Source organism: Roseimaritima multifibrata, from assembly GCF_007741495.1.
GTDB classification, from domain to species: Bacteria; Planctomycetota; Planctomycetia; order Pirellulales; family Pirellulaceae; genus Roseimaritima; species Roseimaritima multifibrata.
The window spans coordinates 4,556,043-4,671,385 of sequence record NZ_CP036262.1; the positions used below are offsets into that span (position 1 = coordinate 4,556,043).

The 115,343-nt window shown below is 54.1% G+C and carries 84 protein-coding genes and 1 tRNA gene (2 of these 85 cut by a window edge); 53 read left to right on the forward strand and 32 right to left on the reverse strand.

Features of this window, described 5'->3' with window-relative positions; translation table 11 throughout:
- From FF011L_RS16490 to FF011L_RS16530, 9 genes are all read left to right on the forward strand, one after another.
- Positions 1-1,636: the 3' portion of a pyridoxal phosphate-dependent decarboxylase family protein gene (locus FF011L_RS16490; protein WP_145352708.1), read on the forward strand. It extends 611 nt beyond the left edge of the window; 1,636 of the gene's 2,247 nt are visible here — the last part of the coding sequence; the start codon falls outside the window, past its left edge; the stop codon is at positions 1,634-1,636.
- Positions 1,637-1,928: 292 nt separating this feature from the next.
- Positions 1,929-2,585: a hypothetical protein gene (locus tag FF011L_RS16495; RefSeq protein WP_218932684.1), complete on the forward strand. Its 657-nt coding sequence runs from the start codon at positions 1,929-1,931 to the stop codon at positions 2,583-2,585.
- Positions 2,586-3,706: 1,121 nt separating this feature from the next.
- Entirely contained in the window at positions 3,707-4,354 is a 648-nt protein-coding gene (locus FF011L_RS16500) for a hypothetical protein (protein ID WP_145352710.1), read from the forward strand.
- 53 nt (positions 4,355-4,407) lie between these two features.
- Positions 4,408-6,072, forward strand: coding sequence for a tyrosinase family protein (locus FF011L_RS16505; protein WP_145352711.1), 1,665 nt, complete (start codon positions 4,408-4,410; stop codon positions 6,070-6,072).
- 143 nt (positions 6,073-6,215) lie between these two features.
- Positions 6,216-7,088, forward strand: a complete 873-nt coding sequence (locus tag FF011L_RS16510) for a C1 family peptidase (RefSeq protein ID WP_145352712.1) — start codon at positions 6,216-6,218, stop codon at positions 7,086-7,088.
- A gap of 162 nt (positions 7,089-7,250) precedes the next feature.
- Positions 7,251-9,110 carry a DNA/RNA non-specific endonuclease gene (locus FF011L_RS16515; RefSeq protein ID WP_145352713.1) on the forward strand — a complete coding sequence of 620 codons (1,860 nt, stop codon included), beginning with the start codon at positions 7,251-7,253 and terminating at the stop codon, positions 9,108-9,110.
- Between the two features lie 84 nt (positions 9,111-9,194).
- Positions 9,195-10,091, forward strand: coding sequence for a trypsin-like serine peptidase (locus tag FF011L_RS16520; RefSeq protein WP_218932685.1), 897 nt, complete (start codon positions 9,195-9,197; stop codon positions 10,089-10,091).
- 261 nt (positions 10,092-10,352) lie between these two features.
- Positions 10,353-12,545 carry a S8 family peptidase gene (locus FF011L_RS16525; protein WP_218932686.1) on the forward strand — a complete coding sequence of 731 codons (2,193 nt, stop codon included), beginning with the start codon at positions 10,353-10,355 and terminating at the stop codon, positions 12,543-12,545.
- 17 nt (positions 12,546-12,562) lie between these two features.
- Positions 12,563-15,547, forward strand: a complete 2,985-nt coding sequence (locus FF011L_RS16530) for a hypothetical protein (RefSeq protein ID WP_145352716.1) — start codon at positions 12,563-12,565, stop codon at positions 15,545-15,547.
- Here FF011L_RS16530 and FF011L_RS27065 read toward each other — a convergent pair.
- From FF011L_RS27065 to FF011L_RS16540, 4 genes are all read right to left on the reverse strand, one after another.
- Positions 15,544-15,675 carry a hypothetical protein gene (locus tag FF011L_RS27065; protein ID WP_261342541.1) on the reverse strand — a complete coding sequence of 44 codons (132 nt, stop codon included), beginning with the start codon at positions 15,673-15,675 and terminating at the stop codon, positions 15,544-15,546. The genes FF011L_RS16530 and FF011L_RS27065 overlap by 4 nt on opposite strands.
- Before the next feature lie 57 nt (positions 15,676-15,732).
- Complete coding sequence (locus FF011L_RS16535) at positions 15,733-16,698, reverse strand: IS3 family transposase (RefSeq protein ID WP_145352717.1); 966 nt, start codon at positions 16,696-16,698, stop codon at positions 15,733-15,735.
- A complete protein-coding gene (locus FF011L_RS26405) occupies positions 16,631-16,822 on the reverse strand; it encodes a hypothetical protein (protein ID WP_218933249.1) in 192 nt (63 codons plus the stop codon). Before FF011L_RS26405 ends, FF011L_RS16535 begins: the two co-directional genes overlap by 68 nt.
- Positions 16,823-16,930: 108 nt before the next feature.
- Positions 16,931-17,004, reverse strand: a tRNA-Met gene (locus tag FF011L_RS16540).
- A gap of 1,125 nt (positions 17,005-18,129) precedes the next feature.
- Between FF011L_RS16540 and FF011L_RS16545 the strand changes: the two genes are divergently transcribed.
- Both FF011L_RS16545 and der read left to right on the forward strand, forming a co-directional pair.
- Positions 18,130-19,617 carry a prenyltransferase/squalene oxidase repeat-containing protein gene (locus tag FF011L_RS16545; protein WP_246109462.1) on the forward strand — a complete coding sequence of 496 codons (1,488 nt, stop codon included), beginning with the start codon at positions 18,130-18,132 and terminating at the stop codon, positions 19,615-19,617.
- A 100-nt stretch (positions 19,618-19,717) separates the two neighbouring features.
- On the forward strand, positions 19,718-21,067 hold the full coding sequence (gene der, locus FF011L_RS16550) for a ribosome biogenesis GTPase Der (protein WP_145352719.1): 1,350 nt from the start codon (positions 19,718-19,720) through the stop codon (positions 21,065-21,067).
- 405 nt (positions 21,068-21,472) lie between these two features.
- On the opposite strand, the gene FF011L_RS16555 is transcribed toward der, so the two are convergent.
- The 7 genes from FF011L_RS16555 to FF011L_RS16585 form a co-directional block, all read right to left on the reverse strand.
- Entirely contained in the window at positions 21,473-23,191 is a 1,719-nt protein-coding gene (locus tag FF011L_RS16555) for a potassium/proton antiporter (RefSeq protein WP_145352720.1), read from the reverse strand.
- A gap of 9 nt (positions 23,192-23,200) precedes the next feature.
- Positions 23,201-24,166, reverse strand: coding sequence for a sugar phosphate isomerase/epimerase family protein (locus FF011L_RS16560; protein ID WP_218932688.1), 966 nt, complete (start codon positions 24,164-24,166; stop codon positions 23,201-23,203).
- Between the two features lie 521 nt (positions 24,167-24,687).
- Complete coding sequence (locus FF011L_RS16565; protein WP_145352721.1) at positions 24,688-26,577, reverse strand: hypothetical protein; 1,890 nt, start codon at positions 26,575-26,577, stop codon at positions 24,688-24,690.
- A 708-nt stretch (positions 26,578-27,285) separates the two neighbouring features.
- Positions 27,286-28,335 carry a DUF1559 domain-containing protein gene (locus FF011L_RS16570; protein ID WP_246109463.1) on the reverse strand — a complete coding sequence of 350 codons (1,050 nt, stop codon included), beginning with the start codon at positions 28,333-28,335 and terminating at the stop codon, positions 27,286-27,288.
- A gap of 236 nt (positions 28,336-28,571) precedes the next feature.
- Positions 28,572-29,357 carry an ABC transporter ATP-binding protein gene (locus FF011L_RS16575; RefSeq protein ID WP_145352723.1) on the reverse strand — a complete coding sequence of 262 codons (786 nt, stop codon included), beginning with the start codon at positions 29,355-29,357 and terminating at the stop codon, positions 28,572-28,574.
- 304 nt (positions 29,358-29,661) lie between these two features.
- A complete protein-coding gene (locus FF011L_RS16580) occupies positions 29,662-32,574 on the reverse strand; it encodes an ABC transporter permease (RefSeq protein WP_145352724.1) in 2,913 nt (970 codons plus the stop codon).
- Positions 32,571-33,329 carry an ABC transporter ATP-binding protein gene (locus tag FF011L_RS16585; RefSeq protein ID WP_145352725.1) on the reverse strand — a complete coding sequence of 253 codons (759 nt, stop codon included), beginning with the start codon at positions 33,327-33,329 and terminating at the stop codon, positions 32,571-32,573. The genes FF011L_RS16580 and FF011L_RS16585 overlap by 4 nt, the downstream gene beginning before the upstream one ends.
- 577 nt (positions 33,330-33,906) lie before the next feature.
- On the opposite strand from FF011L_RS16585, the gene FF011L_RS16590 reads away from it, so the two are divergent.
- The gene (locus FF011L_RS16590) at positions 33,907-36,873 is read left to right on the forward strand and encodes an FtsX-like permease family protein (RefSeq protein WP_145352726.1); all 2,967 of its coding nucleotides are present in this window, start codon (positions 33,907-33,909) and stop codon (positions 36,871-36,873) included.
- 137 nt (positions 36,874-37,010) lie between these two features.
- Here FF011L_RS16590 and FF011L_RS16595 read toward each other — a convergent pair whose 3' ends face one another.
- Positions 37,011-38,432: a DUF1552 domain-containing protein gene (locus tag FF011L_RS16595; RefSeq protein WP_145352727.1), complete on the reverse strand. Its 1,422-nt coding sequence runs from the start codon at positions 38,430-38,432 to the stop codon at positions 37,011-37,013.
- Between the two features lie 54 nt (positions 38,433-38,486).
- The gene (locus tag FF011L_RS16600; RefSeq protein ID WP_246109464.1) at positions 38,487-41,042 is read right to left on the reverse strand and encodes a DUF1592 domain-containing protein; all 2,556 of its coding nucleotides are present in this window, start codon (positions 41,040-41,042) and stop codon (positions 38,487-38,489) included.
- 457 nt (positions 41,043-41,499) lie between these two features.
- Between FF011L_RS16600 and FF011L_RS16605 the strand changes: the two genes are divergently transcribed.
- The gene (locus tag FF011L_RS16605; RefSeq protein ID WP_145352729.1) at positions 41,500-42,387 is read left to right on the forward strand and encodes a cobalamin-binding protein; all 888 of its coding nucleotides are present in this window, start codon (positions 41,500-41,502) and stop codon (positions 42,385-42,387) included.
- An 88-nt stretch (positions 42,388-42,475) separates the two neighbouring features.
- Here the strand turns inward: FF011L_RS16605 and FF011L_RS16610 are convergent, their stop codons facing one another.
- The gene (locus FF011L_RS16610) at positions 42,476-42,643 is read right to left on the reverse strand and encodes a DUF542 domain-containing protein (RefSeq protein WP_246109465.1); all 168 of its coding nucleotides are present in this window, start codon (positions 42,641-42,643) and stop codon (positions 42,476-42,478) included.
- A gap of 102 nt (positions 42,644-42,745) precedes the next feature.
- Positions 42,746-43,327: a GNAT family N-acetyltransferase gene (locus tag FF011L_RS16615; RefSeq protein ID WP_246109466.1), complete on the reverse strand. Its 582-nt coding sequence runs from the start codon at positions 43,325-43,327 to the stop codon at positions 42,746-42,748.
- Positions 43,328-43,449: 122 nt separating this feature from the next.
- On the opposite strand from FF011L_RS16615, the gene FF011L_RS16620 reads away from it, so the two are divergent.
- From FF011L_RS16620 to FF011L_RS16650, 7 genes are all read left to right on the forward strand, one after another.
- Positions 43,450-44,442 carry a metal ABC transporter solute-binding protein, Zn/Mn family gene (locus FF011L_RS16620; protein ID WP_145352731.1) on the forward strand — a complete coding sequence of 331 codons (993 nt, stop codon included), beginning with the start codon at positions 43,450-43,452 and terminating at the stop codon, positions 44,440-44,442.
- On the forward strand, positions 44,439-45,185 hold the full coding sequence (locus tag FF011L_RS16625; protein ID WP_145352732.1) for a metal ABC transporter ATP-binding protein: 747 nt from the start codon (positions 44,439-44,441) through the stop codon (positions 45,183-45,185). Before FF011L_RS16620 ends, FF011L_RS16625 begins: the two co-directional genes overlap by 4 nt.
- 165 nt (positions 45,186-45,350) lie before the next feature.
- Positions 45,351-46,250, forward strand: a complete 900-nt coding sequence (locus FF011L_RS16630; RefSeq protein ID WP_218932689.1) for a metal ABC transporter permease — start codon at positions 45,351-45,353, stop codon at positions 46,248-46,250.
- 390 nt (positions 46,251-46,640) lie between these two features.
- Positions 46,641-47,642, forward strand: a complete 1,002-nt coding sequence (locus FF011L_RS16635; protein WP_145352734.1) for a leucine-rich repeat domain-containing protein — start codon at positions 46,641-46,643, stop codon at positions 47,640-47,642.
- A gap of 181 nt (positions 47,643-47,823) precedes the next feature.
- Positions 47,824-48,585, forward strand: coding sequence for a 30S ribosomal protein S2 (rpsB, locus tag FF011L_RS16640; RefSeq protein ID WP_246109467.1), 762 nt, complete (start codon positions 47,824-47,826; stop codon positions 48,583-48,585).
- Between the two features lie 49 nt (positions 48,586-48,634).
- Entirely contained in the window at positions 48,635-49,468 is an 834-nt protein-coding gene (gene tsf / locus FF011L_RS16645; RefSeq protein ID WP_145352735.1) for a translation elongation factor Ts, read from the forward strand.
- A 330-nt stretch (positions 49,469-49,798) separates the two neighbouring features.
- Positions 49,799-50,788 (forward strand): mechanosensitive ion channel family protein, encoded by a 990-nt coding sequence (locus FF011L_RS16650; RefSeq protein ID WP_145352736.1) that lies wholly within the window; start codon positions 49,799-49,801, stop codon positions 50,786-50,788.
- Between the two features lie 117 nt (positions 50,789-50,905).
- Here FF011L_RS16650 and FF011L_RS16655 read toward each other — a convergent pair whose 3' ends face one another.
- Positions 50,906-53,281 carry a protein kinase domain-containing protein gene (locus FF011L_RS16655; protein ID WP_145352737.1) on the reverse strand — a complete coding sequence of 792 codons (2,376 nt, stop codon included), beginning with the start codon at positions 53,279-53,281 and terminating at the stop codon, positions 50,906-50,908.
- A gap of 246 nt (positions 53,282-53,527) precedes the next feature.
- Here FF011L_RS16655 and hpf point away from each other — a divergent pair, with 246 nt between their 5' ends.
- The 6 genes from hpf (at position 53,528) to FF011L_RS16685 (ending at position 59,220) form a co-directional block, all read left to right on the forward strand.
- The gene (gene hpf, locus FF011L_RS16660; RefSeq protein WP_145352738.1) at positions 53,528-53,878 is read left to right on the forward strand and encodes a ribosome hibernation-promoting factor, HPF/YfiA family; all 351 of its coding nucleotides are present in this window, start codon (positions 53,528-53,530) and stop codon (positions 53,876-53,878) included.
- A gap of 123 nt (positions 53,879-54,001) precedes the next feature.
- Positions 54,002-54,475 (forward strand): PTS sugar transporter subunit IIA, encoded by a 474-nt coding sequence (locus FF011L_RS16665; protein ID WP_145352739.1) that lies wholly within the window; start codon positions 54,002-54,004, stop codon positions 54,473-54,475.
- Between the two features lie 25 nt (positions 54,476-54,500).
- Positions 54,501-54,788, forward strand: a complete 288-nt coding sequence (locus FF011L_RS16670; RefSeq protein ID WP_145352740.1) for an HPr family phosphocarrier protein — start codon at positions 54,501-54,503, stop codon at positions 54,786-54,788.
- Positions 54,789-55,102: 314 nt separating this feature from the next.
- Positions 55,103-56,848, forward strand: coding sequence for a phosphoenolpyruvate--protein phosphotransferase (ptsP, locus tag FF011L_RS16675; RefSeq protein WP_145352741.1), 1,746 nt, complete (start codon positions 55,103-55,105; stop codon positions 56,846-56,848).
- On the forward strand, positions 56,845-57,612 hold the full coding sequence (locus tag FF011L_RS16680; RefSeq protein ID WP_145352742.1) for a TIGR03936 family radical SAM-associated protein: 768 nt from the start codon (positions 56,845-56,847) through the stop codon (positions 57,610-57,612). Before ptsP ends, FF011L_RS16680 begins: the two co-directional genes overlap by 4 nt.
- 3 nt (positions 57,613-57,615) lie before the next feature.
- A complete protein-coding gene (locus FF011L_RS16685) occupies positions 57,616-59,220 on the forward strand; it encodes an Rne/Rng family ribonuclease (protein WP_145352743.1) in 1,605 nt (534 codons plus the stop codon).
- A gap of 223 nt (positions 59,221-59,443) precedes the next feature.
- On the opposite strand, the gene FF011L_RS16690 is transcribed toward FF011L_RS16685, so the two are convergent.
- Positions 59,444-60,670: an FAD-binding oxidoreductase gene (locus FF011L_RS16690; RefSeq protein ID WP_145352744.1), complete on the reverse strand. Its 1,227-nt coding sequence runs from the start codon at positions 60,668-60,670 to the stop codon at positions 59,444-59,446.
- 345 nt (positions 60,671-61,015) lie between these two features.
- Here FF011L_RS16690 and FF011L_RS16695 point away from each other — a divergent pair, with 345 nt between their 5' ends.
- Both FF011L_RS16695 and FF011L_RS16700 read left to right on the forward strand, forming a co-directional pair.
- Positions 61,016-61,198, forward strand: coding sequence for a hypothetical protein (locus tag FF011L_RS16695; RefSeq protein WP_145352745.1), 183 nt, complete (start codon positions 61,016-61,018; stop codon positions 61,196-61,198).
- A 330-nt stretch (positions 61,199-61,528) separates the two neighbouring features.
- On the forward strand, positions 61,529-61,939 hold the full coding sequence (locus FF011L_RS16700; protein ID WP_145352746.1) for a bifunctional nuclease family protein: 411 nt from the start codon (positions 61,529-61,531) through the stop codon (positions 61,937-61,939).
- Positions 61,940-62,389: 450 nt separating this feature from the next.
- On the opposite strand, the gene FF011L_RS16705 is transcribed toward FF011L_RS16700, so the two are convergent.
- Positions 62,390-63,970 (reverse strand): IS1182 family transposase, encoded by a 1,581-nt coding sequence (locus FF011L_RS16705; RefSeq protein WP_145351721.1) that lies wholly within the window; start codon positions 63,968-63,970, stop codon positions 62,390-62,392.
- Between the two features lie 255 nt (positions 63,971-64,225).
- Positions 64,226-64,840 (reverse strand): HD domain-containing protein, encoded by a 615-nt coding sequence (locus FF011L_RS16710; RefSeq protein WP_145352747.1) that lies wholly within the window; start codon positions 64,838-64,840, stop codon positions 64,226-64,228.
- Between the two features lie 154 nt (positions 64,841-64,994).
- Here FF011L_RS16710 and FF011L_RS16715 point away from each other — a divergent pair, with 154 nt between their 5' ends.
- The gene (locus tag FF011L_RS16715; RefSeq protein ID WP_145352748.1) at positions 64,995-66,191 is read left to right on the forward strand and encodes an NAD(P)-dependent malic enzyme; all 1,197 of its coding nucleotides are present in this window, start codon (positions 64,995-64,997) and stop codon (positions 66,189-66,191) included.
- A 67-nt stretch (positions 66,192-66,258) separates the two neighbouring features.
- On the opposite strand, the gene FF011L_RS16720 is transcribed toward FF011L_RS16715, so the two are convergent.
- Positions 66,259-67,551 (reverse strand): outer membrane protein assembly factor BamB family protein, encoded by a 1,293-nt coding sequence (locus FF011L_RS16720; RefSeq protein WP_218932690.1) that lies wholly within the window; start codon positions 67,549-67,551, stop codon positions 66,259-66,261.
- A 106-nt stretch (positions 67,552-67,657) separates the two neighbouring features.
- Positions 67,658-68,863, reverse strand: a complete 1,206-nt coding sequence (locus FF011L_RS16725; RefSeq protein WP_145352750.1) for a hypothetical protein — start codon at positions 68,861-68,863, stop codon at positions 67,658-67,660.
- 346 nt (positions 68,864-69,209) lie between these two features.
- Between FF011L_RS16725 and FF011L_RS16730 the strand changes: the two genes are divergently transcribed.
- The 5 genes from FF011L_RS16730 (at position 69,210) to cysC (ending at position 73,075) form a co-directional block, all read left to right on the forward strand.
- Positions 69,210-69,884 (forward strand): HEAT repeat domain-containing protein, encoded by a 675-nt coding sequence (locus tag FF011L_RS16730; RefSeq protein ID WP_246109468.1) that lies wholly within the window; start codon positions 69,210-69,212, stop codon positions 69,882-69,884.
- 6 nt (positions 69,885-69,890) lie between these two features.
- On the forward strand, positions 69,891-70,121 hold the full coding sequence (locus FF011L_RS16735) for a hypothetical protein (protein ID WP_145352752.1): 231 nt from the start codon (positions 69,891-69,893) through the stop codon (positions 70,119-70,121).
- Between the two features lie 372 nt (positions 70,122-70,493).
- The gene (locus tag FF011L_RS16740) at positions 70,494-71,498 is read left to right on the forward strand and encodes a sugar phosphate isomerase/epimerase family protein (RefSeq protein WP_145352753.1); all 1,005 of its coding nucleotides are present in this window, start codon (positions 70,494-70,496) and stop codon (positions 71,496-71,498) included.
- A gap of 10 nt (positions 71,499-71,508) precedes the next feature.
- On the forward strand, positions 71,509-72,369 hold the full coding sequence (locus FF011L_RS16745; protein ID WP_145352754.1) for a hypothetical protein: 861 nt from the start codon (positions 71,509-71,511) through the stop codon (positions 72,367-72,369).
- Positions 72,370-72,397: 28 nt separating this feature from the next.
- Entirely contained in the window at positions 72,398-73,075 is a 678-nt protein-coding gene (cysC, locus tag FF011L_RS16750) for an adenylyl-sulfate kinase (protein WP_145352755.1), read from the forward strand.
- Positions 73,076-73,797: 722 nt separating this feature from the next.
- On the opposite strand, the gene FF011L_RS16755 is transcribed toward cysC, so the two are convergent.
- Positions 73,798-75,327 (reverse strand): DUF7133 domain-containing protein, encoded by a 1,530-nt coding sequence (locus FF011L_RS16755; RefSeq protein ID WP_246109469.1) that lies wholly within the window; start codon positions 75,325-75,327, stop codon positions 73,798-73,800.
- Positions 75,328-75,380: 53 nt separating this feature from the next.
- Positions 75,381-78,938: a family 16 glycoside hydrolase gene (locus FF011L_RS16760; RefSeq protein ID WP_218932691.1), complete on the reverse strand. Its 3,558-nt coding sequence runs from the start codon at positions 78,936-78,938 to the stop codon at positions 75,381-75,383.
- 366 nt (positions 78,939-79,304) lie between these two features.
- On the opposite strand from FF011L_RS16760, the gene FF011L_RS16765 reads away from it, so the two are divergent.
- From FF011L_RS16765 to FF011L_RS16790, 6 genes are read left to right on the forward strand one after another with little or no spacing between them, the layout of a single operon-like run.
- Positions 79,305-80,207: an RDD family protein gene (locus tag FF011L_RS16765; RefSeq protein ID WP_145352757.1), complete on the forward strand. Its 903-nt coding sequence runs from the start codon at positions 79,305-79,307 to the stop codon at positions 80,205-80,207.
- Positions 80,204-81,157: a stage II sporulation protein M gene (locus FF011L_RS16770; RefSeq protein ID WP_145352758.1), complete on the forward strand. Its 954-nt coding sequence runs from the start codon at positions 80,204-80,206 to the stop codon at positions 81,155-81,157. Before FF011L_RS16765 ends, FF011L_RS16770 begins: the two co-directional genes overlap by 4 nt.
- A gap of 1 nt (position 81,158) precedes the next feature.
- Positions 81,159-82,130 (forward strand): hypothetical protein, encoded by a 972-nt coding sequence (locus tag FF011L_RS16775; RefSeq protein ID WP_145352759.1) that lies wholly within the window; start codon positions 81,159-81,161, stop codon positions 82,128-82,130.
- Positions 82,127-83,077 (forward strand): DUF4129 domain-containing protein, encoded by a 951-nt coding sequence (locus tag FF011L_RS16780; protein ID WP_145352760.1) that lies wholly within the window; start codon positions 82,127-82,129, stop codon positions 83,075-83,077. The genes FF011L_RS16775 and FF011L_RS16780 overlap by 4 nt, the downstream gene beginning before the upstream one ends.
- A 2-nt stretch (positions 83,078-83,079) precedes the next feature.
- Positions 83,080-84,393 (forward strand): hypothetical protein, encoded by a 1,314-nt coding sequence (locus tag FF011L_RS16785; protein ID WP_145352761.1) that lies wholly within the window; start codon positions 83,080-83,082, stop codon positions 84,391-84,393.
- Between the two features lie 50 nt (positions 84,394-84,443).
- Positions 84,444-85,388, forward strand: coding sequence for an AAA family ATPase (locus FF011L_RS16790; RefSeq protein WP_145355467.1), 945 nt, complete (start codon positions 84,444-84,446; stop codon positions 85,386-85,388).
- Between the two features lie 39 nt (positions 85,389-85,427).
- Here the strand turns inward: FF011L_RS16790 and FF011L_RS16795 are convergent, their stop codons facing one another.
- Positions 85,428-85,964 (reverse strand): hypothetical protein, encoded by a 537-nt coding sequence (locus FF011L_RS16795; protein ID WP_145352762.1) that lies wholly within the window; start codon positions 85,962-85,964, stop codon positions 85,428-85,430.
- 426 nt (positions 85,965-86,390) lie between these two features.
- Here FF011L_RS16795 and FF011L_RS16800 point away from each other — a divergent pair, with 426 nt between their 5' ends.
- Together FF011L_RS16800 and FF011L_RS26410 are read left to right on the forward strand one after the other, a co-directional pair.
- Positions 86,391-87,299 carry a DUF1207 domain-containing protein gene (locus FF011L_RS16800; RefSeq protein ID WP_218932692.1) on the forward strand — a complete coding sequence of 303 codons (909 nt, stop codon included), beginning with the start codon at positions 86,391-86,393 and terminating at the stop codon, positions 87,297-87,299.
- A 156-nt stretch (positions 87,300-87,455) separates the two neighbouring features.
- Positions 87,456-87,602, forward strand: a complete 147-nt coding sequence (locus FF011L_RS26410) for a hypothetical protein (RefSeq protein WP_218932693.1) — start codon at positions 87,456-87,458, stop codon at positions 87,600-87,602.
- Between the two features lie 242 nt (positions 87,603-87,844).
- Here FF011L_RS26410 and FF011L_RS16805 read toward each other — a convergent pair whose 3' ends face one another.
- Positions 87,845-89,680, reverse strand: a complete 1,836-nt coding sequence (locus FF011L_RS16805) for a carbon starvation CstA family protein (RefSeq protein ID WP_145352764.1) — start codon at positions 89,678-89,680, stop codon at positions 87,845-87,847.
- Between the two features lie 28 nt (positions 89,681-89,708).
- Between FF011L_RS16805 and FF011L_RS16810 the strand changes: the two genes are divergently transcribed.
- Together FF011L_RS16810 and msrA are read left to right on the forward strand one after the other, a co-directional pair.
- Positions 89,709-90,872, forward strand: a complete 1,164-nt coding sequence (locus FF011L_RS16810; protein ID WP_145352765.1) for an NAD(P)/FAD-dependent oxidoreductase — start codon at positions 89,709-89,711, stop codon at positions 90,870-90,872.
- A gap of 122 nt (positions 90,873-90,994) precedes the next feature.
- Entirely contained in the window at positions 90,995-91,666 is a 672-nt protein-coding gene (msrA, locus tag FF011L_RS16815) for a peptide-methionine (S)-S-oxide reductase MsrA (protein WP_246109470.1), read from the forward strand.
- Between the two features lie 426 nt (positions 91,667-92,092).
- On the opposite strand, the gene gyrA is transcribed toward msrA, so the two are convergent.
- A complete protein-coding gene (gyrA, locus tag FF011L_RS16820) occupies positions 92,093-94,870 on the reverse strand; it encodes a DNA gyrase subunit A (protein ID WP_246109922.1) in 2,778 nt (925 codons plus the stop codon).
- Positions 94,871-95,235: 365 nt separating this feature from the next.
- Between gyrA and FF011L_RS16825 the strand changes: the two genes are divergently transcribed.
- Genes FF011L_RS16825 through hisB form a run of 4 tightly spaced genes read left to right on the forward strand, consistent with a single transcriptional unit; the run spans position 95,236 to position 98,571 of the window.
- Entirely contained in the window at positions 95,236-96,072 is an 837-nt protein-coding gene (locus FF011L_RS16825; protein WP_145352767.1) for a polyphosphate kinase 2 family protein, read from the forward strand.
- 45 nt (positions 96,073-96,117) lie between these two features.
- The gene (locus FF011L_RS16830; RefSeq protein WP_246109471.1) at positions 96,118-96,849 is read left to right on the forward strand and encodes a class I SAM-dependent methyltransferase; all 732 of its coding nucleotides are present in this window, start codon (positions 96,118-96,120) and stop codon (positions 96,847-96,849) included.
- Between the two features lie 52 nt (positions 96,850-96,901).
- Positions 96,902-97,972 (forward strand): histidinol-phosphate transaminase, encoded by a 1,071-nt coding sequence (gene hisC / locus FF011L_RS16835; RefSeq protein WP_145352768.1) that lies wholly within the window; start codon positions 96,902-96,904, stop codon positions 97,970-97,972.
- Between the two features lie 11 nt (positions 97,973-97,983).
- Complete coding sequence (hisB, locus tag FF011L_RS16840; protein ID WP_145352769.1) at positions 97,984-98,571, forward strand: imidazoleglycerol-phosphate dehydratase HisB; 588 nt, start codon at positions 97,984-97,986, stop codon at positions 98,569-98,571.
- A 360-nt stretch (positions 98,572-98,931) separates the two neighbouring features.
- Here hisB and FF011L_RS16845 read toward each other — a convergent pair whose 3' ends face one another.
- On the reverse strand, positions 98,932-99,966 hold the full coding sequence (locus tag FF011L_RS16845; protein ID WP_145352770.1) for a DUF1593 domain-containing protein: 1,035 nt from the start codon (positions 99,964-99,966) through the stop codon (positions 98,932-98,934).
- A 264-nt stretch (positions 99,967-100,230) separates the two neighbouring features.
- Between FF011L_RS16845 and FF011L_RS16850 the strand changes: the two genes are divergently transcribed.
- On the forward strand, positions 100,231-102,312 hold the full coding sequence (locus FF011L_RS16850) for a S46 family peptidase (protein ID WP_261342571.1): 2,082 nt from the start codon (positions 100,231-100,233) through the stop codon (positions 102,310-102,312).
- 317 nt (positions 102,313-102,629) lie between these two features.
- On the forward strand, positions 102,630-104,474 hold the full coding sequence (locus FF011L_RS16855; protein ID WP_145352772.1) for a sulfatase-like hydrolase/transferase: 1,845 nt from the start codon (positions 102,630-102,632) through the stop codon (positions 104,472-104,474).
- Between the two features lie 333 nt (positions 104,475-104,807).
- Here FF011L_RS16855 and FF011L_RS16860 read toward each other — a convergent pair whose 3' ends face one another.
- Together FF011L_RS16860 and FF011L_RS16865 are read right to left on the reverse strand one after the other, a co-directional pair.
- Positions 104,808-105,092, reverse strand: a complete 285-nt coding sequence (locus FF011L_RS16860; protein ID WP_145352773.1) for a hypothetical protein — start codon at positions 105,090-105,092, stop codon at positions 104,808-104,810.
- A gap of 44 nt (positions 105,093-105,136) precedes the next feature.
- Positions 105,137-106,075: a DUF1559 domain-containing protein gene (locus FF011L_RS16865; RefSeq protein WP_145352774.1), complete on the reverse strand. Its 939-nt coding sequence runs from the start codon at positions 106,073-106,075 to the stop codon at positions 105,137-105,139.
- Positions 106,076-107,810: 1,735 nt separating this feature from the next.
- Between FF011L_RS16865 and FF011L_RS16870 the strand changes: the two genes are divergently transcribed.
- Entirely contained in the window at positions 107,811-109,097 is a 1,287-nt protein-coding gene (locus FF011L_RS16870) for an outer membrane protein assembly factor BamB family protein (RefSeq protein WP_145352775.1), read from the forward strand.
- A 94-nt stretch (positions 109,098-109,191) separates the two neighbouring features.
- Positions 109,192-109,971, forward strand: a complete 780-nt coding sequence (locus FF011L_RS16875) for a DUF3386 family protein (RefSeq protein ID WP_145352776.1) — start codon at positions 109,192-109,194, stop codon at positions 109,969-109,971.
- Between the two features lie 236 nt (positions 109,972-110,207).
- On the opposite strand, the gene FF011L_RS16880 is transcribed toward FF011L_RS16875, so the two are convergent.
- Complete coding sequence (locus FF011L_RS16880; protein ID WP_218932695.1) at positions 110,208-112,292, reverse strand: FAD-dependent oxidoreductase; 2,085 nt, start codon at positions 112,290-112,292, stop codon at positions 110,208-110,210.
- Between the two features lie 187 nt (positions 112,293-112,479).
- On the opposite strand from FF011L_RS16880, the gene FF011L_RS16885 reads away from it, so the two are divergent.
- Entirely contained in the window at positions 112,480-113,706 is a 1,227-nt protein-coding gene (locus FF011L_RS16885) for a lipopolysaccharide biosynthesis protein (protein WP_145352777.1), read from the forward strand.
- A 286-nt stretch (positions 113,707-113,992) separates the two neighbouring features.
- Here FF011L_RS16885 and mtnA read toward each other — a convergent pair whose 3' ends face one another.
- Entirely contained in the window at positions 113,993-115,066 is a 1,074-nt protein-coding gene (mtnA, locus tag FF011L_RS16890) for an S-methyl-5-thioribose-1-phosphate isomerase (protein ID WP_145352778.1), read from the reverse strand.
- A 39-nt stretch (positions 115,067-115,105) separates the two neighbouring features.
- Positions 115,106-115,343, reverse strand: the 3' end of a protein-coding gene (gene lpdA / locus FF011L_RS16895) for a dihydrolipoyl dehydrogenase (RefSeq protein ID WP_145352779.1). Its footprint extends 1,199 nt past the window's final position; 238 of the gene's 1,437 nt are visible here — the last part of the coding sequence; its start codon lies off the right edge, out of view; the stop codon is at positions 115,106-115,108.

Below are 115,343 nucleotides of genomic sequence, written 5' to 3' on the forward strand. Positions count from 1 at the left end.
GGCACGGAATCTCAAATTCTATCCGATTGCTCTTCAGAAAGCTCTGCAGCAGGATGTTCGCCTTGGTGCAGCACGCGGACTAAGAGTCCGCTTGCCAACTGGCGGCGAAGAGAATCTTGTTTCGCTCTCGTTATGGCAGTTGTTGAATCTTCATGCTGATGAGGTTCTTGCAATTCCAACTAAGCTGGAACTCGATTTTGGAATTGATGGTGACGTTGTTGCGGACGCTGTCGCCAAGTTCTCGCTGCAAAGCCTTGGAATGTACGAATATGGGAGGCTCTTCAGCGAGAAAATTGCTGCACCAGTATTCTTTGTGCCTGGTACCAAACACTATTCCTTTCCAAAGGCTGCCGCATTGTTGGGAATGGGTGCGGACAACGTACTCGGTGGATTGCGTGATGTCGCAGTTGACCTTGATGCACGGTTAGACGTCAATCAACTTCGTAAACAATTGCAAGGATGTCTTGAAGCAAAAACTCCTGTTGTTGCTGTCGTTGCCGTTGTTGGAACTACCGAAGAAAGCAGCATTGACCCAATCGACGACATAATTGCACTACGAGACGAGTTTGCAGCCAAAGGGCTCGTTTTTCATGTGCATGCAGACGCCGCCTGGGGAGGTTACCACCGAACGGTAATCAACGAGTCGTTTGATCTCCCGTCACCAGCATTTGCCGCCGGGCCCCCGCTTTCGGCTCCGCTAAGTAACCACTCCGCGAAACATCTGGCCGCGCTAGGCAGGACTGATTCGATAACGGTTGACCCACACAAGTCGGGATACATTCCCTACCCTGCCGGCGCGTTGTGTTACCGCAATTCGGCTATGCGAGACTTGGTAACGTTTAGTGCGCCAGTTGTATTTCATGGTGACGCCGAACCGACGGTAGGAATCTATGGCGTGGAAGGTTCCAAACCAGGAGCCGCTGCGGCCTCTGTCTATCTTAGCCATCGGGTCATTCGCCCTACACGCCATGGCTACGGCAAAATTATTGGACAGGCTCTCTTTAGCTGTCGGAAACTCTATGCTCGGCTACTGACGATGGCTAAGGAAGACGATCGGTTCGTCGTTGTACCGATCCCGCGCCTGCCATCAGAACGCGCGAACCTCACGGATGCACAAATCCAAGTCGAGATAGAAAAGATTCGGCGTCTGGTAGATCAGATGCCGGCCGCGTCAATAGTTAATCTCGATACGGATCAAGTGCTGAACCCTGAAGCAATGGCACTACTGCAAGAGATCGGGCCAGACCAAAATATTCTCGCCTACGCTTTCAACTTTAAAAACGCCGATGGCACACTGAATACTAGCTTGCCGCTGGCCAACGCGCTGAACAAAGAAATTTACGGCCGTCTGAGCATTGATCCAGGGCAAGATATCTACGGCTATGACTTGATTGTCAGCACGACGGATCTGGAACGCGAAACGTACGGAGATGCATTCATCGAAGACTACAAGCGTAGGCTAGGAGTGGGGCAATCGGCAGGCGACATCGTGACTGTGCTGCGATCAGTGGTGATGGATCCTTGGGTGACGGAGACTTCCAAAGGATCATTCATCGACGTTCTGGAAGCTGAGTTTCGCAAAGCAGTCAATGGAGCGTTGGAGACCGTTCAACCTATGCAATCGCGAGGATATTGACATGAACGGAAGACGTTTCGCATTGTATTTCTCCTGGAGTCGGCCAGCCGAGATCGATTCAGAGATTGGCGTTCTGGAGAATCGCTATCCAACACTGTTTGAATTCCGAAGAGCAATCTGGCCTGTGGCCGACGCTCTTCGTGATCCAGCAATCTTCAATCAAGACATATCCGGATTTCTAGATCACGTCGTCTTGTTCGACTTTGAGAGGTTCCGGAAGGTTATCTTGGATGTGACTGGCCACGAGGTTCCTGTGTTTCAACGTGAGGCAAGCCGATGTGCTACCCAAGTATTGGATGACGAGCTGCTGCAAGATGTCGACACACTTATCGTCATCAGCCTGGATCATATGAGGACCAACCAAGCAGCGACCGTGGGGGAAATCGAAGCGATCAAGTCATTTCTTGCAAGAGAGGATCGTTGTGTAATCGTCTGTCCTCACCACGCGATCGGTGAAACGCAGCAAATTAGAGAAGTTGAATTCAATCATCATGGAGACCGCTTAGTTCCACCTGAACAAAGAATCGGTGGATTTGCCAGAACACTTCTCAAAGGCCTCGGGTTCTCTGTTGCCAACCAGTTTGGTCTTTCGCCTGGCAAGACATCCAACGGTGAACCGGATCGGTTGAGGGTGTATCGCGACTTGGACACGTTAAACCTGCTTCATGGAGTGGAAACATTCAATTTGCACCCCCACCTTCCGCACTTTGCAACGTCTGATTGTGACGACCATCGTGTCAGCGTGCTGGCGAAACAACCCATCGATGCCAATGCCACCCCACATCCCTTTGTACAAGCTGGGAATCGACTGTTCGATGCTTTCTTGCAATTACATTCACCGGATATTGGAGGCAGCCTGTTCGTTTGCGATGCCACGCTTTGGAGTTCCGCATTCGGTGGGCTAACGAGCCTTGAACGATTATGGAAAAACCTTGCCTCAATGCGTTGACGGAAATGGTGGCGTCTCCCTAGTTGTTGAAACTAAACTTTCTACGGAATTGGAATACGAAATGACGAGCAAGATTTTTTCGTTTGAATCCGACGCGGCGGGAGTTGCGAGCTTGGTCGACGCAAACGCCGCAATGCAAACCCGTGATGGTTACGATTCGCAGGGATTCGCTCGTACAACGCATCGCTCGTTCAAGATTGCTCCACCGTCGATTCGCCAGATTAGTCCGATACCTGGATTGCAAAGTGTTCCAGATGACTATGTTCCACAAGAGCATGCCGCATCATTTGACGGCGGCTCGTTTTCGGATCCGAACATTTTGGTCTCGACTGAGTTTCCCGACCCGCGGACTCTGTTTGCTCAGTCAACCCGTATCCATGCGTCTACTTCGCGAGTCGCCGATGTCACACGGACTCCGTTTAGCGCCGTCGGAAAGCCTACCTTCAAAGTCCCAGGAGGCGGCTTTGCCCAGGGTAGTGCGTGGGCTTGCGGCAGACAGACTATCGCTACAGTCGCACACAAACTGTATGGAGGCGGTTTATCATCAGAAGTTGAGTTCTTTCCGGGCCTGGACGTTTACCGCGATGCTACACCGACAGACTACCGCGTAACGTCAGTTCAATTCCATCCCGACTACCGATCCAATGCGACGAATGCTGACCTCCCCATTTGCCGATTGGCAACGCCACTTCCGGGTACGCTCACACCGCTTCCACTTGCTGTTACGGATCACTTTGCGCTCGATGCAAACCAGTTCATAACGGTTGCTTATCCGGAACACGCTGCCTTCGACTTTGCACAAACTCAGTGGGAGTGCAAAGGCAAGTTTTTGTTCTCCGAACGCGCCGACTCTACCTGCCAACATTGCCCAGTGAAAGCCAGTACTCGTGGACCAGGTTGCAGCGATGGGCCCTGGTTATGTAGGGCGTCGGCTAGCTGGCTCGCGGTGGGGGTCTGTAGCGGACCATCCAGCGAGTTTTACAACCCAGGGAAAAGACTCGTTGCTTCAACCAAGTCCCCCATTTTTGACGCCCAAACCTTAGACGCACTCGATCGAAGCACACATCGGTTCGCGTTGAGCTAACGGCTGTTTCAATCCGAATCGAACAAGTCCATCGACAATGACCTTTCAAACAACATGGATTCTCTCACTTCTAGCGTACCTGCTTGCTTGCGCATTGGCCGGGCTGGCGATTCCACAGCGAGACAACATGGTTGCCAAGAGTAGTTGGACTAGTCTGTTGCTCGATAATCGAGGGAGATGCAGCCTGAATCGTTTGCAGGTGATTGCGTGGACTGGACTTATACTCGCTACCTTTCTTGCGATCGCAATCAATGTTGGATTGGCACAGGCATCCAACATTGATAATGAGTTATTGGTCCTCATTGGGATCAGCGGTACTTCGGCCACTTTGGCTGGAGCGATCAAGGACAACAAAAACACTCTAGGTGCAGACCAAATTGCAGGGATTCAGGGATTTCACGAATCATTTGGCGTTCGACCTGACGCTACTAAGGTTGTTGCGCCTCGCTTTTTGCAAATGATTCTGGAAGAGGAAGGAGCCGGCGCGGACAAGATAGTCAACGTCGCTAAATTTCAGAATCTGATCCTGCTGGTGACGTTTTGCGTTGTGTATGTGGTGATAGTGCTGCAGCCCGCTCAGGAACCCAAGTACCCAAATTTTGGACAGCAAGTCGCATGGCTGTCGGGAATTAGCTACGGATCCTATCTCGGTCAAAAAGCTACGCCAAAGTCCACCAAACCATAGCTGGATCGTTTTTGTACGTTCCTGTTTTTCAACGCAAACCGAATGAGTCGAAAATGAATCGATACGCCCTGTTACTCAGTTTTGCACTCTTTGGTTTTGCCGTGCATGCCCAGGACGGGGCACCGCAATCGCATTCAGAACCACGAATGGATTTGCGGAAATTTGCGGAATACAATTTGTTCGTTGATGGAAACGGCGACGGAGTTGTCGATGACACCGAGGATAAAAGATCGCCCGAAGCGAAACGGCGTCTCGCGTCACTTCGCAAGGGCGTGCGAGTGATGAAGTCGAGAAAACCGTCTGATCCCAAGAGTTGGTTTTTTCAATCGGCTATCCACGGCGTGACGGATCAAGCGATCATCGAAGCCGCTGAACGGGATCCGGACATCGCTAATGTCCAGCGGGAAATGTTTTGGAATCGGTGTCCGCACAACGGCGAGCCGTCGGCCGATTTCTTGGTTTGGCATCGCGCTTACCTCTACTACTTCGAGCGAATCCTGCGCGAAGCAGCTGACGATCCGACGCTCAGTGTCCCGTACTGGAATTACACCGGCGAAGACTTGTCTTTTCCACTCGCGTTTGCAAGACGCGAAGCCGCTCAAGGCGACATTATCCCACGCAATCCACTCTGGGCTTCGGACCGTGAAGCCGCATTTGTTGTTGGTCGCACAGGTCTGACCGCCAAAGTAACGACGGAAGCATTCGACAACTTGATGGCGGAGACACAGTTGTTTGGTCCAAGCGAGGACACTGGGTTTGCTGGCGGCGTCTATGACGACACGCCGGGGACGATGGGTATGATCGAACGACGACCGCACAACGACATTCACGTCGCCATCGGAGGCGTAATCGGCGACGACTTCAATGGGCTAATGGCCGAAGTGCGGACGGCAGCCTTTGATCCAATCTTTTGGGTTCATCATTCAAATATTGATCGGATATTTGCGATCTGGGACGCGACACCTGGAAAAACGTGGGGCTACTTCCCAGACGCATCATGGTTTGCTGAACGTCCTTGGTATTTCCACGATACCGATGGCAGTATCAAGAACGAGCAAAGGATGTTCTATCTGAACGGGAAGAACTTGAATGTTGCCTACGACGATGTCGATGTCTCTGCGTCTACCTTGACCGAGGCACCTCCGTTTGATTTGAAGCAAACGAATGTGATGCTAGCCACGCTTCCCAAGAATTTTCAGCTGAACGAAGCGACCGGCAACCCCACCTCATCACTAGAACCTCTGTGCGATTGCTGTCGCGAGAAAGGTGTTGAGGCCACGCTGTCCGCTGATACTGCGACTGAGTTCGAGCTAAACATCGTTGGTTCGGCTTCAGAGTCGCAAAAACTGATGGGGTTGGCTGCGACCGTGGAACGACCAAAGCGGGGGCCGCAAACGATGTTAGAAATCACGTTTATTCCACCAAAGTACGCTCCCAATGTTGGATACGAAGTCTTTTTGAAAATAGGGCAATCCAAAGAAATCTCCGTCGGGAGTCTTTCGTTGTTTGGGGTGAAGCATCACGCCGAACATAGCGAACAAGACTCCAATACCGTGACGCAGCGAATGAACATCACCAAAGCCATCAACGATGTCACCGACGATGGTGGTCTGAAAGTCGTGATCAAACCGTACTCGCTGTTTTCGGAAAGCGGTGATCCGGCGGCTCGTCGCGGCGGTGATATTGGCGTGACAAACATAGCCATCAAAGTTGAGTAGTTCGCTGGACTGCCGTCAGATAGTCGCTTGCCATTTCCACTTCATTCCCATCTCCATCCGTAGAACAAAGCAGGAACATTCTAGAGTCTGACAATTCGTATGTTTCTCACTTGATGTTACTCGCGATCGAACCCGGATGAAGTGTGTTCAAGTTCGTCCCACGCCAATTGGGCTGGATCCCGGATCTGCCCGACACTCGCGATCTAACGATCGCCCAATCGACGGTCTCGGCGTTGTTGAACCGGCTTCCGCGTAAACACACAGGACCGTCTGACGAAATTGATCTTCGTTTTGGTGATGAAGGCGAGGCGTTTCTTAGTGGCAAACAATGCTGTTGCGGCGCCAATTTTTCGTCCGCACAGGCCGTCATGCGGTTAGCGGAGTATTTCGAGCGCCGCTCGCGTGGACTTTCACCGAACGGATCCGTCTCGTATCTGTACAAGACTGCGCGAAACTTGGCAAGGATGTCTGGCGATGGAGGAGTCGGACTGCGAACCACGTTGAGAGCCGTCAAGAAATTTGGCATTGTTGACGAGTCGTATTGGCGAGATAACATCGCGCAAGATGATCGTGAACCGCCAGCCTTTGTGTACGGCGTTGCCAGCTTCTTGCCAGAGTTCGACTATGTCCGCGTCGTGCCCGACGTGCAGCGTCCACCCAGCCTGGACCGATGGGAAATCCTCTGTGATTTCCTGGCAGCAGGATTTCCGGTGATCTTCGGATTCTCTATTCCTGATTCGATCACGGAATTTCCCGACATTCTACTCCGACCTCAATTCGATGGATTCATGGGAGGAGTATCGGCTATCGCCGTTGGTTACAACTCGCATCGCTATGGCCGGAATCAGGCGGGTCTACTGATCGGAACGCCATGGGGAAACCAATGGGGAGACGATGGGTTCGGTTGGCTTCCCAAGGCTTTCGTTGACGAAGGACTGGCGAGAGACTTCTGGACCATTGTGTACCGCGATGAATTGGACAAAACCGAGTTCTTTTGTCCCGCCGCGGTCACATAAAACGCGCGAATTCAATCCGAAGTGAATCCGCTTCTCTTCCGTAGGCGTTCGTTGAAAGCCGAATGAGACTCTTCGTTGGGCACGATGCCATCGTGACTTCAAATCTCACAGCAGCGGTGATTCTGAGTTTTCGCTCTCAACACTCCATCCGGCGGACATACAATGGCAAAAAGCACAGACGTTAATCGGTCGCAGATCGAATCACTTCTAGATGATAGCGAGATGATGGAGGAGATTCGCAATGCGTTTCCCGCTAGCGAGATTCCGTCGACTAAACCGGAACTGTCAGATCTTCGCGAGACATTCGGAACTCGCAACAAGCAAGTTCGCGAAGCCGCCGTTCAAGAAGCAATCGTGCTTGCATTTGGACGCCCATCATTGCTGGTGCAGAACAACAAGTATGCAACTCCGGAATCCACAACTTGGAAGTCGCGTCTTCGGAATGTTGGCCGCTACTTCAATGAAGTGATTCCACGGGTTGGACGTGTCGAACTGTTCCATCACCAGGACTATGAATGGGTGGGGACCGCCTGGGTGATCGACGACGACACCTTGGTCACCAACCGACACGTGGCAAATATCTTCGCTCAGAAAACCATTGGTGGCCTAATCGCGTTTCGCAAGAATCCAGCGGGAATCTCCATCACAGCAGCGGTTGACTTTCGCGAAGAGCATGAGGTTGTCCTTGACGAAACAGTCGAGATCGATCACGTCGCCTACATCTCTGATGACAATACGTCGTCACCCGATGTTGCTTTCATGAAAGTCAAACGTGGTAGCCGAATGCCAGATCCGATCCCTTTGGCATCCGATTCCGCAAAGAAGGGTGACATGGTCAGCGTGATCGGATATCCAGCGTGGGACGGGCGGCGCAACGGTGTCCCAGAAATGAACCGTATCTTCAACGATATCTTCAACGTCAAACGTTTAGCTCCTGGCTACATCACCAATGATCTTGGGAGTCGCCTGACGCATGACTGTAGCACTTTGGGTGGTAATTCCGGGTCGCCGGTTGTCAATACATCGGGCGAGGCAGTTGGGTTGCACTTTGCCGGTCGCTTTCTAACAGCGAATCATGGCGTCGATGTGAATGTCGTCAAACGCTTGCTGCGTTCGATGGGAGCAACTTCAGTGCGACCAGGTAGTTTCGATGCAGACGAGATGGAAGAAGCACGCACCATCGATTTCTACAAGAATCGCAAGGGATACGAAGAGGACTTCTTCGGCCCGCATCGCGATCTATTTGTCCCGTTGCCAAAGCTAACCGCAGCGCAGCAGGTCGAAGCCGCCAAGATCGAAGGGAAAACGAGAGAAAGTTCCTACGTTTTGGATTACATGCACTTCTCGTCTGTTATCAACGGCGAGCGCAAGATTTCATTCTTTACTGCTGTCAACATTGACGGCAGTTCACTGGTGCGACCACGACGCAGGCGAACAAACTGGCAAATCGATCCGCGAATCGATCGAGACCAGCAGGCGGGCAATGAACTGTACCGACACAATCGTTTAGATCGGGGGCACTTGGTTCGGCGGCTCGATCCCGTCTGGGGTTCGGACGATGATGCCGAGCAAGCCGAAAATGACACGTTTCATTACACGAACGCGGCTCCGCAACACGCGCTGCTCAATCAACGGGATTGGCTGAACTTGGAAGACTACCTTCTCGATGCACTGGGCGAACACAAGATGAAGTGCTCAGTCTTCACAGGCCCAGTCTTCGCGGATTCGGATCGCGAATATCGTGGTGTAAAAATCCCTGAAGCCTTTTGGAAAATTGTTGCTCTGCTGCAGGACGATGACACGATATCCGTCACGGCATATTTGCTTGGGCAGGCAGCATTCTTGAGTGATATCGAGTTTGCGTTCGGTGATTTCAAGACCTTCCGAACTTCCGTAGCCAAGGTTCGCGAGCTGACGGGATTGGAATTCGACTCTCTGGAGAAGCTAGACCCACGTAGCGAAAATGAATCAACAGAAGTACTTGAAGTCATGCACCATCCCGCAGCCGCGTTGGGGATCTAGTGCTGACTAAACGCCGAGTCGTTGGCTTTCTACCTATACGGGACAACTGTGGCACATAGCAAAAAATCGAGACGACATCATAGCGTGTCGGCAGATATCCAATCGTCAGGCAATTCGATAAAGGAGAACGCTGAAACGAAGAAGCGGGATCGTAGAGTTCTACCTGAGTTCCAACACCAGATACGAGCGAAAGAGCAAGAGAAATCCGCTGGCGTTTTGGACCAAGGCAATAGGTTCCATACGGCCGCGGACGCATGGTATTCAACGTACGGAACTCATGTCAGCAGGGTCCTCGCTCAACAGTCAGCCGCCGAGTACGTCACGGAAGCTGTTATCGGAGATGATGATCGTGTTCGTATCCGAAACACGAACGAGTATCCCTATAGCGCAATCTGTTCCTTGGAAATTGTTGCCCGCACTGGGCGTCAATTCGTCGGCACAGGATTTTTGGTCGACAGCAACACTGTAGTGACTGCCGGGCATTGCTTGTTTATGCCAGACCAGGGGGGGTGGGCCAAGCAGATTCGAGTCTACCCGGGCCGCAACGGCGCGGGTGAAGCACAGGCTTTTGCGGCAATCAACATGCATAGCGTTGAAGGCTGGACGAAAGATCGGCGTCCTCAACAGGATTATGGCGCTATCACGCTCGACGCGGATGCCACGGGATTTGGCTCGCTTGGTTATGTGACTCTCAGCGACCGCGAGATCGTCAAGCAGGACTACCATGTCGTTGGATACTCGGCTGACAAACCAATCGGAACTCTATGGGGTCACCTTCGCGAACTGGCTCAAGTGCGACAGCACATTCTGATTTACGAAACGGACACTTACGGTGGCAATAGTGGCTGTCCCGTGTTCTGTCTCGGTGATAACGACGAGGTATTTACCGTCGGCATTCACAATTATGGAGATATCAGCGGCAATTCCGCGACTCGTATCACGGATGAGGTTTTCGAGAATATTAGTCGGTGGAGCCAATGACATCTGGGGATCACGCAGCCAATGACACTTAATCCAATACGGGTATCCCAAGGCAAGCGACCGCGGCAATCGGCTGATTGTGGAGAGCGCCGGTCACGCCACCCAAGTGATGCGTCGTCGGACCAAGGTCTTGCCCTAGACTTGGAGCACTTGGGTTTGGGCGAGTTCGATGGGACGGTAATTTACGTGCACGGAATCGCGAACAAACCAGTCGCATCTATTCTCAAGTGCCAATGGGATCGCGCTCTTTTTGGCACGGGCATGGGGCAACGCTCGCGAATGGTTTATTGGGTCAATCGCGATCGTTATCCAGACCCATACCAATCCACATGCAACGACGCAGACTATTCCGAAGGAATCGAACTCGACTATCGTGAGGAGTCGCTGTCCGACGACAACGAAGCCTCACGTTTAGCAATGGCAGACCGACAGGCGAAAGAACTGGTCTCTCGCCTAGGTTCCAGAATAGCTGAGGACGAGAAACCAGCGATCTCCGATAGCCTACTAAGTTTGGCCAAGCGAATTGACAGGTGTTCCGAACGACAGGACAGCAGTGCCCATGCAGAAGCGATTCCCCTGCCACGCTGGGCACGCGATCGCATAACGCGATTGTTTACACGCTATTTGTTAAACGATGTTCACGACTACTTCTTCGATCGTGAAAAGCAGCGTGAGATTGACGAGACTTTTTGCAATCGGATGATCGGCGGTGGACCATTTATCGTCATTGGACATAGCCTAGGATCGGTCATCGCTTACAAGAATCTATGTGAAACAGAAGATCTGGATCGTCATGATGTCCGCCTATTTCTTACCCTCGGTAGTCCACTTGGATTGCAAGAAGTGCAAGACTATCTGAAGGACGCACTTAGGAAGAACGATCTCGAGAAACCTGTTTGTGTCAAGAATTGGATCAACATGGCAGATCGACTAGATCCTGTCGCTGCAGATCCCCGTATCGCCAACGACATCGACCGGTCGATTTTCGATCAAGCCATCGCCAATGAGGATCGTCCAAGGCATCCCCACTCGGCAACCGGGTATCTGCGACATCCCGATTGTCAGGAATACGTTCGACGTGTTGTGGGCGCCTCGTTCGCGCAGCCGATCTCTTTGTTTAGCATCGCACGCGACTTGACAGATCAGATCGAAAACTCATTAAAACCATCCGGTAAGCATTCTGCGGTCGCCGGAGGCGAGAGGCACCCCGTCTTGATCGAACTCATCGAACGAGACGATGACGGCATGGAGGGCGCGAAAGATCGTTTGCTTGTCGAGATCGAAAAGGTGATTGGCTCCGAATCGTTTGCAACCATCCAATTCACTCACCTACGTCGGTATCTTGCGGCCGAACTAACTAGCCTTCAGATCGAGTGTCTCGGACCCATTCTGAAGTGTCAGCAGTCGGGACGGATCTGGAGCAATTCCGAAAAGCTCAGTCTTTCGTCTGGACCCGCGATCGCACGAGAAGACCCCATTCAATCGGCTGCAGCAGCACGCGTGTACGGTGCTGATGGCACCAATATCCACTGGGCTGTGTTGGACACGGGGATCGAACCGAACCATCCACATTTCCAGACCCACGACAACATCGTTGCCAAGTGGGATTGCACCCATCACGGGCCTGAAATTGACTCGGTAGAACACGATCCAATCGATCGGCACGGTCATGGGACGCATGTCGCGGCAATCATCGCAGGGTCGGTGCAGCTGGGAGTCGACCGCAGAACGGCCAGAGATGGAGTCGCTCCAGCAACACGATTGCATAGCTACAAAGTGCTCGGAGCAGGAGGACGCGGTCGTGACTCGTATATCATTCGCGCGCTGGACCACATCGCGTCGGTCAATGATGCGGCGTCAAGGAATGTGATTCACGGCGTCAACCTAAGTCTGGGCGGACCGTTCGATCCGGAAACTTATGGCTGCGGACATTCGCCGATTTGCCGCGAGCTTCGGCGACTGTGGCGACAAGGAGTGTTGGTGGTCGTCGCCGCAGGGAACGCTGGATTTGCCGAACTGCAATCTAGCAGAGGGTCATTGCGGGCAAACCTGGATCTATCGATTGGTGATCCAGCCAATTTGGAAGAGGCGATCGCCGTTGGATCCGTCCACCTAGCAAACCCGTTGACCTATGGAACGTCCTTCTTTTCCTCACGAGGGCCAACTGCCGACGGTCGTCAGAAGCCAGACGTGGTTGCGCCTGGCGAACGAGTTCCCAGTGCAAACTACGGCTACCGTTCCGGCAATGACTACATCGAACTGAGCGGCACGAGCATGGCTGCACCTCACGTATCAGGCCTGCTAGCAGCCTTTCTGTCGCAGCGACGCGAGTTGATTGGCGAGCCCGATCAAGTAAAGAGAATATTGCTCGAAAACTGCACGTCACTCAAGCGTGATCCTTACGTCCAAGGAGCCGGTCTTCCAAATCTTGTCCGCATGCTCCTTGCCACCTAGAAATTCAGATTTACCAAATGCAAGAGAATCGATCCATCTTTGGCACGTTGTCCGCCTTGATCGGAACCGGTGCCGCAGTGACGCTACTGTCACTCTTCGGAATCGCTGCGGTACCCCAAGCAGAACCTGCAAAAGTTGACGACAAAGAACCGAAGCTGCCTGCAACAGTAACGGAATACCCCGCCGTTGACGGTTCCATCAGCTATTCCTCGGACATGTGGGACGATCCGTTTCGCAATGCTGACTTTGCGATCAATGAAGTTGAACAAATTAACAAACCGTCAAAGATCCGCGACACGATCAATAGCAAATTGGGTGACAATGGAAAGATCATGCACTTGGTCGTATCAGTTCCCCAAGGAAAAACTGCCAGCGAGATTGAGGAGCGTAGTCGGCGTCGTCACTCATTAGAGCTGGCGCTCGCAAACCATGGATTCGCAATGCCATTTGCGAACCGAATGACGTTCCGCAAAGCGAAAGTGAAGTACTATTTTGAAACGCCAGAAGTCAAAAGTGTGGAATCCGAGAATCGAATTTCATACTGTCGCGATCTCGCAGTGCCAACCAAGCTTTACCGGCACATTGACCAAAAGCACTTCATTCTAGTCACGTGGATTCTCGAGTCGGATCTAGGCAGAAGGCCTCTCGACACCATTCGACAAATCCTTAAAGACGTAGCTCCAAAGAAAGTAGAACATCAAGAATTAGCGTCGCTGGGCATTCTTGGCCCCTACTGGAGCAATACGCTAGCCGACATCCTCGTTGAAGCTAAGTCGTATAGTGAAATGACCGACGAGGATAGTGCTGGCACACCGGATAGCGAGAGTGACGACGAGAACGACGTTGGCTGTAGCAGCACAGTCGACGAAGAAGACTCCGACCGCGTGACCTCTGACTTTTATGCAAACTGGTGTCAAGGCATGATGCTGTGCAACTACGCATGTACTGCCTCAGATGAATCGATTGGGCTGACCCGCGGTCAGACCGAGATCAAAATTGGCGGAAGCAAACTGCGACTATTCCACACAATCGGATCGGACGAACGTTTGATCCAAGCGATTCAGCACGAACTTGAGATTCGTGGTGTCTGGCCGTCGAGTAAGCGTTCGGGACGAATGGTGCTGTTTGCTGAACAGAGCTCGCTTCGCTATGTCAAAGATCTACGATCGCAATTTTCGACTTCGGGTGGGCACAATCCTGTGTTCATTCCGTATCTAAGGGGAATCGCGGACCGTCATCATGATCGCAGTTCAGTTCAGGACTACTTGGATCGTTCGATGTCGCGATTGGCACTACGGCGTGACACAGAGTCCGAACGATCCGAGCCCGTCAAATTGATCGGTATATTGGGATCAAACTGGGACGACAAAAATCTGATTCTTGAAAAGGCAAGAGAAGCTTTTCCAGTTGCCACGTTCTTCACGCTTGAGCTAGACGCCAGATACAGTCGACCCGACGTGGTTCAACACGGTCGAAATCTGATCATTGCCTCTCACTACGGACTACGGGTCGACGGTCGGCCAGATATCTTCGGCGAAGTATCCAGTATTCCGCGGTTTCGCGACCAGTACCAGACTTCAGGATTTGTCGGCGCATCAATCTTGTGCAAAGCGTTTCTTGACGATCGGTTAAAAAGTGATGAATTTACGCTGACGTATGGGGATGTCCATCAAGACTTGTTCGACATAGTTGGACGCCGGAAGGTGGGTGGAAAAGTGCCGACATCACCTGCGTTCCTGAAACCAAGCGTGTTCGAGGTCGGCCGTGGTGGGCCAGTGCAATTGCAATCTAATGCAAGCTTAGGCCATTCGTATCTTCCGCTGCGACAACCCGCTGCAATTCCATCGATACATCAACGACCGTGGATGCCGGTAATTGTGCTGGTTGCACTAATGATGATCGCAGTGGCCTTTAACACCATCGCTGGATACTCATCGGAAGCTGACGACCTCCGAGAAGGTCTGACAACTGGCATAGGGCAAACTATAAAGGCGATGAAGTCCATGTTCACAGGTTCAACGTACACAAGTGAGCCTGCCATCTGGTCACAGTTAATCGCGGTTGTCATTGGAATCGCCATTCTCTGCGTCATGGTCATGTCAAGTTTTGCCGACGAGTCCGAACCCATCCTATTCAGCGAGGGCATTAGCATCTGGCCATCGATCGTTGGCTTGTACTTCGTCATCGCATTCAGCTTAGCGTCGCTTCGCGATCTATTCTCAAACCAGACAAAGAAAGAAGTAGACGAAAACGAAGTCCCCTTCACTTATGCCTCGGTCCGAAAACGCAGACAATTTGATTTTGGTGCCTGCAAATTGGCAGGTGTAATCGTGGTAGGATTTTATTTGATTTCGTTTTTTGAAAGCGGATTCATCCCACCACCCGCGCGTGACTTTATTGTCGCGTGGCTGGGCAGCATCATCCTGTTCATCGCAACGACGTGCATTTTGCTGGTTACGTGTCGCTGTTTGATCTACGCGCTTTACGCACGGAAGCTAATCCGACGTTTCGAAGACAAAGTCGAACAGGACTCACCGAAGCAATTGGCTGAACGTTGTCGAAGCACCATGCTGCTAAGTATTGAATCGAGCCGAAATTTGGTTGCCCCGGCAATATTGTCCCTGATGTTCTTGGCAGCCAGATCGCGATATTGGGATGCCTGGGGTTTAGACCTGAGCTGGTACATTCTGATCGGTGTCCCAATTGCGACCTGCCTGATTGCCGCGGTCATTGTACGACTCACCGCCGTCTCGCTACGCAACAAATCCCTCGACTATCTACGTAGCGAACGCTTTCATCATTTGTTGGGGGAACGAAGAAGCCGTGACGACGATGCCGAATTCATGGGGCACGCAATCGATGAGATTTCCCGGTTACAACTTGGTCCCTATGGGCCGATTACGAAGGACTACATACTTGGTGCCGCAGCGATTCTAGTCGCCGTCGCGATCAGCGGGCCAGTGCGAAGCCTAGTAGAGAAGCTGCTAGTTTTTCTTCACTAGCGCATTTCAAGGACAAGTTTGCCGGTCATTTCGTAGGGCTGTGTATGGACGCCGCGAACCATCGATGCACTGGTAATCTGAATTAGACCGAAGGACAATCCGTGACTATTCAAGTTGAACTTGTGCATTCCAAAACAGCTATGAGGTGGTGCCGGTTTTGGGGGCCACCGGGAAGCTTGCGCCGCTCATGCGGCGGCTTCGTACTGTGTCGGCGTGAGGTAGCCAAGAGATGAATGTCGGCGATCGGTGTTGTAGTACTGGATGTACTCAGTCAACTCGCGTTTTGCGATCGCCATACTCAGGTATTCGGCCATACCCATTTCAGTCTTGAGAGTTCCGAAGCAGGATTCCATAAATGCATTGTCGTAGCAGTCGCCCGCACGACTCATGCTCTGTCGCATTGAAGCACGAGAGAGAATTCCACGATACCGCTTTCCTGCATATTGGCCACCACGGTCAGTGTGGTGAATCAATCCTGCCGAAGGCTGCACGGCTCGAATCGATCGCTGAAGAGCTGTCACTGCGAGTTGTTCAGTCATGTCATCGCGGAAATCCCATCCAACAATCCGGCGTGAATAGCGATCCATCAGCGTGGCAAGATATCCAAAACCAATACCATCGACGGGAATGTACGTAATGTCGCCTACCCAAAGTTGACCAAAGGTGGTCGGTTCTAGCAGATTCAGCAAAAGGTTAGGACTGTACCCAAGCCGATGTCGACTTTCGGTGGTTCGCGGCTTAAACGATTTCGGCTGAATCACGCGAAGTCCTGCATCTTCCATGAGTTTTGACACTCTGCGACGGCCGCAATGAATGTCCATTGTCTTCAGTTCCTCAATGATTCGACGGCTGCCATAGCGGCGTTTATGCTTTCGGAAGACCGCAGTGACGATCGGCAGTAACGCGGCATCAGACTCATCGCGCTCCGAGCCTCCGGAACGCTGCCAGGCTTGAAAGGAAGACCGATTGAGCGATAGGAAATCACAGACCTCTCGCTCGGATGCTATCTGCAGCTGGACAATCGACGCGGCGGCGGGATAGATTTCGGCTACTCGTTGCGGCCGAAAATGATTAACGCTTTTTTTAAGACGTCGCGCTCCCGCTCGACACGACACGACGCAACTGATTCTCCAGCTCTTTGACCCGATCATCCATCGCGTCGGCCACCGGCCCTGCGGCTGTCAACTGCTGCTGTTTCCACCGACGGACGCCGAATAGTACTTTTCCAGAGAGACTCGGAGAGATCTCTCGCCGGCCAGCGTTGACGTAAGTCATTGCCAGGACTGCGGTAAACCACGAAAAAAGCCGGCGTTAGTCCATGGGACCAACGTCGGCTTGTTCGATAACCCGACGGTCGGAGTAAACCGAAGGGTCTAATTGAAGTTGCGGGGGCCAGATTCGAACTGACGACCTCGAGGTTATGAGCCTCGCGAGCTACCGGGCTGCTCCACCCCGCGTTATGAATCGCTTTCACTTGCCGACTTGTGTCGGTTGCTCAACGATGAGGCAGAGTTTGCCTTCCGGTCGCTTTTCTGTCAACCCGCTTTGGTAAAGGTTCCGATTTTTTTCCTGTGATCGCCGTGATCGCCCTACCTGCCTGTCGATTTAATCGGTAGCGGGGAACGATGGTTGCCTTCCGTTCCGCGAACGTAACTTTACGGGGCCGCTCTTACGCGGGGGGACGTTCCTGTTCCGGGGGCTTCACCCCCGGCAGAGATTGTGTCGACCCTTCGGGCCTAGGAAGTATGGGAGCCTTTGGCTCCCCTGAAATAAGCCCGGGGGACGCGAAATCAATTGGTGATGGTTTACGAGCGGGAACCTCCGTCTGGCTACGGCAGCCACGTAACTACGCTCGCCAAAGCGTGGATTGAAGTTGCGTTATTTGGATGCATCCCCTCGGCCTTTGTGTCGGCCCTTCGGGCCTTTTCGCTGGCAATGGTTCCTGTTCCGGGGGATTCCCCCCCGGCAGAGATTGTGTCGGCCCTTCGGGCCTGGGAAGTATGGGAGCCTTCTGCTCCCCTGGTATAAGCCCGGGGGACGTGAAATCAATTGATGATGGTTTGCAGAAGAAAAATCTTGGGCGCAGGGATAGCGATAACGCTCAAACGGCTGATATGCGGGGTGGTTCTCGTACGTCCTGCTTAACCCTCGAGAGGGGATACGCCTGACTTTCGTCCGCTTTGGTTTGGTCACTTTCTGTTCCTGCGCAGGGGGAGCATGGTCGAACGGCTTGCGGTTTTGGGGTGGGCAGATGGGGGGCTGGAATGCTTGGCGGATTGTAGGGGCGGCACCGATTCTGCTACCTTGGATTTACTTGGTTTTACTGGAAAACGTGACAAGCTGGGGTTTCGCCTCCTATACTGGAAGGGCGACCCTATGTTCCGGGGTCCCCTTTTCTTATTTTCCGTTCGTGAGGCTACCGGTTGGCTGAATCGCATCCTCCTACCGAACTCGCAAGCCGGCAACCCGTACCGCCCGTACCTGCTTCGGGCCAAGTTGCTCGTGCTGTTCCTCCGCCTCCGCCGCCCGCTGCTACTTTGCCCCCTGTCCGTCCTCCGGCCAAAAAGGCAAAAGCTGCTGAGGTGCCCTCTGGCGTTGGGGCTGCGAAAGGGGTTCGCTGGAAAGGCGAACTGGATGACGTGGCGGCTCAGAATGAAGACGAAGCGGAACAGGAAGATGTCGTCGAGGAGACTTTGCGTGAAGCTCCGGCTTGGCTGTTCAGTCTGGTTATCCACCTGATCCTGCTGCTGGCTCTGGCTCTCTTTTCGACTCCCGCTGGCCGATCCTTCACTCGTGTTGCGCTGACGATGGGGCCTGCGGAGGCAGAAACGGATTCCGATGACATCTCGGAATTCCTGATGGAAAATCCGATGGATTCGATGGTGGAGTCGTTTGATGACCAACCTGTCGAAACCCCCGTCGAAGTCGAGATGACGGACACCATCGATGCGATGGACCTGCCCGAACCAGAATCGCTGCTTTCAATGGAAGTTCCAATTGAAGCTGGCATGCTGCCGATCAAACCGATGGTAACCGGGCGGAGCGGGGCGATGAAAAGTGCGCTGCTAGCCGCATACGGGGGAAACGGTGAAACGGTGGAAGCTGTCGATCTTGGGCTGGCTTGGTTGAAGGCTCAGCAAAAGTCGAACGGATCGTGGAGCCTTGTCGGTAGCTACACCGATGGTGCCCAAAGCGAAAGCACGGCGGCGGCCACCGCGATGGCGCTGCTGGCTTTTCAAGGGGATGGCAATACTCACCAATCGGGTAAGTACTCCGAAGAAGTTGCCAAGGCGATCAAGTGGCTGGTCGATGAACAAAACCGCCAAGGCTTTTTTGCTTCCAAGACACGGGCCGATCACTCGGCTGCTTACGCGCAAGCTCAATGCACGATCGCAATCAGTGAACTGTATGCGATGACTCAGGATTCCTGGTTACGAGAGCCCGCACAGCGAGCCGTCAATTATGCGGAACGGGCTCAAAGTGCAACGGGCGGCTGGCGGTACAACCCAAGTGCAGGGGATGCCGACCTATCGGTAACCGGCTGGTACGTGATGGCCTTGGAAAGTGCTCGGTCGGGCGGCCTAGAGGTCGATCCGACGGTCCTTTACAAAATCAGCGATTACCTGGACCGCGTCCAAGTCGACGGCGGATCGGCGTACGGTTACCAACGCGGAGTCCGCGAATCCAAAACGATGTCCGCCGAAGGGCTGCTAAGCCGTCAGTACCTCGGTTGGGCTAGAAACAATGAAAAATTGAAGGAAGGCGTCAACCGGTTAATGACGCAACAACCATTCAATATCGATCAGGACGATTTCTATTACTGGTACTACGGGACGCAGGTGATGCACCACTACGGAGGCGCTCCCTGGAAACAATGGAATGCGAAAATGCGAGTCCAACTGCCTAAAGCTCAGGTAAAAAAAGGCAATATGGCGGGCAGCTGGTCGCCGCAAGGGACTCACTGGGGAGGGCAGGGGGGGCGACTGTACACCACCTGCATGGCGATCTACTGCCTGGAAGTCTACTACCGGCATCTGCCGCTCTACACGCCAAACGTCGACCCTGAATAAGTGTTTTGAATAGGCGACTAGAAAAAAAAACCATTTGAGACGACAATCGGCAGTTGCTCCCCGTCTTTTGTTTCCTCATTGCAGTCGCTGGTTTTATTGAATGGCCGTTCCTCAAGTTGTTATTGTCGGCCGCCCAAACGTGGGCAAGAGCAGTCTGTTCAATTGGGTGGCTCGCCGTCGTCTTGCTATTGTCGATGATTACGAGGGTGTCACCCGTGACCGGATGGCGACCCTGATCGAGCATGAAGAGCGTTACTTCGAGTTAATCGATACGGGCGGAATGGGCGTCGTCGACGTCGATGACCTGACGGCGGATGTTCGACATCAGATCGATGTCGCGATCGCCTCGGCCGACGTGATCGTGTTTGTCGTCGATATCCGAACCGGCATCATGCCTCTGGATGAAGAGGTCGCTGAGCGTCTGCGAGGCCTGGAAGTTCCCGTCGTGCTGGTCGCCAACAAAGCGGACAACGAAGTTCTAGATGAACGAGCCGACGAATTTTACAAACTAGGGCGGGGACGCCTGATCTGCGTCAGCAGCCAACAGAACCGAAACCGAGACAAACTGCTTGACCTGATTGTCGAACGCCTGCCAGAGGGTAACGACGCCGAAGACGAAGAAGCGGCGTCAGCTCCGCAGATGAAGATCACTATCGTCGGACGTCGAAACGTCGGCAAAAGTACCTTCGTCAATACCTTGGCTCAAGCCGAACGCGTCATCGTCAGCGAAGTTGCCGGGACGACTCGAGACAGCGTAGACGTTCTGTTCGAGCTGGACGGTCAAAAGTTTATGGCGATCGATACGCCAGGCCTACGAAAACGAAAAAGCGTCCGAACGGACCTGGAATTTTACAGTACCCATCGAGCTCAGCGATCCGTTCGCCGAGCCGACGTGGTGCTGATGTTTTTCGACGCGACCGAAACGGTCAGCAAAGTCGACAAGCAACTGATGGGGTATGTGATGGAAAATCACAAACCCTGCGTCTTTGTCATCAACAAATGGGATGAACTGCACGGCAAGGTGACAACGGACCGCTGGGTTCGGTACCTCCGTCATCAGTTCCCCACACTCTCGTACGCTCCGATCGCCTTTATCACAGGGCAGACGGGCAAGAACGTGAAGGCGCTGCTGAATCACTCGCAGATGTTGTTCAAACAGGCTCGATCACGTGTCACCACCGGGCAACTGAACCGCTTGATCCATGCAGCGTTGGAACAGCATCCACCGCCGATGTACCAGAACCGTCGTCCCAAAGTCTATTACGCGACGCAGGTTTCGACCGAGCCACCGACCGTTGTGCTGATGTGCAACGACCCCAACGCGTTCGCCAATAACTACCGGCGATACTTATTGGGCGTGATGCGGGATCACCTTCCGTTTGGCGAAGTGCCGATCAAGCTCTACTTGCATCGTCGCAATCGCAACGAGCCTGACCCAACCGACGGTTAAGGGCTAACGATTAACGGATTGTCGCCTCTCGCTGGGAACGTGGAATCTACCGGTGGCACATTGCCGGTCTGTCCACGCTTTGGCGAGCGTCGCTACGTGACTGCCATACCTGACGTCGCCAGACGGTGGTGCCCACTCGGAAAATACCGTCGCCAATGGATTTAGCGTCGCGTGGAAAAAGCGACACGAGCAAGTGACGGCTGGTTTTCTTGCGCTAAAGGGCGAACGTGATTTCTAACTCTGCATGCCGGACGGCTCGCGCCGTTCCGCTAAGAGTGGGCCCGGTTTCCTGGATAGACGGTGCGGTTCTGAAAACTCCCAACTCCCAACTCCCAACTCCCAACTCCCAACTCCCAACTCCCAACTCCCAACTCCCAACTCCCAACTCCCAACTCCCAGCCAAACCTAAGCTTCTGGCAGAATGGTCATCCCTAGATACTCGATCAAACCGTCATCACCGATCTCTAGAATCCTTAGCTGAATCTGATCAAAACGGACGGTTGCCCCTACTTTGAATTCTTCTTCGGACAACTTCTCCTTGATAATCTCCGCTAAGGTTGCGTTCGATTCTTTCGCGATCCGCACTGCGTAGAACTGTTCTAGCTCGAGGACTTTGATCGATCCGCGGAGTGGAAATTCCAGCGCCCTTGGCAAGGAAACAGGATCCTTCCTCGCGGCGAAGACTCGATCGACCATCGCTCGAACCTTTGGTCGCAAGATCACGATGGCGTGGTCTCCTACGTTTAATCTAGTTCTCCCCTGAGGCGGGATCGTCTGTTCGTCTCGGACAATCAAGGCGATCACAACCCCTTCCGGTAGGGCTAGATCCTTCAGCATGATTCCTGCGGCGCCACTATCTTCTTCGACGTAGTAATCGACGATATCTCCTTCGACGTTCGCCAACGAACTGATCTCTAATGTGACCGCAGGCTTCGATCGCGAGGGGACCTCTAGCTTTAAGTAACGGGCGACTGTTGGCAGCGTCCAACCTTGGACCAGCGCGGAAACCAGCACGACAAAAAAGACGACATCAAACATCAGCGAGGCGTTCTCTAACCCGGCCAACATCGGAAACGTTGCCAGCGTAATCGGGACGGCTCCCTTTAAGCCGACCCATGACAAAAACGTCAATTCCCGAAAGGCGAACCGGAAAGGGGCCGCACACAAGAAAACGGCCAGTGGTCTGGCGACAAAAATCAAGACAACCGAAATCAAAAGTGCAGGTCCGGCGACGTCCAGCAAACGGCTTGGAAAGGAGAGGATCCCCAATGCGATAAACATCAGGATCTGACAAATCCAAGCGACCGCATCATGGAAGATAAGAATTCCCCGATGAAACACGGGTCGTCGGTTTCCGATCACAATGCCGGTCAGATAAACCGCCAGAAAACCGCTCCCACCGAGGGCTGCAGTGACTCCAAACGAAAACAGCCCGAGTGCCGTCGCCATAACGGGATACAACCCGGCCGCTTCCAAGCGAACGTTCTGAAGCATCCAAGCGCCACAGTAGCCCACCCCGACTCCAACAATCGATCCGACGACGATCTGGTTGAAAAACAACCCTGCCAGGCCTATCCCCACCGGAACGGCTCCTGTCAAAACCTGAATCAAACCGACCGTCAAAAAGATGGCCATCGGGTCGTTGGAACCACTCTCGACCTCCAACGTATTGGCCAACCGGGGGCGAATATTAACGCCTCCGCTACGCAGCACCGAAAAGACGACCGAAGCGTCCGTGGAGCCGACAATGCTTCCCAGCAGCAGCCCCTCCAAGATCGAAACCTTCAAGATTGCCGAGGCCGCCAAACCAGTCACCAGGGCGGTAAGAAACACACCCACCGTCGCTAAGACTCCGGCCGGTTTCCAAGCCGCGCGCAGCGAGCTGTACGGCGTCCGCAAGCCACCGTCAAAGAGAATCAGGCAAAGGGCAATGGTGCCGATCCCGTTGGCTAACGAGTAATCCTCGAACTCGATTCCGCCGATCCCCTCCGATCCGGCAAGCATGCCGACAACCAGAAACAGGAACAGAACGGGAACGCCCAATCGAGCCGAAAACTTGTTCGACACGATCCCTAACAGAAGAAGAACACCCGTCAGCAGGATCAGCGTTTCAATCGTTGGCATAAATTAGCACTACGTAGGGAAGACACTTTTCATCTTCGCAAGTCCAGTACGCGCCACACTTAGGGCGTCCTCTTGCCAATATTGCGGATTGAAAAGCTCGAGTGAGAAGTATCCCTGAAAACCGTTGTCAAGCAAATGGGGAATCAACGTCTTCAGAGGACAAACACCGTCACCCGGGTAGATTCGATCCTTGTCCGCGATCGTTTCTCGAGGCGGATCGGCGGGGTAATCATTGATATGAAAGACATGCATCCGCGAAGCTTCGATCGTTAACAGGCCATCGAAGTCCGATCCCCCTTTGTAGATGTGATAAAAGTCGGGCAACAAGCAAGCATCCGGATGCCCGGCTTCGGCCGCGACGTATGCCATTTCCCCCAGTCGACTAAGCGTCGGAGAGAAGCCCCAAAGTTCCAGCTGAGGAACGACGCCCGTTTCCGCCCCGACTTCCAGTAGAGCCCGATACCGTTCCGCAATCGCGGCAAGTTCTGGGCGGTCTGTGCCAGGCCGGTGAGCCCCCACGGGAGGAGCGGCGATCCGCTTGCCACCGATCGCAGCGAGCAATTCCATATCGCTGCGAGCTTCCTCCAGGCCGGCCGCACGCTGGGCAGGATCGTCCACGATCCACTGAGCAAAGCCGATCGCACTTTCGACGGTCAGATTGCTGTCGTCCAATTGCTTCTTCAATTCCGACAATTTGCCTCCCTCGGATTGAAACTGTCTTAAATCTCGCATCCAGGGTTCGATTGCGTCGTAGCCTGCTTCGGAAGCGACGCGGACCTGTTCCGGAACACTTAACTTTTGTCCTCGAATCGTGCTGGTGTTCAAACAGGTACGTGGTGCGGTGCGCGAAGTTTTCATCGATTTCGCCTGATCAACCTGAGGAGAAGCAGGAGGCTGCTGGGCAGTCGCTTGCTGGGCAAGAGTTGCCGCCAATCCCGTGGTAGAAGCAAGGGTTAAGAAATGTCGACGTTGCATGTTGTGAAACCAAGCTGGCGGGAAATACAGACGAAGAGACAGGATCAAGATCTCTGCCGGCTCTGCAGTATAAACCGCCCGCAACGGTTTCGTGACGCCACGCCCGGAACTAGTGCCGAATTCCCTAGCTTTTTGGGTTTTGCGTGAGGGAAGTGGCGAGAGAGTTTTTTTCTTAGCGGTAGGGTGTGCGGCATTTGGTCGATTTATAGCCGCACAAAAAGGGCCGGACGGCTTGCGCCGTTCCGCTAAGAAAGATGCGCCATTGGCCGGCGACGGAGCTTTTTTGCTTAGCGGTAGGGCGCGAGCCCTCCGGCCCGTTCACAGCCGCACAAAAAGGGCCGGACGGCTTACGCCGTTCCGTTAAGAAAGGTGGGCCATTGGTCGGCGACGGAGTTTTTTGCTTAGCGGTTGGGCGTGCGGCATTCGGCCCGTTTACTGCCGCACAAAAAGGGCCGAACGGCTTGCGCCGTTCCGCTAGGAAAGGTGGTGGCTCTCGCTTACCTCACTTCCTGCTACTCGCTTTAGCGGGAGATTCGCACGGCTTGGCGGGCGATAAAGTGCGGCGTTTCTAGACCGGTTAGGTAACTGGGCTTACCGTACAAACCTATCTTCGCGTTGAGGTGCATTTTCAAGTTCACCCCTGGCTGTGGAGTCACGTAGGCCAAAGTTTGTCCGCTGCTATCGGTTAGAGCATATGGCGGTGCATCCGGACGAGCCGAAAAGACCTGCACTAGGTAACCCTCACGGTCAAAACCAACCGGAGCGGCGGGGACCGTTTTCTGTCCTGTCGACTGGACTCCCGGAAGGACCTGAGCGACGGTCTGCAAAATTGGAGCGGCAATCGAAGTAGCCGCCGGAGTCTGCGTTTGCGGGGCTCCGACTCGCGGCAGCAAACCTTGAGCGGAGGGCGGCAGTCGAGACGTTTGACTTTCGACAGGTGGCTCACCATTTCGGCGGCGAGCAATCCGCTGGTATTGCTCGACCCGCTCCAAAAGGACTCGAGCACGTTCGCGATCGACAGGATCCGATTGTGGATTCTGCAGCAACTCGCCCCAGGTAATGGCTCGGCGACGAATCGGTTCGACCGCCGCAGCCGAAGCTCCGGCAGCCATCTGTCGGGACAGTTCAAGCTGCAATTCGGTCACATCCGAATTCACCACGCGGCCGGCCAATTGGCGAGCTTGCTGTTCGGCTTTGAGGGCTGCTTGGTGATCGACGTGCTGGATTGCCGCTGGGGTAACCGCTCCAGCTGGAGTCATTGATTTCAATTGACCTGCTTCGTTCCAGGAGGGTGCCGTCGAAGCAAGGGATGATCGGCCTTGACCGGTTTGCTCGCGTGCACCTGTCACCCAGCTGTTGTCATCGGCTGCCATGTCTGCCGCGGGCGGAGCCGGAGCTGCCCGAGTGATCGCGCTGCTGTTCTGAGCCGTCGAAGAGGAGTCGACAATATCGTGCAGGCTCACATGATCGATCACCGTCAGTTCGGCATCGGCATATTTCGACGCGTCGACGCCCGAGCCAACGGGCCGAGCCGAAAGGTCGTCTAAGTCGCTGCGACGTTCCGAATTCTCACCAGACGGTGACGGGGATTCCGATTCGACCTCTGCAATGCTTGCAAGTTTCGGTTGCCGCCGCGAAGATTTTTCCGACGAATCGCTAAACGATTTTGAGGACTTACTGTTTGCAACCAAATCTTCTTCGCTGATTTCATTTAGTTCATCGGCGATTTCTTGCGAGGGGACTTCAACCAAACTATGCGTTGGCTCGTCCGCTTTACGTCGATGCATTTCCACCAGCTGTTCACTCGTATCCACAATTTGAGAACGGTGAACCCAACGGAACTCACCCGATGGCGGGACAATCTGGTACCACAGTTCGGTACCCTTGCCGCTACTACGTTCGGTTTTGCCGATAATCGACACCTCTTCTCCGACGGCCAACTGGACTTGCCAGCGATACTTTCGGGCTCGTCCTAGATGGGTTCCGATCCAAGCGACCGCTCGCCGGTCGGTGATGACACCCGTTTTTTCGTCCACCGACAAATCTAAACTGCTGGCGGGAACCCAGGAGAAACTTCCTTCAGGCGGACGGACGCCCAACCAGCCATCTTTCGTTTCCAAATAGACGTCTAACTCCTGTCCTAAACGCAACGGATCGGTGCGATAGAATTCGCCCGACGGCCCGCAGCGGGTGTAGGCTTCTTCCTGTGCATTGAATACGACGTAAGGTTCCACCAAGCCTTCTTCCGTGGCAAACACGCCATCAACCAAGCCTAAAGTCGCGGCAAAGGCAACGACTGCAGCGACAAGGCCTCGGCACGCCAAAGGAAGAGGGGATGCGTTCTTTGCCCGGTCGGGTGCCGACGAGTGCGGCAGAGACGCAACGATATTTGGGTTGTGAAAGTTATTCATATTGTTTGACATTCCAGTGGAAACCTCCGTGTTTCTCGCTGTTAGTCAAATTCCTCCATTGGAGGCAAGAGCGGTTTTGCGGATAGAGCAAGAGCCCCGCGATCTTTTCGTCGATCCCAAGGCGTTTTAAGATTCCAGAGGCTCCGCGGCCCGTCGTTTTAATCAGAAGCAACAATCACTTAATCAACATGCCAGTCAGCGAGGGATTGCAGACCGTGTTCCAGGTCCCTCGCTCACGGATTTTGATATTGCGTTTTTGGGAGTTGGCTACTTTGCTTCCGCCGGGCTTGTCCCGGTCCGGGGGCAACAACTGGCAGCTACCCCCATGCCTCTTTGCCATTTCATCCTTCTCCGCCAGCCTTTTGATCGCCCAATAAGGTCGCTGCCAGTTGCGAGTCCGCAGGGGCAAGCCCGGAAACGGAACTCTGGATACTTGGAGCCAGAAAGGTGCTGGAATAGCCGAATGATTTGAGGCATCCGCAAGAGTACGGAAATCAGGAAGATTGACCACAGCAATCACCTCAAAAACGCAACTTCAAAACTGACGCAGCGGGTGGGGATTTTCGGATGCATTGCCGCACAACAGGTACCCCCGTCTGGCGACGTTAGCTACGTGACTGCCCTAGCGACGATCGCCGGATCGTGGACAGACCGGCGATACGCCCCTAATAGATTTCACGTCGTCGGAGACGAGGGAATCGAAAGCGGCTACTCGGACGTGACGGTTTTGACTTCGCCTCCGGCTCGTGTCCAGCTTGCGTGCCAGACATTGCGATCGATCGAATCGGTTGCATTCCTTACGCTCCCGTCGACCAACAACAGTTTGACGGTTGCCGGATGGTAGCTCCTCGAACCGGTTACTTTTGTGGAATAGTAAACCAAATCGGGAATATCGCTATTCGGAGTCAGGAATCCGTTCATCACCGGACCATTGGGGACGCTGCCGCGCAGCCAATAGTGGTTACGGTCTCCACTCCAACCGGTGATCCCCCCCTCCACAGTCGCGTAATCATTGGCAGTCGCTGCAGTAAGCATTGCCGCGTCGACCGTTGAGACCCCCGCACGGTAACCACGGACGTCCATTTTCGGCGTCACCGAAGTCGTGTCGATGCCAACGCCGATGGGGCTTTCTGCGAACGCGATAGTGTTGCTGGTGCCGTCGATGACATCGCGGAGCTTGGTCTTTGCGTTCACCCAGCACAAACCATCCGATGGGATTCCGTTTCCTGGATGAAAAACGCCATCCAAGCCACTTCCCTGATTCATCGAATAGCTTGTTCCTGCGATTGAAATAATCGCCCCTGAAGGCATCGTCAAATCGTGCACGTCCGCACCAATGTCACTGGGACATTCAAAAGTCGAAACACGATATCCAGCCGCGGGGTGCAGCGCCGCCGGCAGGTCCGCCAGGGCAGGATGCCCCATGTTGATCCGAAAATCAATTAGGTCCTGAAGTTGTTTCTGTTCTAGAAAGGGCAACAGTTTGGCATGAGGCGAATAGTCATTCGGATAGCCGGAACTTGAATACCCGTTGTTCGGAAGGGATTCACTAAAGGTTGCGGCATAGTTATGCAGGGCCAGTCCAATCTGTTTCATGTTGTTGCTGCACTGCATGGAACGAGCCGCCTCACGGGCCGCTTGGACCGCTGGCAACAACAAGCCAACAAGGACGCCGATGATGGCAATAACGACCAACAATTCAACAAGGGTAAATCCGCGTTGTTGAGACGAACGGTAAGACAATTTTCTTTCAAGCACGGTATAGACTCCAGCAAGGAAGGCACACGAAGGAAGGATGAAGGCTCGGGAAAACGTTTTCCGAGGTTGGTTCGAGCGTGGCTGGCTAGCGTGAGTAAGAAAAACGCGTTGCTTGCTTCGTCGTCGAGCACAAGATGGATACCAAGTATCCGCTGCAGAACAGTAGAAGGTGCACAGGACACCAGAGATTCAATGGGCCTCATAGGTTAAGAGCATCGATCGTCAAGAATGCGACGTTACGACGCCGAACTGCGGGCGATCGGACCGGACGTTTCAAGGATCGATTGGTATTGAGCGGCGAGGGATTGCGAATCGTCAAACGATTCCGAATCAAACCGCCCAACAATCTTCCCATCGCGGAGCACCACTACCGTATCCGCCCATGCGGCAACGCTCGGTTCGTGGGTCACCATCATGATTGTGCGATTCTGTTGATCACATAGTTCGCGGAGAAGCTTGCAGATCGATTGGCCGGTTTCTGAATCAAGACTTCCCGTCGGTTCGTCTGCGAAAATAATTGCGGGGTTCGTGATCAACGACCGTGCGATCGCAACTCGCTGCTGTTCACCACCACTCAGCGAATCGGGGCGATGAGAAAGCCGATCCTCGATTCCTAACCGTGCAGCGATTTCCATCAGGCCGCAATCGTCTGCGGGCTGGATCCCAGCGGCATACAGTGGAAACAGGATGTTGTCCGCCGCGGTTAGCGAGGGAACGAGATTAAAAGACTGAAACACCAACCCAATCCGCTGCCGACGAAAATGCGTTAATTCGCGATCCGAAAGTGTTGCAAGGTCTTGCCCCTCAATCTGAATCCTCCCCGAAGTCGGACGCGTCAAACCGCTAAGCAAATGCAGAAGAGTACTTTTCCCCGACCCGCTTGCCCCCATGACCGCGACAAAGGTCCCTGGCTGTACGTATAGGTCGACGCCATCGAGTGCAAGGACCTCCGATGCCCCTTGGCGATAGGACTTCGAGGCATTTAAAACCTCGACAGGAATTTTTTTCTCTGTTTCTTTCATATTCTTTACTCACAAAGATCGGCGCGAATGATTGCCGACGGCGGTCGTGGTGATTTTTTCGGCACGCATGGTGAAATCAGCACCACACGGAAATGGAAGGATCGAAAATGGTATTGGCTTCAGTCTTGGTTGTTTTCTTCTATAAACGCTTGCGGAAAAATCCCCGTCGTGGTCGCTTTCACCATCATCAGAAAATGTTGTTTGACGATTGAATACAGACAAAGCACACGGTATGCCGAACAGGGTACTTACCGAAGCAAGAGCGTCCCAACTGGACGGCAACGGTCACTCCATTCCTCTATCACTAAACAAAGTCTCGCCCTTGTTGGAGAAGTCGCATCGGTCGTGTCCGTCCAATCGAAATCGCAGGCCATGCCGCCGTGAAAAGCCCCAAAGTCAATACCAAGCAAACTCCGGCAATGATTGGTAACCAGGGGATCACCATGGGCGGATGAAGTCCTCCAAAGAAACTGATGTACTGGGCCATCGCACTGCCGCACCATCCTCCTAGAAGCCCGAATCCAACACTTAACAGGGCGGCGACAATCGCAATAAGAAGCCCCTCTAAAAAGATCGCCCGTGTTAAATCGGAACTGGTAAACCCAATCGACCGCAAGACTCCAAATTCCCAACGTCTAGCGCGTACGGAAGCAAGCATCACATTCAGCAGCCCTAAGCAGGCAATCACCAGCGAGATCAATGGGACTTGGCTAATCACCCAGATCCAGCGCCTGGCAGCCCCCTGCAGGTGGTCGCGGATTCCTTGCACCGCCACCACCCGAACCGAGGGATCTTGAGGACGCAGGGTGTCTGCGTCGGCCGCCGACAGGCCACCACTTCTTCGACGCATTTCCTGTTCTAGCAACTGGGTTACCATTTCCTTGATTTGCGTTGTGGACCGTTCGCTGCGTTCTATTGAATCCGCATACGAAAACCAAACATGCGAAGCGACAGGCAAATCGAAATCTTCCGCAACACTTTCGTAGTCTGCAAAGACCAGTGCAGCTGCCCGGTGCGTGCGGGGACGGAGTCCGGTTAATTTGGTTTGCCAGTGCCAGCCCGGCAGCCGAACTGCCCCGGCAATACGGTAGATCGCCGGGTGCGCCGAATTCCGAGGCGGCGCAAGGGCTATGGAATCGCCAACCGAAAGTCCTGTTTCCTCGAGAAAATGATCGGGCACGACACATGCGTGCCCCTGCTGCATCTGCATCACAGCCTCTTCGCGCGATCCGGCGACCCAGTCGAATTCAAGCAGCGAATTCGGGGCCAGCAGCGCGGCCCGAGGGTCTAAGCCAACGATGACAACATTGTCCTGTCGCGTCACCGAAGGCCGCTGAGCGCTCCCGGTAATGTCGTCGATCAGCCGAGGTTGTTCGACGACCAGTGGTAGGCATCGATCAGCATCCACACCATCAACGGAAGCGATGCGTGCAGCAACATGTTTCGGCAAGCCCGGCTCCATGACAGCGATGGCATCGGGTGACCAATTTCCCGGAATAAAGGCTTCCAACATCGTAAACCCCCAGACTTGAATCCCGACGAACAACCCCAAACCAAAAGCCATTGCGATCGAAGCCCCCACAGTCCGCCAAAGATTGTTACTGATTTGGCTGGCAAGCAATTTTGGATCCACACCAAACAGACGCGTCAGGAGAGGACTAAGACCAAGATCGACCAAGACAACGACCAAGGGCGCAATCAGGATAAAACCGACCGTCATGCTCCCAAATCCGATCGCCATCGAGAGGTAGACGCGCTCCTCGCTAGGAGGAAGCACAAACGTCAGCAATGGATTCACGGCGATCAGCAACAAACCGACGATGGTCCACCACCACGAGAGGCTTTGATGGATGGCGGAAGATTGAATCGGAATCATCGCATCAAGCGGTTTGACACGAACGGCACGATAAATGGGGAACAACGAAGCCAAGGCCGCACCTCCCAACGCAGCCAGACACGCAAGCGTCAAAGTCCACACGCCCAGTCCGATACCGTGGTATAGCATCTGGTCATAGGTGGCCGCTATCGCTCGCAGCACTAGCCAGGCAATCCCCACACCGACGAACAAGCCAACGACCCCAAGTGCCATTCCTTCGAAGGTGATCAAAAATCCTATTTGAAAGCGGGTCATACAGATGGCTCTAAGAATGGCAAATTGCCGGATCCGCTCGGTAACCCCCATGCTCAGAGAGCAAAAGATTACCAGCATCGCGACCACCATCGCGATCCCGGTTGCTGCGTACGACTGCATCCGAACATTCTGTGCAGCCGCCGCTTGATCCAGAGCTTCTTCAATTTCAAAGGCTTCCTGAAACTGAACAGGTGTCGCGAACGCGTTTAGCCGGGGAGCCCATCCGAATCGAAATTTTGTGATATCGGTATTCGGATCGAGGGCAATTCCCAGCAAACGAATCTGAGCTGCTTGCCCCGTCATTTTTTCCAGGGTTGCGGCCGTCACAAACGCTTCTCCCGAACCGGGCACTAGCATTGGAATCCCGACCGCCTCGGCTCCGCTCAATGAAGGCGCGTCCAGCAAGCCGATCACTTGCAACAAAACCTCCGTATCTCCCTCAGCATTTGGCTGAGCAAATTCGACACTTAGGTAATCTCCAACAGCAAGCCCACGCCCCTCTGCAACATCCTTCCGCAACACCACCGAAAGCGTCTCCAGAGATTCCCGCTCGAACCAAACGCCAGCCGACAAATCAAAGGGGGGAAGGGAGGCATCGGTTGCAATAAACCGCAAGCTTGGAAGACGTGCATTCGGCCCGCTCCCTGGACCATCTGGCCCCTGTGGACTACGTAGCGACTCCACGCCATTCGCACCTGAAGCAGGGGACAGACCAGCAGCCGATTTACCGCTGGAGTCTTCGCGGTTCCCAGCGTTGGCCCCTCGTTCATTCAATTTGGGATCGATACGAATCGCCAATCGTAGCGAGTCCATCGGATCGGCGTCCCGAACCGATGGGTCTTTGCGCAATTCCGCAAGAACCTTTTCAGAAACATAGACGCCCTCGTCCAGCTGAATGGGTGCAACCGTCAATTCATACCGGCCAAGCGCCAGGTTTGAGTATTCGTCATACGTTTTTTCTAAAGCCTCGTAACCACTGGAAATCCAGATAACCAAACCAACAGCCGCCGCCGTAGCCAAGGTCGTAAATGCCAGACGTGCCGGCCTTTCCAACAGAAGTCGAAAAGCAAGTTTCAGAGTCTTCATTGGACAACCTCCCCTCGAAGCAGGGCCTGGTACTGACTGGCAACCGCTTGTGAATCATGACGATGATCCGGACAAAACTCTGATAGTTTTTTACCGTCTTTCAGCACCACCACACGATCCGCCCACATCGCGACATGCGGCTCGTGAGTAACGATCACAATCGTCCTATGTTCGTCATCACACAGCCCTCGCAGCAACTGACAAATCTGGGTCCCCGTCACGGAATCGAGACTCCCCGTCGGTTCGTCGGCCAACAACACGGCCGGATTGCAAACCAATGCTCGGGCAATCGCAATCCGCTGTTGCTCACCTCCTGAAAGCGCTCCCGGTTTATGGCGGCGTCGATCCTGCATCCCCAAGCGGTCCAACAGCGATTCGACCTTCGAATCCAACTCGGGCCCCGATGCTCCCGGTAGTCGAATGTTGTCTTCCGCTGTCAGGCTGGGAATTAAGTTAAAGGCTTGAAAAACGATCCCTAGATTTCGCTGGCGAAACTTTGTCAACGGCACATCAGACAACTGCCCCAAATCCTGACCGGCGATCATCACATTCCCTGAATCCACGTCAATCAATCCCGCTATCGCATGCAATAGCGTGCTTTTACCAGACCCCGATGCTCCCATAATCGCAACGAACTCTCCTGCCTGCACCGACAGATCAATGCCATCCAAAGCGTGAATCGGCGTTGCTCCTTGACGATAAATTTTCGTTACCTGTTGAACGTCGAGCGGAAGAGAAATGTTGATCGGATTCACTCGGGTTGAACGGAACGAAATGACGAAAGGGAAGAGACTTTCTAAAACAGTCACTTTTAAAAGAATTGCATGGCAGCGTCCTGCTTCCAAGGCTGGGCGCAATTTTCGCCAAGCAAGGCGTTTTTTTCGCCAAGCCCCTTTTGTGCAATCCACAAAAGCCGAGGACTGGCCAACAAATATCAAGTCCTCGGATGCAAATCGAAACTCTTCCGACCGTTGGCCCGAATGTTGCTTTGCGTGCTTTACGACTAATTGCTTCCTCCACGGGAGAAGGGATTTTCCATGACCTCGCAATCCTGATGCCGAACAATCGATGCGGCAATAAGTGATCCCTCCAACGACATTTGAGTTCAACAAGACTCAGATGCAACGGGTGTCTACAGAAAACAACGAACCAATACCGTACCTATAGAGGCCGCGTTGCGAGGGGTTCTCGGGGTTGGAAACAGATCGCAACTTAAGAGACAAAAATCCCTTCTCTCGTTATGGATGTCCTGGACGCCCGCTTTGTCTATACGCATCCTTCCTGGACGACCATCGATTTGCCTTTAACGCTTCTTCTGGATCTTGCTTCAATATGACGTCTTTGAAATTGCTCACTCGGCTTGTCACATCGCAGATGCGACTGCACCCTGGGCGCGTCTTGATCACCGCCTTAGGAATCATCGCATCAACGTGTGCGGTGGTCTGGGTCGTGAGCGGGTACGATGCGTTGGTATCCCAGTTCGATGAAAATGCAGGAAAGTATCTCGGTCGATATGACGCGTTGGTTATCGCCAAGTCTCCGCCCGGGCAATCGGCAACGATCCCTTCAGCGACGATCCAATCGATCCACGATGATGCCGGAGTGATCGAATTAAACCCCATCAGTCAATCTCGTGCTTCGGTCACCCGCGTGGAAATCGAAGGAGAGGAAAGCGAAGAAGAAAGTTCGCTTGGCTTGCTGGTGGGATCGCGACCGCCGGTCAACGGAGCTCCTCCTGTCGACCCGACGCTGGTCAGCACTCCGGCCGCCGAACAACCTTATGAACTGGTCCGCGGCACTTGGCTGCCTGCAAACGGAGAGGTTCCAGCGGCAGTCCTAAGCGCCAATGCGGCCCAGATGATGAACATTTCGGTCGGCGACAATATCTTAGTGACGACCATGGCAAATCAACTTCGCCTGAAAGTTGTGGGGATCGTGGAACAAGCACCGCAAACGCCCACATTAGGAGAGCGCCGGCCCGGTGGCGGAAAAGGTAAAGCATCCGGCCGAACCAGTGGCACGCCGCACGGTCCGCGTAACGATTCAGACGGTGAGCAACGACGTGGAGGTAAACAACCGATGGTATCGTCGGCGTCTCAATCACCCGTCGACACGAAACAACCAATCAGTCTGCCTAGTACGTTTGGGACAGGAATCGCCATCGATGCGGTTTATGTGCGTCCCGCGATCGCTGCAATAATCAATGGCTATCCTGCCGATCCGCAAGTCTTACAAATTGCAATGCGTGAAGGGGTTTCCATCGATCAATTCCGTGATGTTTGGGCAGATAAATTTGCCCAGCATCGTCCGGCTCTTGAGTTGATCGATTTCGCAGCGGTCCGTAAGGGGATGGAATCGGGACGTTCCATTTCAGGTCAACAATCCCAAGCCTGGGCGGCGACAGGGATGGCTTCGCTGGCCGCGATCTTTATCATTTTTTCGACTTTAAGCATGGGCGTTAGTGAGCGGTCGCGGGAGTTCGCCATGTTGCGAGCCGTTGCGCTCACACGTTCTCAGATCGCTACGATCATTGCAATGGAAAGCGTCTTGCTGGCACTGGTCGGTTGGATTGGCGGACTGGTTGCCGGTTGGATAATGGTCTTGGTCGGTAGTCAAGTCCTTCCCGGGCTGTTTAACGACGGAGCCGTTTTGGGATGGACGACGGTCCTTCTAACAGGGGTTACCGTTTTTGTTGGTGCGTTGGGAGCCGCGATCTTGCCTGCTTGGCGAGCGATGCGAATCCAACCGCTGGACGCGATGTCAAAGCGAACCGTGGCTCCACAACTCCAACGATGGAAAATTGCTGGCGGGGTTGGATTGATTTTCGCATTCGCAGCTCCGTTAACTGTTTTCTTTCTGCCGATGTCCGACGATAGCCGCAAATGGTGCTATTCGTTTCTGACCTACCCAATGCTACTGATTGGCATGATCCTGATCGCACCCTCCGTCATCATGTTTTGCGAACGGGTATTGGGCCCGATTGTGACTCGCCTGATGGGGATCGATTCACGGATGATGCAGACACAGTTGTCCAACAATATGTGGAGGACGATCGGTGCCACATTGGCATTGTCGGTTGGTTTAGGGCTTTACGCATCGACGCAGACTTGGGGCTATTCGATGCTGCAACCCTTCACGCCCGGAGATTGGCTGCCCGATGCATTGGTAGCCTTTCATCCAATCGGTTTAGAAAAGGAGAGTCAAGATTTGGTCGGTCAGGTCGACCAAGTCGATGCCGAACAAGTCATGCCGCTTGCCATCGAACAAGCAAAATTTGACTGGGGAGATGCAGGAACGCCCGATCGTCTGAAATTTGGGGACAACGGAATCGTTTGTGGCTTGTCGCCCAAAGTTGCATTCGGAGGCGAACAGCCGATGCTACCGGTAACGTTCGTTGAAGGAGACGCCACGTCCGCGATCACCGCTTTGGAGTCAGGAGCGGGATGTGTGGTTTCGGAAGATTTTTCGATGGCGACCGGTCGCGGGGTAGGGGACACCATTACCTTTACCCCCCCCTCGAACGACGAAGAGCGGGTGTCTTACAAGATCCAAGGAATTGTGTCGTTGCCTGGTTGGCAGTGGGTCACAAAATTCTCCGGAGTCCGACGACACTTTGTCCGTACGGGCGCGATCGTGTTCGCCAATCGGGCTCGCGTTCAGCAAGACTTTCACCTTGGTAACACAGAATTCTTTTGGCTGAACTTCAAACCCAACGTTGATTTAGTAGCCGCCGAAAAGGAATTCCAATCGATTGCGGAGCTTCAGGCGGGAGAGACGTTTACGGCAAGCGGTATCGGAGAGGTCAAAGCCTATCGGCCCTTCGCACGAATGACGGCAACCGAAACCGTACGCAGAGCGATACGTAAACGGGCCGACGGGATGATCTGGGGTATGAGTTATTTGCCTCTGGTGACATTGATCATCATGTCCCTGGCCGTAGCCAACACCGTCATTGCATCGGTCCGTTCACGTACATGGGAATTCGGAGTGATGCGTTCCATCGGAGTCACACGAGGGCAACTGATTCGGTTGGTCCTTGCAGAAACGATTTTGATCGCTGCATCGGCTTGTTTGCTTAGCCTGATCTTTGGCCTGATTGCAGGTTGGTGCGGCGTCGGGATGGCGCAGTTCGGAGGATGGTTCGCCGGGCCACCATCATTCATGATCCCCTGGACACAATTGGCATTCGGATTTTCCCTAACGATCGCATTGTGTCTATTGGCCGGCATGTGGCCAGCGTTGAAAACCGGGCGATCCGAACCACTGGGCCTACTGCAAGCAGGGCGAGGCACGATGTAAGGCGAAGCTTTTCCTAGCGGCAGGGCCCAAGCCCTCCGGCCCGTGGGCTCGGTAATGTCGCCTTTCGCTCCGCGAAAGAACGCTCTCTTAAAGCTACTTTCGCGGAGCGCAAGGCGACAGGGTGTTCACGATTTTCCCTATACTCGGATCGCATCGACGGCTTGCGTTTTCCGATTTTCGGGGCCTAGCTTATGCTTTGCGTCGAAGGCTCCTAACATTGAATTGTAGACGTCGATCCCCTCGGCGTTGACGTCCAGGATCTGTCCTGTTTTGAATCGTCCATTCGCTCCGGTAATACAGTGAAAGACTCCGGAGAGTTCTCGTTTTGTATCGTTGTGACGCCCGTCACCCGACTCGGTTGAAATCGTGATTAACGAATTCTCTAAGATCGTCTTGCCATTCCCTTCCACGCAGGACGAATCGTCAAGCGCATGGAGGAAGTAGGCCAACTCTCGCATCTTCATGTGGGCATGAGCACGGAGCGCTTCATTCTTCTTTTTCTCGTTGTATTGATGCCACCATTCGTGGCTGCAGCCTCGGTCTCCGGTGGCATTCAGTTGGTCAGCGTCGTCAAATTGCCAGATTTTTTTGTCATTGTAAACGTAGTCACCTTTCAGTCGGATTCGTTCGCCGGCCGCCAAAAAGGTCAGCGATCCAAAACGAGCTCGATCCATTCGAATCGCGGTTGCATAGATATCGGCAAGCAATCGCCACTCCGTGGTCAATTCTTCCAACGTGAGGTCGACCCCTTGGCCGCCGGGATCGGCCGGTCCGCCGTGTGGAATTTTCGAAGAAGGAGGCGGATCTGGCGTGCCAGGCTGTTTATGGCGGAGCGAGAATGATCGCTGCTCAAATTCTCGGATTCGATCCAGATGATCGGCGACCCGCGACTTGGATGCACTTCCCAGTGGAGACTGGGGACCGGTGTAGAAGCGATAGTCCTCGACCACCGTATCCAGCACGCTCCGTCGTAAACGCTCACTTAGGTCGCCATCGGCCATCGCGACCCCTCCGAAAATCCGCTCGAACAAATCGCGAGGTTTTTCTTGAATCGTCGCAGCAACCGTCCCGTCCATGTTGTAACTATGGACGTATCGCCCGACGCGGCTTCTACGGAAAAAAGTTCCTCCAATCAGGGTCGGGACCATCCCTTTGGGCATTCCTTCAGAGTGATGCGTCTGTCGGATGACCTGGTCAATCGAAGGACCGCCCGACTTGGCTTCGCCATCAGGCGGCTCGGCCGTGAAGGCTCCGGAAGCACCATCGTAGTGCGCATTGATCCCTTTTTCGTCACAGCGAACCTGGTCGATGTTACGCATGATCAATAGTTTTGATCCAAGCGATTCCAGCGGTTCCAAGACCCCGTCAAACCCTTCCTGCTGCAGAGGCGCGGGGATGCCCAATCCGAAAAACAAGTTGAAGGCTCGCACGGGAACCGCGCTGGCGGCCGCGGCATGAGCCGGTGCGGAGACCATTTCTTCCAACAAGGGGAATCCAATCGTTGCGGCTCCAAGGCCACGTAAAAGCGTGCGTCGATGAATGGTCGTTCTGCGTGACATAAGCGATTGAATCCAAAGAAAAGTAGGTGGAGGAACGTGCCGCGGAATCGCGTGCTACTGCTGAGGTTGGATTTTCAGAACAAGATCACTCAAGACGATTTCAGTGATTAAATCGGAATAGGTTGCACCCGACTTTTTCGATGCGATTCCAATTTTATCGACGGCGATTGCGTCCGCCGGGCCCAGAGGTCGTCCGAGCGCAAACTGCGTCAATTTCCAGACCATCGTCTCCTGAACGCGTTCGCTGGCCGCCAACAATCGCATCAGTTCGGCGGTGTCGCGATAGCTAACAGGTTTCGCTTCGCCAGGAATTAGTAATTCTCCGTCGGCTCGCAGGTCGTTGCCATATTCATCTTTAATGTGGAATGCGCCCAGTCCGTCGTAAGGTTCCAACCCGAAGGCCAGCGGTTCGAATTTAAGATGACAGCCACCACACGACTGGCTTTGAATGCGTTCTTCAGCAACCGTGCGATGCGTCTGACCTGGCTTCGTAGGGACAGGAGTCGTATCGGTACCGGGCGGAGGCGCCCCAATCACACCACGAAGGACATTCGTCAGCACGAACAAGCCTCGCGTGACCATCGAGGCATGATCGCCGCCGATCGTCAGAACGCTACCCTGCGTTAGGATCCCACCACGTGAAGGAATATTCGAAAGATCGTAGCGACGCAGGCCATTGCCTTGTGGTTTCAGACCATAGTGCTTCGCCAAACGTGGGGTGGCAAACGTGAAATCGGCGTAGAACAAATCACTCATCGGCCGATTCTGTTTCCAGATAACCTCGTCAAAGAAAGCCAGCGTTTCATCACGCATGTCCTCCCCAAGTTCCGAGGTCCAATCCGGGAACCGTTCTTTATTGGGATTCAAATTTGTCAACCGATCCAAATTCAGCCAATCCCTTACAAACTGCTGTGACCGTTTTTTCGCGCGCGGGTCGTCCAGCATCCTGCGAACCTGCTGACGGCATTCCTTGCGGTCGGACAACCGTCCCGCTTTGGCCGCTTGGTACAAAGCGTCATCAGGCGGACCGCCCCAGACGATATAGCTGATCCGCGACGCGAGTTCGTAATCGCTTACGTATCGGTTGGTCCCATTTCCGCGTTGGTATTCAACTCGGTAAACAAATCGAGGCGACTGCAGCATCGCTTCCAGCAACAGTGCGACGCCTTGTTCGTAGGTCCCCCCGGCGCTGGCGACCGACGTCAGGATGCCGCTGTAGTTCGTAATTTCGCGATCCGTTAGCGGCCCGCGCAGCAACCATGTTCCCATCGCTTCCACAAACTTGCGAGCACTCGCATCGGTATTCAGAGTCTGTGATTTGGAAAACTTTTTGGCGAATTTTAAAACGTCCATGTCATCGACGATCATGCGAGCCAACTGCGCGTAGGCTTCCACATGTTTCATATCGACCGTCAAATTGTACGCGGTATTACTAAAACCATCGGCGCGAAGATCGGCTGGCAATAGCTGCCGCGTTTGAGAATCCATATCGACGCCAACCGCACTGCGGACGGTTTCCACATACTCATCGACGGTCAATCGCTGAACCCACGTTTGGCTGGCACCTGGTTTGGAGGAATAGATCGCGGGATCGATTTGATGGACCGACCAAACGGCCCCATCCGCCACCCAGTCCGCCAACAGGGTTTGTTGTTCCTTAGAAAGAGGCGGACCTTGAGGCGGCATATCGCCGGAGACAATTTGCTCGATCAGCAGGCTCTCGCTGACCTTTCCAGGAACGATCACCGGTCCGCTTTCACCACCTGCAAATGCAGGTTCGTGACGCGACAGATCGAGGCCACCTTTGTGCGAAACGGTGTCGTGACACTCCAAGCAATTGCGGGCAAGGATCGGAGCAATCTGTGTGGCAAAATGGGACTCCGCTTTCGCATGGGCAAGCTTAGCGGCAAGTTCAGGATCCCCACCGGCGGTGGCGCCGGCTTGAAAATTTTTCTGAACTTCATCGGCAGACAAAACGCGATCATAAATCGCAACCAAATGGAATTCACCTTTCCACGGACGACCGCCGTTTTGCTCATTGCCCAGCAGTAAATGGTAGCTCGCATCCCAGTTTTCCAAACCACCACCCGCCTTGCCAGCGCGGATTTTCTTTCCATCTAAGTAGACCGAAGTCGTTCCGTCCGCAGCGCGCGAGTAAACGACATGGGTGAGAGCTTGGTTGACGACATTCTTTCCGGTCGCGGTCGAAGGGAGGCCATTGTTGCTGGTCGTCTTCGTGCGCAAGCGAACGTCGTAGCCCGTTGTATCCTGACCAAGCGTCAGATTTCGATTGGACGAATCGGACGAAACCGAAACGATCCGAGCCGGTCCGGCTTGGCTTAACTGAAGGGGCCGGATCCAGCATTCCAGAGTTAGCTCATTCGTTTGTTTGACTCGGTCGCGAATTTTGGTCGCGGGCGTCAGCGACCGGAGCATGGTATCGCCGCGTAAACGGAGGGAATTCTCCGTCCACTCAATCGTTTTCGGTTTGTCGATACGCAGGTCTAAGGGAGAACCACCGGGCGCCTGATCGTGAACAACATCGCCACTTTTTTCTTCGAATGTGTACAACACCACCAGACCGTCACTGGCCCGTTCCGCTGCGCTCAAATTCGAAGTAGAAAATGACGTCAAAAACAGCAAAGCGAAAACAGAAAACGTGGAAACGGCTGAACGAAAAAGAACTTTTCCTGGCCTTCCAATGATAGAAACGATGCAAAAAGAGATTGAACGCATCAAATACTCCATGGTCCTGATTGTCGGACACGAGTAGGGTGTGCACGCGGAATAGCGAAGGCAGTATAGCGACCCCCCATGCTTCCTGCCAATTTTTTGGTCTCGTCTAAGCGACCGCAGCGGCTTCCAGCATCGCTGCCACAGGCGAAAACGGCTGAACGCCATTTTGGGGGTAGGTGAGCGTTCGGAACCGTTCGGCGATACGCTACGATTTAGACGGTTTCAACGGACCGCTTCTGCCGCCGCTAGTAACCAAAGTCCACATAACCAAAATCCACGCCCTGATGCCCCGTATCCCTGGGGAATGTTCAAACCAAGCGGAGTCCAACCGATGCGAATCGTATCCCTGCTGCCTAGCGCCACAGAAATGGTCTGTGCGCTGGGACTGCGTCAGTCGTTGGTTGGCGTTACGCATGAGTGCGACTTCCCAGCGGACGTACGAAAACTGCCTGCTGTCACGCGGTCGCTTCTGCCTGCCGATGCATCAAGCAGCGAAATCGATACCCTTGTTCGCGAGCAGGTTCAAACCAGCAACGCGTTGTATTCGCTTGACACCGAGACGATCCAAGACGTACAGCCCGACCTGATTATCACGCAAGCACTCTGTGACGTTTGCGCCGTCGCCGAAAGTGAAGTGAACGCCGCGATCCGAACGTTGCCGAAGCCTCCTCAAGTCCTCAATCTGGAGCCCCGCAATTTAGCCGATGTCCTTGACTGCCTGCGCGTTATCGGAATCGCAACAGGAACAGAACTGCAAGCAAATCGGGTTCTAAGCCAGCTGGAAAACCGAATTGCGGCGGTCGTTCAGCGTTCAGAAAAGATTCAGCACAAACCGCGGACGATGGTGCTGGAGTGGATCGATCCGCCGTTCAGCGCCGGCCACTGGAATCCCGAACTGGTAGAACTTGCCGGAGGAGTTGAAGTCGTTGGGGTGGCGGGCCAGCGAAGTGTGACCGTCGAATGGAAGAAAGTTGTGGAGGCGGATCCCGAGGTCCTTGTGATTGCCTGCTGTGGGTTTGACATCGAACGATCGAAGGAGGATTTACCGATCCTTCAGAGATCCGCAGGCTGGCAAAACTTGCGATGCGTCAAAGACCAACGCGTCCATATCGTGGATGGATCATCGTACTTCAATCGTCCAGGACCTCGCCTGGTCGACAGTTTGGAGATCCTAGCAAGCCTGATACACCCCGACCCCACAGGATCGTCCAAGCCATGATCGATCGCCAACGGAGCATGATCCAAACAACGCAGGATAGGAGCGTTTACTACCACCCACGAAAGAAGGCGCCGGGCGGGAACCGCGTCTACTTGAGAACGGCTTTTAGTTCAGCCAATACCTGTTGCGGATTTAGGTTTGCTTTTTCGCAGGCTGTTTGGAGGGTTATCCCTTCACAAGCGACATCGATTCCCAAGCGATGGAACACGACTGCGGTTTGCGGGTATTCGGTGATCCAGAAAGGTATCGAATCCAATAAATCACATTCATACCCCATCGATCACCTTTCAATCACGGGAAAACGGCGGTGTGCAACGGATGCGATAAACGAAAAGCATGCTGATCGCCCGCGAGTGCGCTACGCGTGCTGAATTTCGGCCGCTTTGAAAACCGTTCTGGCCTGCTTGAAACCCATGCGGCGGTAGAGCCTTACGGCGGCGGAGTTCTCGGTGGTGACCTCTAGATGCATCTTCGCCAAACCGACACGGCGGAATCCTTCTGCAGCTCGAGTCATCAAGACCGTCCCCAGGCCGTGCCCGCGATGTGCCTGCATGACCCCTAAATTCTGGATAGCCCCCCAGCCCTCCATACGGAGGCCTTGAACCGTACCGACCGCGACGGCCGGTTCACCTAGAGGGCGATGGCGTAGCAACCAAGTTGCCTCCGGCACAAACGACGTCCGCCTAGTAATTTCACGCATCAGCTGAAGACAGCCGTCGCGTCGACCAAGGCAGGGGAAGACATTTGCGTCTAATTCACTGCGAAAGCTTTGGTATTTTGCCAGAGCGTGTTCACTGGACAGCCCATCCGACCAGGGAATCAGTTCATAGTTTGCGGGCAGGGGCGGGGCAGGGTAGAGCGGTTCCGTTAGATCCAGCTCCATTCGAAAGCGTTTGAAATAGGTTAGACCCATCACATTCCCCACGGGTGAAGCGACCAAGCGAGAGTGCTCGATCGTGCAATTCCTAAGTATAGCACCCTGCTGGTTATTGAAACGCTGAAAAACTACCTTGTGTGTTCGGCATCCTAACTTTTTGTCCTTACATCTGTCAGAGCCACCCCATGGCGACGTCCCGTCCGGTATCCATCGCGTTCTTTCTGCTGGCAATCGCTTTGCTGCCAGGATGCAAAAAGAGCGATTCCGCAGCAGAAAACGTTTCGGACCCCAACAAACGCCCTCAAATTGTGGCCACGACGGGAATGGTAGGGGACCTGGTTCGAGGAATCGTCGGTGAAGCTGCCGACGTGACCGTGCTGATGGGACCAGGCGTCGACCCGCATTTACACCAACCAAGCCGAAGTGATGCGGTCGCGTTAAGCCAAGCCGATATCGTGATTTACAACGGGCTGCACCTGGAGGGGCAATTGGGCGAAGTCCTCGAATCGCGAACTTCGCGCGGCGGGCAAACGATCGCTGTCGGTGAAATGCTGCCGAAGAACCAACTGCTAGACGCCGACGGGTCCTGGCACGACCCCCATATCTGGATGGATGTAAAATTATGGGCCGATACGATCACGCCGCTTACTGAAAAACTAAGCAAAGCCCTTCCCGACCATGCGGAGACTTTCCAAGCGTCCGCCGAGGCCTACCGCGAGGAACTGCTAGAGCTGGATCGCTGGGCAGCCACATGCCTGGAATCGATTCCGAAGAAACAACGTGTTCTGATCACCGCTCACGATGCGTTTCGCTACTTTGGCCGCCGATACGATGTTGAGGTCTTCGGCGTCCAAGGCGTATCGACCACCAGCGAAGCGGGAATTACCGACGTCAATCGGTTGGTAAACCTGATTGTCGAGCGGGACGTCAAGGCCGTGTTCTTCGAATCAAGCGTCTCGCCGCGGCAGGTCAAAGCGATCGTCCATGGAGCAAACTCACGAGACAAGGAGGTTTCCAGTGACCATGTTCTCTATAGCGATAGCATGGGGCCCGCCGATTCCGATGCCGATACTTACATTGGAATGATCCGCCACAACACGCGGACGATAACCGAAGCCTTAGGCGGAACCGTGGTAGACATCCCGACTTCGACCGCCCCAGTTCCCAACGCATCATGAGCGAATCGACACCTCCATCATCCGCACCGCCACTTGAGGCGATCGGAGTCACGGTCGCCTACCGCAGCACTCCGGTCCTGCAAAACATTTCGTTTGCAACTCCGGCCGGATCGCTGACTGCCATCGTCGGTCCCAACGGAGCTGGCAAGAGCACGCTGATCAAAGCGGCATTAAACCTACTGAAAACCGAAGCGGGTGAATTCCGTTTCTTCGGCGGTAGCTTTCAAGCTTCCAACGGGAGAATCGGATACGTCCCGCAGCGAACCAGCGTCGACTGGGATTTTCCGGTCACCGCCCTGGACGTAGTCTGCATGGGTTTGTACGGAAAAATCGGTTGGTTCCGCCGAGTCAAACGGAGCCATCGCGATGCGGCCCGCAAGGCATTGGCTCAGGTCGGCATGGAGGCGTTCGAAGACCGTCAAATCAGCCAACTATCGGGCGGGCAACAACAACGTGTGTTCCTGGCACGCGCGCTGGTCCAAGATGCCGAGCTGTACCTGATGGACGAACCGCTGGCTGGCGTCGATGCCGCCACCGAAAAAACCATTATTGAAACGCTGCAAAAACTGCGTGACCAAGGCCGGACCGCGATGGTGGTCCACCATGATCTGCAGACGGTTCCCGTCTACTTCGATCGAGTGCTGATACTGAATCGCGAAATCATTGCTGAAGGGGACGTCAAAACAACCTTCAACGCCGAAAACCTAAAAATTGCGTTTGGCGGTCAATTGCTATTCATGTGAGAAGTCCCTGTTAGGGTCAAGTGATTCAGCGTCGCCGTTCGCTAACGGCAAAACCACATATCCTGAACACTTACTTTCGCAGCGTAACAAGCGACCTTTAAAAAACGGCTGATCCTTTCGTCCGCTTATCCTCATTTATCTTTACTGCTGTCTGGTTTTTTCGCTGTGAGCCAAATCGTCGAAATCCTTTCTGCACCAAACACGCGAGTCGTCCTGCTTGGCGTTGCGGCACTTGGTTTTGCCGCCGGCATTGTCGGCACCTACTTGGTCCTTCGCAGGCGTGCGTTGGCCGGAGACGTTGTCGGGCATGCGGCTTTACCGGGCGTTTCCATCGCGTTCCTGATTTGGTCTGGACTATATCCAACGGCTCCCAAAAATTTGCTTGTCCTATTGATTGGAGGAGCCATTGCAAGTGCTTTAGGGATGTTAACCACGGCGATCCTACGGCGTTTCGGACGACTGCCTGACGATGCCGTTTTAGCGATCGTGCTGAGCACTTTTTTCGGCGCCGGAGTGGTTTTGTTGTCCGTCGTCCAGCGAGCTGCCACGGGATCGCAGGCGGGAATCCGCGAATTTATCTTTGGCCAAGCCGCCGCGATGCTGCCGTCCGACGTTCACTTGATCATTATCACCGCCACACTTGCCACGCTGTTGTCGACATTGATCATGAAAGAGTGGACGTTGGTCTGTTTTGACGAAGGGGCCTGCCAGGTGCTGGGGTATCCGGTGCTGGCGATCGATATCGTCATGATGGGACTGGTCGTTTGTGTCTGTATTGTCGGAATGCAAGCCGTTGGTCTGCTATTGGTCGTCGCCTTGTTGGTCATCCCTCCCAGCGCCGCACGGTTCTGGACCGACCGAGTTCCCTACATGGCTCCTCTGGCGGGTGTGATCGGCAGCCTATCGGCAGTCTGTGGCGGAGTCATGAGTGCCCTCTTCGACAAGCTGCCTACCGGTGCCGTGATCGTGATCGCCGCCGCTTCGATATTGGCATTCAGTATGGTATTTGGAACCCGTCATGGCTGGTTGGGATCGCGAAGAGCCTACGCGCCGCAGTCCCAGTAGCAGCACAGGTCCGCTAAAGCCCGCTTCGATTCCAATCCGTGCGGTCGTGAGGGACGTGCGATAAATAAGTAGTGAATAAGTAGTGAATGTGGCAGGGAGAAAAGGCCCCATGCCAGCTTGCCTGGCATGGGGCCAAGATTTGAAATTAGTTCGCAGGGCTCCAGGAAAACGCATCCAGTTCGGATTGCCGCTAAAAGCGGCAATCCGAACTGGATGCGAAAACCGTGGGGGCAACCACCTCTAATTTGAAATCTTGCGTTCCTGTCGGGTAAACCGACGAGGGGACGTGGCGCGCGGGTGTCTGGCAGGTGCCAGCTGCTGTCAAAATATCAACTTATTTATCGCACGTCTCAAACGACGACCATCGTCCCCCCTTTGCCTAACAGCGTCATGAACGACACGACCAGCCCCTCCGACACGTCCGACTCCGACGCCGCCAGTTCAAGCACCCCGGTTGCGGCAACGCCTGGTCCCTTGACCATACGAGCGAAGCGGCGGCGACGGATACTTATCGGGCTGGGCCTGTTACTGGGGATCGTTGCAGTCACCGGGGGAGGGTACTGGTGGACCCAATCGCGGAATCAGCCTGCAATCATCGAAGAAACGCCGCAACCTCCCACCCCTGCAGAAGCGGTCGCACAGGCGCTTGCTGCCATGCAAACAGCCACCCCACTCTGGCCGCCTGCCGTGAATACGAACGCTCGGCCAACGAAAACCGACACGGCCGAGGACGACACATCGGAAGGTGCCCCGGCCGGCGAAGACTCGGACGCCCCGCTCCCGCCAACCGCAAACTATGACGATCAACTATCGAATTCGCTCTTGGAAATTCTCGATATCGAGATCGCAGACAAAGATCTGGCCCCAATTGAGGGGAATCCTGAAATCCTTCAACTCCATATCGACGCGGGCCGGATTACCGACGAAGGGATCCCCAGCATCGTTTCGCTACCGAATTTGATCGAACTGCGGCTGCGGAAATCGCCGATCGGCGACGCGGGATTGGCCGCATTGGCCGATTCGCCCAACATGCAGAACTTGCAGATCCTGAACCTGCCACAGGCCGCCTGCACCGCCAGCGGAATCCTGGAGCTGAAAAAGCTAAAACGGCTAAGAAACCTCCGATTGGGGAGCCTGAACGCTCGCCCCGAAATTGTTCATGCAATCGTCCAATTGGAGTCATTACGAGCGATTCATCTGATCGATATCCCGATTACCGATGCCGGTTTGAAGATCCTGGCGAACATGCCGCGATTGGATTCGCTCTATATCGATGGAGCGGCAGTGACCGCAGGAGGTTGGGAGTGGGTTTTTCAGAATCACCCGGAAATCCACATTCACATCAACCAAGAACACCATGACCACGATCCCCATCGCCACGAACACAAATGACCCGGATTGACCAACCGGAGGGGCAAACGCTATTTTCTTGACGTCTCGCGGTCTCTGTATGACCCGAGCTTCCATTTTTTTACCGATTAGCATTACGGGCGAAGGGCCATTTATGGCTCTGGCGTTGGTGAGATTTGCGTCTCGCCAGACGGCTTGGACCGGCTGATCTAGGAGTTTTTTGATGAGCGAAGCAAATACGATTGTTCAGACCATGATCGAATCGGGAGTCCACTTTGGACACCGAACGAGCCTCTGGAACCCAAAGATGGCTCCGTACATCTTTGGTCGTAAGAACCAAATTCACATCCTCGACATCCGCGAAACCCTGCGTGGATTGCTACGAGCCAAAAAATACCTTCAGCAAGTTGCTGAATCGGGCGGCCTGATCCTGTTTGTCGGCACAAAACGCCAAGCGGGTGAAGCGGTTGAAGAGCATTGCCTGCGTTGCGGAATGCCTTTCGTCGCCGAGCGTTGGTTGGGTGGAACGTTGACCAACTTCCGCACGATCCGCAGCCGACTGGGACGTCTGGAAGAACTGGAAAAGATCCGTTCGGGCGAAGCCCTGGACAAGTACAGCAAGAAAATGCAGTCCGCGCTGACTCGCGAATACCGCAAAATGTACCGCAACCTTAATGGCTTGCGCAGCATGAACCGGTTGCCTGAGTGCATGGTCATCATCGATCCAGGCAAAGAGCGTAACGCCGTCCGCGAAGCGAAACGACTGGGAATCCCCACCGTCGCGCTGATCGACACCGACAGCAACCCAGACCTGATCGATCTGCCGATCCCAGGCAACGATGACGGGATCCGCTCGATCGAAATCATCATGAAACAACTGGCCGACGCCGTCATCGCAGGCAAGGGAACTCCTGCCGAAGCTGAAAAAGCGGCTCCGGAAGCAGCCCCAGCGGCCGCTGCCGAATCGACCGAATCGGCTAGCTAAACCAAACTGACACAAATAAGACTCTGACTATTATTTTAAGGAGAATCCTATGTCCACGGTGACCGCCGCGGCCGTCAAATCTTTCCGTGAGCGTACCGGGCTCCCCCTGATGGACTGCAAACGAGCTTTGCAGGACGCGGGTGGCGACGAAGAGAAGGCAGTTGAACTGCTACGCAAGGAAGGCCAGAAACTAGCCGACAAACGCTCTGACCGCGAAACCGCGTTCGGACGATTCGGACAGCACCTCGGAACAGAGAAATCTGTCGGGGCAATGGTCGAATTGTTGTGCGAAAGTGCACCTGTTACCCAGAACGAACAGTTCATCCAACTGTCCAACGACTTGGCAACAGCACTAGCTGCTGACGCTTCGATCGAAACGGCCGATGCACTGCTAGACAAAGAGTCTCCATCGATTCCCGGAACCACACTTCGTCAACAAAAAGACGACTTGTTCAACCGGATTCGCGAAGTCTTTAACGTCGGACGTATGGCTCGCGTCGAAGGCCCTTGTGGTGGATACACCCACAACGCAGGGACCGTCGCTGGAGTCCTCATCCACGTTGAAGGTGGTAACGACGACGCAGCCAAAGACGTTGCAATGCACGTTGCAGCCATGAACCCTGCTGCTCTGTCAGCGGACGAATTGGATCAGGAAGAAGTCGCCAAAGAACGCGAATTGCTAAAAGCTGCTGCAATCGCCGAAGGCAAACCGGAAAAGATCGTCGACAAAATGGTCGACGGCCGAATGCGGTCCTACTTCGCGGAACGCACCTTGCTTCAACAGCCATTCGTCAAAGACGACAAGCAAACGGTTGAAGAATACGCCAAGTCGCACGGCATGGTCGTAAAAGCATACCATCACTGGATCCTGGGCGAGAAATAGTCTCCACCAGCCAATCGATGAACCCAAAAGCCCGACGCCAAAAGCGTCGGGCTTTTTTAATACCCCAACACCAGCAAAACCTCCCCCAACACCCCAACACCCCAACACCCCAACACCCCATCACTCCTTCACTCCTTCACTCCTTCACTCCTTCACTCCTTCACTCCTTCACTCCTTCACTCCTTCACTCCGTGTCTCCGTGTCTCCGTGTCTCCGTGTCTCCGTGTCTCCGTGTCTCCACGCCCCCAATCCCGTATAGCCACCCCCAACCACATTCTGCTATGAGAGCAAACGAATAAGTCTCGTCATTGTTTGCGAAGGAGCCACCTCATGCCAGAAACATCCTCACCTGCCGAAACGGCGGAAGTCGCTGCGAACGCAGCCCCCGCCAACCAAACGTCTGATTTCGATCTGATGGCGGAAATCGATTCCATTCGGAACCTCTCATCCGAAGACCTAAACTACCTGCTGATGACGTATGCGTTGCCAGCGGTTGCAGCGTTGGCTGCGATCCTCGTGGGTTACTTTGTCGCCAAGTTTGTCTCGCGCGTCGTTAGTGCTCCAGTCATTAAACGCGTCGACGAGACCCTTGGCCGGTTCGTCGCGAAATTCACCTTTTACAGCTTGATGGCGGGGATCACGCTAGGAGCCCTTTCGAAAATCGGGGCTCCCGTTACCGGGCTTGCCGCCCTGATTGCTGCCGCTGGTTTTGCCGTGGGCCTAGCCTTCCAAGGAACGCTTAGCAATTTCGCCTCCGGGATCCTGTTGTTGGTTTTCCGGCCGTTTAAGGTGGGCGATACGATCAATGCGGGCGGGATCACGGGGAAGGTTAACGAAATCGACCTATTCACCGTCACCCTCGACACTCCCGACAACCGCCGGATCATCGTCCCCAACAGTTCGATTTCGGGCGGTACGATCGAAAACATTTCGTTCCATCGCCAGCGACGGGTCGAAGTCCTTGTCGGAGTCGAATACTCCGCCGACATTGAACAGACTCGCCAGGTCCTTAAAGAAGCCGCTGAAGCGATGCGATCCCATCTGATCGATGGCCCCAATCGTGGCTATGCGATCGTCCTGGACAACCTGGGTGCCAGCAGTGTCGACTGGAAGGTTCGCTTCTGGGCCGCCAGCAGCGACTACTGGTCGGTCAGGGAAATGCTGACAGGTGAAATCAAACAACGCCTGGACGCCGCCAACATCGGGATCCCATTCCCTCAAATGGACATTCACGTTATCAGCGGGTCCGACAGCCCCGAAACTGAACTGGAACGTCAACGCGTCCGCCCACGTCCAAGATCGACACGGCAAACCGCTTAACGAGGTTGTCGTTTCAATCGGAAGCGGAGGAAGTTTGTCGCCCTAGGCTCCGCGACAGTAGCTGCAAAAGAGCGTTGTATCGCGAAGCGGAAGGCGACAATTCGTTACCGCTAGCGATTAAACGACCGGTTTTGCGATCCTTACCGAATCGCATCCGGTCGGCATGATCTGAAAGGTTTGCCAGTTCGAATCCGGTTTGCTCGGATGTTCGACCTTTGCCAACACTTCTTGCGTCCCTGCGGGCAAATCACCCGCCTCCAAACCTGGCTGCCAAACCAACTGACCTTGGCAACGAAGCTGAGCGGCGGAGACTTCCAGGCTGGCGGCCATCGAACTAGACGCAGCCAAGATTTGCCCTTTATCGCCAATCGCCAACAGCGCCTCGCCCGACCAATCGATCAACTGCTGCATGGCAGCCGTCTGAGCCTGGACTCGTTCGAGCTCGGCTTGCTGCTCACTGATGTCTTGGATGGTCCCATAGATTTCGACCACGTCGCCCATCAGATCTCGAATCGGTTGCCCGCGAGCAATCACCGTACGATATTCACCGTTTGGAATCTGATGCCTCGCCTGCACCTGATAGGGTTCGCCCGTTTTTAAAGCGTTATCCATCGATGCTTTTAGACGAGGGCGGTCCTCCGGATGGATGCTTTTCATAAAAGCATTAACGTCGGGATCTTCCTGATCGTTAGGCTGCATTCCCGTGATCGCATACAGCTGACTGTTCCAGTGAACGACTTCGGCCCGGACGTCGTACTCCCAGGTTCCCAGGCGTGCCAAACGGGTGAATTCACGCAACCGCTGCCGGCTGCGACGAAGTTCGTTCTCCGCTCGCTTGCGAAGCGTTATGTCACGAACATTCGTGACCAGCAGAGACTGATTGTCCGATTCCACGATCCGGCTGGAAATCAAAGCGTCGATAACCCGCGCCTGCCCGCTGTACAGCTGAGCCTCAAAATTTTCGACTCGCTTGCGGCTTTTAATCTGCTGCTGGTAATCGCAGCGGCGTTGCGGCAGAACCCAAAGGTTTAAATCCGCGATGTTTACATCGACGATATTTTCTAATTCAAACCCAAACAGGCTGAGGAACATCTCGTTTGCTTCGACCACGCGACCGTCATCCGCTCGGGTAATCACCACCGGATCGGGAGCGTGCGAGAAGAGCGCTTGCAGCCGAGCCTCTCGCTTGACCTGATGCTTCCGTTTGGAGCGGCGGCGACGAACCCGTGCCGCCAATTCCGATTCGCCCTCACCAGCGGTCACCAACATATCGAGCGCCAAGTCATAATCGCCAAGACTAAGCGCGCGGCGTGAAAACTCGATCTGTGTATTCTTCTGCAACTGAATGGCTTTCGTGTTTTCCGGCCATACCTCCAGAGCCTCCCCCAGCAGGTTCAATGCGATCGCATACTTTTCGTAACCACTCGCTTTCTCCGCATCCGAGGAATGCTGCATCGCCCGCTCCACCAAGCGAACACTTTCCTGCCGCTTGTCATACAACCGGAGTGCATCCTGAAATTCTTCCACCGTTTGAAAGCGGTCTTCCGGGTTGGTCTGCATCGCCTTCAGAGCGATATCCAACAGCGCCCCGGTGACGCGAGTCGGCCGAATTTTGTTGTCCGCTGCCGCCTGAATGCACTCGATCAACGTCGAACCGTGATGGGGCGGAAAACCGGTCACCATCTGGAAAAGCACGGCCCCCAGCAGGTAGATATCGGTCGTTGGGCCGATACTTTCCAAAACCCCAGCGGCCAGCTCGGGGGCCATATAAGCCGGAGTCCCGCCAATCGACGGGGTCTGATCGTTCTCCGTCACGACGGGATAGGAGAGCGCCAGCCCCCAGTCCGCTAGCAGGACTTCACCGAACCGCCCCAACATCACATTTTCGGGCTTAATGTCGCGATGCAATAAGCGGCGTGAATGGGCGTAGCGAATGGCATCGGCGACGCGAATCAGGATCGCCAAATTCTCCTTGACCGTCCGCTCGGACATGACCTCCGCCCAGGTCGTCCCATCGATTCTTTTCATCGAATAGAACAGCTGGCCTTTTTCGCCGAACGCCAACTCATGCAGTGCGATCACATTGGGATGATCCAAACTGCCAATGGTCCTGGCTTCACTGAGAAACCTTGCCTGAGCCAGCGGATCACGATTCAGTTCATCCCGCAGCACCTTCACCGCGACTTCACGATCGACAGCCCGCTGATGCGCCTGATAGACGACCGCGGTTCCTCCTGCCCCCAGCTCCCCGATCAGACGGTAATCGGTCACATCATGGCTGCGTTCGCCCGGGGAAGTCACTTTTCGTTCCGGCAACCGGCGTTCTTTCAGCCACGGCGAGGGAGATGATCCCCCTTCCACGGGCAGCGAAGGTTTCAGCTGCAAAGTCGCCGCGGGGAACGGAGTGGACAGTTGTCCATTAAGATTTACCGTTACGGTTTGCCGATCGGAATCCAATAATTCCAAATCCGCTTGGATTTGGGGATCGGACATAATGGTCTCTAACAGGGTTCTATTCAATCGAATTGCCTCAGCAAAAAGACCATGATTCGCTATATTGGACAAGCAGGACGCCTGTTAGTATGTCTACCTGATTTCAACCGGTCAAACGGCCTGATTCCTCCGATCATCCCTCAAAAAGGGCCAGAGATTGGCGTGGGGGCTATTCGTCACTAGGAAAGCGACCGCCTGGGCGATAGAATTCGGTTTTCATCCCTCTTCTGTTCATGAGTTGAGTCCATGCAATTAAGCGTTTCGGCACGACACGGTGACCTTCAGGCTGGTGATCAGGCGTTGATTGAGGCCAAAGTTGAAAAGCTTCGTCGCTTATTCGACCGCATCAATGCAATCATCGTGACCGTCGATATGAAACGAATGGAAAAGCCCGAAGTCGAAGTCAAGGTATCCGCGGAGCACGCAGAGGACTGTGTTGCCAAAGCCGAAGCGACGAATGTGATCGCCGCCCTTGACTTGGTCCTTCCCAAAATCGAACAACAGCTCCGTAAACTAAAAGAAAAACGAACCGGTCATCGCGCGACCGGAATCAAACATCTCGAACCGGCACCTGAAGCGGAAACCGAAGAGGAGTAAATCGGTAGAAACCGTGAAACTCCCTTCCCCGATATCTCTGTTCGCAGAGATTCTCACCGTGTCGGTGCGGTGGAGCCAGGATCCAATCCTGACTCCGGAAACTCTACCCTAGGAATTTACAGAATGAAATTTTCAGACTTTGTCAGTACGAAGGCGATTTGCGCCGATCTGGCCTCTGAGTCCAAAGAAACCGTGATTCGGGAACTGGTTCAATCGCTGCAAGACGCAGGCGAAATCAGTGCTGAAGAACAAGAAGACATTATTGCTGCAATCATGAAACGCGAAGAACTTGGCAGCACCGGCATCGGCCGTGGCGTTGCCGTTCCGCATACCAAACACCCCAGCGTCGACAAACTTGTCGGAACCGTTGGCGTCAGTGTCGACGGAGTCGATTTCAACAGCCTAGACGGCGAAAAAGTTCAATTGTTCTTTTTGCTTGTCAGCCCACCGGAACGACCAGGCGACCACCTACGAGCTCTCGAGAACATCTCTCGTCAGTTACGCGACGACGCGTTTTGCCGCTTCCTGAAGCAAAGCAAAACTCCAGACGACATCCAACAGCTTCTGAACGAAGCTGATAACAATCACTTTGTTTAACCCTGTCTTGATTGATTCGCAAAATATGTCCAACCCGCCTCTATGTTTTGATGTGACCGTGCGGAACCCAAAAGGGTTGCATCTGCGCGCTATCAATACATTGGTACAGGCGGCTGGACAATTTGAAGCGACGATCTTGATACGAAAAGATAGCGAACAAGCTGACTGTGCTAGCGTCTTTTCTTTAATGACCCTCGGAGCCGAACAAGGAACCGAGTTAACCGTTACCGTCGAGGGAGTCGACGCCCCATTGGCGGCGGCCGCCATTCAACGGCTTTTCGAAAACGGTTTTTACGAAATGGAGGAAGCCTGACCCCATCCAACCTTGCGACCTCCCGGTTTGGGACTCTCGCAAGGGTGAAAAATTCAAGCGGTCGTTCAACAAATACCAGTCTCTTCCCAAACGATTCTTCGTGTTGACTATTAGAAATCAACAGACCGAAGCAACGAAAAGGGAAGGCTGGTTGTTTCAAGACGGCTTGATCACCGGGAACAGGACCTCTTCATCCCACCGCATAATCCAATGAATCCGAACTCCTCAATACGCGTGCCGCGACCGAATCAGCAAGGGCTTCTGCCCTGGATGGTCCGGTCGGCCAAGGCAGGCGCGAACAGGGTCGGAGCACGATGCTTGAACTGCAAGGCATACCCGTTTCGCCTGGGGTCGCAATCGGTCCGGCTTTAGTTCTGGACGCCGATGGCTACAGCATTCCTAGGTGCTACGTTAACGAAACTGACGTTGCGGACGAATACCATCGTCTGCAACAAGCAGTCGATGACGTTTCGCGCTCACTTGAAGAGAACCGACTGCAGACTTCTGCAAAACTCGGTAACTCGACGGGGGATATTTTCGCCGCTCAACTGCAGATGTTACATGATCCGCGATTAGCAGCCGAACTCCGCCGCCGGATTACCGAGCTTCAACAGTCGGCGCCCTACGCCGTTAGCCAAGTCCTGCACAGCTATGCCGCCGCGATGCGGCGTTTAAAAAGCACCCTGCTGGCAGAACGTGCCGACGACGTTATCGATATCGAGAAACAACTGCTGCATGCTCTCGGTGCCGTCCGCTCCGCTCCGCTAAAGGAGCTGACCGAACCGGTTATTATCCTCTGCTATAACCTGACCCCCAGCGAAACCGCCAATCTTGATCGACGGTTTGTCCGCGGGTTCTGCACTGAAACCGGTGGCGCTGGCGGCCATACGGCGATCGTCGCCAAAGGAATGGAATTGCCCGCCGTCGTCGGAGTCGGGGAATTTCTTGATCGCGTCGGCCAATCGACCCAGGTGATCGTCGATGGAGACCACGGCCGGATCATTCTGAATCCCGACGAAGCAACGCTATCGCGATACCGCAGCGGGCAAGAACAACAGCGGATTTTCGACCGAACCCTGGAACAACTGCGGGACCAACCGGCCGAGACAACCGACGGGACGTTGGTCAGCTTAAATGCCAACATCGAATTCCCCCACGAAGTCGCCGCCTGCCTAGAACGCGGAGCCGATGGGATCGGATTGTACCGAACCGAATTCTTGTACTTGGCCAGCGAACAAGAACCCAGCGAAGAGGACCATTACCAGGCCTACAGCCAGGTCGTCCGCGCAATGGGGGATCGCCCGGTTGTGATCCGAACCCTCGACCTGGGTGCCGACAAAATGGGGCATCGCCCCCGAGCGGACAACGAACGCAACCCATTCCTGGGGCTGCGAAGTATCCGCCTGGCCTTAAAAAACCAAGATATTTTCCGCCCGCAACTGCGAGCGATCTTGCGAGCGGCCGTCCATGGCGATGTTCGCATTATGTTCCCGCTGATCACAACCTTGGCTGAACTGCGGCAAGCAAGAATGCTGCTGAATGTGGTGGGTGAAGACCTCCGCGAAGCGGGCATCGAATGCCGCACGGATATCCCCATCGGCATGATGGTTGAAGTCCCCGCCGCCGTTCTGATGTTGGACCGATTTGTCAAAGAAGTCGATTTCTTAAGCATCGGCACCAATGATTTGGTGCAGTACACGTTGGCTGTCGACCGAAGCAACGAATCGGTCGCCGACCTTTATCAATCGAGTGACCCAGCCGTCCTCCGTTTGATCGAAAAATCAATCTACGAAGCGAAGAAAGCGGGACTCCCCATTTCCGTCTGCGGCGAAATGAGCAGCCGGCCCGCACGGGCTTTGTTGCTGATTGGGATGGGAGTCCGCAGCTTAAGCGTCCCGCCCAACGCCCTGCCGAAGGTAAAGAAAGCGATCCGGTCGGTATCGATCAAGGAATGCGAAGAAATTGCTGAACGTGCGATGACTTTCGAATCGGCTAGAGAAGTCGATATCTACTTGGCGGATCGATTGCGAGCCCTGGTACCGGAGCTTTTGCATCAATGAATAATAAAGTAACCGAAGCGGCGGGCGACGCCAAAGCCGCCCCGGACACTAAGAATCCGGACGCCAAGAACTCAGTTCCTCCGCAGCCAAGCGAGGAATTGCTTAGGATCCGATACCGTATTCGATTTGCCAAAACGGATTTGTTGCGTTGGATCAGCCATCGCGATTTGGCTCGCTTGTGGGAACGGTTACTCCGCAGAGCAACGCTAGAACTTTCGATGACCGAGGGCTTTCATCCGAAACCTCGCGTTGGTTTTCCCTCGGCACTAGCCCTGGGGATCGAAGGCTTAGATGAAGTTGTAGAAATTGATTTAGCAGAAGAATTATCCGTCGAAGCGCTGTTGAAACGGCTGGACGACGATCAACAACCCGGCCTGAACATATTAAGCGTCTGCCGGGTCCCCGATGGTACCCCCAAGGCTCGCCTGCTTCGCAGCCATTACAGCGTCCCCATTCCAGAGGGATTTGCAACGGCGGAAATCGAAACAGCGATCACTGAAATCAGTGATGTCGAAACGCTCGAAGTCACAAGAAAGAACCGCACAATCACGGTCAATGCCGCGTCGCAAATTGATCAATTAAAGATCTGCGATGGCCATCTGATCATGGTCTTGTCCGCCAGCGAGAACGCGGACCTCAAGCCCACCGATTTAATTTCGGCGATGGGTTTGGACTCACTTTTAACAGCGGGATCGTACGTCGTACGAACCCGCGTCGAACTAGAACAAACACTTGGACCTGAACACTGTGTCCTAAAGGAATGACCTATGAAAAAAGAGATGCTGATCAACGTCGCTCAGCCGGAAGAGTGTCGCATCGCGATACTTGAAGACGGAAGACTAGACGAACTGTACATCGAACGTAAAAGCCAAGAAACCTACGCCGGGAATATCTATCGCGGGAAAATTGTAAACCTGGAACCAAGCATTCAAGCAGCATTTGTTGATTTTGGTGTGGGACGCAATGGCTTCCTGCACATCAGCGACATCGAACCGCAATACTTCCGCCAAGGAGGTTATGATCCCGAAGAAGTGATGCGTGAATCGGACGAGATGGCTCAAAAAGCCGCTCAGCGAGCTCGCGAAACCGGACGCGGAAACAAGCAGGCGTTCAAAGGTGGACGACCTCGCAACAAACCTCCGATCCAAGAAGTCCTAAAACGAGGCGACGAAGTCCTCGTTCAGGTCATCAAAGAAGGAATCGGAACCAAGGGACCAACCCTCAGCACCTACATCAGTATCCCAGGTCGATACTTGGTCCTGATGCCCGCTTTGGGCCGTGTCGGAGTCAGCCGAAAAATCGAAGACGAAGACGATCGCAAACGCCTTCGCCGCTGCATGCTTAGCTGCAACCCACCAAAGGGCTTGGGCTTCATCGTCCGAACCGCCGGTGCGGAACGAAGCGAAAAAGAATTGCATCGCGACCTGGAGTACCTACTCCGATTATGGAATTCGATCGTTCGTCGCTTGAAGAACACCACCGAACCGGGGGTGATCTACGAAGAAAGCGACATGATCATCAAAACGATTCGAGACATCTTCAGCGGAGACATCGACACGATTTGGATCGATGAGAAAGAGGATTACGAACGAGCACGTGAATTCCTAAAACAGGTCATGCCACGCTTTAGCGACCGGCTGAAACTGTACGACGAAACCGAACCTCTCTTCCATAAATACAAACTGGACGAGGAAATCGCCCGCATCAACCAGCGTCAGGTCCCATTGCCTGGCGGTGGGTCGATCGTTATCGATCCGACAGAAGCGTTGGTCGCCATCGACGTCAACAGCGGCAGCTTTCGTGGAAACGATTCCGCCGAAGAGAACGCGTTCCGCTTAAACATGTCCGCCGCGAAAGAGATCGCTCGTCAATTGCGTTTGCGTGACTTGGGCGGCGTGATCGTGAACGACTTTATCGACATGCGAAAAGATTCGCATCGCCGCAAAGTCGAAAACACCCTCCGCGACGCAATGGCCAAAGATCGCGGACGAACCAAGATCTTACGGACCAGTCCGTTTGGTTTGGTTGAAATGACGCGTCAACGGATCCGTCCCAGCCTCAAGCGAAGCATCTACCAAGATTGTCCGTGCTGCGAAGGCCGTGGACTGGTCAAGAAAGCGGAAAGCATGTCGATCGAAGTCATTCGCATGCTGGCCCTTGCTTGCCGAAACGAGCACATCGCTCGCGTCACCGTTCGTGTCAACGATGCCGTTGCCGCAGCGATCAATAACAACAAGCGACGCGAAATTTCCGAAATGGAAGACCGCGGCAAGATGACCGTGCAAATCCTTGGCAGCGAAGGCCTGTATCCAGAACACCTGGAACTCGACTGCCGCGACGCCCAAGGTGAAAAAGTCGAAATCGATAGCTAGGGACATTCAGTCCTTGGCCGTCGCGACAATGACACGCCATGTAATATCTGCTTCCATCGGAGCGGCGCAAGCCGCTCCGATCAAAGCCGGTTAAATTCATAAGCTTTGCTTGTTTGACGGCAACTCAATACTCCGATTGCGATTCCACAAATCGCACTCTTTGCAGTCCGGCAAATAGACGCCTGAATGTCCCCCGCCTCTTTCACTTGCGGGGAACGAGCGGCTATAGATCCAATTCAACCGGGCCCTCTGGAACCGCGATACAAGCTGCGACTTGATTTTCATCAAGCGGTCCGCACAGAGGATCGGTCAAGTGCCTGACCTTTCCTTTCAGCAGGCCGACGACGCAAGCACCACACTCTCCAGCTCGGCAACCGCTGTCGATGTCGACTCCGGCTTGTTCCGTGACGTCCAGCAACGAACCATCTTCGTCACGCCACTGGGTCTGGCTTTTGGAACGTTGGAAAGAGACCGCGTAGCCTTCGCTATGTGCCGATGCGTCAGCATTGCCGGATGCCTGCTTTGGTTGCCCACCGCCAAACGATTCGATCTTGATGGCATCCCCGAGGATTCCGTTTGCGATCAAATCCTTGCGAAGCGATTTCATGAATCGATCGGGACCACAAATCAGAAACTCCCCATCTAACAAATCAGCTTCTTTGGTAATCAAGTCCGCAGAGATCCTGCCTACATAATGGGGGTGGTCCTGTGGCCCCGGCTGACTGAAGCAAGTCACTAGATTCAACCGCTCCGAGTCACGAGCCCTGCCGGTCAACCACCTTAGAAACGGAGCATGCTCTCCGTCACGCAGCTGATAGTACAAGTGCAATGGACGTTCCGGCTGCCAAATGAGGGCGTAGCGAATCATCGCAATCATGGGGGTGATGCCAACCCCAGCAGCAATCATTACGAGAGGACGATTGTCTTCCATTTGGGGAACAAATTTGCCGCGTGGCGCTCCCAATAACAAGGTGTCACCAACTTTCAGGTGGTCATGCAAATAGTTGCTGACCGAACCACCCGGGACACGTTTCACAGAGATCCGCCAGAATCGCGGATCGGGCGCCGCGGATAAGGAGTAACAACGAGAGACCGTTCGGCCCGTATCGGAGTCGTTAATCCCCACCATTAGGTATTGCCCTGGTCGGAAGGGGGGAAAGGGGGTCCCATCGGGCAGGGTCAAAAAGAAGGAACGACAATCAGCCGATTCATCAATAATCTCTTCGACTTTGGCTCGTTGCCATCCGGTCCAGGCCAGCCTTTCGGTAACCGCTTGCATTGCATTGCGTTCAAGCTGCCGAATCTTGCTGTCTTGTTGACGACAGAGCAAACGGTGCATTCCACGCTGTCTGCGGCCATTCCGAACCTGCGACAGCACCAATCCACTGACTCCGGAAGTCACAATTACACAGAGCGCAATACCAATAAAGACAAACGTGAAATGGAGCATAACAGTCTGAACTCGTTGACTTTTTGAAAGTCATGAAACCAAGATTTCTTGCCGCGCATGCAGACGATATTGCAGCGCAATGCAAAAAAACGTAGCTTGCCAGTAAGGATGAGCAAGCCAAATATCCCTGTCTATCGACTCGGATTGCGGATCTGAACGGCTCATAAATAGTGTGGTAGCTGATTAAATCGGTGCCCCACAGGTTAAGAAAGGGTTGGCGCAGCAAGGCCAACGCCTAGAATAAATATAGGTAATGAAGAATGATCGGCTCGTTTTCGGCAGGCACTATGTCCGCGGTGCCGCGAACCGTTTTGCTTCATGCCAGAACACTTGAAGGAGAAAACATTGTTAACTGAATCACAGGTAGAGAAAAGTTTTCGGCGGTTGATGAACAGCCCCGAGCACAACGAGCAGCTCTTTGACAAAGCCGAAGAGCTACTAGACGAGCTGCGTTGCGAAAGCCCACTTCGCCACCGCTTGTCAGTCGAACTGGACGAACTGCGAGCTATCAGCATGCCGAAGTCCTAAACTTCCTGACTAGAGTGACCAAGGAGGGACGACGGGCTGAGAGTCCCGTCGTCAGAAGTGGGAAATTAGTTTTCGACCTTCTGGCTGCTCCCACTCGGCGATGGCACCGCGGTCCTGCGATCGGCATGACGCGGTTTTTTTGTGCGCGTTTTCATTTTCAAACGCTCGCATGTTTCGCCAAAAAGCTTCTTAAACATTCCGCGATCGACCAACAAAGAAATCGCGAGAAGAGCGTTCGGTTGTCACGACCGTCGCCAGAATGTCTATACTGTGGACTGACCTTTTTAAGGCACTCCTTCTCTGCCTACCCTATTCGACAAGAGCCCAACGATGCCCGTGCAAATGCGACTGGCGCGGATCATTATCAGCGAGATCAGCGAAAACCAAGTGATCTATCTACAAGAAGTTGATGGTGATCGACAGTTTCCGATCCTGATCGGTATTTTTGAAGCCACCAATATCGATCGCCGCGTTCAAGAAGGTTACCAGCCGCCGCGTCCCTTAACGCACGACCTGATCGTTAGCGTCGCCGAAGAATTGGGCGCTGAACTAGAAAGCGTGATCATCAGCGACCTGCATGAACACACTTACTTCGCGCAGCTAAGGCTTCGCAAAGATGGCAAACAAATCGAAATCGATGCCCGCCCCAGTGACGCAATCGCCATCGCTGTCACCTTTGATCCGCCATTGCCGATCTACGTCACCGAAGAAGTACTCGAGCAGGCAATCAGCGCAACCTAATCCGACATGCGTGCGACGAAACAATCACGCGTAGGCCTCTCGCTTTAATGATTGTCGCCTCTCGCTCGGGACACGAAAGCTGCCTAAAGTAAAGCGTTCTTTCGTGGGAAACGCGAAATCCATAAATGACGATTTCAACTCAGCCCATCCGAGTCTGGATGCAGTGCTCTTAGCCCAGCGGGCGGCAGATACTTGCCGTTGGCGTAAGCCAACGGAAGCCTAGCGTGCGTGCGCATCAAAGCCCAGCGGGCGACAGACAAGGGTGGTTCTGTCGCCCGCTGGGCTTTCCTTTTCGCGATACTCACTCCGGCGGCTTACCGGGCTGTTGATTTATTCATGTCGAATGGAGTTTCTGACAGCCTTCCCCCTTTCCCCCACGTTCGCTGACTGCGCAGCGATTCTAGGGAGAGAGCGACGCGGGTTGGAAGAATGACGGACGGGAAAAATGGGCTACGATGCCGGACACGCCAGCGGCGGATCGGGGTTGCTTTGGATGAGTGCCATCAAGAGGTCTAGGTTCAACGCGGTGGTCAGCCAATGCCATTGCTGACGCACCTTGGAGCGACCTCGCACCGAGAATTGACGGATCCCGAGGTGTTGCTTGATCACTGCGAAAGGACGCTCACCCGGATGACGGCGGCGAGCATATTTTTCCTGTGATGACTCCTCGGCCATCTTTTCGGCATGCTCGATCCGATCGGCTTCGTGCTCTGTGTGACGAATCTTGCGGCGGCCAGTTTTTGCGTCGACGCATTGTTCCAACAACAGGCAACCGCTGCACGACGGGGCGTCGGATTGGTAGTGGTGCCGAATCACTTGGCGGCCGTTTTCGGTTTCCGTCGTCTGACCAGTACGAGATAAAACTTCGCCCTGCGGACAGCGATAGAGATCCTCTGCGGGCACGAACACGAACGCTTCTTTGTCTAACTTGACAACTTTCTTGCCCCCCACGCGAACCGTCCTAGTGGGCAATTTGTCGTGCTCTTCGTTCGGCACCGGTTGGCTCAAGTCCTCGCGAATTGCTGGGTTATCTTGAGCCTTGTTTAAGCTGATCGGTGAGAACAAGTTCACGCCTCGCTCTTTGCAGCCGACGATATTCTCTCCGCTGCTCATTAAGCCATCAGCAAGCACCTCATCGATCGGAGCTGGGAGACCGAACCTTTCCTGCACCGCGTCGATCGACTGAAGCATGTCACGGTCTTCATGGTGCCCGAAGACGACGTCGGCATCGACCACGATCCCGCTGTCAATATCGACCGTGGCGGTGGGCGTGTAATTGGGAGCAAAGCCGCCCTCTTTGTTCGGAGCGACTCGGCTTTGTGGATCGGTAATGGGCAGCCGGGCTGGCTCTTTAAGTCCTCGAGCTTTGATCTCATCGAGTTCAGCGACCGCCGCGTCGACCTTTGCCTTGCGGGCAGCGATGTCCCGAAGCGACTCAGGCAAACGACCTCGGCACCGCTCGCCATACATTTCTGTCTGCTGGGCGTCGGTTTGACGAGCCTGTTCTTCAGCCTTGTCATAGAGTTCAGCAAGTTCTTGCTGTTGCTGCCGCAGTCGTTCGGGGGTGCGAGTTCCAGTGCGTCGATTATTCGCTCGCATTCGGGTCCCATCAAAGCCTAGGGCAGCCAGCGGCAGGTGCCCCATTTGCCGAGCGATCAGGACGATCTGAGTGAAGAGATCTTTGAGCGGCTCTTGATTGTCAACGCGAAAGTTGCAGATCGTGGTGTGATCGAGATTGGTGCCGTGAGCGAGCCAACGAAAATCCAAGCGCACAGTGATCGCTTCTTCGAGGTCTCGGGAGGAATGAGTGCGACGGAGGATCCCGTAGAGAATGACCGAAGCGACGATTCGGGGATGGATCGGCGGCCGCCCTCTCTGCAGTTTGTAACGCCGGGTCCAGGGACTCCAATTGATTCGGCCGAGTAAGTCGTCGAGCAACCGTACGCTATGATCGCGCGGGATGGCTTCATCAAGACGCTCAGGAAAAAGGATCGCCTGCTGCCGGTCCAGTGGTCGTTTCGCAAAACCCATAGAATGCTCGAAAAGAGAAGCCAAAAGTCTATCGCAAAACGCCAAAATCACTAAGTGGAAAAGAGAATAAATCAACAGCCCGTTACACCGCCGGCAAGTATCTGCCGCCCTCCGGGCTACGTATTCACCCGGCCCCGTGCAGACTCGTCAACTGCCGCAAACCCTTCAATTATAGATTTCACGTCCCGAGCGAAAGGCGACACAGAACGCTATGCCGCTACCTCAATGCCGCATCGAAACATTGCTCACGCATCTCTATCCCCACTCATGCAGAAACTGATCGAGAAAGGTCTGCATGAACTTCTCTCGCTCGCGGGCAATTCGCTTTGCTGGTTCGGTGTTCAGAAGGGCCCTCAACTTGAACAGTTTTTCGTGAAAATGCCCGACCCCTGTCGCTTGGGTTTCTCCCTCATTTTCGGAAAGATGAAAGGGCTGTCCAAACGCGGCACCGTACTCGATCGTCCGCACGATCCCGATCGCTCCTAATGCGTCCAGTCGATCGGCATCCTGCACGATCTGGCCTTCAATCGACAATGTCGTTCGGTCAACGCCTTTGCGAAAGGAGATGTTGTCCACGATAAACACCACATGCTGGATGATTGATTCGGGAACCTGCAGGTCACTTAACAGAGCCTGCGAAAATTCGCCGCTCCGTTCCACTCCTTCGTGGAATTTTGCGTCTCCTAAATCATGCAGCAACGCCGCAAGCTGAACCACCAGCCGATCCCCTCCGACCTCCTCCTGAATTTGACAAGCATTGCGGAAGACTCGCATCACATGATCGACGTCGTGCCCCGCTTGCTGGCCAGCCATCTGCTGTCGGACGTGAGCTTCGACTTGGGCGACGACATGTGTGTCCGGTGCATCCATTGGGCAATCTCTTTCAAGCATAGGCCGCTGCATTCCAACATCTGAAACACCTCAGCGTTCGGTTTTTAGTTCTTAGCGCGATTCGGGACATTCTGCTATCCTATGCCACCGCACAGAAGCCCCTGCGACCACTTCTCTTCGAAAGCGTTATCCGATGGCCGATTTTTTTGAACGCAGTCTTATTGTCCATGAACAGCTTCGCGGGAAAATCGGGATGCATACCCGCATCCCAGTCAAAACCTCCGATGACCTTTCACTCGCCTACACTCCAGGCGTCGCTCGCCCTTGCGAGGAAATTGCCAAGAATCCAGCCAGAGCGTTTGACCTAACGATAAAAAACAATTCGGTCGCGGTGGTCAGCGATGGATCGTCGGTGCTAGGGCTGGGAAACATCGGCCCGCTTGCTGCGATTCCGGTCATGGAAGGTAAGGCTTTGCTATTTCGTGAATTCGCGGGGATCGATGCGTGGCCTATTTGCCTAGACACTCAAGAGACCGACGAAATCATCGCGACGGTTCGCCGGATCGCGCCGGTCTTTGGCGGCATCAACCTTGAGGACATTGCGGCCCCCCGTTGCTTCGAAATTGAAGCTCAATTGCAAGACCTGGGGATACCGGTTTTCCATGACGACCAACATGGCACAGCCATCGTCCTGCTTGCGGGACTGCTAAACGCCGCAAAGGTCGTCGGCAGAAACCTTACCAGCATGCGTGTCGTGATCAACGGTGCAGGGGCGGCAGGGACAGCGATCGCTCGCCTGCTTCGCTGCGTCGGCCACTCCCCCGATGTTTGTGAACCGGTTGCGGAAGTCATCGTCTGCGATACCCGCGGAGCCATTCACAAGGGACGTGATAACCTATCCGCCGAAAAGCAAGCCTTGCTCGCCTACACAAACATTTCGAACTTTACCGGTTCTCTAGAGGAAGCTGTCCGAGGCGCCGACGTATTTATCGGAGTCAGCAAAGGGGATCTACTGCGAGCCGAACATGTTCGATCCATGGCAACCGATCCAATCCTTTTCGCAATGGCCAACCCCATTCCTGAAATCATGCCAGACGTCGCGATCAGCGCCGGAGCCGCGGTCATGGGAACGGGGCGAAGCGATTTCGCCAACCAGGTGAACAACGTCCTTGCCTTCCCCGGCATATTCCGCGGAGCCCTAGACAGTCGCTCGCCTCGGATCACGGAATCGATGAAGATCGCGGCGGCTCATGCATTAGCTGGATGTGTCACCGCCCCGACAGCCGAACGGATCTTACCCGACCCGCTCGACCAGAGCGTCTCGCCGACGGTCGCTCGAGCCGTTTGCGAAGCGGCTCATGCCGATCCCAGCATCACCTGCTTAGCTTAGATTTGCGTTCGCCGTAGTTCGATGGGCGACCGAGCTGCCAGCTCCGTCGCCCATACGAAACATCCGATCAGTTTCCGATGCAGTACAAATACTCTTGACGTTTGTCACCGTCCCGGTGAGCGACACGGGTAAAGAATTGGTCTCCACTAAATGCAGGCGAAGCAAATACACTCTCACCCAACTGATTTTTGCCGACCAATTCAAAACTATCGGGCTGAGCCTTGAAGAGGTACGTGGTTCCATCTTCATCGCTGATGTAGATCGTATTGCCAACAAGGATCGGCGATGCATTGAACGTGCCGCCAAGTCGCTCCTTCCATTGTTCTTTGCCGGTTGCCGCGTCGATACAGATCGCAACGCCCGCATCCAAGACGGCATAAACATAGTCATCCACCATCAACATCGAAGGGACGTAAACGCGATTGCGATTCTCCCAAACAACTTCCTTCGATCCGTCCACTGAAACAGCGGACATGTGGCTTTCGGGATAGCCACCACTGGTCAGCAGAACTTTCCCATTGCTGACCGTTGAGGTGACACACTCGGTCGTCGCTCCGGGAGTCTCCCAAAGCACTTTTCCAGTACTTGGATTCAGACTGGTCACCAGGTCGGCGCCGGTCATGATCAGCTGGTCTTTCCCAGCAGCCTGCAGCAGAATGGGGGAAGGGTAGTTTGGTTTCTTAGGCCTTGTGTGCTCCCACACGACCTTGCCGCTGCGGCGATCCAAACCGACGATCACCCCGCCTGCCTTGTTGTCGGCCGAAACGATCACCAAGTCATGATAAATCGTCGGTGACGCCCCGTATCCTTGATGGATCGTGTAATCCGTGATTCGCTTTTGCCAAATCGTATCGCCCTCGGTCGACAACGCGGTAACCCACGCTGCTTCATCATGAATGAAGGTGATGAATAACCGTTCGCCATCCCACGCCAATGCCGAGGAAGCCATGGTTGCTCGTTGATTCAGTTTTTGCAGGGCCTTATCCATCCCTCCACGATGGATTTCCTTTTCCCAAACAAGTTCGCCCGTCGATTTATCGAACGCATACACCGATTGAGTTTGAGCTTCGTGATCTGACGAGGCCAGGTAGACCCGATTCCCTGCAACGATCGGTGAACCATGACCGCGACCTGGCACAGGCGTTCGCCAGCGAACATTATCGGTTTCGCTCCATTGCGTCGGAGGCGTCGCATCGGCAGCCGCATGTCCGTCCTGCTGAACGCCTCTCCAGAGCGGCCAATCGGCGGAATCGTACTGAACACCAAAGCGATCTATCGGCTCCGCAGCATTACCAGCTTGCAGCAATACCGAAGAGAGCAAACCAACCGCAAGCAAACACCTGGCTGACAAACCGAACATAAACAGATCTCTGTGAAAGGATTTCAAAAACAAACAAGTCTTCATTATGACCGCGTAAGCTTATCCGAAGCTGAGGCATTCAAGGGCGTTTTAACGAAGGAACTATTTAGGGTTTGGGGACCGATCCCGATTTCTTGCGGACATAAAGATTCGTCGGCGTCACTTCGACCTCGACCCCCACTTGCTCGGCAATTTGCTGAACGACTTCTGCCAAAGTTAGTTCCTTGACATCTAACTGAACTCGATCGTCCATCGATTCTTCGACCTCCGGATCGATACTCAATTGCAGCTTGCCCGCCTCGGCCAATTTTTGGAACGCCATTCCGGCGGGAGCGTTTGGCCAAGTCAGCGTGTACTGGACGATGGGCGTCCCCTGAACTCGCCGACGCCCGGGACGATTCGGATTATCAGCTAGCGCACTCGACGCCATTTTAGCCGCCGCCATGCGCTGCTGCAGGGCTCGATGAACTCGAGGCGAACCACGGACCACGGTCTGATCGCCTTGACGCGACAATTCAGGAACCGGGGTCATTCGCATCAATTGGACGCGAGCTCGTTCGACAACGTTTTGCGGGTAGGGCATTTCGATCGCTGCAAGATTCGGCAGCTCCGACGAACGCAGCTTTCCTTCGGAATCGATACGAATCCAAAGATCGAATTCACAACCGATCAGGGTCAGGATCGTTGACGGACGAATCGCTGAAGCCTGAAACGCAGGCCACAGGTCATGTGGCAATTGAACGGTTCCGACATCGACCTGCATCCGGTCACCGACGATCTGGAGGGCTTCATTGGAAGATGTCAGGAATGGCCACTCCATAGCGATCGCGTTCTCTTTCGAAACCGCTGCCCGTCGCGGCCCCGCCGTTCCGCTTGTACCGCTGGCCGCGGCGTTGCTGCCTGCCGCCAAGATTAGAGCTCCCGTGCGATCAACCCATTCGGGCCTTCCGACCAAAACCAAGCGATCCAGTGGCAGAGAGACTAGATCCGCCGCGGCGGCGACCGCCTGAAACGCCGATTCGACATCCGGACCGGCGCTCGGAACGCTCATTTCCTGGCCCGAATCGACACGGCGATCAAGCCATACGGGAATATCGGTAGCGGAACTTAACGCTGCCAGGGTATCGCGGAGTGATCCACCGTTAAAGCTGCTTTGGTGGCTGCGGAGAAGCTCTTCTTCAAAACCAGGCTGCAGCAATTGTGCTGAAACCTCAACATGGCTAAGTGTCAAAAACGCCACAAGCGATGAAAAAACGCAAAATTTGGAACCGATCGAAAACATCGACGAACCGCTGGAAAGGGAGAAATACAAGGAACCATCCTAATCGAAGGTTCACGGGCCCCGCCACATCCGCAGTCAATTCAATGGCAGACAGTCCTTCTATTCATTGTAGGCGTTCTTATCTGCCTATGTCTTGCCAGAGTTTCCCTCGGAATGGGGCCCTTGGTTGATGTTGGAATGCGCCCCAATTAAACTCGCCTTTACGTGGTGTTTTTGCATCATCCAACGGGCACCTGTCGACTGCGACGAGCCACTTGCATCCTGTTTTTTTGCTTGTCGCGATTCATGGGATGCGTAGGATGCTGAGGAATCGCCTCACCGCACGTGGGACGCATTTTCGCCTGGCTTGCACCACTTTTACAAAAGGTTTTCACCCGTGACCAATCCCGCGCTCCGAACGTCTCGCCTGGTATCGGGCTACCGCCGATATTTGGCCAGTGCTGATACGCTCCGGTTCGCGCAGCAAGTCTCCGAATGCTACCTCCCCAGTACTTTGGCGAAACTGTTACGGTTAGGGGACATCGAAGTCCGCCGCGCGGCCGCTTTGGCATTGGGGATCGTCGGCGACAGCAGCGTGATTGAGCCCCTAGGCCGAGCTCTCGGGGATTGTGATCGCGGCGTCAGGTTGGCCTCCGATGACGCATTCCGAGCTTCACTGGTTCGCGATGCGGCTCCCGTCCATCACCAACAGCTTCTTCAGATCATGCATTTGAATGATGGTGGTGAATTTGCCGCAGCACTTCCTCCAGCCATGATTCTGGCGAACCACGCACCAATGTATGCCGAAGCGAGGCATCAGATCGGAGTTTGCTGGGAAGGTCTTGGCAACAACGCACAGGCGGACAAGGCGTTTCGGCAATGCCTCTGGCTCTGTCGTTTTCACTACCCTGCCTGGATCGGTTTGGCCCGCTGCCGGATCGAACGAAATCAGTGGAGAGGGGCCCTCATCGCATTAGAGCGTGCCACATCGATCTGCCCTGATCTAGAAGTCCCTCGAGCCCAAGCGAGAGCGATCCGCCGCCGCCTTGGCCAATCCGAACGTCAAGGTTAAACCAACGTGCGTCCCGATCAATGGCTCGTTTCCGGTACAGCAGCCTGCCTAGCCAGCCTTGCCTTCGCTGCGGTGTTTGGCCTGTGGAATGCCCCCTATCGCCTGCGATCGGTCTCTGCGGTCAAGCAAAAATGGGGTAAGAATTCGGCTCGCCTATTCCTGCTGGGATTAGGCATTCTTCTACTCTTTCTAACGGTAATCGTAGCCGTCGATTGGCGTCCTTCGTTTGCACGTTAATCAAACATTGCACGTTAACTAGTCATTGCACGTTAACTAAAGCAATCGAAAAAATCTTTGTCGCTCCAGCAGGTGTCGGTCGATCCACAGGGTCATCGATTTTGACACGGGATGGATCCCCCTGCGCATGAAGGCTTTTGGCTGAGGTCGAAATCGCCGGAACCCTGTCGCTTTTGGCTCGCGACCTTGGTTTTATTGGCGACTCATTTGCAGGCCCGCGAAAGAGACTTTTTCCTTCTTCCGGCCTCGCCCGAAACAGCCGTCCTGGTGCAGGCGATTGCTTGATTTCCCTCGGCTGTCAAACAAACGGGATTCGGTTAAGTTGTTAGCTGAATTGGCAACTTCATTTCCAACCTTAAAAAACAGCGAACCATGACCCATTGCCCTCCCGTCTTGTTAACTGGATTTGCCGATGAAGCGGCGAACGACAAACTAGTTCTTCAGCAGTTTTGTGCCTTTGCTGCCTTAGGGCTGCGATACTACTCATTACGCTTTATTGATGTTGGTAACGGCGTCAAAAACGTGATGCTTTTGACCGACGAAGAAATCGCTACCGTGAAAGAACTGCAAACCGAATACGGTTTACAGGTCAGTTCGATCGGGTCTCCGATCGGCAAGGTCAAATTGCAGGACGTCGATGATGGGACTTCGAATAAGTACATCCCTTTCGAAGAATACCTAGAAAAAGACGTCCGCCGCGCCTGTGAACTGGCGAACGCATTTGAATCCAAACTGATCCGTGGATTTTCGTTCTACCATCCCAAACACACTCGCCCTGAAGATCACGTTGCTCAGGTCAGCGATCAGCTGGGAAAAGTCGCCGAGATGTGCGATTCGTACGGCCTGACCTTCGGTCTGGAAGTCGAAGCCAACTTGGTCGGGCAAACCGGGCAACTTCTGGCAGAGATCCACAAGCAGGTAAACCATCCTGCGATGCTGACGATCTTTGATGCCGCCAATATCGTGACCCAAGGCTTCACCGCTGAGGAAACCTTTGCTCAGTATTTGGCGATGAAACCGAGCATGGGCTGGTTACACATTAAAGATTATGCGGACCCAACGCCTGGCGGCCGGATCACGCACGTCGATGAAGCGGCCCTGAAGAATTTTGTCCCCGCCGACCGCGGCGATTCAGGGCACGAAGCGATTTTCCGTGACCTTTTGGAATTCATGCCTGAACTTCACGAGCGGATGGTCGCTCGCGGAGCTGCAGGGGTCTTTTTGGATATGGAACCGCACGTCAAAGGTGGCGGGCAGTTCGGGGGCTTCAGTGGCCCTGACGGCTTTGGTGTCGCGCTCCGCGGATGCTGCAACGTGTTAGACTACGTCGGTATTCCTTATGACCTCCGCGGGTTTGCAGACATCAAAAAGTCCTAGGTAGCCATCGATGAGCACCGACAATCCATACCAAGCAGGCTCCTCATCCGGCACGCCCATGCCAGTCATGGGCGGACCGGATCCGCAACGAGTCGCAGTTCGCTCTTTTGAGTTACTCGGACGCGGCAGGAACCTGCTGGGTGACCAGTACTGGTTAATGGTCGGGATCTGCTTGGTATCATTGCTTATTGGATCGGCCGTCCCTTTCGGGCTGATCTTGGGGGCAATGGTTGTCGGTATCTACCTCTGTTTCAAACAGATAGAACAATTCGGTAAGACCGAATTTGGAACGGCGTTCAAAGGCTTTGACTTTTTTGTCGATTCGATGTTGGTCATGCTGATATCAACGGCCTTGTCCTTCGCCGTCATTCTGCCTCTCTATTTGCTGATGGGCCTGAGCACCGCCTTGGCGCTCGCCCTGTCTGAAAACAATCCCGAGATCAGCATGCTGATCTTGGTAATCATGGTCCCTTTGATGGTGTGTCTATTTGCGGTCGCGATCGGCATGGTCTACATGCCGATTATTTTCGCCTTCCAGTTAATTGCGGACCATCACCTGAAAGCGATCGATGCCGTCAAGTTAAGCTGGCACGGTTCACGCAAGAACCTCTTTGGGATCCTTAAACATCTATTCGTATTGTCGTTTCTAAGCATGCTGGCTGCCATGCTCTGCTACCTGCCAGTCTTCTTGTTTATTCCGATATCGTTCGCGTCAATGTTTGTTCTGTACCGCGATATTTTTGGGCCAGGAGGCTTTCAGGCACCGCCACTAACGACTCCGGTCACGGCAGGCTACGCAGCGAGCCCCGCAGGTTATCAACCTCCGCCTCCACCACCACAGCAGACGCCTCCTCCAACGAATTCCATCTAGCTCCTTGCAACTTTAGCGAGGGATTTCCATGTCTGAATCTGAATCGAACAATCCACAAATCGTCTGGCATGAAACGTCGGTAAGCCGCCAGGACCGCGAACGTTTGCTTGGCCAGAAAGGGTGCTTAATTTGGTTCACCGGATTAAGTGGATGCGGTAAAAGCACCATTGCCAACGCACTCGATCAGTTGCTAGTCAAACAAGGCGCTAACACCTTCCTCTTAGACGGTGACAACATCCGGCACGGATTGTGTGCACCACCAAATCGCTTGAGTGAGGAACATGGCGAAAGTTTTGCAAAGCGATTCGGACTAGGTTTCGGCCCGGAAGACCGCGAAGAAAACATTCGTCGCATCGGAGCCATCGGGCAACTGTTTGCCGCTGCAGGTCTGGTCACGTTGGCTGCTTTTGTCAGCCCCTACCGCATAGACCGTGATCGAGTCCGCAAGGCGCTTGAAGAGAACGGCACCAACGACTTCATCGAAATCTTCGTCGACACGCCGCTGGAGATCTGCGAACAGCGAGACCCCAAAGGGCTCTACAAACAAGCTCGAGCCGGCAAGATCCCAAACTTCACAGGGATCAGCGATCCTTACGAAGCTCCAGAAAATCCGGAAATCCATCTCAAAGCAGGCGATGGCCGCACCCCGCAGGAACTAGCAACCGAGATCTACGATTACCTAACCAATCGAGGCCAGTTAGCTTAAAAAAGGGACGTGAACTCTATAAATGAAAGGGTTTGCAGCCGTTGACGAATCTACATGGGGCCGAGTGAACACGTAGCCCGGAGGGCGGCAGATACTTGCCGTCGGCGTAAGCCGACGGAGTGGGTATCGCGAAAAGGAAAGCCCAGCGGGCGACAGAACCACCCTTGTCTGTCGCCCGCTGGGCTTTCATACGCACGCTCGCTAGTTTTCGTAGCCCGGAGGGCGGCAGATACTTGCCGTCGGCGTAAGCCGACGGAGTGGGTATCACGAAAAGGAAAGCCCAGCGGGCGACAGAAACACCCTTTCCTGTCACCCGCTGGGCTTTCATACGCACGCTCGCTAGTTTTCGTAGCCCGGAGGGCGCCAGATACTTGCCGTCGGCGTAAGCCGACGGAGTGGGTATCGCGAAAAGGAAAGCCCAGCGGGCGACAGAAACACCCTTGTCTGTCGCCCGCTGGGCTTTAATGCGCACGCACGCTAGGCTTCCGTTGGCTTACGCCAACGGCAAATATCTGCCGCCCGCTGGGCTAAGAGCACTGCATCCAGACTTGGATGGGCAGGGGTAAAATCGTCCCCTACAAGTTTCACGTCCCGAGCGCGACATTGAACGTTCCGCTATGGTTGAAATCCCGTAGCAATAAAATCCACATCCCGTGCGACAGGCGACAAACTTTCTCCGCTTCCGATTAAAACAATCTTTGACCTGCTTGTCCTGATTCGATCTAGGGCAAGTAATTCAGAGTGTAGTAGGCCTTGGGATGGAGCAGGGGATTTCCGGCTTTGTTCAGGAGACCGGTCACGGTCAATTCGTGCACATGACCGATTTGCAATCCATCGATTTTCAACACCACATGTAAACCGTCGGCACTTAGCTGGACATCGGTGATTTTCGGGACGGTTTCATCGACCGCGGGGCTGCCGTACTGTTCCCGGTAAATGTACGTGTAGGTCTTCATGGCGAAGTTATCGGTACCCTTCAACGAATCGGCTTTGGCTGGTTCGGTAAGCACCAATTCAAAACCTCCTTCGATAGCTCGCATCTCCAAAATCTCAAACGGCGTTTTCCCCGTCCAATTCATTCTCTCCACGGCAAATGGCTTTGGCCCTCGAGCTCCCCAACCACGATTGGTTCCTCCGACAAACATCGATCCATCCGGCGACATTTCTAAGCCGACGTTTCCGGAACCAAATCCAGCACGGAAGGGAAAACAAGCACCTTGATAATGGCCTTGCACCTTCTCTAAATAAACTCGCATTACGGTGCTGTGCGATTGGTCCGCGACAAACATTTGATTTTCAAACGGACCAAATTTGCCGTCCGTCGTATCGCAAACAATCCCCGAAGCGGACTGTCCCATTGCTGGATAAGGAAAGAGAACCGCTGGCGGTTCGAATTCCTCAATGCGGGCTGCTTCGGTCATGATTCGGCTGTCCGATTTGGGCTTTGGCGGCTGCGGCCCCATCGATTCGGTCGCCAATTTGTACCACTCAAAACCGCCGGGATGCCCTGCAAATTTGCCGGGGATCAGATGCTTCAAACCACAAACCCCGTTCCAGGGACCTTGGTTGTCGGTATAGAACATATCCCCCGCGGCGTTCTGCCGAATGCCACCCGGCGAACGGATCCCACTAGTCGTCGGGACCAGTTTTCCATCGGGAGTGATTCGGACGCACCATCCTCGATAAGGAACTTTGCTGCTGAACGATCCGGTTAGACAAAGGACGATCCAGCGGTCGCCGTTCTTATCGGCTTTCGAACCAAAAGCGTATTCATGGTAATCGCCACTGATGCCCCATTCGTCGTTAACGGTTTCAAAAACGTCCGCCGATCCATCGCCGTCTTCGTCCTTGATGCGGCTAAGTTCGGGACGCTGGGTGACGTACAGCCAGCCATCTTCGTAGTCCAGACTAAGTGGTTCATGTAATCCTTGTGCAAAGCGTTTGAAATTCGCCGCAGGGACGGATTTGGCAAACGGATCCGTCACCATCCAAATTTCGCCACGCCGTGATGCGATTGCCAGCCGTCCATCGGGCATCAACTGAAACCCACAAGCCTCCAGGACGACGCCATCGGGGATTTCAAAAGAAGTGATTTCGTAAAAATCTTCTTCCTTCGGTTCAGCCGCTCGCAGGGGTTCGCTCCAAATTCCCGCAGACGCGAGCAAACAGAACAGACAAGCTGCTGATTTGCTAAACGACCACGAGGGACTCCGGGCGATACGCAACGAAGGGATGCGGTGAAATAAAATCATCGGTCAAACAGGTGCAGGAGTGAAGTGAACGGAGTGATGATGGCGCGTCGCAATTACCAACGAATCGTGACTCGAACCCGAACTTCCGGATCCGCCGGCAAGCGGACGCGAAGCTCTTGCTTCCCATCGACGTCGAAAATCTGAGCTTTCGCCGGATCATCAATCGTCAACATAGGCCCTCCTTCGATTCGGTAACGGCCATCACCTAATGGCTGAATCGATCCAACGGCAAGCCGCAGCACTCGTGACGCGTCCGGATCGTCCGATCGAATGATCCAAGTTCTTTCGAACCCACGTTCGCCAGCCTTGCCACCGAGTGGAAGACAAATGTCTTCGACTTCATTGCTTCCAAACCGATAGCGAAAACTTGGTTGCCTGGATTCATCCAAACGGTACCCCAGGAATCGATATCCCAGATCTCGTCCTAAACCAACTGGCCAAGGGTCGGACACCTCCTGAAGATTTGCCAAGGGCAGCCCGGGATCGACCTTCAGCAACATGTCCCCAAGTGCCGATTGAGTCCCTTGCCCTCGAGCGATCCAATGTTTACTGGCATCGATAAAATCATTTTGCCAGATCTGAACCAACTGCATCGATTCGGCATCCCAGGCAAGATTGACCCCTTCGGGATAGCCAACTCCGATACCACGAGGACTTAATTCGCTTAGGAAATTACGATAGATAACCGGAGTATCGTTCGGTTTCAGGACGATTGCAGTTGCCGATAGTCCCACAGGCGGTTTCGGATTGTCCGCGGACAGGTATTGCCACATCGCATCGATTTGGCTTGCTGGATTTCCCTCCAGGACATCGGTCAACGCCGATTTTCCATCGACAAAACTGGCGGGCATTCTGGTCCCAGGTCGATAGGTTTGCGGAGACAGCATGTATCGATGAAACCAATCCTCACGCAACCGCTGAGGCATTTTCCGCATATCGATCGCCTGGACACTGTCCTGTCCTTTTCCGTCATAGGTATGGCACTTGATACACGCCAATCCCTGATCTCCCACCAATTTACGGCCATGAGATTCCATCACCGTAGAAGCGAGGTCTACAGGAGGAATTTCGGCTTCGGTGCGTCGATCGCTGTCCGCCCAAATCGCAGGCAATGTGTGCAAGGACGAATCGCCAAAGCCGGGCATCCGAGTCTTCAGATAAGGACGTTCATTCGCACCTGCATTCAGGATGGAAGCGACATATTCCTCTTTCAGTTTATCGCCCACGCCGGAAAGACTTGGTGGCATCCGGCCTTCGTTCCCCATTTCTGGCGTGGTGGTTGTGAACCAAGGATCACGGATCGGTTCGGGTCCGCCGATCCCATCGCGTTCGTGGCAAGCGTAACAATTAAAGACCGTCAGCATCGATTGGCTCCGCTCCGCCGACGTCCGCTCTTGCTTCTCTGCCGTCAGTGCCAGCTTGATCGATTCTCGTTGCAACGAGGTCAATTCAAAATCAGGGGCTCCGGCCGGCGGTCGCTCGGCTAGACAACCAGAATCGGCTCGGCTGCCCAGTTCATGCAACGACCGAAGTCCTGCACGAACCGCGACATCGTTGGACGATCCAGTAGCCTTATGGCACGCAGCGCAACCGACCGACTGAAACAAACGAGCCCCGTCCTCCACCAATGCCGGATCGGCTTTGAAGTGGATAGGCACCAGCGGTTCCATGGCCTTCGCTGACGGGTCTCCGATCACCAATGAAGCCAGTTCGGCGCGTTTGAAATCAGGGCCATCCACAAGCACCTTCAACGCTTGCTGACCGCCTCCTTCGAAGTATTCGATTTTGAGCGGATAAACGCCTTGGGCGAGTTTTATCGTCGCCGATTTCTCGGTCGCTGGATGGATGCCGTCGTGGACCAACACAACCTTGCCATCAATCGTCAGGCGGCTTCCATCGTCACTTGCCAGATGAAAAGTATGGTCGCCAGAACTTTGCACGGGCAGAAAGGTTTCGATAACCAATCCGAAACCATTCTTTCGTTTACTGACAGCAAGATCGAGTTCCTGCATTGCACCAGTAGACACTGGCTCAAGGGCGTCAAAGTCAGGAAGCCGAGTCCAATTGCCGTGGTACAGTTTGTACTGAAACCTTTCGCCTCCGGGGACCAGGACCACGTCTCTTAGCAAGTAGCAGGCCAGATCACGAGCTTCGACGGGTCCTGAAACCAACCGCGGCATACTGCCACCTGGGCGAACCGAATGGGGATCGGCAAGGAACGCGGTCAAAGACTGCAAAGTGTATTTTTGGGCAAGGTCCCCGAGTGGAACCGAAGTCGCTAAATGCGTTGCCGAATCGTCCAAAGAGTCATGGCACGCGCGACAGCCAATCGTTTGATACAGCTGCTCCCCTCGGTTCGCCGCAGCGGTATCGCCTGGGCGATCAAGCACGCCCTGATCGACCGATAGAAAACTAGCGATCGCGCGGGCCTGCAAATGCCGATCTTCCTCAGACACTCCGGTCCAAGGATCCGGCATCGTCGTCCCAGGCTTGGTTTGGTGTGGCGATTCGATCATCGCCAGCAAAGCATCCGGACGAATCCGAGAAGCAGCACGTGACAAATCTGGTGCCTGCTTGGAAGGCAAATGCGTTTTCCCCTGATGGCAGGCAACACATCCCAGCGATGCGATAAGCACTTCACCGCCAGCGACCGAAGCTGCATCACCAGCTCCATAAAACCTTTCAAACCCCGGGACGTGCGGCCGACGCGCTTCCTTTTCGGCGTCTTTGGGTAGGATCCAAACATTGCGAAAGCGGACGGGGTTTCCATGATTTTGCAAGAAGATCGGGCCCGGTTCTTGCGACTCCTTCAGCGGGGCGGCGCGGGTCGCATTGGGGACAGGAATGTCCGACTGAACCACAACTCCGTTTAAACGCGCCGTCATCCGCGCGTCTGCCGTTTTTTTGCCTGCATCGTCAAAACGAGCGGCTGTAAAATCGACATCGTAGGTTTGCCACTGCAGAGGCGGAAAACACAAATTAATGTCGGGGGCTCGGACGGTATAGATTCCCCCGGTCTCGTTGTCGGCTCCCGTCAAACCAAACGAATCCAGGATCTGCGTTTCATAACGCCCCTGATGATAGACGCCACTATTACCGCGCGCCTGCCCGCTGGACTCCGGCATCCAAGGAGTTCGAAATTCAACATGCAGCCGGTAATCGCGAAATTTCTGAACCGTGGTCGCTCCTTCCTGCAACAATCCCTCTTCGGTCCGTTTCGCATTTGGTTTCCAGTTTTTTTCAAGGCTCTCTTGGGAGCCGTCAAAAAGATGGATCGCCTTCTGAGGCGGGGTCGCGCCCATCGTGGGACTACTGCGAACGATCCTTTTCAAGCCTATCGATTCGACCAGATCCGCAACGGTATCGGCATCCCCTTCAAGTTTTTGTGCGGGTGTTCGATCCCAGCCCGCACCGGGCAAACCACCGGCAAACAGCAGAATATCGAACTCACCTTCGCCCCGAGAGACGACCTGCATGGCTCGATCCTTGGCAACGTACTCGCCCTGCACAATAAAATCAGGATTCGCAGCCGCGGCGTTTGGATCCGCGTACGTTTCTGCCGCTTGCACGCCGCTGGAAAGCCGATAGTCCGACAGACAGCAGACCAGCATGATCGAGGACAAAAGGAGAACGGTCTCCCTACTTCTTCCCCCAAAACGCTCGGGTGGGCGACCAGGGACAAAACTCCCTCGCCTTAGAAAAGCAGCGGACGAACAATGGCGAAGAGGCATCGATTCGGTTCCTTTCGATTCGCAGTGCCAATGTGAGTTGGTTCTTCGCTTGATCCTCACGAGGGTACCGCATGGTCGAAGCGAAGGTTGATTGTAGCAATTTCAAAAACGTTCGTGGGAAGCTCCGATAGAAGTCTGTGGGAAGCCCTGGTAGAAGTCTGCGGTCCAAGGCTTGTCGACGGCCGTTCAAAGGTTGATAATCGATCCCTTCCTCAGACGGTTTCTCTTCAGTGGCAAATCAGGTTCATGGTTGCGGCGACCCCACTCGATACAACGACCGAAGTGGTAACGCCTGAAAACATTGCCTTTGAATATCAACTGGCAGGACCTTTCCGCAGGCTGCCCGCATACCTGCTAGACGTGATGGTTTATACCTGCGCGTTGCTGCTGCTGATCCTGATCGCCATCCTTATCGGATTTGCGTCTTCATCGATGCTTGCCGTTTCGATTTGGGGATTCATTGCCTTGGTGATTTGGTTTGTTCTGGGTTGGTTTTACGGAGCGTTATGCGAAACGTTCTTCAATGGACGAACGATTGGCAAATGGGCATGCGGCCTCCGAGTCATCAGTATCGATGGACGCCCACTATCGGGGATGCAGGCAACCATTCGCAATTTACTAAGAGTCGCCGACATGGCGCCGTATGCGGCGCTTGGTCAGTGGGAATTCGAAATGGCTCCGATCATGAACATTCCCACTGCCTTGGTTGGCCTGATTGCGGTGATCGCGACCAAACGGATGCAACGTCTTGGGGATTTGGCAGCTGGAACGATGGTGGTTGTCGATGAAAAGAGCTGGCGGTTACCCGTCGCGAAGGTGGACGACGCTAGAGTCCCCGCGTTGGCTAGTTTCTTTCCTGGCGACTACCGAGTGACGCCCACCATGGCTCGCACCTTGGCAGCCTACGCGGAACGCCGATCGTACCTGACTCCATCACGACGCCGCGAAATTGCTCGGCACCTTACCGATCCATTGATTGATCGATTCGAATTCCGGCACGACATCGACCCCGACCTTTTGCTGTACGCTCTTTATTTCAAAACATTTCTAGAAGCAGACCAAAACGAAGCGGTCGCTCTTGGAGCCCTGGCTGGGTTTAGTCCATTGCGAAAAGACCAACAGCCAACCGATAGTGGAGAGACCTCATGAACGTTGCAGCATTGGTCGAAAAACGGCGCACCCAGTGGGCGGAACTGGAACGGATGTGCGATGGGGTAGGGACCCCGCGTGACGTCGCACGCTTTGCCGCTTTGTATCGTGCAGCTTGCGCGGACCTTGCGCTCGCGACCGCTTACCAACTACCACCGGGAACGGTCACCTACCTACACCGCTTGGTAGGACGTGCCCACAGCCGCTTGTATCGGAGTAAACGATTCGATCCCGCTTCCTGGGGTCGCGTCATTTTCCACGATGCACCTCAACAGATCTTTTCCGACCCATGTGTCCGTATTGCAGCGATCCTATTTTTTGGTTTGTTCTCTCTTTCTGCATACATTGCTTACAACGAAGAAATGTTCCCGAATTACGTCGGCAGCATTTTGGGTACGGCGCAGGTTGAGCAGATGGAAGACAGTTTCAGCAATGGATTAAGTGGCAATTTTTCTCAGTACATCGGGATGGCCGGATTTTACATTCAGCACAACACAGGGATTGGGCTGAGATGTTTTGCGTTTGGAATTTTGTTAATTCCGTGCCTGTATGTCCTCTGCACAAACGCCGCGGTGCTGGGTGCAAGTTTCGGGTATATGGCGCGCGACGGTGTGCAAGGTGGCGATACGTTTTGTGAATTTGTCACGGCACATGGACCTTTTGAATTAACGGCGATCGCACTTTCCGCGGGGGCGGGTCTGCGGCTGGGAATAGGGCTGATTCGAACGGAAGGGCTAACTCGACTTGCTTCACTAAAGGTTAACGCCCTGAAGTCGGTCCCGATCATGGTGGCCGCAGCGGTCCTGTTTGTGCTGGCAGCATTTACCGAAGGATTCATCTCTCCCAGCCCTCTCTATTATCCAATCAAAGCGGGTTGGGCGATTATGTCTTCGGGACTGATGATGTTCTACTTTGTTGTCCTTGGTTTCCCGCGAAAAGGACAACTCTGACATGCAGTTGGATCGAACCCATGTCAAAGTACGCGCCCGTAGCCTTGCGGAGATCGGAGATCTTGCGCTCTGCTTGGTACGGCGATACCCCAAAGCCCTTCTAGTAGGCTTTACACTCGGAGCCTTGCCATGGGCGGTGATGAACCTGCTTTTGCTGGGCTGGATCCCAATCCAAGAAGCGCGAAGCGGGATTTTCGATGAACAAACTTACTACGAGGGTCTTCGCTACGTCTGGTTAATGGTTTGCCTAGTATTCTTACAAGCACCGATCGCGGGCAATCTGACAACGTATTACATCGGACAAGCCGTTTTCGAAGAACGTCCGACCTGGCGAGCCGTTCTAAAGGCGTGTTGGCAAGTCAAGGGAGCGACCATTCTCTCCCTGGGGATCATTCGTGGACCGCTTCCTGCGATGCTGATATTGGCCACAAACTGGGGCGGAGAATTTGCACCGGGCCGGGAAGTCTTCTGGGTCCTGATGTTTGTTCTCTGGTCCATGGGAACCCGTGCACTGCGGCCATTTATACCGGAAATCCTACTGCTGGAACGCTGTCCCATCCGTGCACGTGACGAACGCTCCATCTCCGCAGGGCGACGAAGTTCCCTGCTTCATTCGCCACTCAGCGGGGATCTGATAGGCCGTTTCCTGATGATTGCAATGGTCTGTACCTGTTTAGCACTGACGGTCTTTTACAGTTTGATTTCGATCCGCGGTTTCTTAACCAACCAATGGAACTGGAACCTGACGATTGGTTCGCTGGACATTCCTGATGTACAAATCATCTGGTTACCTTTGGCTTTGTGGATCGTCGCAGGCTTAAGTGTGTTTATTCGGTTTCTCTGTTACCTGGATGCTCGGATTCGTCTGGAAGGTTGGGAAGTGGAACTGGCGGTCCGTGCAGAAGCGTTACGGCAATTCGGAACCGATTCATCACCGATCCTTTCGCCCCCAAAAGCGGAGACGGTTGCATGAATCGATTTTCGATCCAGCGAATCTTGCCACACTGCATGTTTCACTTGCCCCATGATCTGACTGGCAGGTGGATAGCCTGTGTCCTGGTCGGTGTTTTTCTTTGGGCTTCTGCCTCTCCAGCCCAAGATCATTCCGTTGGCAAGGTAGTGGTCCCCGATTGGATGGAAACAGGAACCTATGCGTGGATGATTCCGCAAGGCGATTCAGTTCCTTCCGATCAAGATGTCGAACAACGTCTGCAGCAAGCGATCGGCGATACGAATTGGTACGATTCGAATAACGATCGAGCGGTTCCCATCTCGGTCAAAGAGAGCACCGAAGATACCGAACACCGGACAAGTCGCTGGCTACCACGACCTGAAAAAATACGAAGCAATCGTGCGTTGCCAAATGTCCCCACCGCTACAGGACCTAACATCAGCGGTGCGGGCAACATTGTCGGCTGGACGATCATGGGGTTGCTGGGGATCGTGCTGATTGGTTTGTTGATTTACGTTTTCAGCAAAGTCGAAACGGAATTAGAAATTTCTGGCAAAGGATCCGGCTCGAAACACGATCGACGATTCAAAGAAGAAACGCTGGCCGACCGTATTGAGCAACTACCTGCCGAAGTGCGACAGCAAGGAAGCGATCTTCGCGGTGAGGCCGAACGTCAGATGCACGCGGGGAATTTCCAACAAGCCATCATTTGCCTATTTGGCCACCAACTGCTGCAACTAGACCGCCAACACCTTCTCCGCTTAACTCGCGGAAAAACAAACCACCAATACGTCAGCGAAACCTCTTCGCATCCGCAAGCGTGCGAAGTTCTACGTGAGACCGTTGCTACGTTTGAAGCCTCGTATTTCGGACGCCACTCCATCTCGCTTCAGCGATTCCAGTTCCTTTGGGAACAAAACCTTCTGTTAGAGAAATGGTTAATGGAACGACGGGAGAGGACTACCTAATCATGCAACGTCCCCCAATAAAACAATCTTCGCGTCGGCGAAGCCATTCGCTAAGGACCATGTTATTGCTTGGTTTTGGAATGTTGTGCGCTGCCAGCGTTGGCTGTGGAGGAAGCAATGTCCTACCAGTCGAATACGGCCCTTCGCGTGGAAGTGCCGGCCTGAAAAGCGTCAATGGATTCGGCGGTTTACGAGAAACCTATGAATCGCTCGGATGGGAGACCCGAAGCATCAACCGCTTGGGCGACCGGATGATGCACCTTGATGCCATCGTCTGGACGCCGCTGGACAGTTCGACCATCCGTTGGGCAGAAACCAATTGGTACGAAAACTGGTTGGCAGAGGGTGAGAAGACTCTGATTTACATCGTTTTCGACGAAGGAAGTTCCGCGGACTATTGGCGATCAATGGTCCCCCTTGCGAATCCAGACCAACGATTCGAATATCGTCGCCGCGCTGCCCGCGCCCAGATCGCCCGTGACAAGATCAGTTCCAAACCGGCTGAACTCGGCACCCAAGGCTGGTTTAGCCTGGAAACCCTTCCAGTCCCTCAGCCGATCAAGACAATCGAAAACGCAGAAGAGGCGGTTGTTTTCGAAGCGACTTCGGACGATGCGCAGCCGGAATTGCTCTACCGGGTCGTTCCCTTTAAGGAGTCCAACCCGAGCAACCGAGCCACCATTAACTTACCGTTGACCACAGTCACTGCCGATTTTTCGGACGAGAAGTTTTCAACCGCCGAGGTTTCTCTGACCGAATACCTACAAACCGCAGACGGCCTTCCGCTGCTGACCGAGATTACCTCTCCCGAGTGGAATGGATCCAAGATCTTTGTCGTTTCCGGCGGCAGTTTGGTGACCAACTATGCGTTGACGACGCCGCAGGGGCGAATCACCGCAGCTTCGCTAATCCGGGAATCAGGGACACCGGGAAAATTAGGTTTTCTTGTTTCCGATGCGACCGGCATTCGAGTCAGCAATGCGTATGAAGCCGAAAACCGAAAAACGGGCATGGAGTTACTAACGGTTTGGCCATTAAGTCTGGTCAGTATTCATCTAGCCCTAATCGGATTGGTTGCCTGTTTAATCATGCTGCCAATTTTCGGGCGTCCCCGCAAAGGCAAACAGAAAAGCCAAAGCGATTTTTCCGATCACTTGAACGCTGTCGCTTCTCTGCTGGAGCGTACTGACAGCGACCTATACGCACGTCAAAAAATCAACGAATACATGCGTCGTGTCCGAGGCGAAACAAGCGGCCCTTGGGTGATCGACGACAAACCTCCACAACCGACCGAAAAAACAGGAGAGTCTCCGTGACGCACGAACTGTATACACAATCATCCCCGCCAGGCGATGCATTTGCCGACATGCGCGAACTATTCGATTCCATTCGCGGTGAAGTTCGAAAACTGTACGTCGGCCAGGACGAACTGCTACTTGGAACGCTCACAGCGCTCTTTAGCGGTGGACATGTTCTGATCGAAAGTGTTCCCGGACTGGGAAAGACCCTGTTCGTGCGTGCCCTGGGAAAGATCTTGGGATGTCAATTTGGACGCGTTCAATTTACCGCCGACTTGATGCCATCCGACATCACAGGTGCCCCGGTTTTTGACCTCAAGGATTCCGAATTTCGCTTCCGCGCAGGGCCGATTTTCACTCAGCTGTTATTGGCCGATGAAATCAACCGCTCGCCAGCGAAAACGCATGCGGCTTTGCTGGAAGTCATGCAGGAATACCGAGTCACCGTCGATGGAACCAGCCATCCGGTCCCACGGCCCTTTTTGGTACTGGCCACCCAGAACCCGCTGGAGAGCGAGGGAACGTACAACCTTCCCGAAGCCCAGTTAGACCGGTTCATGTTCAAACTTCGCGTCGACTACCCAACGGCGCAAGAGGAGATGAACATCCTGAAGATGCATTCTGAGCAAGTTGACTTGAATCAACGTCTGGACCAAGAGGTCCAGACAGTCACGAATCCTGAATCGTTAATGAAAGCGATTCGGCAGTGCAGCGAAGTGCGGATCGAAGATGGTTTAACCGACTACATCAACAAGATCGTCCGTATGACTCGCGAATGGAAAGCTTTTCATATCGGAGCTTCACCGCGAGCGGGTATCGCATTGATGCAAGCTTCCAGAACTTTGGCGGCGTTTTCTGGACGCGATTTCGCGACGCCGGACGACGTCATCGAAATCGCGTTGCCTGCACTTCGCCACCGAGTCCAATTGACCGCCGAAGCGGAAGTTGAAGGGCGGTTTGTTGACGATGAACTGAGAAACCTAATTCGCGGGATCCCTGTTCCACGCGATTGATTTCCGATCCGACAACTCCGCCGCATGGCTCACCTGCGGTTAGGAAAGCAACAGCCCATCGCCGTCACTCGCGTTCTCTTCCCATTCACGGCGAACTTCACGAAGCCCGTACGCACATAGTTCGAACTGCTCACTCAATCGGTGCAGCAGATCGGACGCCGGTCGAGTCTCATCCGCTTCGATATCGGCGGCGATCGCGTAAGCTCGCTTCCCTTGCTGGTAATAGTCAAGGAACGCGTCTCCCGTTTTGATCGGTGAACGCTGATTCAAGCTTTCGGGAAACATCCCTGACCAAAAGAGCGTGAAGTCACCGATATGGCGATGGACGTCCCGCTTCGCCAAACCGACACGACGTTCCGCTTCAAACATCATCTGAACGACTTCGGTGACCGGTTGGCCGGTATTCCGGCGAACTCGAATCATCGAATCGACGCGAACAAAACGGAGAAGAAGATCGTTGAGGTAATCGACCAACTGAACGTCAGCAACACCTAAGCGACCGTGAAAGACGTACTCGTTAAGACCTGCAAAAAATCTACCGAGCGGCGACGGTTGTTTCGCCGGTGAATTAGACATCACACCACCTCCTTTAAATCGGTTGGCCGTGGAAACGGAACTCCCGATATCCACAATTAGTAGGAAACAGCCTGTAGGTCAAGATAAAAACTTCTCTATCAATTTCGCAGACGTGACCATTGAAACGGGAGGCACAAGCCGAATCGTTTGCTTTTGCTTTTAAAACGGACAGGGGTAGGACCAAACCGCACTCCATCACTTCCTTCATAAATTTGATTAACGGAAACCACAAAACCGCCAAGCCATGAACTGGTCTGGCTATGGATGCGGAAGACTTAGTAAAAGATTTTCATGAATCCGCCGAAATTCTCTAAAGTCTTCCCGCCACAGTTTTTGCCATTGCAAAAGCTTGTGACAGGTGCCGTATGTCCCCACAGGGATAACCTCATTATAAGCCATGTCGCCGCATTCCTTCTCCTTTTTGTGATGGGAACCAAAGCGGCGGCGCAGTCATACGACACTTTCGATCCATACCAGCAGTCGCATCCTTGTGAACCAGCGCCGCTTGATTTCTCACCTTCCGACCTTACCTGGATGAATGAAGGGGCAACGCAACAAGCGTGGGATACACACGGCCCGGCCCTTGGCTGGGAACCGCTGCCCGCTGGCACGATCTATCCGCTCTATCTTGCGGACGTCAAAGCGTCACGGATGGCCGGCGTTTGGTCAGGAGGAGACGAAGGCCTTGTCGATGGAACCTTAGGGGGACGCTTCGGTTTGTTGCGACACAATCAAGGTGGCGAAGGACCGTACATGCGTGGGATGCAGATCGATACCGAAGGGTCCGCCAACGTCCGCTTGATTCCAGGTGAAAACATGGATGTTAAGAGCGTCGATTTCCGAGCCGGCGTCCCGGTCTCATTTGGTTTCGGAAGGCTACACACACGCTTCGGATACTATCACCTAAGTTCGCACGTTGGGGATGAGTACCTTTTAAAACGCCCGGATTTTAATCGTCTAAATTTTAGCCGCGACGTCCTCTTCATCGGGGCAGGGTACTGGCTGACGCCGGCAACTCGAATCTACGGAGAGGCCGGCTGGGCGTTTTACAGTGACATCAGTAAAGAATGGGAGTTCATGTTCGGGATCGAACGTGCACCTCGATTTGCAACTGGCATGCGAGGCCAACCATTCTACGCGATTCAAGGACATCTCCGCGAAGAGCTGGACTTTGGCGGTCACTTCAACAGCCAGATCGGCTGGGCGTGGCGTCGGAATGCCTCGTCCGGTCTGTTCCGAATTGGACTGCAGTACTTCAATGGCAAAAGCCAACAGTACTCGTTCTACCAGCAAAATGAACAGCAGCTTGGATTCGGTCTGTGGTACGACTACTAACCGGCCGCACGGTTTAAAGTGACGCCAACCGGTAGCGGCGTTACCACGAAACGCTTACGCGAGAACATTTTCGGCCCAGCAGGCTGGCCGATACACGCCGCACGAATCGCAAGCGAGTGAATAAACGACACGCTGGCGCGGATCCAATTGAATCGTATGCGTGACCGTCCTGATTACTCGCTGGCGCTTTTTGAAGTTGCGCTTTCTGGAGTGGGCTACTTTGCTTCCGCCGGGCTTGTCCCGGTCCGGGGCAAGCCGGAAACGGAACTCTCGATACCTGGAGCTAAAAAGGTGGTGGAATAGCCGAATGATTTGAGGCATCCGCAAGGGTACGGAAATCAGGACGATTGACCACCGCAATCACCTCAAAAGCGCAACATCAAAACTGGCGCTTCGTGCTTGTAAACGACAAGAATCCTTGCCTCGGGCGTGAGCGAGGCGTTGTTGTCGTATCGATGATCGGCTGCAAAAATCATGCAGCCTTCACGCTGGGCGTCTTAGAAACTTCATGTCCCTGCAGTCGTTGCGGGCACCTAGTCGACGCCCTAGTTTCCACTTGGCTTTTTCAGTGGTGGCAACTGTGTCTCTAATACGCCTCGGGCCGATCGCCAGAGGATGACTCCTTCAGCAATCATCCAAACCTGCAGGGCCAAAGTTCCGATCCCGAATGCGATCAACAGCCAGTTTCGCTGTTCAATCCAATCGAATGCGAGGTTGTATCCCATCGCCCAGGCAGGCATCAGCATCATGATGACCATCGGGATTCCGATGACAGCCAAAGGTTTGCCTCGACGAGTCAAGTAGAAAAAGGCGACCATCAAAGCCAATCCGGCGAGCAATTGATTGGTTGCTCCAAAGAGCGGCCACAGCAACAGGCCTCCGGCTCCAGGCTTATCCCCCCCTTGAAACGCAATGAGTGCCGCGACGCCGACGGCAACCGAAGTCGCTACGTACTTATTTTGCAGCGGTTTGACATGCAGCGTCGTCCCCAATTCCTGCAACACGTAACGCTGCAGACGCGTCGCCGTATCGAGCGTTGTCGCAGCAAAACTCGCGACCAGAACGGCCATGATTGCGATCGATAGCTGCAAAGGAACGCCAATGGTGCTGATAAAATTGGCTCCACCATCCACAAACGCAGCCAGTTTTTTCCCCAACGTGTGATCACTCCACTTTCCGTCGGCTCGATAGTATTCAGCCCACGCAGCGGTCCCGGTCACGGCGACTCCTTCGGCGTCCATTTGGTTTTCATACCGGATGACTCCATCGACATTATTCCTGATGATCGGCCCCATCCCAACGCCTGCACAACAGGCAAGGATAACGATCACTGCCAACGCTCCCTCCAACAGCATCGCACCATAACCAACCGCTTGGGCATCGGTTTCACAGGCAATCTGTTTACTGGTTGTCCCACTACTGACCAGGCAGTGAAATCCGCTACACGCACCACATGCAATCGTAATAAACAAAAACGGAAGCATCGGGGGGGCTCCGGCAGGAACGTTTTGCGCGATCGCAGGAGCCGAATTGAAGAGGTCGGCACTGCCGGTAACCGATGCCATTCCAAGCCCAATCACCAGCAAGCCAAGGGCCACGTACAACTGCTGGCTGTTGATATAGTCACGCGGCTGCAGCAGCAACCAAACGGGCAATACCGAAGCGGCAAAGGCGTAGACCAACAGGATCAGCGTCCAGACAACCTTTGGATTCCAGAAATGATTTTCGGTCGGAAAGATATGTTTCAAATCAATCGGGAGGTAATACGCCCCGATGTAGACCGCCGCATACAACAACGCCAACCCAATCAGACTTGGCGCCAAGAGGCCTCCACCGCGGCGATAGACCCAAAGCCCGATCACCACAGCCACTGGCATCGCCACCCATACGCTCAGCACCGATTCGGGATAGATCGAAAAAACCGTCGCAATCACCAATCCAAAGACCGCCAAGACGATCGTCAGTGCGGCGGCCAACACGATCAGGAAAAGCAATTTGGCTCGAGGCGAAATCAATCGCCCGGCAACTTCGCCAATCGTCTGGCCTCGGTTGCGAAGGGAAATAACCAGAGCTGCCAAATCGTGGACGCCGCCGATCAGGATCGATCCAAAAATGACCCACAAAAGAGCCGGTAGCCAACCCCAGAAAACCGCCAAAGCCGGACCGACGATCGGCCCCGTTCCGGCGATACTAGTGAAGTGATGACCGAAAATAACGGAGCGACGGGTCGGGACAAAATCGACATCGTCCCGCATTTCGTGACTGGGAGTGACATTTTTATCCGTCAGCCCAAACAGGTACTTTGCCAACCACTTTCCGTACGTGTTATAGGCAACGATAAACCCGAGCATGGAGGCCACAGCTACCAGAAGAGTCGTCATCGTTTAATTGGCTACTAGATAGAGGAAAATGAACTGCCCGTCGGCCGGTACTCGACACAAGGATGAACTGCCTATAATAACCGCGCAACACCCCATCGCCCACGTCTCCAACGGAGCTAAAGCCCACGTGACGGATAAAATCGAAAAAGCAATCATCATCGGAAGTGGTCCCGCCGCTTGGTCGGCCGCTATTTACGCTTCCCGAGCCAATTTGGAGCCTCTGGTCTTCGAAGGTGCCAACACGGAAGAAAACCGCCAACAGGGGACCCTCCCTCTAGGCCAGCTTGCCCAGACGACCGAAGTCGAAAACTACGCAGGATTTCCCTCGGGAAAACTGTCTCAGTTCGTCAATTCGGCGATCGATGACGAGCAAAAATACATGCTCCCTCCCGTCGAAGAGGAAGCGCACGCGGTCACCGGCCCCGAGCTGATGAACCTAATGCGGCAACAAGCCCGCAATTTTGGGACTCGAGTCATCACCGACGACGTGACGGCAACGGACCTAAGCAAAGGCCCGTTCACGATCGAAACCTTGGAAAACGGCACACACCGTTGCCATACGCTGATCATCGCAACCGGAGCTCGAGCCAATTACTTGGGCCTTGATTCAGAAGATGCTTACAAAAATCGCGGCGTCAGTGCCTGTGCGGTTTGCGACGGAGCGTTGCCTCGCTTCCGCAACAAACCCCTGGTCGTCGTCGGCGGTGGCGACAGCGCGATCGAAGAAGCCAGCTACCTAAGCAAATTCGCATCCAAAGTCTATTTGGTGGTCCGCCGCGACGAATTACGAGCTTCCAAAATCATGCAGGAACGCTTGGAAAGCACTGAGAAAATCGAAGTCCTTTGGAACCACGAAGTCGAAGAAGTGCTGGGCGACGACTCCCAAGGCGTTAGCGCGATCCGGCTTCGCCAAAATGTGGAAAACAAGGAAAATACCGTCGAAGCAGGTGGCCTATTCCTAGCCATCGGGCACACCCCAAACACCAGCTTCCTGGGCGATCAGGTCGAATTGACGGACAAAGGCTACATTCGCTGGACCCAATCCTTCCGCACCGCGACCAGCGTCGAAGGTGTCTTTGCGGCAGGTGATGTTGCCGACGACTACTATCGCCAGGCAATTACGTCCGCAGGAACCGGCTGCATGGCCGCTCTGGACGCTGAAAGATTGCTAGCCGACCGCAACTTGCTGTAAACTAGCAGGTGGGCTGAGCTCCTTTTTGAACATTGCTAAGAGGGCCTGCTTTTCTGCAGGCCCTCGTTTTATGGTCCTCCCGCCCCGGAAACGACGACTTTATCCTTCGCCTGGAGAATCAAGTGTTGACACGAGAATCAAGAAAATCACTGGCGATCTTCCTGGGACTCGTGCTCGGAGGATTTGTGGCTGCCCCCAGCGGGCACGCTCAAAAAACCTCTGGCCTGATGCCTCGCGAAGGAGAAGAAGTGGCGACACTGGCCGGTGGATGTTTCTGGTGCACCGAAGCTGTGTTCGAGCGAATGAAGGGAGTCAACGATGTCGTTTCCGGCTATACCGGAGACCCTGACGTGACGAACCCGAACTACCAGATGGTCCTTTCCAAGAGGACCAAACATGCCGAGGCGATCCAGATTTTCTACGACCCCAATGTTGTCTCTTACCGACAACTACTGGATGTCTTTTTTCAGATCCACAACCCGATGACCTTGAACCAGCAAGGTGTCGATAAAGGGCCGCAGTACCGCAGCGCAATCTTTTATCACGACGAAGCACAAAAAGCCGAAGCGGAAAAAGTGATCGCGAAACTAAACAAATCGCCAAAGTTCCGCAGACCGATTGTCACGGAAGTCACGCCCGTCGGGCAATTTCATTTGGCGGAAGAATATCATCAGGACTACTTCCGCAAAAACCCGTATCAAGCCTACTGCCAATCAACCGTCGCTCCCAAAATTCGAAAATTCGACAACCTGTTCAAAGACCAGGTTCGAACCGAAGGAATTGGCAGCCGGTAGGGACTATCATCCGCAGAGCGAGATGTGCCCGCCGAAATTCCTCGCGGATCGGCACGAACCGACCGGGGAACACGCGGGATTTCTAAGCCGACTGCCGGACGGCTTGCGTCCAATGCCATCTACATTGTTAGCGGAACGGCGCGAGCCGTCCGGCAAGCGCATTGAACAGACCATAAATTTGCCGGTCAGCTTGCTTCGATCCGCCAGGAAATGCGCCCCTAGACAGCCAAAGTAGATGGCATTGGGCTTTTGTCGTTTCGCTAAGAAAGTATTTGGGGCGAGATGTTTGCCTCGCGGAACGGCGCGAACCGACCGGTACATACGTGGGATTGGCAGGACGAGAGCCGGACGGCTCGCGCCGTTCCGCTATGAAAGTAGAAAGCTTGCGGAGCCCGGGTGAGGGCCCCGCATTGCAGCTTACTGGTTTTACTCTTCGGTCGATTCCGAATCATCCTCTGGCGAATCTTCCGGAGCGGGAGCTTGCTCGGTCGCAGCGTCGGAATCGGCAGCTTTAACATCGCCCGTTTCCGAAGCAGTCCCTTCCGGCGTTACACCTTCAGGTGTGGCTCCTTCTTCTTCCTTCTCTTCTGCCGGGACTCGAACGACGGCGATCAGGGTGTCATCGTCGCCGAGGTTCATGATCCGAACCCCTTGAGTGTTTCGACCGATCACACTGATTTCACGAGCGGCGACCCGCTGAATCTTGCCTTTGGCAGTCATCATCAGAATCTCGTCATCGTCGGTGACCCGCACGATATCGACAACATTCCCGTTCCGCTCGCTGGTGCGAATGTCTCGCAACCCTTTGCCACCACGGCGTTGGGTGCGATAGCGAGCCGATCCAGAGGTTTCTTCTTCGTTTTCTTCATCGCTATCCGCAGCGGCGTTTGGTCCAAACGGCGTCCGTTTGCCGTAACCTTTCTCGCAGACGGTCAGCAACGTTGCATCGGGATCGGCGACGACCATTCCGACGATTTCGTCATCCTTGCCTAGATTGATGCCCTTCACGCCGGAGGTATTTCGCCCCATCGATCGAGCATCACTTTCTGCGAAGCGGATCGCCATCCCCGACTTGGTGACCAACACCACTTCGGTTTCGGGACCGACAACGGCTGCGTCGACCAAACTGTCATCTTCACGCAGCTTAATCGCGATAATCCCGCCACGTTTCGGACGGCTGTAGCTTTCCAAGCTGGTCTTTTTAACCAACCCTTCGCGGGTGGCCATCATGATGAAGTGGCCGGGCTGATCGAAATCGCGGATCGCCAAGCATTCCGCGATCTGCTCGTTCTCTTCCAGATTCAACAGATTGACGATCGCTCGGCCGCGGCTTTCACGAGACAACTGTGGCAGGTCATAGACCTTCTGCCAGCGAACCTTCCCGGTGGTCGTAAAGAACAACAGGTAGGCGTGGGTACTGGCGACAAACAGATGTTCGATCGGATCTTCGTCTTCGGTCTTGGCCCCCTTGAGTCCTTTTCCGCCTCGGCGCTGAGCTCGATAGGTGGTGGCGGGGGTCCGCTTGATATAGCCGCGGTGACTGATGGAAACGACCATCGTTTCTTCGGTGATCAGATCTTCAAGATCGATATTACCGAGTTCTTCGGTGCTAATTTCGGTACGGCGTTTATCACCAAACCGACGCTGCATTTCGATCAAGTCGTCCTTGATGATTCCATAGATACGTTCTTGGCTGCCCAAGATATCCAGGTATTCCAGGATCTCTTCCAACAGCTGAGCATGTTCGCCGCCAAGTTTCTCTTGTTCCAGGTTGACCAATTGCCCCAGCGTCATCCGCAGGATCGCATCGGTTTGAACACTTGTCAGCGTGTACGAATCGGCTGCACCACGCTCCTCGACAAACTGCTCAAACCCCTTATCGCCGATGGCTCGCTGCATCAGAGCGGCCGGGCATTCGATCTGCATCAGCCGTTTTTTTGCTTCCGGCTGGGTACGGCTTGTTCGAATGGTTTTGATGATTTCGTCGATGTTGGCCAACGCCAACAACAGGCCTTCGACCGTATGTTTTCGGCGTCGAGCCCGATTCAGCAAGAACTGAGTACGGCGGCGAATGACCACCAAACGATGCCGCAGGAATTCCTGCAACATTTCTTTGACGGTTAGCTCTCTTGGCTTTCCGTCGACCAAAGCCAACAAGATGACCGAGAACGAATCTTGTAGTGGCGAGAACTGATACAGCTGATTGAGAACGACATCTGGATCGGCATCCCGTTTCAATTCGATGACCAACCGAACCGGTTCTTTCAGATCGCTTTCGTCGCGAATCGCCGAAATCCCTTTGATTCGATCATCGTTAACCAGTGCCGCGATCTTTTCAATCACTCGGTCACGAGCTTGCTGGTACGGGATTTCCGAAACCACAATGCGGAACCGGTTCCCCTTCATTTCCTCGATCTTGCAACGAGCCCGAACCTGGATCGTGCTTCGACCGGTGGTGTAGCCGCGGATGATACCGGAGCGACCACAGATGATCCCGCCGGTCGGGAAATCGGGGCCGGGCATGACGGTCATGATTTCGGCGATCGTCATGTCCGGATTGTCGATCAACCGGATCAACGCTTCGCAGACCTCGCCCGGATTATGCGGCGGGATACTGGTTGCCATCCCAACGGCGATACCACCCGATCCGTTAACCAGCAGGTTCGGAAACCGACTGGGCAGCACGGTTGGTTCCGTGCGAACTTCGTCGTAAGTCGGAATGTAGTCGACCGTATCGAATTTCAGGTCATCCAGCATCTGAGCGGCGACAGCGGACATCCTTGCTTCGGTATATCGCATAGCCGCCGGAGGCAGACCGGCAATCGAACCGAAGTTCCCCTGCTTGTCGATCAGCATGCTCCGCAGGTTCCACTCCTGAGCCATCCGGACCAAAGTCGGATAGATCACGCTTTCACCGTGCGGGTGATAGTTACCCGACGTATCACCAGAAATTTTGGCGCATTTAACACGCTTGGATCCGGGGCCCAGATTCAAGTCATTCATGGCGACCAGGATTCGCCGCTGACTTGGCTTCAGACCGTCACGAACATCCGGCAAGGCTCGACTGACGATGACGCTCATCGCGTACGTCAGGTAGCTTTCGCGAAGTTCATCTTCAATCGGCAGGTCGATCATTCGAAGCGCACCGGCTCCGCCTTGACCGCTTTCCCCAAAGCCATGTTGGAGATCTAGTTTCGGGGCCATCCCCTCTTCTTCGCCGTTTCCGTTCTCGGGATCGTTGCCGTCGGTAGACAAATAACTGTCCTTATTAGTTGAAGCCATTCTGGCGGTCAGAGGGCGAGCATGACCCCCTTTCTCAAGCGGCTAATTCTACCGCAAAAAGGGCTTGTTCACAACGGCCCACAAGCCCCTAAACGAATCCATAACCCCTTGACTTACAATACCTTACGACATCATTTTCAAGCGAGTCGCAGCGTGCCTTCCGCGACCGCTGCGGATTTCGCTTTTTCCGTCTTGAGGCGACTCTATAATGCACGGCCACCGTTTCCCCCACAGCACCCGCCAAACGTCGTCTGCTTCCTTTTCCTCGTCGCCTATTGAGCTCCCGCATGGATTTTGATTTCGTCAATCAGCATATTGTCTCCACCAAAAAACGCGTCCAATTGGAAGCGATCGACAGCAAGGTGATGGGCCCTTTTCGCGACAAGGAAGAGGGAACCTTATTTACCAGTCACGCCATCGAAGAGCTTCGCAATTTGCAGTACCGTCTGTTTGTCGAGGGAAAACAATCGTTATTGATCGTCTTGCAAGCTCCCGACGCGGCAGGCAAAGACGGCCTGATCCGCAAAGTCCTGGGACAGATGAATCCGCAAGGCTGCCGCACGTATCCATTTAAAGTCCCCACCGCGATCGAACGCTCGCATGATTTTTTATGGAGGATCCACCGGGCAACGCCCGCCACCGGAATGATCTCCATTTTTAATCGTTCGCACTATGAAGACGTCCTGGTGGTCCGCGTCGAAGATCTGGTTCCGAAAGAGCTCTGGTCCCAGCGTTACGAGATGATCAATCAATTCGAAGCGTTGCTCGCTCACCGCGGAACTCGAATCCTAAAGTTCTATTTACACATCAGCCCGGAAGAACAACTGGAACGTTTTAAAGAAAGGTTGGACCTTCCGGAAAAGCACTGGAAACTAAACCCGGGCGATTATGAAGCTCGGAAAAGATGGCCTGACTACCGCAAAGCCTACGAAGACGTTTTTGACAAATGCAATAAAAAGCATGCCCCTTGGTTCGTGATCCCATCCGATCGAAAATGGTACCGCAATGCGGCTGTGGCGGCGATCGTCCGCGATACGATGCGCGACATGGACCCCAGCATGCCACCGATCGATGTCGACCTGACGGAAATCCGTCGGCTGTACGAGCAAGCCGCTGGCGAATAAAACGATCGGTTCCCCCCTCCCTCTCTTAATACCCAGGTTCGATGCGTGGCTTCCTTGCCCCCCCCTAGCGATCCTTTTCAAGAAGCCTATCAACGCGAATCCCCCGCGTATGGGCGAACTCCGTCGCCTGAATTAGCCTCTTTCCTGGAACAATGCCGCCCCCAGGGCAAAGCCATCGATCTAGGGGCCGGGGCAGGACGGGACACCCTTGAAATGGCACGATGCGGATTGCACGTGACCGCGGTCGACCGCTCGGAAACCGGGTTGCAGCGGATCGAACAGCGCGCCAAAGAAGAGCACCTTTCCAAGTGGATCGACACACTGGCGCTGGATGTTCGGGAATTGCAGTTAGCTCCGGCGACATACGGTTTTATCGCAGCCACGACGGTTCTAGACCATATTCCCCTACAGGCTGCAAAAGAGCTTTGGGAGCATATGATTCAGTCGCTAGTGGATACGGGTGCGTTGTATGTCGAAGTCCATACGACCGACGACCCCGGTTCCCCAACCGGACGAGGCCCACAGCGGACCGAACCGGTCAGCGAAACCGCGGTCCACGTGATCAACCATTTCGCCCCCAATCAATTACTGCAGTGGGCCGTGGAAACCGAAGGGCTGCATGTCCTGCGATACGAAGAGCGGACCGAATGGGATTACACTCATGGGCCTGAACATCTCCACGCAAAGGCCGTCTTACTAGCAAGCCGGACGCCAGAGATCCTCAACTGGTACGGTCATCCGGCAGCCTTTCCCAAACGTACCGCTCCGCAAAATTGACGGTTCCTCTCCCGCTTGCGATTCGCTTCATCCTGAAATAGCTGTTCTACGAATGTCCGTAAAATCCAATCCATTTCGTGCTACCCTGGCCAAGATGCACCCCTATGTCCCCGGTGAACAACCGCAGGGTGGCAAGTTTATAAAATTAAACACCAACGAGAATCCGTATCCAGCGCCTCCGGCGGTCACTGCGGCAATCATTTCGGCAGCTCAGGCTGGCCTGCAACGGTACCCCGATCCCACAGCGTCCTCTTTCCGCCGGCAAGCGGCCGAAACGCTGGGGCTTCCCGGTCCCGACTGGATCCTGGCTGGAAACGGAAGCGATGAAATCTTGACGATCTTGGTCCGCGCGATGGTGGGTGAAGGCGAACGCCTCCGTCTGCCTTATCCCAGCTACATTCTGTATCGAACTCTGGCCGATATCCAAGGCGCCGACTGGGAGCAAACCGAATTCGACAAGGACTGGAAATTGCCAGCCGCTTTTGGCGAAGCGAGCAGCGACGGAGAACAAAAACTGCGTCTAGCTTTCCTGCCGAACCCCAACAGCCCAAGCGGTACGGTTCTGACACCAGACGAAGTTCTAGAGATTGCCGAGCGGCTTCCCTGCCCATTGGTTGTCGACGAAGCCTACGCCGATTTTGCCGAGACCAACTGCCTTAAACTGGTCGAGCAAAACGAGAACATCTTCATCACGCGGACGCTTAGCAAATCCTACGCGCTCGCCGGTTTGCGGTTTGGGTTTGTGATTGCCCAGCCACACCGAATTGCCGAGCTTGGCAAAATCAAGGACAGCTATAACTGCGATGCACTCTCCATCGCAGCTGCAACGGCCGCCGTCGGCAGCAGCGAATGGCTGGCAGATAATGTGCAAAAGATCAAAGCGACCCGACGTCGCATGGAGCAAAAGCTGACTGAAATCGGGTTCAAGGTAACTCCGTCACAAGCGAACTTTGTCTGGTGTCAGCACCCGCATAAATCGCACAAAGAGATGTACGAGCAACTGAAAAAGAGTCAAATCCTCGTGCGATACATGGATTTCCCTGAGTGGGGAGATGGATTACGTATAAGTGTAGGCACCGATGATCAAGTCGATGCTTGCTTGATGCTCTTAGCACAGATGTAGGCCCAATAGAAATGTCTCGAAAAACGACTATCGATCGCCAGACCGGCGAAACTCAAATCCGTCTATCGATTGATCTGGACGGTTCCGGAGCAGGCGAGCGCAAAACCGGCATTGGTTTCTTGGACCACATGCTGGACCTGTTCGCCAAACATGCTTTAATCGATCTAACGGTCGAAGCCACCGGCGACCTGCATGTCGACGATCATCACACCACCGAAGACATCGGAATCTGTTTGGGCCAGGCAATCGATCAGGCCCTCGGGGATCGAGCTGGTATCCGCCGTTACGGACACTTTACGCTGCCAATGGACGAAGTCCTGGTGACGGCGGCTGTTGATATGGGTGGAAGGTATGCCTTCGAATACCAAGCCCCCATCTCCGCCGATAAGATCGGAACCTTTGACACCGAACTGGTGGAACACTTCTGGCAAAGCTTTGCCGCCAACGCGAAGTGCAATCTGCATGTCTTGATGCACTACGGCCGCAATGCCCACCACATCTCGGAAGGCATTTTTAAAGCGGTCGCCAGAGCCGTCCGAATGGCAGCCGAATCCGATCCACGCAGCGACGCGATTCCCAGCACCAAAGGGGTCCTTTAGGATCCCTCCAAAAGCCAGGCTGAGCAGTTAACGACAGGGCTGCCCGCCACGAAGCTGGCGAACAGCTTGGTGATTGAGTGATTGTCGCCTTTCGCTCCCGCGAAAGAACGCTCCCTTAAAGTTACTTTCGCGGAGCGAAAGGCGACAATCATCCTCCGCTTTCGACGAAACCAACAAGCCACTTGCGGGTGAAGGAAACTGCAAAATGCAAAATGCAAAATGGCTGTCCCTGCTGCGGCATTTTACACTTTGCGGTCTCTCACTCGGCTTGTGGGATCTCGTGCCAGGCAACACCTTTTGCGGCAACGAATTATCAGTGCTGGGGTTAACGATCCTCTAGATACATTCACTCGCAAGCGGCTACTTGCTCCAGGACATTCTCAATGCAAAATCTTCTTGAAATTTCTCCCGCCAACGGCTGACCGTTTCGCGGGCCTCGCGGTAGTGAGGCCCGTCATCGCGGTACCATCCATCGCTCGCTTGATAGAATTGCCCGCCCCAGCCCGACTTGGTGGGGTCTGTGGGATCGTTCCCTCCTTTGGGCAAGAAGAAAAACCACGAAGGTGTATCCCCTTCTTTTAGGCACCCATACGGATTGGGATTCGTATGCGTTTTTAATGGGTAGCGGCTACCGAGCGGCCCCGTTCCGAGAATGTTTTCTCGAATCCATTCCTCCGAAGTTAACTGCTCGTTCCCCGTCAAATACATGCCTCGAAAGGTCGCGGTTCGCGAATCCTTTCCGGCAGGGGCCCGGCTAAGAATGTAATACAAACCGGGAAACTGTTCATGCATCCAGTTGGCGATCCGGTCTTGATCTGCAATGTCATACACGCGAAACCGTTTAACGAACTTGGCATATTCCGCCGCACTCCGATCCGTTTGGACTCGCCATAAGGCTTGCGCCAAATCGGACTGACCGCCCCAAATTGCGATATTCAAAGGGTCTTCCGGTGAACCGGCGTCGATCCGCTCGATCAACCATGCAGAACCTTCCGTATCATTTCCTTTACCGATGTGCTTTCTGCCACGCTGGGGACTGCCTGTCTTGATGACACCCGAAAGCTGTTCGACCGTCGGCCAGCCTTCTTCATGTTTCGCGAGATTGGGACGGACCTCCCCATAGGCTGAAACAATTTCGCGAATCAAATGAGGTTGCGTGATCTTCTCTTTCAGTTCGCCTGGAACCCCCGAAGCGGTAGCGACAAGCCCTTCGATCCGAAAGGCATTGGAATAGACCATCAACCGTATCATCGACTGGCGGTCGTCGGGGTCTCCCCCGATGTCGGTCAACACTAATAACCGAGGCCGTTCATCGGCGTTGGCTTGCGAATGCATCGCGAACAGGGTCCCCAGCACCACCCCCAACACCAATAGACGACAGCAACGATTTAACATGCGACCCTCGAAAAACCACTAGATTTGATCGAACAACAACGGACGAAGTGGGATACAGCCCGGCAATCCGTTATTGTAGACGGAATGCAGCGTCCCAGTGGTTTCCCAAAATTGACACCTTCACGCCCCTCATGATCTGACATGCCCTGCCAAGCTTGCCCAACATCGCCCCATGTCTTTCCCCTTTCTTGCTCGCGTCTATTCGGATTCATAACGCTGCTCTGCGGAGTCGGCTGTTCCTTAACTGCGATTGCAGAAGAGGGGATGTATCCGATGAGCGAACTGCGAAGCTTGGATCTAGCGGCGCGCGGGATTGAATTGACTGCCGACCAGATATTCAAACCGCATGCGAACAGCCTGGTCGATGGTGTTTGCAAGGTGAATGGTTGCACGGGGTCGTTCGTGTCTCCCAAGGGGCTGATCATCACCAACCACCACTGTGCGTATGGTGCAATCCAGCAGGCAAGCCAAGGCAAGCAGGATTATTTAACCGACGGCTTCCAAGCGAATACGCAACAGGATGAAATCCCAGCGCCCGACTATGTGGTCCGGGTCACCGAAGACTACCGCGATGTTTCCCAAGAAGTTCTTTCAGCGGTGCGTCAGGATATGACCTTTTTGGAACGGACCAAAGCGATTGAAAAGAAGAGTAAGGAAATTGAATTCGCGGCCGAACAGGCAGCTCCACAGTTCCGCGCTGAAGTCGCGGAAATGTTCGCAGGAGAATCGTACGTTCTGTTTCGCTATACCTACTTAAAGGACATCCGTTTGGTCTTTGCACCTCCACAATCGGTGGGAAATTTTGGTGGTGAGATCGATAACTGGATGTGGCCACGGCACACCGGCGACTTTTCATTCATGCGAGCCTACGTCGCACCCGATGGCTCCTCCGCGACGTACCATGCCGATAACGTTCCGTACGAACCTCAACGTTTCATTCAGGTTTCTGCCGCTGGTGTCGAGGAAGAGGATGCCGTTTTTCTACTTGGCTATCCCGGTAGAACGGCTCGCCATAAAACGTCTGCCTTTTTGCTTTACGAACAAAACCTGCGGCTGCCGACCATTATCGATCTGTACAATTCCCAGATGGCAATCATGGAAAACGCGGGCAAGGACAACCGCGAAGTCGAAATCAAACATGCCTCACGGATGCGTTCCTTATCCAATGTTGAAAAGCGATCCCGCGGCCAGCTTCAAGGACTTGTCCGAGCCGACATTGTTAAAAATCGCCAAGACCAGGAAGCCGAACTGCAAAAGTTCATCGAATCCGAACCAGCCAACCGCGAACAATTTGGCACCCTGCAGGCGGAAATAGAAGCTGTCTACGACCAAATGACCGCAGCCGCTCCGCTAGAAATCAACCTGAACCAATTGCGGTCTGCCAGTCGCGCCGCCTCGTTTGCGTTTTTTGTGATCGATGCCGCCCACGAGCGGCAAAAACCGAACCTCGATCGCGAAACGCCCTATCTGGACAAGAACTGGGATCAATCGCTGCAAAAACTAAAAAGCTCGGTGAATGACTACCACCAAGCAACCGACCAAGCGATCCTCGCCGACATCCTGCAGCGGCTTGCCTTGGTCGATGCCGAACAAACGATTCCAGCCCTCACACCTTTGCTGGCCTCTGCGGAAGCGATCCCGACGGTCTCCGCACAACTCGTTGAACAAACAAAACTTGACGATTGGAATTTCCTCGAAGAATGCTTGGCAATGGACGTCCAGCAACTAAACGAGGTCAAAGATCCGCTGCTACAACTCATGCTGCAGCTCTACCCGACCTACCTCCAAATCCGTGAGACCCAAAAGACAAGGGAAGGGGAATTGAGTGAACTGTATGGGCGTCTGCTGCTTATCAAAAGACGTTTTATGCAAACCAATTTTGTCCCCGACGCGAACGCGACACTGCGATTTACCTGCGGCCATGTGCGACGCTACTCGCCAGAGGACGCTGTGATCAAGACTCCGTTGACGACGTTGTCGGGAGTGATTGCCAAAACGACTGGCGTCGCACCTTTTATAACTCCCGCAGAGGTGATTGCGAAACAGCAGGCGGGCGACCTAGGCCCCTTCCGCAGTCCTGAACTTGACGATGTCCCCGTCGCGATTCTGTACGATACCGATACCACCGGCGGCAATTCGGGAAGCCCGATCTTGAATGGAAGGGGAGAGTTGGTCGGGGTCAACTTCGATCGTTGTTTCGAAGCGACGATTAACGATTTTGCTTGGGACCAAAGCTACTCGCGGTCAATCGGCGTCGATATCCGCTATGTCTTATGGCTAACCGGCATCGTTTATGGAGCCGATCATCTACTGGACGAAATGGGCATTGATATGCCCGCAAACTAGTACTGCCAAACCGCTGATCTGCGACAATCGACAACCAAACCTGATTGCTTTGATCGGGTTGGTGTTCGGTCCGAATATCGGCAGATTGGCAATGTACGAACGGCTGGAGCCAAAGCCAATATTTGACTTCCGCGGCACCAGCGAAGAGACTGTGACATGTGACCGATTGTCGGTTTTTGATTGCTACCGATGCCGCTGATCGGCGCGATTATTCGCATCTAACACCCACTGATCCATCTCAGCAGACCGTCTGTTTGCTGACGATGCCGCAGGCTGCCCTGCACCCCCTAATCAACACCCGAGGAAGAGGATCCCTAATGTCCCAGTACTTTGCCAAGACTTCGTCGGCCGATCAAAAACGGGTTGGCGGCCAACCTGGGCCGGCTTCATCGACCTTGCCGCTTACCGCACTGGCGGTGCCGTTTTTGGCAGCCCTCAGTGCTCTATTCCTCAGCCCAATCGCTCGGCAGGCGACCGCCGCCGAACGTCCCAACATCGTCATGATTCTGGCAGATGACCAAGGCTGGGGTGATTTAAGCCTTCACGGGAACACCAATCTATCGACACCCAACATCGACTCATTGGCGGCGGACGGCGTCGCATTCGAGAATTTCTATGTCAGCGCCGTCTGTGCTCCGACTCGCGCTGAAATGCTTACTGGACGGTACTTCATTCGGACCGGCGTGCGAGGAGTCACACGGGGTGACGAACGATTGAATCTAGACGAAATCACGATCGCAGATACTTTCCAGAAAGCGGGCTACCGAACGGGAGCTTTCGGGAAATGGCACAATGGGTCACAGCCTCCCTATCATCCCAACGATCGAGGCTTCGACGAGTATTACGGATTCACTTCGGGACACTGGGGGACTTATTTCGAACCACCCTTGGACCACAACAATACCGCAGTCAAAGGGAAGGGATACCTTGTCGATGACCTAACCAACCACGCCATCGAGTTTATCGAAGAGAACAAATCCGAACCGTTCTTTTGTTATGTCCCGCTAAATACGCCTCACTCACCGATGCACATTCCCGATCGGTTCTACGAGAAATTTGATGGCGTGGACCTAAAAATGCGCAATCGCGATCCTGAAAAAGAGGACGAACTCTTCTCCCGTGCGGCGCTTGCCATGGTCGAGAACATTGACTGGAACGTTGGACGTATTCTCCAAGTGCTAGACGAACAGAACTTAGCGGAAAATACGATCGTTATTTACTTTTCCGACAACGGTCCTAATTCCTGGCGTTGGAACGGCGACATGAAAGGGCGGAAGGGATCGATTGACGAAGGGGGCATCCGTGTTCCTTGCCTGATTCGCTGGCCTAGAAAATTAGCCGCCGGAAAAAAGATCGATCAGGTTGCCGCAGCCATCGATTTCCTTCCAACCCTAAGTGATTTGGCAAACGTCGAATTGATCAGTGAAAAACCACTCGATGGGCGCAGCCTAGAACCACTCTTGTTGGGCGACGGCAAAGACTGGCAAGACCGAGCGTTGCTCTCTTTCCGAAAAGGGGCTTCACTGCGAACGCAACGTTTTCGTATCGATGGAGCTGGCAAACTGTTCGACATCGAAAACGATCGATCTCAGCGGCATCCTGTCAACGAAAAATTCCCAAAGGTCTCTGAGCGCATGCAGGATCTATTGGCAAAACAAACGGCAGAGATGAAACAGATCATAGCTACCGCCCCTGCACGTCCCTTCACCGTTGGGTATGGCAAGCGAACGGTCTTGCCAGCGAGAGACGGAGAAGCGAAAGGGGGCGTCGAACGAAGCGCTCGCGCCCCGAACAATTCGTTCTTCACCAACTGGATCGATCCTAAAGGGGCCATTGAATGGAACATCGAAGTCGGTGAATCAGGCCCCTACCATGTTGTGGTCCACCACACCTGCCCCACAGAAAATGTTGGCACTTCGATTCGAGTTGCCATTGGGGACGCGACAGCTGTCGCCAAAGTCGACAAAGCGTTTGACCCGCCCTTGGAGGGTGCCGCTCAAGACCGCGCTTCCCGCGGAAGTGAATCCTACGTAAAAGATTTTGCGCCGCTCGATTTCGGGATGATGGACCTGGAGAAAGGAGTCCATACGCTACGGCTTTCCACCGAAGCATTAGTGGGTGGTCGCTCGATCGACGTCCATTCCGTCGAGCTCACCAAATAGGTTTTAGGTTGCGTCACAGGGAAAAGCCCGGTGCCATCCAACTTCTTAGCGGAACGGCGCAAGCCGTCTGGAAATTTTACGGGTTTTCAAGACGATTGCCGGACGGCTCGCGCCGTTCCGCTAAGAAAAATACCCGCAGATGCCAAAGCAGATAGCATCGGTCGCAAACCGTCTGGCAGCAGCCCTGGAAACCCCGCGTACTTGCCGGTCGGCTCGCGCCGATCCGCTAAGAAGAACGCCCGCAAAAAGGCATTCGAAAAGCCCCTCGAGTTTGGCGACACAAATGATATCCCACCAATTTGTGCCGCCGAAACTCGCTGCTTCCATCGGCAATCATTGCCCTGGAATGCCAGGGATGTCCCGTTTCCTTTCCGGAACTACGACTTCCCTCATAAACCGCCCCCAGGCTCGTTCGGCTTGCAGTTTTTCATCCTTGGCTCGCAGCCGTTCAAACGTGGCTTCGTCGTACTTCTCTTGAATCGGAAGCTGTTTCCATTCTTCCACCGAAAGAGGTGGTAACGGCCCTGAGGAAACAGCCGGTCCCGCGTCGCTGCCACAGCCCAGTAAAATCACAAGCAGCGTATTGGCGATCAAGGTAAGAAACGATTTGTTTTTCATAACGATCATCCGTCAAAAGTTTCTTGGTGTGAATGGCAAGCGGACTACGGCAAGGTAGCCACTTCACCGTTCGCTCGCGTTGAAACCGCTTGATAGACAGCGTGGTCGATCGTTTCCGAAACAAACCTTACCGAACCGTCGACCAAAGAGAACTGTCCACCACTAGGGTGCTGGCTACGGAATGCTCCGTAAACCGTTGACGTGTTGTCGTGACGATTGAAGGGTACGTAAGTTGTTCCCCAAGCGTAGCCGGCATAGCCGTACGCCCAGACTCCGCCATACGAAGTCGAAGGAACTCCTTTCGGCATGAAATCGGTTTCGCCCATCAAGAATGTGTTGGACGTCCCATCAATAACATCGCGGAATTTAGTCGGCTTGCGATGGTTCGGTCCCGCGGTCTCGCCAGAAGCGAGATAGGTTTTGACAGGGATGATCGCACCGTCGTAGGCGGGCTCAGGCAATCCGTAGTAGACCGCATAGTGCAGCATACTGGCGTCCGGGGTACCCGAGGAAAACAGGTAACTCATCGGAGCCCGTTCGCCGGTTAGCGGCCCGCTGGGAGGAACCATTGAGGGGCATAGATAGGTGGGGATACTCTCTTTCTTAAGAGTGTCGTTGGTCCACCCATCCCCGTCGGAATCGACGGTGCTGTTGCGAGGCTCGTTGGGGTCCCAGCGACTGGCAACCGCATCCCCTTCAAGAAAAGGCAAAATCTGGATGTGTCCAGTCGCCCAAGTGCTGCCATCATCCCCTTCCAAACGATCACGAGTCGCATAGGGGAAGGTGAGCAAAGTGTCATGAAAATTGTGCGTTGCCAAAGCGATCTGCTTCAGCTGATTGCTGCACGACATCCGACGTGCCGCTTCGCGAGCCGCCTGGACGGCCGGCAACAACAACCCCACCAACACGCCAATAATGGCGATCACAACAAGCAATTCAACCAGTGTAAAACCCGCACGAGCGCGGAAGTCCTTGTGAGACATCTCGTTTCTCCACGTACCTAAGAATGACGGAACTCACGCCTGGAAAACGTTTTCCAAGGGAGTCGTCGAACGTGGCGGGCTGCCGAACAAAAAAGGTGGCTGGCTTCGTTGACGAATTCAGTTAACCGTGCTGTTGAAACTCAATCTCAACAGCACTTCACGCATCATGCAGGCCGGCGGAGGGGCTGTCAACCATTAAGTTAAGAAATTTCAGCCAGAGGTACGCTGACGACATCGGATCCGATAACGCTTGCGAATCGATTTAGCAAGGGAATTGCCAGGGGTGAGGCAAAGATTTTACGAGGGGGAGAAATTGGCGAGAGAATTTTTAGCGGGAGAACTTAACGTCAATAATGACGGGCGGGCAATTGGGACTGGGGGGAATAGAAGACAACCGTCTCGAAAAATAAAAAGCAAAACAACACATCCGCATTTGGGGACGTCTGATTTAAAAATCTCCTATCTGCAGATGCTCGAACGGAATCAGCCCCATGCCAGCTTGCCTGGCATGAAGCAAAGATTTGAAGTTAGATCCCATGCGATGAGTGGCTCTCGCTTCTGGTTTGGGTTGCCGCAGAGAGCGGCAACCCAAACCAGAAGAATACGCAGAGGGAGATCCCTGCTAATTTTAAATCTCTCGTTCCTGTCGGATAAACCGACGAGGGGACGCATCGAAAGTAGGCCGAATCAAAGAGCGATAGCGATGCAGCTCCGGCGGCCCCCCCTTTCAGGAACGTTCTTTCACGGGGACGTGTAATCTACAAATCTCCTATCTACAGATGCTCAAACGGAATCGGCCCCACGCCAGATTGCTTGGCATGAAGCAAAAATTTGAAGTTAGATCCCATGCGATGAGTGGCTCTCGCTTCTGGTTTGGGTTACCGCTTTCTGCGGCAACCCCATCCAGAGGAATACGCAGAGGGAGATCCCTGCTAATTTTAAATCTCTCGTTCCTGTCGGATAAACCGACGAGGGGACGCATCGAAAGTAGGCCGAATCAAAGAGCGATAGCGATGCAGCTCCGGCGGCCCCCCCCTTTCAGGAACGTTCTTTCACGGGGACGTGTAATCTACAAATCTCCTATCTACAGATGCTCAAACGGAATCGGCCCCACGCCAGATTGCTTGGCATGAAGCAAAAATTTGAAGTTAGATCCCATGCGATGAGTGGCTTCCGCTGCAGCACTGACTTATCTCGCGTCGTCATGAAATCGATCGTGCTGCTACAGCTCTGTTCAAACCAGTTTCTTGACTTTACCGATTGACAAGCCGGCCACCCATAACAAGAATGCAAATCTAATTGAGAATGAATCTCAAATCATTTCAGCATCAGTCAGCCAGCGAACGAATAAGTAGCCAGCCACTGCGATTAGATCCTTTTGTGCGTTCCCATGGATTCGTGGAACCTGCAATGGACTCGTAGTTTGATCCTCCTCGCAAGAGTGAGGCCCCGAAACATGGGAAAAGGCATGGCTCCATCTAATCATCAGGTTCGCCGCAGTCGCATCCAGCGACTTGCAAGATCGATAGCCTTCTTGCGACGAATGGACTGGCCGGCTTTTCTCTCAGGACCGGGCAAACTTCTTGACATACTCACCTCTACAGGCACCAAGTGCCGGCGGAAAAATCAAGTGAAAATGCAGCTACAAAACTCTAGCGTTCCCATCCTCAGGCTTCGGGGAGCCATTTCGTCGCGCCAACGTCGACCAACAATACGGATCCTTGCATCGCGTCTAATGATCGCTTCCACCTGCACTTTATTGGCGGCGATATGCAGTGCTGAAAATCCTCCCTGGAGCAAATTCCAAAATGGAGGCCGTTCGACAAGCGACCTGACACTTCCTGTCGAATGGGCTCCGGACAAAAACATTGCTTGGACGGCTGACATCGAGGGCTACGGGCAATCGACTCCGATCGTTTCCCATGACCAAATCGTGGTGACATCGACAAGCGGGGAAAACAAAGACAACTACCACGTCTCCTCTTTTTCAATCGAAGACGGGAGCAAGAACTGGCAAATCGATTTGACCAATCCTTCGCCGTTTGCCAATACCCCGATGGTCAGCCGCGCAGCGCCTTCCGCGATCGCAACGGCAAACGGTTTCATCGCCTTCTTTGAAGGAGGTGTCCTTGCCGCGATCTCACCGGAGGGGAAGAAGCAGTGGGAAAAGAACCTGGTGGATACCTATGGTGCAATCGAATCGCGACATGGGCTCTCCGCTTCCCTGGAACAGACAAACGACCTTGTCTTTGTATGGGTCGAACGTGGTGAAGATCCCTACATCCTGGCTCTTGATCCAACATCCGGCGAAGAGATTTGGAAAGCAGCCGGAGTCGGAAAGACGTCCTGGGCATCCCCGCGATTGATTCCCGTCGATGGCGGCCAGCATTTGGTCTGCAGTGCCAGCGGCAAAATCATCGGACTTGATCCCTCCACAGGAAAGCGACTTTGGGAATTTGAGAACATTTCAAACAACAGCTCCTGCACGCCAACTCCAGCGGGGGAAGGGCAATTCTTAATCGGAGCCTCGGACGGACGTGGTGAATCGAGCGCCGGATCGGCCGCCGCAAGCAATGGGCTGATCCAGATCAGCAAAAATGACGCGGGCGAGTACGAAGCGAACTTTAAATGGCACGCCAAAAAGGCGACCTCCACTTTTGGCAGTCCAGTCGTTGCAGGAACGACCGCGGCGATTGTGAACCGAACCGGTGTGCTCTACCGCTTGGATTTAGAAACCGGTGAACAGGTTTCCGTGGAGCGCACCGACGCCGGAGGAATCTGGTCAACCCCGATCGTTGCCGGTGGAAACATCTACCTATTCGGTCACAAAGGAACTACCAGCGTTATTTCCCTTGCAGACGGCAAAGAGATTGCGAACAACCGCTGCTGGGCCGAGGCCGCTGCAGCGGACGACTCCTCTCGATCCAGGGGCGGGAACGTTTTGTACGCCGCTGCCCCCGCGGGCAACTTTCTTCTGCTCCGCCGTGGCGACAAACTTTTTGCCATCGGCAAAACGCCATAAAACAGCTTTCGCATCCCCCCCATACTTTCGATCAAGAATCCGCTTCCTGATCGATCAGCCTGACCTCCAACGACCTAAAAACAGAGAATAAACCATGAAACGCAAAGAGCTATTACGCGGTATTGCCGCAGTCCTGCTGTTACTTCCAGCGATCGGACATGCGGAAAAGCCTCTCGACGCGCCCCAGAAAAAGGGTTCCAGTGACCAACTAGCCCGCGCAGCGATGAAAGAAGCCCATGACGCTCGAGCCGTCTGGCATCACTTCCCTGGTTTCACCGCAGAGGTGACGATCCAGACCGACGCCGAATCGCACACCGGAACCATTCTTGTTACCGACGACTTCGACTACGAACTGACGATCTCCGACGATGCCATCGAACCTTGGATTCATTCCAAACTTCGATCGGTCATCGGGCATCGTCGCCCCGGCAGCGCAGCCGTCGAAGTCCAAGTGTCCGAACAGAAGACTTCACCAGAGTTCGGCATTTTTGTCGCCAGGAAAGATGGCAGCGGGACCTTTCGAATCGAAAACGGTTTGATTCGCGAAGTCCTACGCAAGACCGATTCGAACTGGTTGGAAATCACCAATGTTGAAATGTTCGACGCAGGCGATGGAAAGGTTCTTCCAGAAACGTCTTCGGTTTCTTATCGCGATCTGCAAACGGGCAACCTAACAAAAAACGTTACCAATCGCTTCACCTGGACTCGGGTCGGAGATTTCTTCCTACCCAGCGAGTGTTTCACGATTGAAACCGGAACCGAAGGTTCGCGTCAAACGCGTCAACTAACCTTTAGCAACCACAAGCTTACAGAACCGAAGAAGCCCCTCAAGGTTCTTGAATCGACTTCGAAACTCCATAATCCACTTCCATAGTCCTTAATCAGCGTCAGAGATTCAGTCATAGGAGAAACTTCACACAGCGTCGATTGTCGAGCGCACAATCGACGCATTCGATTTGGACACCCCAGATCCCGTTTGGGGACGGCAGCTCTGGAATTTACGTAGTACGGTAGTCACGTATTACGGCAGTCACGATCGCCAGAGCGTGGACAGACAGGCGATTGCCAAGCCTGCCGAAAAATCAAGAACTTTTCAGCTGGCGGATTCTTCTACAACTTTGGGAGGAATTGAATCGCATCTAGAATTACGAATCCATCGCAATCTTGATTGCGGATGGTTACGGTGAGCGGTTCACCTTTACGCAATTCGATTTCTCCTATCTTTCGAAATGCCTGGCCCACTGGCAGGGGCACGGTTTGATCGACCTTGAATTCCTTGACCGTATCTCCATTGCGGACTTCGAGAGGAACCCGTGACGAGCGTGAGGAATGCGGCGAATAAGCCATGCGGATCTCGTAGTTTCCGCTTGCAGGAACCTTTCCGCTAAACGTTGCACTCAGGTCGCCTTCCCCATCCCCGCCGTCATGCAGGTACCCCGAACCGATGTGCGGGTTGAAAAGCCTGGACGTGCTCCACGCTCCCGTTATTTCCGCTGTTGCATCATCCAAAACGATTCCCTCTAGATCCGAAACCTTCAAGCCAACCGGTTGGGCAGGCGGGGGAAGGGGCGCCAATTCGGGCAATTCCAAAACTTGACCTTGAGCCAACAATTGCTTTTGCAGGGCAGGGTAGGGCAGATCCTGAACGGCAACGTTTTGCTTTGCACTTAATGCCGCAGCGATCCCGGCGCTCTGCCCAAGTATCATCCAGGTCGGTTCGACGCGAATGGATGAAAAAGCAACGTGGGTCGCGGATAGAGCAACCGGAACCAGCAGGTTTTCGCAGTCCGATTTGACCGGCAAAATCGAACGATAGGGAACGTGGTACGGATAACCATGAGGTCGTCCCGCCATCCGAACCGGAAAAATAGTCCCTTCGTTTCGGATACTCTCTGCGGTTCCGATCCGCTGGCAATCATGCGAATCGATCGGGAACGAGGAAACCGCGATCGGATCCGATTTCTCTGGATCACGCAGAACGTCGTTTTCGGTCAACACGTGCATGCCTCGCATTCGGCGTCCTTCGCGAACATACAACTGCGGCGACCAATGATCGGTTTCCGGAAATTCGTCACGGCACAGTCCGTACTCGGCCATCTGTTTGCGAAGATGCTCGGGAACCGATTCGTCGGTGGTTAGGAAATGATAAAGTTCCAAAGTGTACTGGCGATGTTTTTGCCAGAGTTCACTGCGTTCGGTGAACGGCGTTTCACACCAATCGTCGCCTCCGCCAACCAGCCCCATCGAAAACTGTTTTCCGATCCCGTTGTTTGCATCAAATTTATCATTGGGCAGAGGATAAATATCCCACAGCAAGTGCGGCCGTTTGACTTGCAAGTAGTAACGTCGAACCGCTTCAAAACGTTTCGGATCGTAAGTTTCGGGAGCCGGGAAATCGACCCGGTTTTCGGGATTCTTTGTTAAGCACAAACGAAAACTGTAGACCATCACGTGGCGATCACCAGCCTCTTCGTCCCCACCTTCGGTGGCGGTCAACAAAGGAAGGAGCTGACCATTTGAATCCAGACCGGAGACGGGAATGGTTCCTTTTGTGTATTGCTTTCCAGCCAGTTTCTCCGAGTACGCTGCGCGACCTTCGCGGCCAATCGTCCACTCCACGCCCGCAGCCGCCATTAGATCCCCTTCGTAAGTCGCGTCGACAAAAACGTCTGCGGCGAAACGTCGATCTTTGCAAAGGATTGCTTGGATCCGCCCCGCTTCTAGATCGACCGAGGTAAGGACCTGATTCGGTTGGACGTCCACGCCAGCCTCTGCCAACATTGCCTTGGTCACACGAGCAGCGACGTGTGGTTCATAGGTCCACTTTGCATTGTTCTTTTCACTGACGTCGTAATGAAGCGGTTGGCCGCGACCGGCATAATCGGCTGCGATGCGTGTATGCCATTCATCAAACAAGCCCATCACGGTTGTCCGCACCGTTTGGTTCGAATCACTAAAACTCAGGCCGCCTGTATTCACCCCGCCGACGTGGTGGCTCGGTTCCACCAGTGTGACCGCAGCCCCTTCACGAGCCGCCGCGATCGCCGCACAAAAACCAGCCGGCGTCGCCCCATAGACCACCACGCTAGGAGCGGTTGCTTGCGATTGCGCATCAACAAATGAACTACAATAAAACGCTCCGACAAAGAGCCCCATAAATGCTATTTTGGCGAGTACCGCAGTCTTAGAGATCATAAATATGTCGCGTCAAAGAGGGAGCCGATCTAATTCGTTCTTTCAAAAACACTAACTTAATCAATCCTTCATCCTCCCGCCTGGGCTGACAGCGAATTCTGCGTCATCTCGAATCCAACCCGGCCTTCATTCCTCAGTGCCTTCCATTCCGTCCCCCGCCGAAATCCGTTTTATTCCCCTTGTATTGGTGTGTGCCAATATTGTGGGCATTTTACTGGCGTACGCAGCAACCATTTTGCTGGCAAGGAATTTGGAGCCCAGCGAATTTGAAAGCTACATCGGGGCAATTGCAACCCTGGGGCTGCTGGCCTCACTGGGCGAAGGGGGCATCGGAAAATACAGCCTAAAGATTGTGCCTCAGTATGTCTTGCAAAAAGAAGCCGGATTGCTGGGTGGTTTCCTGCGATTTGCCCTCGGTTCAGCCATCTTGCTGGGCATCCTATTGGCAGGGCTTGCCGCGATCATCGAACTTGCCGTCCAAGTCGAAGAACGAGAAAAGGTTGTCCTGGAAGCGTTGGTCTATCTGCCTGTCATGGCGGTCGTCGGAGTCGCGATCGACTTCTTACTAGCCTTTCGCATGCCTGTGTTTGCGACCTTACTGGCACGAATCGTGATCCCGTTGACGACCTTGATCTGCATCGGGTTAACCATCCAAGCGGAGAGGTTATCCCCTAGCACAGCGGTGTTCGCGTTTGGAGCGGGAAGCCTGATTTGCCTGCCGATCGCGATCGGTGCGAATTTCACAAAATCAGAACCATTGACGTTGGATTCCCGGCCGATCTTTCTTGCTGGCCCTTGGTTTCTGAACAGTCTCTCTTTTCTGGTTTTCAGTTTCCTTACCGCTTGGATCTTTCGAGCTCCGTTAGTGATCATGCATCACATTCCTCATTCAGGAAACGAACTCGCTTTATTGGCACCGGCGCTGGAAACGGGTTGTTTGGTTTTACTTTTGGCGAAATCGACCGACAAATATTTTCAACCGATGATTTCCGAATACCTCACCACAAATAACTGGGCAGAAGGCCGCAAGATGCGTTGGCTGCGACTGCAGTGGATCGGTTTTGGAATCACCGGTTTCCTGGGGCTCGTCTTCTTCTTTGGGAGAACGATCCTCGGTTGGTACGGCGACAAGTATGTGGTTGCGTACCCTTCGTTGTGCGTCATCGCGATCGGTTCCAGCATTTGGACGATCTGCTCCCTTGCCCCGACCTACCTTCAGTACACCGATGCACTAAGGCGTTTGCTAGGCTCTTTGCTCGGGCATGCCATTCTGCTGACAGTCCTTACGGTATGGCTTAACCGCATGTTTGGCACTTTCGGCGTCGCGCTCGCATACGCCGTATCCATCAGCTCACTTTCGCTATGCAACATGTGGTTGGCCAGCGGCCGACTGCGGGAAGTCCGGCAAGCGTAGTTCCCGTCGCAAACGGTTCGGGGAAATGCCATCCATTTCCTTAACGGCAGGGCGCGAGTACTCCGGCCTGTCGACAACAAACGCATAAAAGAAAGGCCGGACGGCTTGCGCCGTTCCGCTAAGAAAACAGTTCCTAGCGGCAGGGCGCGAGTCCTCCGGCCCGTCGACACCAAACGCTTAAAAGGAAAAGGCCGGACGGCTTGCGCCGTTCCGCTAAGAAAACAATTCCTTAACGGCAGGGCGCAAGTCCTCCGGCCTGTCGACAACAAACGTCTTCGAGTTGCCTTTACGACAACCCGATTGTCTTGGCGACGTTTGCGGCGTTGACTGGCTGGATGATCCCCTGGTCAGTGATGATTGCGGTGATCAATTCGGCTGGTGTCACATCGAAGGCGGGGTTGTAGATATTCGCCCCGTCGGCGGCGGTCTGCGTTCCGTATGGATGCGATACTTCGCGTGCGTCGCGTTGTTCGATTGGAATCCCCGCCCCATCGGCCAACGTTCGATCAAACGTGCTAACAGGCGCTGCAACATAAAAAGGAACGCCATGATGCCGCGCGACAATCGCCAGCGGATAAGTCCCAATCTTGTTCGCTGCGTCTCCGTTTGCGGCAATCCGGTCCGCCCCGACGACCACGGCATCGACCTTACCGGCCTGCATTAAACTGGCCGCCATGTTGTCGCACAAAACCGTCACGTCAACGCCCGAGCGAGCCAATTCCCACGCAGTCAAACGCGCCCCCTGCAGAAGTGGGCGAGTCTCATCAGCGTAAACATGCAATTCAGGTTGCAGTTCGTGTGCAGCATAAATCACTGCCAACGCCGTCCCCTTTTCCGATGCTGCCAAGGCCCCTGCATTGCAGTGCGTCAACACATTGCGGCAACCGTTCAGCAATGGCGCACCATGCTGACCAATGGCCGCACAGGTCTGCCGATCTTGCTCATGAATCGCTTTGGCCTTCTGGAGGACGCGATCCGCTAGCTCTTGATCGGTCGCTTCATTGACGACCACTCGCATCTGATCGAGAGCCCAAAAAAGATTCACCGCGGTCGGTCGACTGGTCGCTAAATAGTCGATCGCCGCCAGAGCCGCTTTGCGTGCATCGGCCTGTTCCTTCATCGCAGTACCGATCGCGACGCTGACACCGTAGGCCGCTGCGATCCCGATTGCGGGAGCTCCACGAACCACAAGTCGATAAATGGCGTCGTGCGTTTGTTCGACACTGTTACAGTCGAAGTAGACCTCTTCGACCGGTAGCTTCGTCTGATCTATCAAACGCAAAAAACCGTCGATGCCTCCGACCCACTGCAAGGTCGGGGGAAGCGTGGACGCCTTTGTCTTCACCAATTCAGAATTCATCGACGACCCGTTTTAAGTTGAACAGCAAACGCCAACCGGCTACGACTTGGCACGCTTCGGTTTGTAAATCTCGGTGGCCGTTCCGAAGAAGACCTCGGCGGAGTTCATCAACGTTTCGCCAAGGGTCGGATGGGCGTGCACGGTTTCGGCGATATCACCAACTTCGCAGCCCATTTCGAGTGCCAAAACAGCTTCGGCGATCAGTTCACCTGCACCTGCACCGACGATACCACAACCGATAACGCGTTTGGTATCGGGATCGACCAGCCATTTGGTC

Excerpts from the sequence above, each read along its gene's own strand:
- FF011L_RS27065 (WP_261342541.1), bottom strand. The coding sequence starts at position 15,675 with ATGCACAAGTTCAACTTGAATAGTCACGGATTGTCCTTCGGTCTAATT.
- FF011L_RS16580 (WP_145352724.1), bottom strand. The coding sequence starts at position 32,574 with ATGAAGACTCTGAAACTTGCTTTTCGACTTCTGTTGGAAAGGCCGGCA.
- FF011L_RS16665 (WP_145352739.1), top strand. The coding sequence starts at position 54,002 with ATGAAATTTTCAGACTTTGTCAGTACGAAGGCGATTTGCGCCGATCTG.
- FF011L_RS16515 (WP_145352713.1), top strand. The coding sequence starts at position 7,251 with ATGGCAAAAAGCACAGACGTTAATCGGTCGCAGATCGAATCACTTCTA.
- FF011L_RS16715 (WP_145352748.1), top strand. The coding sequence starts at position 64,995 with ATGGCCGATTTTTTTGAACGCAGTCTTATTGTCCATGAACAGCTTCGC.
- FF011L_RS16535 (WP_145352717.1), bottom strand. The coding sequence starts at position 16,698 with ATGATCGGGTCAAAGAGCTGGAGAATCAGTTGCGTCGTGTCGTGTCGA.
- FF011L_RS16785 (WP_145352761.1), top strand. The coding sequence starts at position 83,080 with ATGCAACGTCCCCCAATAAAACAATCTTCGCGTCGGCGAAGCCATTCG.
- FF011L_RS16700 (WP_145352746.1), top strand. The coding sequence starts at position 61,529 with ATGCCCGTGCAAATGCGACTGGCGCGGATCATTATCAGCGAGATCAGC.
- FF011L_RS16635 (WP_145352734.1), top strand. The coding sequence starts at position 46,641 with ATGAACGACACGACCAGCCCCTCCGACACGTCCGACTCCGACGCCGCC.
- FF011L_RS16655 (WP_145352737.1), bottom strand. The coding sequence starts at position 53,281 with ATGTCCGATCCCCAAATCCAAGCGGATTTGGAATTATTGGATTCCGAT.
- FF011L_RS16865 (WP_145352774.1), bottom strand. The coding sequence starts at position 106,075 with ATGTCTCACAAGGACTTCCGCGCTCGTGCGGGTTTTACACTGGTTGAA.
- FF011L_RS16625 (WP_145352732.1), top strand. The coding sequence starts at position 44,439 with ATGAGCGAATCGACACCTCCATCATCCGCACCGCCACTTGAGGCGATC.
- FF011L_RS16755 (WP_246109469.1), bottom strand. The coding sequence starts at position 75,327 with ATGATTTTATTTCACCGCATCCCTTCGTTGCGTATCGCCCGGAGTCCC.
- FF011L_RS16795 (WP_145352762.1), bottom strand. The coding sequence starts at position 85,964 with ATGTCTAATTCACCGGCGAAACAACCGTCGCCGCTCGGTAGATTTTTT.
- FF011L_RS16590 (WP_145352726.1), top strand. The coding sequence starts at position 33,907 with ATGACGTCTTTGAAATTGCTCACTCGGCTTGTCACATCGCAGATGCGA.
- FF011L_RS16565 (WP_145352721.1), bottom strand. The coding sequence starts at position 26,577 with ATGAATAACTTTCACAACCCAAATATCGTTGCGTCTCTGCCGCACTCG.
- FF011L_RS16720 (WP_218932690.1), bottom strand. The coding sequence starts at position 67,551 with ATGTTCGGTTTGTCAGCCAGGTGTTTGCTTGCGGTTGGTTTGCTCTCT.
- FF011L_RS16745 (WP_145352754.1), top strand. The coding sequence starts at position 71,509 with ATGAGCACCGACAATCCATACCAAGCAGGCTCCTCATCCGGCACGCCC.
- FF011L_RS26410 (WP_218932693.1), top strand. The coding sequence starts at position 87,456 with ATGCGTGACCGTCCTGATTACTCGCTGGCGCTTTTTGAAGTTGCGCTT.
- FF011L_RS16500 (WP_145352710.1), top strand. The coding sequence starts at position 3,707 with ATGACCTTTCAAACAACATGGATTCTCTCACTTCTAGCGTACCTGCTT.
- FF011L_RS16765 (WP_145352757.1), top strand. The coding sequence starts at position 79,305 with ATGGTTGCGGCGACCCCACTCGATACAACGACCGAAGTGGTAACGCCT.
- FF011L_RS16880 (WP_218932695.1), bottom strand. The coding sequence starts at position 112,292 with ATGATCTCTAAGACTGCGGTACTCGCCAAAATAGCATTTATGGGGCTC.
- FF011L_RS16790 (WP_145355467.1), top strand. The coding sequence starts at position 84,444 with ATGCGCGAACTATTCGATTCCATTCGCGGTGAAGTTCGAAAACTGTAC.
- FF011L_RS16560 (WP_218932688.1), bottom strand. The coding sequence starts at position 24,166 with ATGCAACGTCGACATTTCTTAACCCTTGCTTCTACCACGGGATTGGCG.
- FF011L_RS16525 (WP_218932686.1), top strand. The coding sequence starts at position 10,353 with ATGGGGCAACGCTCGCGAATGGTTTATTGGGTCAATCGCGATCGTTAT.
- FF011L_RS16775 (WP_145352759.1), top strand. The coding sequence starts at position 81,159 with ATGCAGTTGGATCGAACCCATGTCAAAGTACGCGCCCGTAGCCTTGCG.
- ptsP (WP_145352741.1), top strand. The coding sequence starts at position 55,103 with ATGCTTGAACTGCAAGGCATACCCGTTTCGCCTGGGGTCGCAATCGGT.
- FF011L_RS16810 (WP_145352765.1), top strand. The coding sequence starts at position 89,709 with ATGAACTGCCCGTCGGCCGGTACTCGACACAAGGATGAACTGCCTATA.
- FF011L_RS16770 (WP_145352758.1), top strand. The coding sequence starts at position 80,204 with ATGAACGTTGCAGCATTGGTCGAAAAACGGCGCACCCAGTGGGCGGAA.
- FF011L_RS16595 (WP_145352727.1), bottom strand. The coding sequence starts at position 38,432 with ATGTCACGCAGAACGACCATTCATCGACGCACGCTTTTACGTGGCCTT.
- FF011L_RS16850 (WP_261342571.1), top strand. The coding sequence starts at position 100,231 with ATGTATCCGATGAGCGAACTGCGAAGCTTGGATCTAGCGGCGCGCGGG.
- FF011L_RS16620 (WP_145352731.1), top strand. The coding sequence starts at position 43,450 with ATGGCGACGTCCCGTCCGGTATCCATCGCGTTCTTTCTGCTGGCAATC.
- FF011L_RS26405 (WP_218933249.1), bottom strand. The coding sequence starts at position 16,822 with ATGACTTACGTCAACGCTGGCCGGCGAGAGATCTCTCCGAGTCTCTCT.
- FF011L_RS16860 (WP_145352773.1), bottom strand. The coding sequence starts at position 105,092 with ATGAAAAACAAATCGTTTCTTACCTTGATCGCCAATACGCTGCTTGTG.
- FF011L_RS16760 (WP_218932691.1), bottom strand. The coding sequence starts at position 78,938 with ATGCTGGTCTGCTGTCTGTCGGACTATCGGCTTTCCAGCGGCGTGCAA.
- FF011L_RS16670 (WP_145352740.1), top strand. The coding sequence starts at position 54,501 with ATGTCCAACCCGCCTCTATGTTTTGATGTGACCGTGCGGAACCCAAAA.
- FF011L_RS16650 (WP_145352736.1), top strand. The coding sequence starts at position 49,799 with ATGCCAGAAACATCCTCACCTGCCGAAACGGCGGAAGTCGCTGCGAAC.
- cysC (WP_145352755.1), top strand. The coding sequence starts at position 72,398 with ATGTCTGAATCTGAATCGAACAATCCACAAATCGTCTGGCATGAAACG.
- hpf (WP_145352738.1), top strand. The coding sequence starts at position 53,528 with ATGCAATTAAGCGTTTCGGCACGACACGGTGACCTTCAGGCTGGTGAT.
- der (WP_145352719.1), top strand. The coding sequence starts at position 19,718 with ATGGCCGTTCCTCAAGTTGTTATTGTCGGCCGCCCAAACGTGGGCAAG.
- tsf (WP_145352735.1), top strand. The coding sequence starts at position 48,635 with ATGTCCACGGTGACCGCCGCGGCCGTCAAATCTTTCCGTGAGCGTACC.
- FF011L_RS16825 (WP_145352767.1), top strand. The coding sequence starts at position 95,236 with ATGGATTTTGATTTCGTCAATCAGCATATTGTCTCCACCAAAAAACGC.
- FF011L_RS16805 (WP_145352764.1), bottom strand. The coding sequence starts at position 89,680 with ATGACGACTCTTCTGGTAGCTGTGGCCTCCATGCTCGGGTTTATCGTT.
- FF011L_RS16845 (WP_145352770.1), bottom strand. The coding sequence starts at position 99,966 with ATGTTAAATCGTTGCTGTCGTCTATTGGTGTTGGGGGTGGTGCTGGGG.
- FF011L_RS16855 (WP_145352772.1), top strand. The coding sequence starts at position 102,630 with ATGTCCCAGTACTTTGCCAAGACTTCGTCGGCCGATCAAAAACGGGTT.
- gyrA (WP_246109922.1), bottom strand. The coding sequence starts at position 94,870 with ATGGCCCCGAAACTAGATCTCCAACATGGCTTTGGGGAAAGCGGTCAA.
- FF011L_RS16875 (WP_145352776.1), top strand. The coding sequence starts at position 109,192 with ATGAAACGCAAAGAGCTATTACGCGGTATTGCCGCAGTCCTGCTGTTA.
- FF011L_RS16605 (WP_145352729.1), top strand. The coding sequence starts at position 41,500 with ATGCGAATCGTATCCCTGCTGCCTAGCGCCACAGAAATGGTCTGTGCG.
- FF011L_RS16680 (WP_145352742.1), top strand. The coding sequence starts at position 56,845 with ATGAATAATAAAGTAACCGAAGCGGCGGGCGACGCCAAAGCCGCCCCG.
- FF011L_RS16555 (WP_145352720.1), bottom strand. The coding sequence starts at position 23,191 with ATGCCAACGATTGAAACGCTGATCCTGCTGACGGGTGTTCTTCTTCTG.
- hisC (WP_145352768.1), top strand. The coding sequence starts at position 96,902 with ATGTCCGTAAAATCCAATCCATTTCGTGCTACCCTGGCCAAGATGCAC.
- FF011L_RS16740 (WP_145352753.1), top strand. The coding sequence starts at position 70,494 with ATGACCCATTGCCCTCCCGTCTTGTTAACTGGATTTGCCGATGAAGCG.
- FF011L_RS16575 (WP_145352723.1), bottom strand. The coding sequence starts at position 29,357 with ATGAAAGAAACAGAGAAAAAAATTCCTGTCGAGGTTTTAAATGCCTCG.
- FF011L_RS16710 (WP_145352747.1), bottom strand. The coding sequence starts at position 64,840 with ATGGATGCACCGGACACACATGTCGTCGCCCAAGTCGAAGCTCACGTC.
- FF011L_RS16505 (WP_145352711.1), top strand. The coding sequence starts at position 4,408 with ATGAATCGATACGCCCTGTTACTCAGTTTTGCACTCTTTGGTTTTGCC.
- FF011L_RS16800 (WP_218932692.1), top strand. The coding sequence starts at position 86,391 with ATGGGAACCAAAGCGGCGGCGCAGTCATACGACACTTTCGATCCATAC.
- FF011L_RS16685 (WP_145352743.1), top strand. The coding sequence starts at position 57,616 with ATGAAAAAAGAGATGCTGATCAACGTCGCTCAGCCGGAAGAGTGTCGC.
- hisB (WP_145352769.1), top strand. The coding sequence starts at position 97,984 with ATGTCTCGAAAAACGACTATCGATCGCCAGACCGGCGAAACTCAAATC.
- FF011L_RS16530 (WP_145352716.1), top strand. The coding sequence starts at position 12,563 with ATGCAAGAGAATCGATCCATCTTTGGCACGTTGTCCGCCTTGATCGGA.
- FF011L_RS16870 (WP_145352775.1), top strand. The coding sequence starts at position 107,811 with ATGATCGCTTCCACCTGCACTTTATTGGCGGCGATATGCAGTGCTGAA.
- FF011L_RS16705 (WP_145351721.1), bottom strand. The coding sequence starts at position 63,970 with ATGGGTTTTGCGAAACGACCACTGGACCGGCAGCAGGCGATCCTTTTT.
- rpsB (WP_246109467.1), top strand. The coding sequence starts at position 47,824 with ATGAGCGAAGCAAATACGATTGTTCAGACCATGATCGAATCGGGAGTC.
- FF011L_RS16780 (WP_145352760.1), top strand. The coding sequence starts at position 82,127 with ATGAATCGATTTTCGATCCAGCGAATCTTGCCACACTGCATGTTTCAC.
- FF011L_RS16690 (WP_145352744.1), bottom strand. The coding sequence starts at position 60,670 with ATGCTCCATTTCACGTTTGTCTTTATTGGTATTGCGCTCTGTGTAATT.
- mtnA (WP_145352778.1), bottom strand. The coding sequence starts at position 115,066 with ATGAATTCTGAATTGGTGAAGACAAAGGCGTCCACGCTTCCCCCGACC.